The organism is Salinimicrobium terrae DSM 17865 (genome assembly GCF_000424665.1).
GTDB lineage: Bacteria > Bacteroidota > Bacteroidia > Flavobacteriales > Flavobacteriaceae > Salinimicrobium > Salinimicrobium terrae.
The window spans coordinates 226,902-342,244 of the sequence record NZ_KE384222.1; the positions used below are offsets into that span (position 1 = coordinate 226,902).

109 protein-coding genes, 1 other RNA gene and 1 pseudogene (1 of these 111 only partly in view) are annotated in these 115,343 nt (G+C 40.9%); 66 read left to right on the plus strand and 45 right to left on the minus strand.

Annotated elements, in window-relative coordinates:
* Positions 1-211, minus strand: partial view of an MATE family efflux transporter gene (locus tag H148_RS0115485; RefSeq protein WP_029035616.1) — the 5' end (the start) only. The gene continues 356 nt to the left of window position 1, outside the view; the window shows 211 of its 567 coding nt (coding positions 1-211); its start codon is at positions 209-211; its stop codon lies off the left edge, out of view.
* A 298-nt stretch (positions 212-509) separates the two neighbouring features.
* Here H148_RS0115485 and H148_RS0115495 point away from each other — a divergent pair, with 298 nt between their 5' ends.
* The gene (locus H148_RS0115495; protein WP_029035617.1) at positions 510-1,211 is read left to right on the plus strand and encodes a hypothetical protein; all 702 of its coding nucleotides are present in this window, start codon (positions 510-512) and stop codon (positions 1,209-1,211) included.
* A 925-nt stretch (positions 1,212-2,136) separates the two neighbouring features.
* Here H148_RS0115495 and H148_RS18655 read toward each other — a convergent pair.
* The 8 genes from H148_RS18655 to H148_RS0115545 all read right to left on the minus strand — a co-directional run bounded on the left by H148_RS18655 (position 2,137) and on the right by H148_RS0115545 (position 8,198).
* Complete coding sequence (locus H148_RS18655) at positions 2,137-2,286, minus strand: hypothetical protein (protein WP_156877274.1); 150 nt, start codon at positions 2,284-2,286, stop codon at positions 2,137-2,139.
* Positions 2,287-2,570: 284 nt separating this feature from the next.
* Positions 2,571-2,978 carry a hypothetical protein gene (locus tag H148_RS0115515; RefSeq protein WP_029035619.1) on the minus strand — a complete coding sequence of 136 codons (408 nt, stop codon included), beginning with the start codon at positions 2,976-2,978 and terminating at the stop codon, positions 2,571-2,573.
* A gap of 66 nt (positions 2,979-3,044) precedes the next feature.
* Complete coding sequence (locus tag H148_RS0115520; protein ID WP_029035620.1) at positions 3,045-3,590, minus strand: hypothetical protein; 546 nt, start codon at positions 3,588-3,590, stop codon at positions 3,045-3,047.
* Between the two features lie 25 nt (positions 3,591-3,615).
* Positions 3,616-3,744, minus strand: a complete 129-nt coding sequence (locus H148_RS18970) for a hypothetical protein (protein ID WP_281169129.1) — start codon at positions 3,742-3,744, stop codon at positions 3,616-3,618.
* Between the two features lie 162 nt (positions 3,745-3,906).
* Positions 3,907-4,194 (minus strand): DUF7149 domain-containing protein, encoded by a 288-nt coding sequence (locus H148_RS0115530; RefSeq protein WP_029035621.1) that lies wholly within the window; start codon positions 4,192-4,194, stop codon positions 3,907-3,909.
* A gap of 310 nt (positions 4,195-4,504) precedes the next feature.
* On the minus strand, positions 4,505-5,266 hold the full coding sequence (locus tag H148_RS0115535; RefSeq protein ID WP_029035622.1) for a DUF481 domain-containing protein: 762 nt from the start codon (positions 5,264-5,266) through the stop codon (positions 4,505-4,507).
* Positions 5,267-5,379: 113 nt separating this feature from the next.
* Positions 5,380-7,374 carry a PAS domain-containing hybrid sensor histidine kinase/response regulator gene (locus H148_RS0115540; protein ID WP_037325453.1) on the minus strand — a complete coding sequence of 665 codons (1,995 nt, stop codon included), beginning with the start codon at positions 7,372-7,374 and terminating at the stop codon, positions 5,380-5,382.
* A gap of 2 nt (positions 7,375-7,376) precedes the next feature.
* Positions 7,377-8,198: an alpha/beta fold hydrolase gene (locus tag H148_RS0115545; RefSeq protein WP_029035624.1), complete on the minus strand. Its 822-nt coding sequence runs from the start codon at positions 8,196-8,198 to the stop codon at positions 7,377-7,379.
* 214 nt (positions 8,199-8,412) lie between these two features.
* Between H148_RS0115545 and H148_RS0115550 the strand changes: the two genes are divergently transcribed.
* On the plus strand, positions 8,413-8,613 hold the full coding sequence (locus tag H148_RS0115550; RefSeq protein ID WP_029035625.1) for a hypothetical protein: 201 nt from the start codon (positions 8,413-8,415) through the stop codon (positions 8,611-8,613).
* A 35-nt stretch (positions 8,614-8,648) separates the two neighbouring features.
* Positions 8,649-9,119 (plus strand): PRC-barrel domain-containing protein, encoded by a 471-nt coding sequence (locus H148_RS0115555; protein ID WP_169578586.1) that lies wholly within the window; start codon positions 8,649-8,651, stop codon positions 9,117-9,119.
* A 253-nt stretch (positions 9,120-9,372) separates the two neighbouring features.
* Here the strand turns inward: H148_RS0115555 and H148_RS0115560 are convergent, their stop codons facing one another.
* Positions 9,373-10,023 carry a fasciclin domain-containing protein gene (locus H148_RS0115560; protein WP_051286540.1) on the minus strand — a complete coding sequence of 217 codons (651 nt, stop codon included), beginning with the start codon at positions 10,021-10,023 and terminating at the stop codon, positions 9,373-9,375.
* A 341-nt stretch (positions 10,024-10,364) separates the two neighbouring features.
* Between H148_RS0115560 and katG the strand changes: the two genes are divergently transcribed.
* A complete protein-coding gene (katG, locus tag H148_RS0115565) occupies positions 10,365-12,626 on the plus strand; it encodes a catalase/peroxidase HPI (protein WP_029035628.1) in 2,262 nt (753 codons plus the stop codon).
* 418 nt (positions 12,627-13,044) lie between these two features.
* Here the strand turns inward: katG and H148_RS0115570 are convergent, their stop codons facing one another.
* Positions 13,045-15,033, minus strand: coding sequence for a S9 family peptidase (locus tag H148_RS0115570; RefSeq protein ID WP_037325454.1), 1,989 nt, complete (start codon positions 15,031-15,033; stop codon positions 13,045-13,047).
* A 180-nt stretch (positions 15,034-15,213) separates the two neighbouring features.
* Positions 15,214-16,398, minus strand: a complete 1,185-nt coding sequence (locus H148_RS0115575; RefSeq protein ID WP_156877275.1) for a DUF4126 domain-containing protein — start codon at positions 16,396-16,398, stop codon at positions 15,214-15,216.
* Positions 16,399-16,963: 565 nt separating this feature from the next.
* Between H148_RS0115575 and H148_RS0115590 the strand changes: the two genes are divergently transcribed.
* On the plus strand, positions 16,964-18,031 hold the full coding sequence (locus tag H148_RS0115590; protein ID WP_029035631.1) for a CNNM domain-containing protein: 1,068 nt from the start codon (positions 16,964-16,966) through the stop codon (positions 18,029-18,031).
* Between the two features lie 70 nt (positions 18,032-18,101).
* Positions 18,102-19,223: a CNNM domain-containing protein gene (locus tag H148_RS0115595; RefSeq protein WP_029035632.1), complete on the plus strand. Its 1,122-nt coding sequence runs from the start codon at positions 18,102-18,104 to the stop codon at positions 19,221-19,223.
* Positions 19,224-19,276: 53 nt separating this feature from the next.
* Here H148_RS0115595 and H148_RS0115600 read toward each other — a convergent pair whose 3' ends face one another.
* The 7 genes from H148_RS0115600 to H148_RS0115630 form a co-directional block, all read right to left on the minus strand.
* A complete protein-coding gene (locus H148_RS0115600; RefSeq protein ID WP_029035633.1) occupies positions 19,277-20,341 on the minus strand; it encodes a mechanosensitive ion channel family protein in 1,065 nt (354 codons plus the stop codon).
* A 268-nt stretch (positions 20,342-20,609) separates the two neighbouring features.
* Positions 20,610-21,296, minus strand: a complete 687-nt coding sequence (locus tag H148_RS0115605; RefSeq protein WP_029035634.1) for a DUF2490 domain-containing protein — start codon at positions 21,294-21,296, stop codon at positions 20,610-20,612.
* 11 nt (positions 21,297-21,307) lie between these two features.
* On the minus strand, positions 21,308-22,021 hold the full coding sequence (locus H148_RS0115610) for a TVP38/TMEM64 family protein (protein ID WP_029035635.1): 714 nt from the start codon (positions 22,019-22,021) through the stop codon (positions 21,308-21,310).
* An 88-nt stretch (positions 22,022-22,109) separates the two neighbouring features.
* A complete protein-coding gene (locus H148_RS18095; RefSeq protein WP_037325456.1) occupies positions 22,110-22,961 on the minus strand; it encodes a hypothetical protein in 852 nt (283 codons plus the stop codon).
* A gap of 7 nt (positions 22,962-22,968) precedes the next feature.
* Positions 22,969-23,415, minus strand: a complete 447-nt coding sequence (locus tag H148_RS0115620) for a hypothetical protein (protein WP_156877276.1) — start codon at positions 23,413-23,415, stop codon at positions 22,969-22,971.
* A gap of 52 nt (positions 23,416-23,467) precedes the next feature.
* Complete coding sequence (locus H148_RS0115625; protein ID WP_029035637.1) at positions 23,468-24,727, minus strand: sensor histidine kinase; 1,260 nt, start codon at positions 24,725-24,727, stop codon at positions 23,468-23,470.
* Entirely contained in the window at positions 24,724-25,401 is a 678-nt protein-coding gene (locus tag H148_RS0115630) for a response regulator transcription factor (protein ID WP_029035638.1), read from the minus strand. Before H148_RS0115630 ends, H148_RS0115625 begins: the two co-directional genes overlap by 4 nt.
* Before the next feature lie 111 nt (positions 25,402-25,512).
* Here H148_RS0115630 and H148_RS0115635 point away from each other — a divergent pair, with 111 nt between their 5' ends.
* Positions 25,513-25,944, plus strand: a complete 432-nt coding sequence (locus H148_RS0115635; protein WP_029035639.1) for a PepSY-like domain-containing protein — start codon at positions 25,513-25,515, stop codon at positions 25,942-25,944.
* Positions 25,945-26,074: 130 nt separating this feature from the next.
* Here H148_RS0115635 and H148_RS0115640 read toward each other — a convergent pair whose 3' ends face one another.
* From H148_RS0115640 to H148_RS18720, 6 genes are all read right to left on the minus strand, one after another.
* Positions 26,075-26,695, minus strand: a complete 621-nt coding sequence (locus tag H148_RS0115640) for a phosphatase PAP2 family protein (protein WP_245583440.1) — start codon at positions 26,693-26,695, stop codon at positions 26,075-26,077.
* 390 nt (positions 26,696-27,085) lie between these two features.
* Positions 27,086-28,006: a DUF2382 domain-containing protein gene (locus H148_RS18415; RefSeq protein ID WP_051286541.1), complete on the minus strand. Its 921-nt coding sequence runs from the start codon at positions 28,004-28,006 to the stop codon at positions 27,086-27,088.
* 45 nt (positions 28,007-28,051) lie between these two features.
* The gene (locus H148_RS0115650; RefSeq protein ID WP_029035641.1) at positions 28,052-28,255 is read right to left on the minus strand and encodes a hypothetical protein; all 204 of its coding nucleotides are present in this window, start codon (positions 28,253-28,255) and stop codon (positions 28,052-28,054) included.
* A gap of 47 nt (positions 28,256-28,302) precedes the next feature.
* Positions 28,303-28,689 (minus strand): YsnF/AvaK domain-containing protein, encoded by a 387-nt coding sequence (locus tag H148_RS0115655; protein WP_029035642.1) that lies wholly within the window; start codon positions 28,687-28,689, stop codon positions 28,303-28,305.
* 369 nt (positions 28,690-29,058) lie between these two features.
* On the minus strand, positions 29,059-29,517 hold the full coding sequence (locus H148_RS0115660) for a COG2426 family protein (protein ID WP_029035643.1): 459 nt from the start codon (positions 29,515-29,517) through the stop codon (positions 29,059-29,061).
* A gap of 162 nt (positions 29,518-29,679) precedes the next feature.
* The gene (locus H148_RS18720) at positions 29,680-29,856 is read right to left on the minus strand and encodes a hypothetical protein (RefSeq protein WP_169578590.1); all 177 of its coding nucleotides are present in this window, start codon (positions 29,854-29,856) and stop codon (positions 29,680-29,682) included.
* A gap of 412 nt (positions 29,857-30,268) precedes the next feature.
* Between H148_RS18720 and H148_RS0115675 the strand changes: the two genes are divergently transcribed.
* The 3 genes from H148_RS0115675 to H148_RS18105 all read left to right on the plus strand — a co-directional run bounded on the left by H148_RS0115675 (position 30,269) and on the right by H148_RS18105 (position 33,593).
* Complete coding sequence (locus tag H148_RS0115675; protein WP_029035644.1) at positions 30,269-31,723, plus strand: PQQ-dependent sugar dehydrogenase; 1,455 nt, start codon at positions 30,269-30,271, stop codon at positions 31,721-31,723.
* Complete coding sequence (locus H148_RS0115680) at positions 31,696-32,091, plus strand: c-type cytochrome (RefSeq protein WP_083961704.1); 396 nt, start codon at positions 31,696-31,698, stop codon at positions 32,089-32,091. Before H148_RS0115675 ends, H148_RS0115680 begins: the two co-directional genes overlap by 28 nt.
* A 182-nt stretch (positions 32,092-32,273) precedes the next feature.
* A complete protein-coding gene (locus H148_RS18105) occupies positions 32,274-33,593 on the plus strand; it encodes a PQQ-dependent sugar dehydrogenase (protein WP_211222998.1) in 1,320 nt (439 codons plus the stop codon).
* Between the two features lie 67 nt (positions 33,594-33,660).
* Here H148_RS18105 and H148_RS18975 read toward each other — a convergent pair whose 3' ends face one another.
* From H148_RS18975 to H148_RS0115705, 4 genes are all read right to left on the minus strand, one after another.
* Positions 33,661-36,033 (minus strand): TonB-dependent receptor, encoded by a 2,373-nt coding sequence (locus tag H148_RS18975; protein ID WP_029035646.1) that lies wholly within the window; start codon positions 36,031-36,033, stop codon positions 33,661-33,663.
* Between the two features lie 16 nt (positions 36,034-36,049).
* The gene (locus tag H148_RS18110) at positions 36,050-36,433 is read right to left on the minus strand and encodes a transmembrane 220 family protein (RefSeq protein ID WP_083961706.1); all 384 of its coding nucleotides are present in this window, start codon (positions 36,431-36,433) and stop codon (positions 36,050-36,052) included.
* 97 nt (positions 36,434-36,530) lie between these two features.
* The gene (locus tag H148_RS0115700; RefSeq protein WP_029035647.1) at positions 36,531-37,022 is read right to left on the minus strand and encodes a DUF305 domain-containing protein; all 492 of its coding nucleotides are present in this window, start codon (positions 37,020-37,022) and stop codon (positions 36,531-36,533) included.
* 37 nt (positions 37,023-37,059) lie between these two features.
* Complete coding sequence (locus tag H148_RS0115705) at positions 37,060-37,596, minus strand: DUF3347 domain-containing protein (RefSeq protein WP_029035648.1); 537 nt, start codon at positions 37,594-37,596, stop codon at positions 37,060-37,062.
* A gap of 569 nt (positions 37,597-38,165) precedes the next feature.
* Here H148_RS0115705 and H148_RS0115710 point away from each other — a divergent pair.
* Complete coding sequence (locus H148_RS0115710) at positions 38,166-38,972, plus strand: universal stress protein (RefSeq protein ID WP_029035649.1); 807 nt, start codon at positions 38,166-38,168, stop codon at positions 38,970-38,972.
* Positions 38,973-39,220: 248 nt separating this feature from the next.
* On the opposite strand, the gene H148_RS0115715 is transcribed toward H148_RS0115710, so the two are convergent.
* Positions 39,221-39,565, minus strand: coding sequence for a cupin domain-containing protein (locus H148_RS0115715; protein ID WP_029035650.1), 345 nt, complete (start codon positions 39,563-39,565; stop codon positions 39,221-39,223).
* A 199-nt stretch (positions 39,566-39,764) separates the two neighbouring features.
* On the opposite strand from H148_RS0115715, the gene H148_RS0115720 reads away from it, so the two are divergent.
* From H148_RS0115720 to H148_RS0115765, 11 genes are all read left to right on the plus strand, one after another.
* Entirely contained in the window at positions 39,765-40,211 is a 447-nt protein-coding gene (locus H148_RS0115720) for an RrF2 family transcriptional regulator (protein ID WP_029035651.1), read from the plus strand.
* A 31-nt stretch (positions 40,212-40,242) separates the two neighbouring features.
* A complete protein-coding gene (locus H148_RS0115725) occupies positions 40,243-40,521 on the plus strand; it encodes a hypothetical protein (protein WP_029035652.1) in 279 nt (92 codons plus the stop codon).
* A gap of 100 nt (positions 40,522-40,621) precedes the next feature.
* Complete coding sequence (locus H148_RS0115730; protein WP_029035653.1) at positions 40,622-41,233, plus strand: DUF6448 family protein; 612 nt, start codon at positions 40,622-40,624, stop codon at positions 41,231-41,233.
* A gap of 55 nt (positions 41,234-41,288) precedes the next feature.
* Positions 41,289-41,744, plus strand: a complete 456-nt coding sequence (locus H148_RS0115735) for a carboxymuconolactone decarboxylase family protein (RefSeq protein ID WP_029035654.1) — start codon at positions 41,289-41,291, stop codon at positions 41,742-41,744.
* 9 nt (positions 41,745-41,753) lie between these two features.
* Complete coding sequence (locus H148_RS18115; protein WP_211222999.1) at positions 41,754-42,803, plus strand: NAD(P)/FAD-dependent oxidoreductase; 1,050 nt, start codon at positions 41,754-41,756, stop codon at positions 42,801-42,803.
* Between the two features lie 3 nt (positions 42,804-42,806).
* On the plus strand, positions 42,807-43,067 hold the full coding sequence (locus H148_RS18750) for a hypothetical protein (protein WP_211223000.1): 261 nt from the start codon (positions 42,807-42,809) through the stop codon (positions 43,065-43,067).
* A 47-nt stretch (positions 43,068-43,114) separates the two neighbouring features.
* Positions 43,115-43,450, plus strand: a complete 336-nt coding sequence (locus H148_RS0115745) for a hypothetical protein (RefSeq protein ID WP_029035655.1) — start codon at positions 43,115-43,117, stop codon at positions 43,448-43,450.
* A gap of 201 nt (positions 43,451-43,651) precedes the next feature.
* Positions 43,652-44,128, plus strand: a complete 477-nt coding sequence (gene azu / locus H148_RS0115750; protein WP_029035656.1) for an azurin — start codon at positions 43,652-43,654, stop codon at positions 44,126-44,128.
* Between the two features lie 167 nt (positions 44,129-44,295).
* Positions 44,296-44,757 (plus strand): hemerythrin domain-containing protein, encoded by a 462-nt coding sequence (locus tag H148_RS0115755; RefSeq protein WP_029035657.1) that lies wholly within the window; start codon positions 44,296-44,298, stop codon positions 44,755-44,757.
* A gap of 65 nt (positions 44,758-44,822) precedes the next feature.
* Positions 44,823-47,555, plus strand: a complete 2,733-nt coding sequence (gene acnA, locus H148_RS0115760; RefSeq protein WP_029035658.1) for an aconitate hydratase AcnA — start codon at positions 44,823-44,825, stop codon at positions 47,553-47,555.
* Positions 47,556-47,666: 111 nt separating this feature from the next.
* On the plus strand, positions 47,667-47,885 hold the full coding sequence (locus tag H148_RS0115765) for a hypothetical protein (RefSeq protein WP_029035659.1): 219 nt from the start codon (positions 47,667-47,669) through the stop codon (positions 47,883-47,885).
* 114 nt (positions 47,886-47,999) lie between these two features.
* Here H148_RS0115765 and H148_RS18120 read toward each other — a convergent pair whose 3' ends face one another.
* Positions 48,000-48,398: a universal stress protein gene (locus tag H148_RS18120; protein ID WP_245583441.1), complete on the minus strand. Its 399-nt coding sequence runs from the start codon at positions 48,396-48,398 to the stop codon at positions 48,000-48,002.
* Positions 48,399-49,131: 733 nt separating this feature from the next.
* Here H148_RS18120 and H148_RS18420 point away from each other — a divergent pair.
* Positions 49,132-49,737 carry a hypothetical protein gene (locus tag H148_RS18420; protein WP_051286546.1) on the plus strand — a complete coding sequence of 202 codons (606 nt, stop codon included), beginning with the start codon at positions 49,132-49,134 and terminating at the stop codon, positions 49,735-49,737.
* Positions 49,738-49,804: 67 nt separating this feature from the next.
* The gene (locus H148_RS0115780; RefSeq protein WP_156877277.1) at positions 49,805-51,160 is read left to right on the plus strand and encodes a hypothetical protein; all 1,356 of its coding nucleotides are present in this window, start codon (positions 49,805-49,807) and stop codon (positions 51,158-51,160) included.
* A 363-nt stretch (positions 51,161-51,523) separates the two neighbouring features.
* On the opposite strand, the gene H148_RS0115790 is transcribed toward H148_RS0115780, so the two are convergent.
* Positions 51,524-52,807, minus strand: coding sequence for a chloride channel protein (locus H148_RS0115790; protein WP_029035662.1), 1,284 nt, complete (start codon positions 52,805-52,807; stop codon positions 51,524-51,526).
* Positions 52,808-53,082: 275 nt separating this feature from the next.
* Here H148_RS0115790 and H148_RS0115795 point away from each other — a divergent pair, with 275 nt between their 5' ends.
* Positions 53,083-54,573: an MFS transporter gene (locus tag H148_RS0115795; protein WP_029035663.1), complete on the plus strand. Its 1,491-nt coding sequence runs from the start codon at positions 53,083-53,085 to the stop codon at positions 54,571-54,573.
* 24 nt (positions 54,574-54,597) lie between these two features.
* Positions 54,598-56,196 (plus strand): MFS transporter, encoded by a 1,599-nt coding sequence (locus H148_RS0115800; protein WP_156877278.1) that lies wholly within the window; start codon positions 54,598-54,600, stop codon positions 56,194-56,196.
* 119 nt (positions 56,197-56,315) lie between these two features.
* Here H148_RS0115800 and H148_RS18425 read toward each other — a convergent pair whose 3' ends face one another.
* Positions 56,316-57,011: a hypothetical protein gene (locus tag H148_RS18425; RefSeq protein WP_051286548.1), complete on the minus strand. Its 696-nt coding sequence runs from the start codon at positions 57,009-57,011 to the stop codon at positions 56,316-56,318.
* A 429-nt stretch (positions 57,012-57,440) separates the two neighbouring features.
* On the opposite strand from H148_RS18425, the gene H148_RS0115815 reads away from it, so the two are divergent.
* From H148_RS0115815 to H148_RS0115895, 17 genes are all read left to right on the plus strand, one after another.
* Complete coding sequence (locus tag H148_RS0115815; protein ID WP_029035665.1) at positions 57,441-58,496, plus strand: hypothetical protein; 1,056 nt, start codon at positions 57,441-57,443, stop codon at positions 58,494-58,496.
* Between the two features lie 21 nt (positions 58,497-58,517).
* Entirely contained in the window at positions 58,518-60,779 is a 2,262-nt protein-coding gene (locus H148_RS0115820; RefSeq protein ID WP_029035666.1) for a molybdopterin oxidoreductase family protein, read from the plus strand.
* A gap of 17 nt (positions 60,780-60,796) precedes the next feature.
* Positions 60,797-61,366 (plus strand): 4Fe-4S dicluster domain-containing protein, encoded by a 570-nt coding sequence (locus tag H148_RS0115825; RefSeq protein WP_029035667.1) that lies wholly within the window; start codon positions 60,797-60,799, stop codon positions 61,364-61,366.
* A 10-nt stretch (positions 61,367-61,376) separates the two neighbouring features.
* On the plus strand, positions 61,377-61,898 hold the full coding sequence (locus H148_RS0115830) for a QcrA and Rieske domain-containing protein (RefSeq protein WP_029035668.1): 522 nt from the start codon (positions 61,377-61,379) through the stop codon (positions 61,896-61,898).
* Positions 61,895-62,179, plus strand: a complete 285-nt coding sequence (locus H148_RS18135; protein WP_051286550.1) for a DUF6755 family protein — start codon at positions 61,895-61,897, stop codon at positions 62,177-62,179. The genes H148_RS0115830 and H148_RS18135 overlap by 4 nt, the downstream gene beginning before the upstream one ends.
* 123 nt (positions 62,180-62,302) lie before the next feature.
* Positions 62,303-63,283, plus strand: a complete 981-nt coding sequence (gene moaA / locus H148_RS0115840) for a GTP 3',8-cyclase MoaA (protein ID WP_029035669.1) — start codon at positions 62,303-62,305, stop codon at positions 63,281-63,283.
* Positions 63,280-64,458: a molybdopterin molybdotransferase MoeA gene (locus H148_RS0115845; RefSeq protein ID WP_029035670.1), complete on the plus strand. Its 1,179-nt coding sequence runs from the start codon at positions 63,280-63,282 to the stop codon at positions 64,456-64,458. The genes moaA and H148_RS0115845 overlap by 4 nt, the downstream gene beginning before the upstream one ends.
* A gap of 64 nt (positions 64,459-64,522) precedes the next feature.
* Complete coding sequence (locus H148_RS0115850; protein WP_029035671.1) at positions 64,523-65,260, plus strand: sulfite exporter TauE/SafE family protein; 738 nt, start codon at positions 64,523-64,525, stop codon at positions 65,258-65,260.
* Positions 65,260-65,847 (plus strand): molybdenum cofactor guanylyltransferase, encoded by a 588-nt coding sequence (gene mobA, locus H148_RS18140; protein ID WP_051286552.1) that lies wholly within the window; start codon positions 65,260-65,262, stop codon positions 65,845-65,847. The genes H148_RS0115850 and mobA overlap by 1 nt, the downstream gene beginning before the upstream one ends.
* Positions 65,829-66,065: a MoaD/ThiS family protein gene (locus H148_RS0115860; protein WP_029035672.1), complete on the plus strand. Its 237-nt coding sequence runs from the start codon at positions 65,829-65,831 to the stop codon at positions 66,063-66,065. Before mobA ends, H148_RS0115860 begins: the two co-directional genes overlap by 19 nt.
* Positions 66,062-67,156 (plus strand): HesA/MoeB/ThiF family protein, encoded by a 1,095-nt coding sequence (locus H148_RS0115865; protein ID WP_029035673.1) that lies wholly within the window; start codon positions 66,062-66,064, stop codon positions 67,154-67,156. Before H148_RS0115860 ends, H148_RS0115865 begins: the two co-directional genes overlap by 4 nt.
* Positions 67,153-67,593, plus strand: a complete 441-nt coding sequence (locus tag H148_RS0115870; RefSeq protein ID WP_029035674.1) for a molybdenum cofactor biosynthesis protein MoaE — start codon at positions 67,153-67,155, stop codon at positions 67,591-67,593. The genes H148_RS0115865 and H148_RS0115870 overlap by 4 nt, the downstream gene beginning before the upstream one ends.
* 10 nt (positions 67,594-67,603) lie before the next feature.
* Positions 67,604-68,518, plus strand: a complete 915-nt coding sequence (gene moaCB / locus H148_RS0115875; RefSeq protein WP_029035675.1) for a bifunctional molybdenum cofactor biosynthesis protein MoaC/MoaB — start codon at positions 67,604-67,606, stop codon at positions 68,516-68,518.
* Between the two features lie 106 nt (positions 68,519-68,624).
* Positions 68,625-70,088, plus strand: a complete 1,464-nt coding sequence (locus tag H148_RS0115880; protein WP_029035676.1) for an aldehyde dehydrogenase family protein — start codon at positions 68,625-68,627, stop codon at positions 70,086-70,088.
* 109 nt (positions 70,089-70,197) lie between these two features.
* Positions 70,198-70,404, plus strand: a complete 207-nt coding sequence (locus H148_RS0115885; RefSeq protein ID WP_029035677.1) for a hypothetical protein — start codon at positions 70,198-70,200, stop codon at positions 70,402-70,404.
* A 539-nt stretch (positions 70,405-70,943) separates the two neighbouring features.
* Positions 70,944-71,894, plus strand: a complete 951-nt coding sequence (locus tag H148_RS0115890; protein WP_051286553.1) for an NADP-dependent oxidoreductase — start codon at positions 70,944-70,946, stop codon at positions 71,892-71,894.
* A 91-nt stretch (positions 71,895-71,985) separates the two neighbouring features.
* On the plus strand, positions 71,986-73,365 hold the full coding sequence (locus H148_RS0115895) for an FAD-binding oxidoreductase (RefSeq protein WP_051286555.1): 1,380 nt from the start codon (positions 71,986-71,988) through the stop codon (positions 73,363-73,365).
* Positions 73,366-73,385: 20 nt separating this feature from the next.
* On the opposite strand, the gene H148_RS0115900 is transcribed toward H148_RS0115895, so the two are convergent.
* The gene (locus H148_RS0115900) at positions 73,386-77,033 is read right to left on the minus strand and encodes a tetratricopeptide repeat protein (protein ID WP_029035680.1); all 3,648 of its coding nucleotides are present in this window, start codon (positions 77,031-77,033) and stop codon (positions 73,386-73,388) included.
* A gap of 148 nt (positions 77,034-77,181) precedes the next feature.
* Here H148_RS0115900 and H148_RS18145 point away from each other — a divergent pair, with 148 nt between their 5' ends.
* From H148_RS18145 to H148_RS0115920, 4 genes are all read left to right on the plus strand, one after another.
* The gene (locus tag H148_RS18145) at positions 77,182-78,204 is read left to right on the plus strand and encodes a hypothetical protein (protein WP_037325466.1); all 1,023 of its coding nucleotides are present in this window, start codon (positions 77,182-77,184) and stop codon (positions 78,202-78,204) included.
* Between the two features lie 87 nt (positions 78,205-78,291).
* A complete protein-coding gene (locus H148_RS0115910) occupies positions 78,292-79,290 on the plus strand; it encodes a hypothetical protein (RefSeq protein ID WP_156877280.1) in 999 nt (332 codons plus the stop codon).
* Between the two features lie 184 nt (positions 79,291-79,474).
* Positions 79,475-79,837, plus strand: coding sequence for an ISAon1 family transposase N-terminal region protein (locus H148_RS0115915; protein WP_029035682.1), 363 nt, complete (start codon positions 79,475-79,477; stop codon positions 79,835-79,837).
* 10 nt (positions 79,838-79,847) lie between these two features.
* The gene (locus tag H148_RS0115920) at positions 79,848-80,801 is read left to right on the plus strand and encodes an ISAon1 family transposase (protein ID WP_029035683.1); all 954 of its coding nucleotides are present in this window, start codon (positions 79,848-79,850) and stop codon (positions 80,799-80,801) included.
* 186 nt (positions 80,802-80,987) lie between these two features.
* On the opposite strand, the gene ssrA is transcribed toward H148_RS0115920, so the two are convergent.
* Positions 80,988-81,387, minus strand: a transfer-messenger RNA (tmRNA) gene (gene ssrA, locus H148_RS18545).
* 231 nt (positions 81,388-81,618) lie between these two features.
* Between ssrA and H148_RS0115925 the strand changes: the two genes are divergently transcribed.
* Positions 81,619-82,836 (plus strand): NAD(P)-dependent oxidoreductase, encoded by a 1,218-nt coding sequence (locus tag H148_RS0115925; protein ID WP_211223001.1) that lies wholly within the window; start codon positions 81,619-81,621, stop codon positions 82,834-82,836.
* Between the two features lie 205 nt (positions 82,837-83,041).
* On the opposite strand, the gene H148_RS18150 is transcribed toward H148_RS0115925, so the two are convergent.
* On the minus strand, positions 83,042-84,637 hold the full coding sequence (locus H148_RS18150; RefSeq protein WP_083961708.1) for a mechanosensitive ion channel: 1,596 nt from the start codon (positions 84,635-84,637) through the stop codon (positions 83,042-83,044).
* A gap of 308 nt (positions 84,638-84,945) precedes the next feature.
* Here H148_RS18150 and H148_RS0115935 point away from each other — a divergent pair, with 308 nt between their 5' ends.
* The 3 genes and pseudogenes from H148_RS0115935 to H148_RS18155 all read left to right on the plus strand — a co-directional run bounded on the left by H148_RS0115935 (position 84,946) and on the right by H148_RS18155 (position 88,280).
* The gene (locus tag H148_RS0115935) at positions 84,946-87,501 is read left to right on the plus strand and encodes an adenosylcobalamin-dependent ribonucleoside-diphosphate reductase (RefSeq protein WP_029035685.1); all 2,556 of its coding nucleotides are present in this window, start codon (positions 84,946-84,948) and stop codon (positions 87,499-87,501) included.
* A gap of 189 nt (positions 87,502-87,690) precedes the next feature.
* Positions 87,691-87,951, plus strand: a complete 261-nt coding sequence (locus H148_RS0115940) for a ribbon-helix-helix protein, CopG family (protein ID WP_245583442.1) — start codon at positions 87,691-87,693, stop codon at positions 87,949-87,951.
* A pseudogene (locus tag H148_RS18155) lies at positions 87,948-88,280 on the plus strand (type II toxin-antitoxin system PemK/MazF family toxin). Before H148_RS0115940 ends, H148_RS18155 begins: the two are co-directional and overlap by 4 nt.
* A gap of 68 nt (positions 88,281-88,348) precedes the next feature.
* Here H148_RS18155 and kdsA read toward each other — a convergent pair.
* Together kdsA and H148_RS0115955 are read right to left on the minus strand one after the other, a co-directional pair.
* On the minus strand, positions 88,349-89,167 hold the full coding sequence (gene kdsA / locus H148_RS0115950; RefSeq protein WP_029035687.1) for a 3-deoxy-8-phosphooctulonate synthase: 819 nt from the start codon (positions 89,165-89,167) through the stop codon (positions 88,349-88,351).
* Positions 89,168-89,232: 65 nt separating this feature from the next.
* The gene (locus H148_RS0115955) at positions 89,233-89,814 is read right to left on the minus strand and encodes a nuclear transport factor 2-like protein (protein ID WP_037325469.1); all 582 of its coding nucleotides are present in this window, start codon (positions 89,812-89,814) and stop codon (positions 89,233-89,235) included.
* 304 nt (positions 89,815-90,118) lie between these two features.
* Between H148_RS0115955 and typA the strand changes: the two genes are divergently transcribed.
* Positions 90,119-91,918 (plus strand): translational GTPase TypA, encoded by a 1,800-nt coding sequence (gene typA, locus H148_RS0115960; RefSeq protein ID WP_029035689.1) that lies wholly within the window; start codon positions 90,119-90,121, stop codon positions 91,916-91,918.
* 99 nt (positions 91,919-92,017) lie between these two features.
* Complete coding sequence (locus H148_RS0115965; RefSeq protein WP_029035690.1) at positions 92,018-92,263, plus strand: hypothetical protein; 246 nt, start codon at positions 92,018-92,020, stop codon at positions 92,261-92,263.
* Positions 92,264-92,639: 376 nt separating this feature from the next.
* On the opposite strand, the gene H148_RS0115970 is transcribed toward H148_RS0115965, so the two are convergent.
* Positions 92,640-93,323, minus strand: a complete 684-nt coding sequence (locus H148_RS0115970) for a cell division ATP-binding protein FtsE (RefSeq protein ID WP_029035691.1) — start codon at positions 93,321-93,323, stop codon at positions 92,640-92,642.
* 199 nt (positions 93,324-93,522) lie between these two features.
* On the opposite strand from H148_RS0115970, the gene H148_RS0115975 reads away from it, so the two are divergent.
* From H148_RS0115975 to H148_RS0115990, 4 genes are all read left to right on the plus strand, one after another.
* Complete coding sequence (locus H148_RS0115975) at positions 93,523-96,543, plus strand: tetratricopeptide repeat protein (RefSeq protein WP_029035692.1); 3,021 nt, start codon at positions 93,523-93,525, stop codon at positions 96,541-96,543.
* A gap of 19 nt (positions 96,544-96,562) precedes the next feature.
* Positions 96,563-98,299 carry a TonB-dependent receptor gene (locus tag H148_RS0115980; RefSeq protein ID WP_029035693.1) on the plus strand — a complete coding sequence of 579 codons (1,737 nt, stop codon included), beginning with the start codon at positions 96,563-96,565 and terminating at the stop codon, positions 98,297-98,299.
* Between the two features lie 212 nt (positions 98,300-98,511).
* Positions 98,512-99,645, plus strand: coding sequence for a hypothetical protein (locus tag H148_RS0115985; RefSeq protein ID WP_029035694.1), 1,134 nt, complete (start codon positions 98,512-98,514; stop codon positions 99,643-99,645).
* Between the two features lie 76 nt (positions 99,646-99,721).
* Complete coding sequence (locus H148_RS0115990; protein ID WP_029035695.1) at positions 99,722-101,359, plus strand: amidohydrolase; 1,638 nt, start codon at positions 99,722-99,724, stop codon at positions 101,357-101,359.
* A gap of 174 nt (positions 101,360-101,533) precedes the next feature.
* Here H148_RS0115990 and H148_RS0115995 read toward each other — a convergent pair whose 3' ends face one another.
* Together H148_RS0115995 and H148_RS0116000 are read right to left on the minus strand one after the other, a co-directional pair.
* Entirely contained in the window at positions 101,534-102,298 is a 765-nt protein-coding gene (locus H148_RS0115995; protein WP_029035696.1) for a hypothetical protein, read from the minus strand.
* Positions 102,291-103,031 carry a class I SAM-dependent methyltransferase gene (locus H148_RS0116000; RefSeq protein ID WP_029035697.1) on the minus strand — a complete coding sequence of 247 codons (741 nt, stop codon included), beginning with the start codon at positions 103,029-103,031 and terminating at the stop codon, positions 102,291-102,293. Before H148_RS0116000 ends, H148_RS0115995 begins: the two co-directional genes overlap by 8 nt.
* Before the next feature lie 26 nt (positions 103,032-103,057).
* On the opposite strand from H148_RS0116000, the gene H148_RS0116005 reads away from it, so the two are divergent.
* Positions 103,058-103,552, plus strand: a complete 495-nt coding sequence (locus H148_RS0116005; RefSeq protein ID WP_029035698.1) for a YkgJ family cysteine cluster protein — start codon at positions 103,058-103,060, stop codon at positions 103,550-103,552.
* Positions 103,553-103,639: 87 nt separating this feature from the next.
* On the opposite strand, the gene H148_RS0116010 is transcribed toward H148_RS0116005, so the two are convergent.
* Positions 103,640-104,872 carry an exo-beta-N-acetylmuramidase NamZ family protein gene (locus H148_RS0116010; RefSeq protein ID WP_029035699.1) on the minus strand — a complete coding sequence of 411 codons (1,233 nt, stop codon included), beginning with the start codon at positions 104,870-104,872 and terminating at the stop codon, positions 103,640-103,642.
* An 8-nt stretch (positions 104,873-104,880) separates the two neighbouring features.
* On the opposite strand from H148_RS0116010, the gene H148_RS0116015 reads away from it, so the two are divergent.
* Together H148_RS0116015 and H148_RS0116025 are read left to right on the plus strand one after the other, a co-directional pair.
* On the plus strand, positions 104,881-106,116 hold the full coding sequence (locus H148_RS0116015; RefSeq protein WP_029035700.1) for an ABC transporter permease: 1,236 nt from the start codon (positions 104,881-104,883) through the stop codon (positions 106,114-106,116).
* Between the two features lie 93 nt (positions 106,117-106,209).
* The gene (locus H148_RS0116025; protein WP_029035701.1) at positions 106,210-107,190 is read left to right on the plus strand and encodes a PLP-dependent cysteine synthase family protein; all 981 of its coding nucleotides are present in this window, start codon (positions 106,210-106,212) and stop codon (positions 107,188-107,190) included.
* A 75-nt stretch (positions 107,191-107,265) separates the two neighbouring features.
* Here the strand turns inward: H148_RS0116025 and H148_RS18430 are convergent, their stop codons facing one another.
* The 3 genes from H148_RS18430 to H148_RS0116040 all read right to left on the minus strand — a co-directional run bounded on the left by H148_RS18430 (position 107,266) and on the right by H148_RS0116040 (position 108,456).
* Entirely contained in the window at positions 107,266-107,556 is a 291-nt protein-coding gene (locus H148_RS18430; RefSeq protein WP_156877281.1) for a hypothetical protein, read from the minus strand.
* A gap of 74 nt (positions 107,557-107,630) precedes the next feature.
* The gene (locus tag H148_RS0116035) at positions 107,631-107,810 is read right to left on the minus strand and encodes a hypothetical protein (protein ID WP_029035703.1); all 180 of its coding nucleotides are present in this window, start codon (positions 107,808-107,810) and stop codon (positions 107,631-107,633) included.
* Positions 107,811-107,892: 82 nt separating this feature from the next.
* Positions 107,893-108,456 (minus strand): hypothetical protein, encoded by a 564-nt coding sequence (locus H148_RS0116040; protein WP_029035704.1) that lies wholly within the window; start codon positions 108,454-108,456, stop codon positions 107,893-107,895.
* 85 nt (positions 108,457-108,541) lie between these two features.
* On the opposite strand from H148_RS0116040, the gene H148_RS0116045 reads away from it, so the two are divergent.
* From H148_RS0116045 to H148_RS0116070, 6 genes are all read left to right on the plus strand, one after another.
* Positions 108,542-109,240, plus strand: a complete 699-nt coding sequence (locus H148_RS0116045; protein ID WP_037325512.1) for an SGNH/GDSL hydrolase family protein — start codon at positions 108,542-108,544, stop codon at positions 109,238-109,240.
* Between the two features lie 78 nt (positions 109,241-109,318).
* Positions 109,319-110,608 carry a DUF2851 family protein gene (locus H148_RS0116050; protein ID WP_029035706.1) on the plus strand — a complete coding sequence of 430 codons (1,290 nt, stop codon included), beginning with the start codon at positions 109,319-109,321 and terminating at the stop codon, positions 110,606-110,608.
* Positions 110,609-110,620: 12 nt separating this feature from the next.
* The gene (locus tag H148_RS18920; protein ID WP_029035707.1) at positions 110,621-110,851 is read left to right on the plus strand and encodes a PspC family transcriptional regulator; all 231 of its coding nucleotides are present in this window, start codon (positions 110,621-110,623) and stop codon (positions 110,849-110,851) included.
* A gap of 133 nt (positions 110,852-110,984) precedes the next feature.
* Positions 110,985-113,072: an amino acid carrier protein gene (locus tag H148_RS0116060; protein WP_029035708.1), complete on the plus strand. Its 2,088-nt coding sequence runs from the start codon at positions 110,985-110,987 to the stop codon at positions 113,070-113,072.
* 15 nt (positions 113,073-113,087) lie between these two features.
* Entirely contained in the window at positions 113,088-113,966 is an 879-nt protein-coding gene (locus H148_RS0116065) for a ComEA family DNA-binding protein (protein WP_029035709.1), read from the plus strand.
* A gap of 56 nt (positions 113,967-114,022) precedes the next feature.
* Entirely contained in the window at positions 114,023-115,192 is a 1,170-nt protein-coding gene (locus H148_RS0116070) for an acyl-CoA dehydrogenase family protein (protein WP_029035710.1), read from the plus strand.
* The last annotated feature ends 151 nt before the right edge of the window (positions 115,193-115,343 follow it).

Here is a 115,343-nt window from a genome sequence, read left to right on the forward strand (position 1 = left end):
AGGCGGCTATAGCAGTCGAAAGGCCCCAAAAGATCTTTCCAATCAGGACATTGTCCGCCTGGTACTGTATATCAGTTCCTACCTCCGTGAGGTGAATTTTATACTTTAGTTTTTCCTTGATAGTATTGAATTCGACTTCTATAAAGTCAGATTCGGGATCTAGAGTATAGGCTCTGCTTTCAAAGCCTTTTCTCTGTCTGATTGTGTTCATGTTAGCATTTAAAAAACGCCGAAATGTAAACAAAAAGTTGTTTGCCTCATCTGACGTTTATCATCTTTTTTAAAAAAATCAGCAGGTGAAATGAAAGGAGAAGGGAGCAAAGAATGCAAGGTGTAAAAGTCTCATTTCTTTAAGGAAGAAAACTTCAATAAACTGATGATGATGAAGAAGTTGACCGGAGAAAATCCCAAAAAAATGGCCGGAATTTTATTTTTGATCCGGGGTTATTTTTTTTGATTGCGTAAATGTTTTTTATATACATTTATTTGTTTAATCACATCAATAAATTATGAAAAAAACTACTTTTTTGCTTTTACTTTTCCTGGGTTCGCAATTATCTTTTGGACAAATTGCTCAGGATTCCGTGCCCTTGAAAAAGGAAATACGGATTGCTTTTCAGGGGGGCTATGCCTATCGTCTTGCTAAACTTTCGGAAGACACTCCCCCGGCTTTAAAAGATTATGGGAACGACCTCAAATCTGGTTACAGTTTTGGTCTGGATGCAGCTTACTTCCTCAAACCTTCCTGGGGTTTGGGATTGAAGTACAGCCGGTTCGGCTCCTCCGGGACTATGAGCAATATGAATATTACGTATGACGATGGTACAGGCGCGAACGGAAGCATTTCCGATGAAATTGCAATAAATTTTATTGGTCCGTCCTACGTGTCTAAATACTCCACCAGGAATCCGAATCACACCTTCTTTGGAGGTATTAGTCTTGGGTATTTAGGTTATTCAGATAAGGCTGTTTTAGTAGATCAGAAATTGAAGATATCAGGTGCCACTTTCGGTGCCGCACTGGATCTTGGATATGACTACGCCGTTTCTAAATACATCACTCTTGGGGCACAGGCTTCTTTGACCGGAGGTAGTCTTGGTGAGGTGAAAGTCGACAATGGCTACACTACAGAAACCCTGACATTTGAGGAGGAGCAAAGAGAGAATCTAAGCCGCCTGGATATTGGGATCGGACTGCGAATGAAGATATAACAAGTTTATAACCGTCACAAGGGGTTGTTTATAAAGTCGGATTTTCGTCAACCTGAACTTGTTTCAGATTCTTTTTCTTTCTGGTAGCCAGATTGAAAGATTCTGAAATAAATTCAGAAGGACGTTTTACTGGCTTTTAAGATAGCCTTTTTGTTTGTGAAAATGTTGTTCGTGCAGAAGTGGGAGGGGTTTCGTCTTTTAATGAGATGATTTTTAAAGGTATCCGAAAATGACATTTTTGAGGAGTATTGGAAGGAGGATTAAGTGCGCAGTGATCAGTTGGCTGGATTTTAAAGCTCCCATACATCCTTAATTTTTTGCTGCTGTGACCTCCGGATTATGAACCCGACGCTCTTAAAGATGTGCAGCTCCGGGAAGCGGCAACAGTTGGTGCGCAACGGGAAAGATCTATTAATTTGTGCTTTCTACTTCAACAGCAGGATTTCCCAGAAGTCCTGCCTTAAAATTATCCTAGTCTGAAAGTACTGCACCAGTAATAATAATCAAAATAACGAGTATAAATTTGTATTTGTTCTTCATTTGTTCAGTTTTAAAATGGTTCAGATAGTTCGACAAGTTAACTAATTTTTTACTTTGGATTATTCCACCCCTCGATAAATACTTCAAGAGTATAATCCAGGAATAACAGAATAATTATTATTGCTGTTATGATACCGGTGACCTTTAACAGGTTTAATTTTTTACCCATGATTTAAATTATTTTAGCGACCAAAGAGACCATCCTTAAAATGCTCCCAATCTGAAAATATAGAGCTCATTATCAGGAATAAAACGATAAATGTAATCCCGAATATCAGGTATTGAGTTACTTTTGATTTGGAAATTTTTTTCATTGATGTTGAGTTATAGGTTATGTTGATCTTCTAATATTCTACAATAAAGCACTTCTCCAATTCCAAAGAAGTCACCAAACTTTTTTAATTTTTCCTACAACTAAAAGCCCAATCCCAAATCCTATACTTGCTCCAATCCAAAATCCGTTAATATCCATTAAAAAATTTGCTGTCAGACCAGCAAGAAGGGTAACTAGGCCTGCTATTCGAATTTTGTTCATTTTTATCTGATTTTTTATTTGTCAGCCCATATGTCAGGGATGCGGAAATTATAAAAGCTGGTGTTATAAATACGGAAGGGACAGTTTGTGGTTCAATCCATCCATAATGGCCGATTACCACTGCAGAAAATAAAATCGCATTTAAGATAAAGAGTCCTGTTTTATTATATTTCATTCTTTTTCAATTAAAATGGTTACAGGAGAGGTATTAGAAGTAATCAGATGCCCGGTCAGTTGGCAGCTTTTAATTCTGAACCTTGAATTTTAAATTTTGAATTTCTTTGTCACCCTCTCTTTACGGTCTTGATATTCTTTTTTATGTAAAAACTTAAATAATAGACCAGGAGTACGACCATCATAAGTTCATATCCTGTTGTTATTTCTGCATTATCTCCCTGGAAAAGGATTTCCATAAACAATTCCAAGTTAAGGATGATAACCCCGACCATTACCGCAGTAAAAAGACACTTGGATCTTAATTTGGCAATTCTCTCATTTTCATCTTTTTCTTTTGTGGAAACAAAGAGCAGGAGTGACGTGAGGATTATGATCTTCAGGATCCAGCCGAACTTATAAGGATCAAGATTTAGGAGTTCAGGATTTGCTGCATTTATGAACCAGGTGGCCATTGCAAGCACAAAGATCCCCAGGGCAATCATTTTCCAGTGGTGGGGGAGTAGAATTTCTTTCATTGTATTTCTTTAATGTTGTACCAGATCAAAATTTTAATTTTTGAATTTTCCTGGTGCTTAAAAATGTCACTTCTGAGAGTTGGCTGTTTCTTGATCCTGAATTTTAAATTCTCCTTCAGCTTCTTCATAAAGCCCCGGAGTATTGATACGTTTAAAGGAACTGATCAAAATATAATAGTAAACCAGCAGGATAAAGAGATAGTTAACCAACTCCAATATTTCACTCCAAAAACCTTCATATAATGCACTAAAGCCCATCCTGGCTGCCCAAATAACGGCTGTAGATGTAATTGCAGCATAAATAATAAAGGCCACAATGGTCCTGAGGCTTGAAACGAGTGACAGTGAGATCAATCGCTTAAAATAATTCCTGTTGTCTCCATTACGGTTGATCTCGAAGGTCTTGCCAATGCCCCAGGTAATCGCGACAAGAACCAGTATTAACCGAATCCATGGCGCCCATATAGGATCTGTGTCTACACCGGAAACAGGTATATTATTTATTAATGCAAAAAGCAGCAGGTGAGATAGCAGGTACTTGTAAATAATAAAATCGGGCACTTTTCCGGCGACTAATTGTTTTTCTAATTCTTTTATTTTAAACCAGATCATATATTATAATTTCATCAATATTTTTTTAATTGGATTTACAAAGGAAATTTTGACCTGCAGAAGAACCTTCTTTAAATGCCTGTACACTACCTTCCCAGTCATAAATGACAGAAATTATAAATGCTGCTACTACTCCAAGTAAAAAAAATTTCACATCTCGGGATTTGATATTGAATTGCATATTATTTTTTATTTAACTCATTCTTCGATTATTTCGATCTCCTCCTCCGTCTATTCTTTATAAATCATAAACCAACAGGTCAATTTGCTCATTCAATCTATTTTCTTTTGAATCTGTGAATCTCTCTCCACCTTGTTAGTTAAAAGAATTTCCAATTATTTCAATCTCCTCCTCCGTCGACACATAAAGCTCATACACAAGACGGTCAATTTCTGCTTCTAAAGAAGAGGTGTCAGCGGCGGAATTTTCTTCTAACAATGTAAATTCAATTTCGTTGGTCCTGTCCAGTAGCTGCGTAAGGTTCTGCTTGAACTGCTCGATCTGCGATCGGTTGGGCTTGACCTTTAAGAATGCCTTTTTGAGCGCTTTGCGTGGTTTGAGGATATAAAAGTTCCCTGTATTAATTGCCTGTTCCGACTCCATTCAGAATTGAGGATTAGTTTTTCAAACAAACAGCAGGTAGGGAAGGCGCTCGTCGGTTTTTTGTTAATTAGTTCTTAAAAGTAGGAAAAAAAACGCTTCAAATGCCACAAAACAAGCACCAAATTTAGGCACTAAACTATGAACAATTTATAATGATCAATAAACAGAGTGTTCAGTGCCCCAGTCATCAGTGGGCAGTATTGATTGGAAATAATTTTTCCTCCGTCTCGCATGCGGGTTCGTGTCAACATTTGGAAAATTCCGGACACCAAATTCCAAACTTCGTACTTCTACCTTCCTAAATCTACCTTTAAAAACTAACTCCTGCTCCAAAATTGAGGTCGGAGGTGTATTCTTTGGTATTTAGCGGAGTCTGGCTGTCAAAGTAATAATTGTAAATGGTAAAGACCTTTAGCCAGGAAGAAAGGGGAATATCCAGCCGGAATTGTTCCAGGATCCTGTAGTCGTCAAAATCCCTGTAAAGCGGCTGATAATAAACTGTATTGGCAACAGAATATTTCTTCGATTTGGCAGTGTATGATAAAGTCAAATAGGTGCTGTTGCGGTGATTGTAATGGGTAGTTCCGGCCCGTTCACTGAATTCAACTTCATACATATAGCTGTTGCCGACATAGCCGATGAAACGTTCTTTCTCCACAAATTTTACGCGGAGCCCTGCACCAATAAGATTGCGTTGTTCTACTACCAGCAATTGGTTATACTGCCCCTGTAGGAAAGTCTCAAATCTCAAAACCTCAGTGAACTTGTAATTAAACCTGCCGTGAAGGAACCAGGAATTCTGCAGGTTCCTTTCTTCAGAATCTATGAGTTTATAGTTCCCTATAAGAAAATAGATTTTCCGGAGATCCTTTGATTTCAGTTGAGTGGTAAGTCCGGCATCTACCTGGTTCACCTGGATTCCGTCATTATTGGTGTGATTGAAAGAGAAATCGGCATTTAGTGCAAATCTCACTGAATCGGTCTGCATGCGTTTGGATTCAATATTTACCAGTTGTGCAGAGACGAGGCCCGGAATTAAAAGAGCTAAGCTTAAAAGAAGAATTCTGATCATAATCAGGCAAAAATAGAAAACCTCTATTATAATTATATGGTTTCTGGTGAGAATGACAATTAACCTTCAACCAATATCCGCTGCTCATCACACAAAGGAGATAGCAAAAATGATCAGGATAGATCTTCCCGTTTTATAGCTTTTAAGCCGGAGATAATCTTCTCAAATTCATGTAGGATCTCCTGTTTCTTGTTAGGTAGATCTCTTTGATGTGCTTCAGAATCCTCAAGTAATTTCCTGTAACTCTCTACCGCATCCGCCAGTTTTTCGGCTTGTATGTAGTGCAGGTTCATCTTATTCTTGTGGATGAGGTCATCAAGTTTTTCGCTATCGCTTTGAGTTGCAGCATCGGTGAATTCCTCTTTAAATCTTTGAACGCTGTTGAGGGAATTCCTGAGTAATTTTTGGAGAATATCAGGATTTTGATTGGAAACCTGCAACAGGCGTGTAAGGCTGAATGCTCCTTTTCCGTCTTCTGTAGAAAGATTGTCCGGTGAGGGCTTTGTATCGGGATTTGTAGAAGAAACTGCTATTTCTCCGGGTTTATCTTTTGAATTCTCATTAAGAAAATGAAGAATGATATCCTGAAGTTCGGCGGGATCAAAAGGTTTGGGTACATAAACACTTATTCCTGCCCGGCTCATTTTTAAGCTGACATCTCCTCTTCCTGAAGCCGACAAAGCGATGATAACAGGTTTGTTATTGGGCTCAAGTTCCCCGATTCGGGTGGAGGTTTCATAGCCATCCATCTTTGGCATATGTAGATCCATCAGCACAATATCATAGTGCTTCTTTTTAATTGCATCAATTGCTGCAGCTCCCGAATTTACTGTGGTATGATCCAGTTTCCATTCCTGTAAATATTGAGAGATGATGAATAAATTGGTAAGGTTATCATCAACCACCAGAATCTTGGCGCCCGATTGGGCCATGACCTCATTTACCCGCGTTCTTCTGTGATCTTCGGGAGCCATGTTGGATAATTTATACTCCAGGAAAAAACTGAATTTTGAACCTTTACCTTCCTCACTTTCCACTTTTAGTTCACTGCCATGCATTTGAAGGAGCTTTTGGCTTATGGTAAGTCCCAATCCTGTGCCTCCAAATTCCAGGTTTACATCATAGCTTGCCTGGGAAAATTCCTGGAAAATAGCTTCAAGTTTGTCTGCGGGAACTCCTATCCCGGTGTCGGAAACAGAGAATTGGAGGCCTACCTTTTCTTTCTCCGATTTCTGAAGATCAATTTCTAATTTTACAAAGCCTTTTCCGGTAAACTTAATGGCATTTCCAAGAAGGTTTGTGAGCACCTGGTTAAGCTTTACAGGATCTCCGAGCAGGTGGTCCGGTAACCCTTCAGGAAATTCAGTTTTAAGCTCTATATTTTTTTCTGCTGCTCTTATTTTAAAAGAATGGATAAGCACTTCCAAGAGGTTTTTTAAACTGAAGACCCTTTCTTCAAGTTTTACCTTCTGCGCATCGAGTTTGCTCAGGTCAAGAAGGTTATTCACCAGCTCTAAAAGATTTTCTGAAGAAAGCTGAAGAATCCTCGCATATTCCTTTTGAAGATCATTAAGACTTGTCTTATGCAGGAGATTTCCAATTCCTACTATGGCGTTTAAAGGGGTGCGAATCTCATGACTGATTGTAGAAAGGAACTCGGCTTTCGCACGGGTTGCCTTTTCTGCTTTTTCTTTACTTTCTACAAGAACTTTTTCAAATTTCTTCCGGTCGGTAATATCAATTACCGAAGTCCGGTAAGAGAAGATCCCGGGTTTCGATGCACTTAGTTGGTTAACATTGAGAAGGGCCGGGAAAACGCTCCCGTCCTTTTTAACAAGGTCAAAATTAACTTCTTTGACAAAACCCTGCATCCTGATGAGGGGAAAGAAATGGGTTTCAAAATAGATTCTGCCGCCAATCCCAAATAGGGTCTGGATCTTTTTTTGTTGTACAACTTCTTCCTTCTTATAACCAAGCAGGTTTAGAAGGGTTTTATTGATTTTAAAAATAGTGCCATCGGCAAGAAAAGAGACGTACCCAAAAGGGGCATTCTCATACAGGTCTTCAGCCGATTCTTCAGGAAGATTATTGAAAGACCCGTTCTCCATAATTACGCGGCAGGGGATTTCTGCAAAAATTCTTTCATAATCTCAACGGTCTCTTCAGGAGCGCTCAGATTCGGACAATGTCCTGTAGCCTTTAATAAGCTAAAGCTACTGTTCTTGATGTTTTTATGCACATATTCCCCTACTTCTTTCGGAGCTATTACATCTTCCGAACATTGCATCACAAGAGTTGGGATCTCCACTGAAGCCAAATCCTGCCGGTTATCGGAAAGGAAGGTTACCTTTGCAAAATGTTTGGCAATCTCAGGGTTCGTCCTGCAAAAACTGTTAGTCAATTCTTGCCCCAGTTCAGGTTTTTCACCATTCCCCATTATTACTGGAGCCATATTGGCTGCCCAACCCAAATAATTACTGTTAAGGGCTTCAATGAGCGAATCAATATCTTCCCGGTTAAAACCTCCCTGGTAATCGCCGTCATTGATGTAGCGGGGGGAAGGGCCAATGAGGATTAACCTGGAAAAGCGTTGCGGCTCCTTATTTGCGGCGAGTACGGCAATCATGGAACTTACTGAATGTGCTACAAGGATAACCTCCTGCAGGCCTAATTCTTCACATATTTCCAGTAGATCTTCTGTATAACCTTCAAGGGTATCGTATTTTTCAAAGGAGTACTGGGTCTCGTCGGAATTTCCCGCACCGGTGTGGTCAAAAAGAATGATCTTATAGTCTTTTTCAAAAGCAGGATAAACATACCTCCACATATTCTGGTCACACCCGTAGCCATGTGCAAAAAGCATAGGCTGAGTCCCTTTGCCAAAAATCTTTACATTGTTTCTCTTTAACGGGGAGGTAGTTTTTGATTCCATCTTTTGGATTTGTTACAAACATAATCCTTTTTTAAAGAAGATAAGGAGATCCGGGATAACCGGTTCTAATAGTAAAAGATTAAGGTCATTATTTTGATCAATTAACGTTCTGACAACCTCTTTCTGAAGTGTTGGAAATGTCAAAATCGGGTTAATTTTTAGTCAGGTAGGTTTAAGATGTTTATCTTATAGGGAGATCCAAAACATTTGTGAAATGGCTAAAATTGATGTAGAAGAAAAAAGAGGAAACGCTCCAAAGACGAATAATTCAAAATGGTACATAATAGCTGTCATTGTTATTATAAGTATAATAGTTGCCTGGATAGCACTTTCTGACGATAACAGGGCAGATGTGGAGATTCCGCCGGAACCTGTTGTTCTAAAGGATAGAACCGGTACCCGGCAGGTAATATGACCTCAGGAAAATTTAGGGGAAAAAATCAGCAGAAAATGGAAGAAAATCGAAAAACCGGACATCTGGAAGAACTGGAGCATAAACACTGGTATGACATTTCCAGTGATGAGCCCAATGTGATGCACTGGAACATTATTGATGATGCAGGAAAGAAAATAGGGGTGGTAAAGGACCTGCTTTTTGACAGGGAAGCTAAAAGAGCGAGATATCTCATCACGAATTTGAAGGACGGCATGCTGGAAAAGCATATTCGGGTTCTGGTTCCGGTAGGAAGGGCCAGACTTAATAAAGCAGACAAAAGGATCATTCTTCCTGCTGTGAGCCTGCAGCAATTAAATCGACTCCCGGAGTACAAAGGGGTCGAATCCCTAACCAGCAGGGATGAACAGACCATTCGGGATGTTTTTTCAGAGAATGAACCTGATAAAAATGCACAGGTTCATGACAGGGAGCAATTCTATGAACATGATGATTTTAAAGAAGAACAATATCTGGGCAAAAGCTAATCTTCATCCGGAAAGATTTTGAAAAATGCCATTTTTGAAAGGTTATAAAAAAACCTGAATAACCGAGTGGGCCGCTTTAAGATGTTCTTTTACTTCCAATACTTAGCCTATGTTCCAATTTCACTCCCGGGGTGTGTTGCGGTATTGAAAACAGCTGGCAAAGCCTGTATTTTTTGATAATTCGCTCTTACTTATAATTCCCAAAAAAACGGCTATCAAAGTTGATAGCCGTTAATAAAATCGTATCTATATTTTATTGAATGGGTAAAAGCACTTCGTCAATTACGTGGATAATTCCGTTTGAAGCAGAAATATTCGCACTTGTAATCTTGGCAGTAGCACCTATAGCTGTGATCTTACCTTGAGGATCCACATTAAAACTTTCTCCCAACAAGGTTTCTATGGTACGATAGTTTTTCGGCGGCACTACGCTGTTTGCAGCCCTTCGGCCTTCCGTAACATGATATAGTAGTACGTCCAATACGAGTGGGGCAGGAAGATCTGTAATTTCATCTACCTCTTCAAGGTTTTCATAAAGTTCAAAAAACGCCTCATCTGTAGGTGCAAAAACCGTGTACTGGTCGGTTCCGTTTAGGAACAGGTCTACCAGTCCTGCCTGCAGTTCCTGGTCAACATAACTCAATGCGGCTACCAACTCATTAAAGCCACCTTCTATGGCAATTACTGCAATAGGATCATCTCCCGGTGCCGGGGCGCCTTTTTTCACTGCCGCAAAAAGATCAGCATTTTCAAGAAAGGTAGCATCAGCCGTTGCTACATTCTGCTCAGGTAGTTCCATTTCTTCCTTTTCACAGGAAAGGAGAAAAATTGAAAGAACGGTCAAAAAAAAGAGGTGAAGGAGCGATCTGCTACGCTTTACACTCAGGGTTGTGCAATTTTTCATTTTTAAAATTTTTAGGTTTATAATAGATTAAAGATAAGCATCTTAGTCATATTGTTTATATAATTAACTTTTTATTTAAACAAAATAATTATAACAGTTTTGTTTGGATCAGTTGTGTCCTGAATTTTATTGAAAAGATGATACAGATATACTATGGGTTTTCTGGGCAACTTGGGTTTTCTATTTTTTAGGTGCTTCGGAAATTAACCTGTTAAACTTATTTTCTATTGAACTATAAATTCTTTTCTCCTGAAGTATCAGTTTTTACTATAAGCAGGTAAAACTAATAAGTATTAATTATTGTATTTTTATAGTGATTCATTAACCAAAACATAATTACAATGGCAGACAACGAACATCGAAATTCTCCCGGCACTCACAAGGCCTGGGAAGTAAACGAATCCAGCAGATGCCCTTTCCTTGGCGGGGCAGTTGACAAAACTGCCGGAAGCGGAACTTCAATCCGTGACTGGTGGCCAAATATGTTGAACCTCCGCATTTTGCGACAGCACTCCAACCTCTCCGATCCTATGGATGAGGATTTTAATTATTCCGAAGAATTCAAAAGTCTGGATCTGGCGGCAGTAAAAAAAGATCTTCACGAGCTTATGACCGATTCCCAGGACTGGTGGCCGGCAGATTATGGGCACTACGGCGGACTTTTTATCAGGATGGCCTGGCACAGTGCCGGTACTTACCGCATAAGCGACGGCCGTGGAGGAGCAAGTTCCGGTTCTCAAAGATATGCACCTCTAAACAGCTGGCCCGATAATGCCAACCTTGATAAAGCACGGCTTCTGCTGTGGCCAATTAAGCAGAAATACGGAAGAAAGATCTCCTGGGCCGATCTTATGATCCTTACAGGGAACGTAGCCCTTGAGTCAATGGGATTAGAACCTTTTGGTTTTGCAGGTGGCCGTGAAGATATATGGGAGCCTGAAGAAGATATCTACTGGGGTTCTGAAGGGGAATGGGTAGGCAACAAAGAACGTTATGCTAACAATAACGAACTGGAACAACCCCTTGCAGCTTCCCACATGGGCCTTATCTATGTGAATCCCGAAGGTCCTAATGGAAATCCAGATCCCCTGGGTTCTGCAAAGGACATTCGTGAGACCTTCGGCCGTATGGCTATGAATGATTATGAGACTGTGGCGCTTATCGCCGGGGGGCATACCTTCGGAAAAACCCATGGAGCGGCAGATCCTGTGGAACATGTAGGTGCAGAACCGGCAGGGGCAGATATCACCGAAATGGGGCTGGGCTGGAAGAATAAATTTGGTACCGGAAATGCCGGTAGTACCATTACCAGCGGACTCGAAGGAGCATGGACTAACACGCCTACTAAATGGAGTAATGGTTTCTTTGATAATCTCTTCGGTTTTGAATGGGAATGTCACAAAGGTCCCGGTGGTGCCTGGCAGTGGAAGCCAAAAGATGGCGCAGGAGAGGGGACTTTTCCCGATGCTCATGATCCAAATAAGAAGCATGCTCCATTTATGTTAACCTCTGATATTGCTCTTCGGGAAGATCCCGAATACTACAAAATATCTAAACACTTTCATGAAAATCCCGATGAGTTTGCAGATGCCTTTTCAAGGGCCTGGTACAAATTAACTCACCGTGATATGGGACCTATATCCCGATATCTGGGACCTGAAGTACCTTCAGAAGAACTCCTTTGGCAAGACCCTATTCCGGCAGTAGATCACGATTTAGTTGATCGTGATGACATCTCTAAGCTGGAGAAGAAGATCTTTGATTCAGGATTAACAGTTTCACAATTGGTGACTACCGCCTGGGCTTCGGCATCAACTTTTAGAAACTCCGATAAACGAGGAGGAGCTAATGGGGCGCGTCTTCGCCTGGAGCCACAAAGACACTGGGAAGTGAACAATCCGCCGAAACTTCAAAAAGTTTTGACCAAACTTGAGGAGATACAGGAGGAATTCAATGGTGCCCAAAAAGGTAACAAGAAAATATCCATGGCAGATCTTATTGTTTTAGGTGGAAATCTTGCTGTTAAAAAAGCTGCGAAAGATGCCGGTTATGATGTTGGTGTTCCCTTCGCCCCCGGAAGAATGGATGCCCTCCAGGAGCAGACAGATGCCGAAGCTTTTGAGCCGCTTGAGCCGCGAGGAGACGGTTTTCGCAATTATGTGAAGAAAAGTGAACATATCGGAACCTCGGCAGAGGAGATGCTGGTAGACAGGGCGCAATTGCTGTCTCTCACACCTCCCGAAATGACAGTTCTCGTAGGCGGAATGCGTGCAATGGGAGCAAATTATGATGGTTCTAACCACGGAGTATTTACAAAGCGCCCGGGACAGCTTACCAATGATTTCTTTGTGAATTTAATGGATATGACTACTACCTGGAAAGCCCAAAGCGATGCTCAGAACATCTTTGAAGGGCGAGACCGTAATACTGATGAGGTAAAATGGACCGGCACCAGGGTTGATCTGATTTTTGGTTCCAACTCAGAGCTTCGTGCCCTTTCTGAAGTCTATGCGCAGAATGACTCAAAAGAGAAGTTCGTTAAAGACTTTGTAAAGGCCTGGGATAAGGTTATGAACCTTGACCGTTTTGATTTAAAGAATTAAAATAAAGCACAGGCAATAATAAAAAGGCGATCTGGAAACAGACCGCCTTTTTCAGAATACAATTAGCAATGAACAATTATCCAAAGAAGTGAAAAGTGGACAGAGGGCAGTAAAAGTTACTGTCAACTATAAACATTGCGGTGTTCTTTAACAATTTTTGAGGCTTTTGCGGGAAATGAGCAGGAAACTCCAGATATAGCTGAAACGAAAAACACCTGCGGGAAATTGTTTTCAGGAATCATCAGCAGTCTCTATAGGAATGACGGAAATGCCTTTCTAAAGTGCCCTTTTTAAAAGGGAAGAAGGAGTAAAATCCTTGTTTGCCTGTTGCTACTGTAATCATTATATATGGAAAAGAAAAAAAGAACCCTTAAAATTCAATCTTAAGGGCTCTTTTTCTTAAAGGGAATTCTGATTTTTATCTGGAACCAAAATTTATATCCGTTTCGGGCATTTCGTTGCTTCCCTCTTGCAGGAAAGTATTGAACCAGCGCATCATGCGAATGCTATAATCATACCTGGCGGTCGACTTCCTGTTTCCGTGGCCTTCTCCGGGATATAGAATTAGTCTTACCGGGTTATCTGTTCTGGTTTTTATGTGGCGATACAGCTCATATGACTGCCCGGGATCTACACGGGTATCTTCCTTCCCATGAAGTATCAAAAGCGGAGTTTCAGACTGATCTGCATAGTAGATTGGGCTTCTTTCCAGGAAGAACTGGTAATCATCCCAAATCCTTTTACGGCTGTGCACCAGGAACATTTCTTCGGGAATATCACTTGTTCCCCATTTTGATAGGTTATTGCTTATACCTACAGACATTACTCCGGCAGCAAACCGTTCGGTATGGCGGGTGGCCATCCAGGCAGTAGCATAACCTCCATAGGATCCTCCGGTCACTCCAACCCTGTCTCTGTCTACGTCCTGGTTTTCTATAAGATAATCTACTCCGTCAATAATATCATCAAATTCTTTCCCCCCGGGATCTCCCTGGCTGGACTTGGCAAACTCAACTCCGCGACCTGTACTTCCGCGGTAATTAGGATAGAAAACTGCATAACCCTCACCGGCTCCCATTTGTCCAGGCATACTGTAAGAAGTAAGCCAGCCATTGTCATAGTGGGCTTCGGGTCCACCGTGAACTACAGTGATAAGAGGTGTTTTTCCGGTTTTTGATACAGGATGAATCAGGATTCCCTCGATTTCCATTCCGTCGGCAGCTTTGTAGGTGATCACTTCCTGTTTTCCTAATTTTTCCTGATCTAACCAGGGATTGGAATTAGTAACACGAGTTGCAGAGGAGGCTTTTCGATCTAACATAAAAAGTTCCCCGGGGTGTTGTGCCGTGTTTCCAACAAAGGCTATTTCACCATTATCGGCAACAGAGAAGCCTGTGATACTGATATTGTCATTCCTGTACATCTTTTTCATTTTTCCATCCAGACCTAAAGTACCTATACTGCTGTAAACTCCTTCGCTTGCGAGATAGGTGAGGGTTTTGTTATCTTTCCATACGAGATCTTCAAATTTTCCGAGGAAATGGGCCTGTAGGATTTCGGGACTTCCACCGGATGCTTCAGCAATAAAAATCCTACCGTCAATCGGGTCATGTTGATCTTCTCCCGCAATGAACGCAATCCTGTTTCCGTCGGGACTCCATTTTATGGGACCTAATTTGGCTTTGTGATCTATTTGTGCGGTAACATTCAGGGAATTTGCATCAACTATATAGATCTTTTGTCCGGTGTAGAAATCATCTACCAAAGAGGAAGGAGCTGCAGTTACGGCAATCTTGCTTCCATCCTTGCTCCAATGTGCTCCCGTAACGTGTCCCTGCACCTGCAGAGAGCGGGGAGAAGGGCTGTTCAGGTCTACTAAATAAGCAGTGGAGCTTCGGATATCTTCTTCGTAAATCTCAGGTTCATAGGGTAGCTCTGAATCCCGGTCTTCTTCAGTCTCATGGGAAATGAAAACCATGGTACTGCCATTTGGGTTCCAGTCATAAGAGGTAATAGAATTATCAAATTCGTACAACTTTTGAGCTTCTCCGCCATTCATTCCTATTTCATACAGGGAGGCGAATTTGTCCTCTCCTTTTCTGGCGGTGAAGGTGAGGCTGTTGTGCCCCGGCCTGAATTTTACATTTGAAACGCTGTAGGCTGTAATAAAAGGCATGGTAGCATTGGTCGATTTATCATAAACGTAGAGATGAATATTAGCCGGTGCGTTTTCTTCCGTAGGCGGCATGGGTTTGAGATGTTGATAGACAACTCTTTCCCCGCTCTGAGAGATAAGGGCGTTAGTGATATATTCCATTTTTGCAACATCTTGTGGCGTTAACACGTTTTCCTGCGCAAAAGCGACATGGCAAACAAGGAACATGAGTAATGTAAAGGATCTTTTCATTTGAATTTTTGAATTAAGTTTATACCTAATAAATTTAGCACCTTAAGATAAGGGAAAATGAGCATTTCCCCAAGTCGGTTTTTTAATCTTTGTCCTTGCAAACAATTCAGGTATTAATCATTTGTAACCTTGGAGATTAGCGTTGCTGTTACATTTCTTCAGAAGAAAATTGGATGAAAATCAGATTGAACTACTTTGAACAAACCGGCGTTTCCAGATAAAGTATCTTAAAATGATGTAAACGGGGGCGGCAATGAAACCTAATGCTATTCCGAAGATAAAGAAGAGAAAAGTCAGGAATTTGATAAAGATCTTTGTGAGAAAAGATTTTCCTTTGGGAACATACCGGCGATAGGGAGAGAAGAGGTAGACATTCGCCAGCACTGCACTTATGACAAATCCAATAATAGGGATGAACCCCAGCAGAAATGAAACGCCTGTGAGTTTGTAAAATCTTTTGTCCTGGTAACTAATAAAATCTTTTGGAGTTGGAGAATCGAATAAGGTGGAGCCGCAGAGTTCGCATTTCTGAAATAATTTTGTGCTTTTCAGTTTGTTTCCGCAATCGGGACATTTGCGATGGGAAGCAAGGTGGAGCCGGTGTTTCTCCAGATTAGAGATTAGCTCCTTTTTCCGTTGGCCAAAAATCCCGATCTGATGAACTTCTGGCTGCGGAGTTTTGCAGTTGTGGCATTTTACTGCGAAGGGCAGGTTCATTTCTCCACAATTAGGACACGCCTGTTTTTGCTGTTCCAGTTTTCGTTCGGTTCTTTTCTTCAGGAGAACAAAAAAAGCTATTCCCAGCGCATAAACCACAACCATTAAGATTCCGAGCCAGATAAGCAGCAAAAATCCGAACAGGACCAGGCTGTCTTCGAGCCAACTGCTTATTTTACTGATGTAAAAGTTATCGTCCTCGTCTATGTCTTCTAAAAAGGTGATAAAATCCCTTCTTAAGCCGGCAAGCCAGTGCACCGCGAGGGTTCCGAAAAGCAGAAGGATCCAGAGGGGATCAAAAGCAGCCCATTGCACTTCCTGAAGCACTTCCACAGAGGCTTCATCAAGGATGTCGAGGTTTATGATGAAAAAAATTAGCGGCTTAAGGTAAGTTTCGGCATCTTTTAAAAAATTCCTGATTTCGGTACTTTTATCTCCTACGATCTCCACGAAACTTAACCCACCCAACGTAAACAGAACCCAATCCTTAGTAATGAAAGTATCTTCAGCAGGTGATATAATATTTCCCATACCGGGAAAATATTCAGGATACCTTAAAAAAAGGGCTGCCAGAAATGCCGGAAGAAAAGTTCTCATGGAGAACAATGGGATCATGCCTAAAATAGTAACAATATGGACAAAACTCATGTTAGTGGGTTTAGGAGAGAAAAGATAAAGAAAAATTCGTGCAGGAGAAGATGGCCGGAAGATTTTGAAAATTAATAGTTAGTTTTAATAAGGTGTCAAAAAGGGGTTTCTGCGAGTTCTTTTATAACTCCAATGAAGTTACTACATGTGAGATACCAAGACAGGTAGAAGGAAATTCTCGACAATCTTAACCGGTAAAATTACTTCATTTTCCTTTTTCCTTTAAATGTTATTACGTCCCCCCAACAAAATAAAATTTATTTTCTGCGGAACAATTTTTGTTGGATATTTGCCAGGAATATGGACTGAAATTAATGGAGTGTGGAAAATAAAAAAATCTACTTCATAGATGAGGTCTCAACTTGAAAGGTTATTCTTTTTAATTAAAAAGAAAACCACCCAAGAAAAAAAAATTTAAAATGGATACCGACCCCGACCCCGATAGTTGTAGCTGTATACTGCAACAACTTAGTTTCTTTTTTTCTTTCATTGAACACAATGTTTCCGGGCATTTTTTAGAGCCAAAAAGTTTTTTAAGTAATCAATTTATCTTAAGAACATTATAATGGCTCTTCTATTCACTTATTTGTTTATTGCCTTATTTACGTCGTTTCTCTGTTCAATTGTTGAGGCAGTTTTACTTTCCACTCCAATTTCATACGCTAAGGCTAAAAGAGAACAAGGAAGTAAAAGTGCCGAAAAGTTTTTGATATTAAAAGAGGATGTCGATAAACCACTTTCTGCCATTCTATCCTTAAATACTGTGGCTCATACTGTTGGTGCCGCGGGAGTGGGTGCCCAGGCGACAATTGTTTTTGGGGAAGCATCTTTTGGTATCGTTTCGGCTGTTCTTACCATTCTAATTTTGGTTTTAACCGAAATTATACCAAAAACCTTGGGTGCCAATTACAGTAGAGAACTTATGACCTTTACAACTACCATTGTACGGGGAATGATCGTCCTGACTTATCCATTGGTCATTATGTCAATGTTTCTAACACGATTTTTGGCCAGAAAGAATAAAGAGTTAACTACCAGCAGGGAAGAAATTTCTGCCCTGGCATCCATAGGGACAGAAGAGGGGATCTTTGCCGATAAAGAAAATAAGATCATTCAGAATCTAATCCGGTTGAAGTCAATTCGTATATCAGAAATAATGACCCCCAGAATAGTAGTGGTAGTTGCCAACGAGGAAATGACGCTCCAGGAATTTCTTATAAATAAAGAGTTTTTGCACTTTTCACGGATTCCGGTCTATCATGAAAGTCGGGACAACGTCACAGGTTATGTGTTTAGAGAGCTGGTTTTTGAAAAACTGGCTGAAGATCAATTTCACCTGAAATTAAAAGATATAAAAAGAAACATTTCCACCTTTCCCGAAACCCAAACTCTGTTTAAGGTTTGGGAAGAGTTATTGCATCGAAAAGAACAGATCTCTCTTGTTATTGATGAGTATGGCGGGATGGACGGAATTTTAACCTTGGAGGATATTATTGAAACTCTGTTGGGATTCGAAATTGTAGACGAAAAGGACCGTGTGGAAGACATGCAACAATACGCAATGGATCGCTGGAAAGCAAGGCAGAAAAAATATCAGCTTTTAAAAGATGATCCCCACAATTCTGTAGATTAAATACCATTTATTTCTACCTTAACAAATAACTTCTTATTAATCAGTAAATTTAGAAGAAATCAACTTTAATATGGAATTACTAATTCTTTATGCTGTTTTATCCATTTTCTTTTCCTTTTTATGTTCAATTCTTGAGGCGGCTTTGTTGAGCTTTACGCCTTCTTTTATTAAAATAAATAAACAGGAGGGGAATGGGTTTGCAGACACTCTTGCCGAATTTAAAAAAGATATTGATAAACCTTTAATAGCCATTCTCACTGTAAATACAATTGCGCATACAGTGGGAGCTATAATGGTTGGGGTGCAGGCAGAAAAAGCATTCGGGGATGGAACAAATGCTGTTATGATAGTATCTGTAATTATGACATTAGCTATTCTTGTGCTTTCGGAAATTATTCCAAAAACTATTGGGGCAACTTATTGGCAGAGTTTGGGTAAATTCACGGCAACATCTTTAAGGCTCCTTATCTTTCCTCTAAAGTACACCGGCATCTTATGGTTAATGATGCTTACAACCAAAGCGATAGGTAAATCTGCCCATGTAAGTACGATGAGCAGGGAAGAATTTATTGCGATAGCAGATGTTGCGGGTGAGGAAGGAGTCTTTGAGGAAAATGAGACTACAATTATCAAAAATCTTTTAATTTTTAAATCTATTCAGGCCAAGGATGTGATGACTCCTTTTTCTGTAGCCAAAATAGAAGATGAAGAAATGACAATAGAAGATTTTTTTCATGCCAACCGAAATTTAAAATTTTCGCGAATACCCGTTTATAAAGATTCTCCAAATAACATTTCCGGGTTTATTTTAAAAGATGACCTGCTGGAAGAAATGATAGATGAGAAAGGTCCGGAACCTCTCAGCTCCCTTCAAAGGGATCTTCCCGCCATAACCGGGGATGTTCCCATTCCTGTTCTCTTTGACAACTTTATCAAGAAGAGAATTCATATTGCTATGGTTGTGGATGAATTCGGAAACACTATTGGATTGGTTACCATGGAAGATATTATTGAGACTCTTCTGGGACTGGAGATCATGGATGAGAGTGACAGTGTTGAGGATATGCAGAAGCTTGCCAGGAAAAAATGGGAAGAGAGGGCAAAAAGAATGGGAATCCTTTCTTTTGGACAGGAGGATTCAGAAGAGGTTAAAAATCCCGGAACTTCAGACAATTCAGAAAATAAAGAATAAAGAGTCCTTTTTTTACTGAAATTAACTTTCAGTAATTTCCTTTAGAAAAGTTGTTATCTATTGGAATTTGGAAAAATGACCTTTTCGGGATGTTTTTTTAATTCCTTCATGATATGGGTAAATAACAATGATTTTGTTGGACCCGAGTTTTTTGGCTGCACCAGAAATCTTACCGTTACTTCGATCCAGGTATTGTTATTTGCGGTGAAGATTACTGAAGGCCTCTCCTTTATTTCAAGCTCCTGAATCATAGAATCGGCAAGAATTGTTTTTAATCTTTTAACCCGTCTCATCATAGCTTCCCCTACTTCCTTTTCGGCTATATCTGTTACCAGACCGGATATAAAATCAAAATCGCTATCATAAGAGACATAAAACTTTACTTCGTTCCAAATAAATGGAAAAAGCGGCCAGGAATAATTGATTACATATTCACTAAAGATTCGGGAATTGGCAAATTTTATTATCCTGCCACTAGGGTGATCTCCCGATAGATAATCCCCCCTGAATTCCCACAGCGTAGTGTCGAAGTATCCAACACTCATTACATCTCCATAGACAGTTCCAATCTTAATTCTGTCCCCAACCTCATACGGCTTCCGGAGCAGCAGGTAAAGCCAGCCAAAAAGACTTGTGAGAGGATTTTGCAAAGCTAAACCAAGAATTAAAGAAACAACTCCAAAAGAGACTAATGTCGCATACCAATTCGAAAAGATCAATGAAATGGCGATCAACACTATAAGAACAAAGCTTATAAAATTGATGAGGCTTTTAAAATTATAGGCACTGGCCTTGTCGTCTATTTTTCTTCTTAATATCTTTCGGAGGAGGCGGTTCAAAAAAAGAACCGTAGTGATCAACATGGTGCCTAAGACCAGTTTTTTTACCAGCGGGATATATTCCGTGGAGATGGGAAGGGTGCGGGATTCCAGTAAATAAAAAATTAGTCCTGCAATAAGAAGAACAAGTACCGTGTATCCAATAAGAAAGAATACTCCTTTTTGCTCTTGAGGAGAACTTTTCTTAGACCTGTCCGTCTCCAAAAGGGCTTTTTTTACCTTCTCATCTTCCAGAATCTTTTTTATTTCTTCCTCCTCTGTTTTCTTATCACCGGTCATCACAAAATCTTTTTTTTAAAACCGGAAGAAGCAACTAACCGATTTAGATTAATCAAACTCTACCTCAGGTTTTATGTTGGGTCAAATCAACCTTTCATCCTGGAAAGATTGTCTGTTACATAGGCAATTTACAGATTATCCTGTTTCCCGTTAATGAAATTAATTGATTCTGGATAAAGAAGGTGTAAATTAAATTCCTTTTGCAACCCAGGTTCAAAATATTGAAATATTCCAGCAACACCTTTAAAGCAAGAAAGAAATTTTGAATCTAGAGGGAAAGAGACACGCCTGTCACTACAAAAAATTCATGGGCCGGGTCCAGTGCATAATTTCCAAGTCGATATTCTAGGGATAACCCCAGTTCAAGGTCTTGTAAAGAGCTGTTTTCAACTCCAAGTGAAAATCGTTGTTCCGCTTCGGGTTTAAGATTAGCAGAAACAGCATATAAGGCTTCTGTTGCAGCTTTAAAAGAGAATCCTTTGCCAACAGGTTGCGAAAATCCCAGTTGATATCTCACCCTGTGGATGGTATGCTCCCTAAACCGCTGTTCTACGCGAAACCTGTGGGATAGGGGTAGGGTAGAATTGGCAGGTTGGATCTTCACCTGTTCAATGATCCTGAACTCGTCTATTGCAGAAGGATTAAACAGCTCCCTGAACCGATACCTCAGGCCCAGGCTAAGGACCAAAGACGGATTGGCTTTAAAATCGGTAAAATGATTTAATTCTATATGTTCACTCTGGTAACTCTCAATCTTTTTTCCCAATGATCTCTCTTGTAACAGCCCGCGATATCCTGCCCCTATGTCCATAGACCAGTCGGTAGAAACCGGTAGCGAAAGACCAAATTCATTTTCATAAAAGTAAGCATGTGGATTTTGTGAGAAAGAAACATTACATCCTAAAACAAGGAAGAGTACAAAAACTGTTAATTTATTCCGTCGTGAACTTTTCATAAGTTAGTTTATTAATTAGTTGATGATCTTTTTTTCCTGTCCCAGTACACGTAGAGTCCAAACAGGATCAAACTAATTACCGAGCCCCATAATAATCCTGTTGTAAGTGCACCTGTACTTTTTCCAATAATAGCAATAAATAATGCCAGCGGTGCAATTCCTACCAGGGTGGCACCGATAAATTTCCAGTAGCCCATTTTTAAAATACCTGCTACAAAACTTATAGCATCATTCGAAAGAAATGGATTGAGTCTGGTCACAATAACGGCCCAGAAGCCATAGTTATCAATGAAGCTACTAATCTTCTTTTCATTTTTGTGACCTATAAGTTTTTCCACGATTACGGGACCAAAGTATCTCCCAATAAAATAACCAACAGAGGAAGCTGCAAACACTGAAATCATGATGATAATACTGCCGAAAAGGGGGCCATACGCCAGGACAGAGACGACCATTAGTGCTATAGTCGGGATCACCAAAAGAAACATTTGTGCGATCATAGTCAATACAAGGATCACGGGGCCGAACCACCCGAATTGATCAACCCATTCTTTGATCCTTGCTTCATCATCGCTGGTAAGAACATTCCATGCTTCAGTTAGAAAATTCTGGACACCGGGAATAAAAAAGTAGGCCAGAACAAGAGATAAAATAATACCTGCCGATATGTAAAGAGGGAGTTTACTCTGTTTAACTGTTGGGGAGTCTAAAGAATCATTATTCATATATTTTTTTTCTTTTTGCTTTGCTAATAGTAAAATTTGAACTGATAGGAAAACCAGATCTGTATCTTTATATAAAGCTAGTTTTTAATTATTTTCGGTTTAGAGACACTTTTAGGATATTTGCAGGGCCATCTGCCGCTTCATTTGAGATATAGAGATCTCCTGCGGGACTAAACGTCAAACCTTCAGGATTTCCGAAATCCCTGCTTCTTAACATTAGAAGTTCTTTTGGAGCTCCATCTTCATCGGTAATAAGGATTTTCGGTCGGGTGCCATCAAGAATGAAATACTCTCCTGTTTGCGGATGAATACCAATTTCTCCGGGAGCAAATCTATTTTTCAGCTTTTCATCTACTCCGTCAAAAATGGAATCTGAAAGTTCTAGCAAAAACAATGGTTTTTTATCAGAATTATTTTTGTTGAGATCAAAAACATAGATCCCTTTATTTTTATTAAAATTTCTGCCTTCTTTTACTGCCATGAGCAGACGGTTGTTTGCAGGATCTGCACATAAGCCCTCCAGGTTGATCCCGTGGAGCTGATTTGTGGTAGTTACATGTTTTTGAACCTGGGGATCTTGTCCCGTAAAACCTCCTACCTTAAAAATGATCCCGTCACTTCGCAGAATATAAGCATCGTTTTCGATCACTGCTATACCTTCATAATCTCCCCCGTTGCCGAATTTTGTTTTACTTTCGATCTTGGAGGTTTGAAGATTATAAATAAAAATTATTCCATCTTCATCCTGTACACAGGCAATACGCTCTTCTCCAAGCCAGGCGATTCCCGATACTTCTGAAAGAGCATTGGGTAGATCCCATTTTTGGAGGATCTCATAAGCCGGGTCCATTTTTGGTTTTTCGGGAGATCTTTCTTTAAAAGAAAATACACTCACCAGTAACACCAGCACCGCAACTATCCCAAAATTGATCTTTTTCATCGCTTTATTATTTCCAGAAATTCAATTTCGGATCCTGTTTTCCGGTTTTATCCAGGACCACCTCTTCATTTACTAAAAATCTATCTACTTCTGCCTGATAGAAAATTTTCGTTCCCCATCTCACCAGCTCAAGATTCTTAATATCTTTTTTCCCAAGCTCCATATTGAGTGTCTCCCGTACTTCAATCGGTAGCTCATTCCAGGAAATTTCCTTCTTTTCCCTGAGGAGATTTCCTGAGGAATTGATAAGTGCTTTATGATCATTTCCATCAATTTCAAATTCTACCTCGTAGTTTTCTCCCTTGGGTTTAAAATCTACATCGCTGGCCTTGGAATATTCTGCCATAAATTCATTTAGTACCACAGAGGGCACTTCAGAATACGGATAGTCGTCGTTGTCACAAGACAATAAGCCTAGACCAATTAAAATGATAAAAAGATTTCTAGCCTTCACTTTTATTCCTTTGCTGCTAATTTGCGGAAGGAAACTGGAAAGAATTGGGAACTTAAAAATGAATGCTGAAGATGTGTTTTTCAGTAGTGAAATTATAGATGAGTTTCAAATCCATCTTCTCTGCTACGGCTTTAGAAATCGTGAGTCCGAGCCCTGTAGCATCTGCTTTTTCGGTACCTTTAAACCTGCTGAAGATTTTTTTCTTTTCAAGAGGGGAAGAACCTGGATTGCTAAAATGAATTGCATTATGGGTAAATTTCACTTCGACGGTAGTACCCGAAGGGGTGTGAAAAATGGCATTTTTGAGGAGGTTTGAGACCAGGATCCCGGCGAGGTCCTTACTTCCTGAATTTTGAATTTCAACTTCTTCAAATAAAATAATTTCCACTTTCCGGTGGGCAGCAAAGTCATTAAATTCTGAAACTATTTGTTTTATAAGAGGGTTCCAATTGATTTCCTCTTTCTCTGTAAACTGCCGGTTCTCGATCCGGGAAAGTAGTAGTAATGACTTGTTTAACCGGGTGAGTCTTTCGAGGCTGTGAAGTACAATTCCCAATTCCTCCATTTGGTTGGGAGAAAGATCTGCATTTTCTGCCATCAACTCAAGTTTGTTTATGCTAACTGCCAGGGGAGTTTGTAGCTCATGAGAGGCATTTTCAATAAATTCTTTCTGGCTTTTATAGCTCTCTACAGATTTTTTCAGCAAGTGGTCTATACGCTTATTCAACAATTGAAATTCATGGATTTTTGTATCCTCGTATTTAATTTCCTCATCTTTTTCTATGCTGAATTTCTCGAGTCGGCGTAAAAGTTTATAAAATGGTTGCCAGGCTTTTTGCTGAAAGAAGTTGTTAAGTAAAACGATGGTGAGGATCAGACCGATATACAGCCAGAGGAGGGAAAAGAAAAGTTCTTTCTGCAAGTCATCTTCTTCCACCATGGAAGTGACGACTTTGATCTTATAAAAGGACCCTCCCTGCTGAAAAACACTTTCCAGAAGTCGTACCGGTTCATATTCCAATTCATTTTCCATAAACATTAGCGTATCCCGGTAAGAATCTGTAAAACCCCTGGCAAGATCTGGAGAAGTAGGAGTAATAATATAGTTTCCATCTTCAAAAGCCCTTTGTTTAAGAGTTATTGAGTCTTGTCTGGCCTTCCTTATCACCAGCATTTTCTGGTTGTCAAGACCATCATCCATACTGTCATAAATTTCATCCAGAATTTCAAAGTAGAAGATGAGAGCCCAAATGCCCAGCAGGAAGACAAGAATAACAGCAAAATAAGTAGTTGTGTAGTTGAGGAGTTTCATGGAACCAGGAGCTTATAACCTATTCCGTAAACTGCTTTGATCTCGATCCCTGCATTTGCGTCTGATAATTTTTTTCTCAGATTTTTTATCTGGGAATAAATAAAATCAAAGTTATCAGTCTGGTCAATATAATCTCCCCACACATGTTCTGCCAAAGCCGATTTACTTACCAGCCGGTCCCGGTTTGTACAGAGGTAAAAAAGCACATCAAATTCCTTCCGGTTAAGTTCCAGTTCCCTGTGATTCACTTTTACCAGGTGACTATCTATTTCTATTGTAACATTGGAGACTTCAAAAAGTTTACTTCCGTTCAGCTTTCGCCGTCGAAGTACAGCTTTAACCCTTGCATGAAGTTCAGCCATGTGAAATGGCTTGGGGAGGTAATCGTCGGCACCCAGTTCCAGTCCCTTGACCTTGTCATCAAGAGAGTCTTTAGCCGAAACTATAATGACAGAATCACTATAGCCTTTCTCTTTTAGTAATTTCAAAATTTCCAGTCCGTTCCCATCTGGCAGAGTGATATCGAGCAGAATGCAATCGTAGTCATAAACTCCTATTTTAGAAATGGCATCCTGATAAGAAGCTACCGGCTCGACAAGGAAACCTTCCTTCTCCAGGGTAACCTGCATATTATGCCTCATGTCTTTCTCGTCTTCAATTATCAGGATCTTCATGCGTCAAATTTAGAAGTGAATTTGGGAAACATTTAGGATTCCATTCAAAACTGTTCCCATTTTTTTCCAGATTTGGTTCCTTATTTCGCTGTGAATTTAAAACAATAAGTTATGAAAAGAGTATATGTATCGGCATTTTTCGCCCTATTCTCAATTGGAGTATTTGCACAGGTAAATACCGGAAATTTACCGGCCACTGCCCAGAATTTCGTCAGTGAGCACTTCTCTGCGGTTACTGTTAACGAAGTAGAAGAATATAGTAACTGGCAGATTTGGGAGGATGAGAAGTACGAAGTTAGATTGTCCAACGGAATAGAACTGGATTTTGATGAAAATGGAAATTTAATCGAAATCGACAGTCAACGCAATGAAGCTATAACAATGTCGGCCTTACCGTCAAAAGTCACCTCTTATCTGGAGGCCAACTATCCAAATGCACAGGTAATTGGGTGGGAAAAGCAGGATAAGGAACAGGAAATTGAACTGGCTGATGGTACCGAATTGGAATTCGACATTCAGGGGAATTTCAGAAAAATAGATTAATTCTTTGAAATAAGAAGATACTTAGAGGCTGCCGACTGGCAGCCTCTTTTTTATTGGGTAAGAATTGTGAATTAATTTACTGATAGTGAATAAAGGGGAGTGTGTTTTCAGCAATAAACCTGGATCCATTTCAGAAAATATATTTAAATCCAAGTAAGTAGTGATCATCAGAACTGCTGAAAGTTAATTCTACATTTTTATTCTTCTCTCTGGGATTGGTGAAGAACCAGGTGCTTCCTATACCCACAACAGCACCTGCCAGCACGTCCCAGCCGTCATGACGGGTAGCATGAATACGACTAAAGCCGGTGTATCCTGCAAGTAAGTAAGCTGGAATACTATATTTGAAGCCATACCTCCGGTGAAAAAAAGAGGCACTCTGGAAAGTTACCGAGGTATGTCCCGAAGGGAAGGCATAGCCACCGCCTTTAAACGGCCGGTCTTTATTGATCAATACCTTGGCTGCACCGGTCACCGCCAGGTTAAGGGCTGCGCTCTTGGTGAATTGCCAGGTACCTTCATAATCTTCAAGTATAAGAGTTGTTGCCACTGCCGATGCGGGTATTAAAAAGAGTGTACCATCGCCGGCATTTTCTATAAAAGAATCTTCGGGATTAAAGAATTGACTGTGGCTTTCGGTTGGAGATAAGAAGAAGATTAAAAAAAAGAAAATCAAAAAACGATGCTGTAGCCGTATCCACCATACTTCCGGATTGTAATTTGCATGCAGAATTCTATTATTTTTTGTCAAAATGATATTTTTTTAATTAAACATGTAACTCAGGCTTATTAGGGTTGACCGGCACGGTTCATAACCAAATGGCCTTTGTGACGACTATAGATGCCGTCTTTCGTAAAATACGTACAGATGTTATTGCTTCAAAAAGCTTTAATAGGCTTTAACTATATTTACCACTTCTTTAACCTGCAATGAAAATTTAAGAAGGCTTAGTTTTTAGGCAGGAAATCGGGGGATAGGAATGAGTTTTTCCATTCCATAAATTTACAGATCCAGTATTCGGTTTTGAAGATTTTATGGTAAAAAAGAAAGGATAAAACTTCTTTAAAGTCTTATCCTTTCCTCCAGAATGAGAATCTGTGTCAGGTTCTCAATTCAAAATTAAATCAAATTGCATCAATACTAGAACCTGTTCTTATCAGTCTTCTCGGTATTTGATCTTTTTCTCGAAGCAAAGCCATCTCTGTCTTTCGTGTTATCAGACTTTTTGTCAACATCGACTTTGGTCTCTTTTACCTTGTCTTTAATAACTTCTTCTTTATTCTTCACTTCTTTCTCAAGAGTTACCTCTTCTTTTACTCTCGCTTCTTTGTTGACTACCGGTACCTCTGAAGTTTCTTTTGCTTCAATTGTTTTTTCTTCAAAATTTTTCATTTTTGAAGTGTCGGCAGGCTTATCTACAGGGTTTCGTTTAACTTCTACGTTCTCTTCCCTTAGATTTACTCTTTCTTCAACAGGACGTTCAACTACGCGGCTCGTAACTTTTGCTCCACCGGTTTGAACTTCTTTTTTTCCAACTTCCAGATTCTCTTCAACAACATCCACTTTTTTATCGGTGGTTCTATTTTCCATTTTATTATTTTTTTCATGGTCATAGAATTTGTCTTCATTGAAGTTTTCGTTGTCGTAGAAAGTTTCCTTTTTATACTGAGTGGTACCTTTGGTTCCGGTAAAGGTATTTACAATAAGGGTTTCATCTTCCTGGGTAAGGTTATCTGCTTTATCATATTTTGGCAGAGTAGTCAAATGCTCCTTTTTAATATTGGGAACAATAACTCTTTCCTTACTCGTATTTAACTGGGCCTGGCCAATTGGAATTAGAACCTTTCGATCGTCGTTCATAATTTCCCCATCTTTAAGATTGGTAATAATATACCTCACTTTCATTCGGTCCTTATCAAACAGCATATCGTGAACCTTTCCAACTTTTTTGTCAGATCTGTCAACGATCTTCCAGTTATCAATATTTGGTTGATCATCTGCGATTTTATAATCACTATGATTCAATTCTTCTAAATGGTTTATTCTTGTTCTCTTTTCCATAATGTTTTTATTTTTTAGTTAATAATTTTTTATATGCTTTCAGCTCTAGACTTCAAAAACCGGTGTAGTTAAAAGCGTGTTGTGTTCTATAGCCGTTATAGGATCTGGTTCGTCTTCAATAATATCATCATCGTCACCTGTGTTTTCCAGGATCACCCAGATAATTATTATTGCGGCCAGAATTCCGAGTAGCCATTTCCACCAGTCATTATTCTTATCCTTTTTAGGTTCTACATCTAATTGTGCCATAATTTGATTTTTGGTTAATATTAAAATTTAATCGGTTGATCTATTATCTATTCTTTTCTTAAAGGTTTGGTGGGAGTTCGTTGGATGTCCAAAACTTCTCTCTTTAATTTTTCTTTGCCTTTGAAAGATTTTTGAACCTTCTTTTTCGAGATCCATACTTCTTCTTCAAGGATGGTTTGTTTTACATATACTTCTTTATATAAGGAGTATACAGTTGAATCTCCTTCTTCTCTAACAGCCGGTCCCGGATTTTCAACGATGCGACCAATCTTTTTTCTGTCAATTTCAATCTCTTCTTCAAAACCGGAAAAATCAACAGGTACTTCTTCCTGAAGAACCTTTTTGGAAATTTTTACCCGGCCAGTTTCGACTTTTCTCTTCCCAACCTTGAGTCTTTCTTCTTTTAATTCTATTTTTTTATCTTTTTTTTCCATTTTCGAACATATTGAGATTAAAAGAGTGTCTTGTTTTTTCCTTTAATCTTCCTTACTAATATAACCAGAGCATTACTTAAACCCATAGAACTTAACGCACTTTGACATAAGAATACTAAAAAAGGTTAAACCGAAAAATGAATAGGAATTCCTTAACTATTTATCTGGGAATTAGAAATTTGTACCAGTTTGGAGATATTGTGGCTTAAGGGACCACAATAAATAACAGTAGTGCCTTTTTCTGGAATTCAGAAAATTTTCAGTATGTCGAACATTTCAGAAAATTCAGAAAAAGATTTAATTGGAGCAGGAATTAATCCTGAGGAGACAAGATGATATTTTTAGGTAATGAAATAAACAGGGGAATTCTTAAAAATTTTCTCCTGAAGCCAAAACAGTAGCTACCCATACAATGACGCAAGAGAAAAAGATACCTATCGTGTTGGCAGCAAATGCGAGTTTTACAGGAATCCGGAATAAATATGCTGCAATTGTTCCTGCGTATACTCCTGTGCCGGGAATTGGCATCATGACAAATATTAATAAGCCCCAAAAGCCATACTTCACAACATTTTTACCGGCACCTTTTTTTGCCCTTTTTGCGACCTTAATGGCACCAATTTTATATAATCTCCATTTTAAAAAATGTTTGTTGATGAAATGGAGAAAAAAATGCATGACCGGAAATACCAGCACATTGGCAATAAAACAAAAGAAAAAAGCAATAACAGGATTAACCCCATTTAATATGGCATAAGGTATTCCCACCTTCGCTTCACCAAAGGGAGAAATACTCCATAACATGGCGTTTATAATTTCCTGGATCATATTTTTTTAAGAGCAGCAAAAGTAGATAAAAACTCATTTCGATAATCAATAAGATTTTTCATTTTGACGCTTCATTTTTACGGAGGTAATGAGTGAGAGCATGTGAAATTTAAATTGTCTTTTTGAGTTAAATTTAATATCACAGATTTTACCCATATCGGGTTATAAGTTCCTTTTCTCAAGCTCGGCTCGTGAAATACCTTTTTCGAGTGCTTCTTCTCTGCTAATATTCTTCTTTGAAAATAACTGGGAAGCATATTCCAGTGCAGAGGATCTAATATCTTCATCGAGGGAATTAAGTCGCTCTTCAAATTTTTCGAAATCTTTAAAATTTTTCATTATAGCAGGTTTTTGGGTAGGATTTGATAACAGGTTATTGTGTAAAGGGAGCTAGGGGGTCTCGGCCCCTGATCTTGAGTTCGTTTCATTAAGGCATTTCGTTTACCAGAAATGTAGTTTATAAAATTTCGATTTTCAGTTAAATAAGCTGTAATAAAAAGTTATTTAGTTACTCTCCTGTCCAAAGATTCTAATTCACAGCGGCTGGTCCTGAAAAGAGGGGCTTCAGATGAATTTGGAAGATGAGAAGGTTGCAGCACCTTCAGGAATAGATTTTTATTAATCATATTCCCCTCAATTCCTCCCTGTAAAGTTAAAAGGCCGTTAAGCTATTTGCGGCCTTAGAATCAACTCATTAACTTTAATTAATTCCCTCCAGAAAATGACAACTTTTTTAGTTAATTCAAATCTGATGAAAGGGCACTTAAATATTATTCTTTTTCTGGGTATCCTTTTCCTGGTTTCCGGTTGTTATCGCATCATGTCTTCTGATGGAGGCGGACAGTTGTCATATGATCCCGACCGCCGTAATATTGATCCTGCAGACGTGCTTCTTCCTGAAGGATACGAAATTGAAGTGGTGGCCAGAGACCTTACATTCCCCACGGCTGTAACCTTTGATGAACAGGGGACACCATACGTTATTGAAGCGGGCTATTCGTATGGGGAAGTTTTTCTGGAGCCTAAACTGCTTAGAGTCGAACCTGACGGCAGCCGCACCACTATTTTTACCGGTGAGATCAATGGACCTTGGAATGGCGTCACCTACTACAATGAACATTTTTTTATTTCTGAAGGCGGGGAATTAAAGGGGGGAAAGATACTGAAAGTTAATAAAGAAGGGGAAGCCGAAGTTCTTGTAGATGGTCTTCCCAGTCTTGGAGATCATCATACCAATGGTCCTGTAATAAAAGAAGGCTATGTATACTTCGGACAGGGAACGGCAACCAATTCGGGAGTTGTGGGTCTTGATAATGCTGAATTTGGCTGGTTGTATCGCTATGAAGATTTTCACGATATTCCCTGTAAGGACATTCTGGTAAATCCCCTCACATTCGAAACAGAAAATGTTCTTACAGATGCCTCTGATGATATTGCCGTAACAGGGCCTTTTTCGCCTTACAACAAAACAGTGGAACCAAACCAGGTAATAGAAGGAGCTCTTCCCTGTACCGGAGCAATAATGCGAATACCTGTTGACGGAGGAGACCTCGAGTTGGTAGCCTGGGGTTTTCGCAACCCTTATGGAATGGCAGTAGCTCCTGATGGTGAAATTTATATAACCCAAAATTCCTACGACGTGCGTGGGAGCCGGCCAGTTTGGGGCACCGGAGACCTGTTGTGGAAGCTGGAAAAAAACCGATGGTACGGCTGGCCTGACTACAATGGGAGCCATAAAATTACAAACCTGGAAGTGCCGGGCAAAGACAGCCCCGCGCCGGTAATGGCACAGTATCCCGAAGAACCACCTCATCCTGTAGCTACTTTTGGGGTGCATTCTTCCTCCAATGGAATTAGTTTCTCAACGAACAAAAATTTCGGATTTAACGGACAGGCTTTTGTGGCTCAATTTGGGGACATGGCTCCCGGAGTGGGAAAGGTGTTGGCACCCGTGGGATTTAAGGTAGTGAGGGTTGATGTTGATTCGGGTATTGTAGAAGAATTCGCAGTGAACAAGGCTGTAAAGAACGGTCCTGCCACCTGGCTGAAGTCCGGCGGACTCGAACGCCCGGTTTCTGTAAGTTTTAATCCCTCAGGTGATGCTTTGTATATAGTGGATTTTGGAATAATGACAATGACAGACAAAGGACCAAATCCTATGAAAAAAAGCGGTGTGATATGGAAAGTAACGAAGCAGGATCAATAAGACGGACCGGGATAATTTTCTTGCTCCTTTGCATCTTATTTTTGGGGGTAAGAATGAGTAGCTGCTCGGCTCCTAAAACTGCACCACTTGCACAGGTCGTGGAAATGCCCACAGAGAGTCTCCAACAAGGGCGGGTGCTGTTCAATGAGTATTGTGCCTCCTGTCATCCCGGTGGAATGGCAGGAGTAGGGCTGGCAATTATTAACAAGCCCCTGCCAGAAGATGTTATCGAATTCCAGATAAGGAATGGTATTGGGGTAATGCCTGCCTTCAATGATAAAATGCTAAGCGATGAGGAGGTGGAAAACATCGCCGAATATCTTGTATACCTACGGAAAGGGAAGAAGGGTGAGAAAGTCGAGCATTAAGTAAGAACTATGGAAAAAGTGTAATCACATTATTCTTTTGAAGGATTTACCTGCTGTATTTCATATTTCTTCTGTGAGATTTAGAAGAATATGCTAAAAGCACAGTTGATTTTCTATTGGCTTTTAACAAATAGTTAAGCAGGTGCAAATAGATTTTGTTTATATTATATAAAATTGACGTTATGAAAAAGATTATTTTCTCATTATCTCTAACCCTATTCGTATCACTCCCCTTTAAATTATTTTCTCAGGTTGAAGCCGGACTGGAGTTAATAGCCGAAGACCTGGTTTCACCTGTTACCATGGTGGAATCACCAGATGAAAGTGGGAGACTTTTTATAGTAGACCAGGTAGGGGTTATTAGAGTACATACCCCTGAGAGAGGTCTTTTGGAAGAACCCTTTTTAGACTTGAGAGATCATATCATACCACTTAAAGATGCTCACGAAGAGAGAGGCTTACTGGGTCTTGCCTTTCATCCTGATTATGCATACAATGGCCGGTTCTATGTCTTATACAGCGCACCACTTGCGCCGGGGGCACCAGATCACTGGGATCACACTACCCATATTTCGGAATTTGAAGTCTCGGAAGACAACCCTGTTATGGCAGATATTAGGTCTGAGGACGTTATTATGGAGATCAACCAACCGCAGTACAACCATAATGGCGGTACCCTTGCCTTTGGACCCGATAATTTTTTATATATATCCGTCGGAGATGGGGGAGGCGCCAATGACATTGATTTTGGTCATGTTCCCGACTGGTATGAAAAAAATGCCGGAGGTAATGGTCAGGATGTTGAGCAGAATCTTCTTGGCAGCATTCTGCGTATCGATGTCGACAAGGGTTATCGCTATAGTATTCCGGAAGATAATCCATTTGTAGGTAAAGAAGGAATGGATGAAATATATGCCTATGGATTACGTAACCCTTACCGTTTTTCGTTTGATCCCGAAGGGGACCATACACTTATTGCAGGTGATGCCGGGCAGGTACTGTGGGAAGAAGTTGATGTAATAACCAAAGGCGGAAATTACGGATGGAATGTCAAAGAGGGTACCCATTGTTTTAATGCTTACGATAATGACAAGACCAGAGAAGAATGCCCGCAGGAAGATAAGATGGGAAATCCTTTAATTGATCCTGTTCTGGAATTTAAACAAGGTGGTGTTGATCATGGAGGAAAGGGACTTGTTGTAATTGGCGGAAATGTATATAGAGGAGATAATCTTAAGGAACTGGATGGAGATTACATTTTTGGAACCTGGGCCCAACATCATGGAACACCATCTGGCGCTGTATTCGTTGCAGACATGAAAGATCAGGGTATGTGGGATTTTCAGGAATTACAGGTGAAGAGAAACAATTCTACCGGATTGAGCCATTACTTATTAGGATTTGGACAAAATGCCGCCGGAGAAATTTTCCTTCTTACCAGTGATGAGAACGGCCCGGTTGGCAACACGGGGAAAGTTTATAAATTAGTTTCCGCACAGTAGTTTTATAATTGTTAAATGGTAGTTACCGGGAGGCACGTTCTTATGTTTAGGCCGGAAAAATCTAATTTTAAAGTTCTACTGAGAGCGTGACTCCATAAGTTTTTGGATTTCCGAGTCGAACAGCACCAAAATCGTAGCCATAGCTTATGTACGTGGTATCAAAAAGGTTTCTTCCCCAGAATGTGATTTTCCAATCCTGGTAGGACAAGCCAAGATGACTGTTGTAAATACTATACGGCTCCTGGACAAGAGTATTTGCAAGGTCAAAATACTGTTTTCCAAGATGTTTCCATTCCCCTCTTGCGAAAAAACCGAATTTTTCTGCTATTCCAAATTTGCGGGCGTACTGCAGGGCTAACATAGAAGTATATTCAGGAGTGAATATCTGTTTATTTCCTTCCAGATCCAGCTGTTCTCCTTCACCTGAAATCTCAAGGGTTTCATAGGTAGCGTCGGTATATCCAAAGTCATATGAGAACTCCAGCCCGGGAAGAAGTAGTGCCTTTAGTTCAACTTCTACTCCTTTACTGCTCAGTTTACCCGTATTCCGCGTAATAATAATAGCATCGGGCAGAACCAGAGTAGGCACCTGGACGTCTTTTACCTCCATGTAAAAAAGAGTAGCATTCAAAAATAATTTCTCTTCAAAAAAGGCATTTTTGGAACCTATTTCATAGTTGCTGCTAAATTCAGGATCAAATTGATACAGGGGAGGTTGCGAAGGATCTGAAGAAAGTGGTGTTAAACCTCCGGCTCTAAACCCTCTGCTGTATGTAGCGAAGACAATATTTTCTTCTGCAACGGAATATGATAATCCCAACTTTGGGGAAAGTGCAGTAAAATCTGCCTGTCCGGTAGTATCTGCCTGAAATTCATAAACAGGTTGCGGATCTGAAAAACCCTGATATTCACCAAGTACACTTTGTTCTTTTTCCTCGTAATCGTACCGTAGACCTGCAATGAGGTCAAGTTTTTCGGTAAGAGAATAATTCAGTTGTCCAAAAACCGCAGCACCTTTGGAATTAGCTTCCGTAGTAGAGATAAGAGAAAAATTTGTTTCCTCCATTCCCAAAAGACCTGCATCTTCTCCAAATCTTGTGGCCTGGCGTACAGGACTTTTTTGATAGAACAGGAAAGTACCGGCAGTCCATTCCAGGTCCCGATCACCCCTGGGAGGAGGGGAAAACCTGAATTCCTGTGTAAAAACTTTGACATTGTTCCAGTCGTTTCCGTAATTGTTGAAGATGGAAATAGCATCTAAAGGGGAAAAATCGGCATCAATTGGATCTTCGTAGAAACGATAATTTTGTTGGTAAGCGGTCTGAGAACTAAAGTTTAGATTATGTCTTTTATGATCAATGACCAGGGATGCGTTAAAAGTATTATCCTTCATTGCTGTAACCTGGTTCTGGTTGAGGGTATAAGGATTTTCAAAAGCTGCTTCGACCCCCATATTCAATGGAAAAGCCCCCTGATTTTCTGCTGAAAAATGTTTGAAATTGACAGTGGCCTCCCAGGCAGGACTTATGAGATACTGCAGGTAATAATTTCCTGAAAAGTTTTTTTGATCGTCATAGGTTGAGCCGGTGAATTCATTAGTATAGAAGCCATCCCGCTCTTCATATAATGCTGCCGCCCCAAAAAAGAATTTTTCTCCCAGAGGAGTCCTTAGTCCGGCTAATAAACGTTTCTGCCCAAAGTTTCCGAAAGTAGCTTCTCCAAAGATTGAAGTTTCCCTTTCTGGTTTCCTGGTAATAATATTAATTACACCGCCCATTGCATTTCTTCCGTAAAGCGTACCCTGGGGGCCTCGCAGTACTTCTATCCTTTCAATGTCGAAAAGCTGAGTAATATAGGTATCCAGGTTAAACTGGTTCACTCCGTCGATATAAGTTGTAATTGCGGGATCGTAGGAGGTGGACACAATTCCCCTGATGGAAGTCACTGTGCGGCGATCGCCGGGATCACTGGCGTAGAGGTTGGGAGAAATTGCTGTAAGGTCATTGACGTTCTGGATCTTACTTTCTTTCACAGCTTCATAGGATAAACTTGTTATGCTCAGAGGAATCTCCTGAATAATTTCCTCTCTTTTTTGAGCAGTTACAGTGACCGTCTCCAGGCGATTCATTTCTGATTCCAGAACCAATTTTATTTTTTGGTTTTCATTGTTGAACTGCAGATTTTTAAAGGAGGTAGCAAAACCGGATTTTTCAGCAGTTATGACATACCAGCCATATGGAACTTCAGGAAATAAAAATGTTCCGGAGTTATTTGTTCTCGCGGAAAAAGCAGTGTTCAATAATTCAACCTGTACATTTTCTAGAGGATTTCCATTTAGATCTACTACAATTCCTTCAAGCTCTGAATCTGAATTTATTTGACCGTAGCTGGGAATGATATAAAACAAAAGTAAAAGGGTAAGGCTATAGAATTGCTTCATTCAAATTTGATTTTTTTCAGGATTGGCTTTTTATTTTTCTACGTTGCTGTATTATATTTAGAGCAGTGACAGCGGTAAGGATTATTAATCCGAAGAATTCTCTTGTGTTTTCTATCCATGGTTTGGTTACTTTCATGCCCTGGGTTATATTTTCGGCCTCGTAATCACTAAGCCAGGTCCAAACCCCGTCCGGATTAAAAAATAGTACAACAGCATATATTAGGTACGCGAGCAGAGCTACTGTAAAAAGAAGCACACTTCCTTTCTGAAGAATTGAGAGAATACATATAACTGCTCCCGAAAGATATATAGCAAACCAAAGCAGAGGGTCCAAATCGTTCAATTGTAGAAAAGCTGAAGCAATAAAAACTATGGCGAACAACAGGTTAAAATATTTCATTCGGGACTATTTGACATGATCCACTGCATTAACCACCGGAATAAAGCCTTTTCAGCTTATTACCAGCTGTTCTTTTTCTTTTAACAAGAGAGCGTCGTTATTCTTCTTTGTTTTCGAGCCGGTAAATTATTTTTTTCATTTGCGCAATCTCCCGTATTTGTGCCTCGATAATTTCCTCTGCAAGTTTTTGTGCTTCCGGGTCGTCAATATCAGCTCTTTTACTGGTTAAAATAGCAATCGAGTGATGAGGTATCATTGCCTTCATCCACAGCACATCTCCAACCGGTTCCTGAGCCCTTACCAGGCCTAGCGCACTAACAAAAATTATAAAACTACCAGCATAAATGGCAATATTTTTTTTCTTGTTTTTATACATTCCCAGCATCACGGAGAGCATAATCACAGCCATTGCACATATCCCCAGTAGTGCCATATAAAATCTGGTCAAACTAAACCAAATGTGGTCCCATTCATATGTATTCATGTACATGGTTATATACATTGCAATGAATGAAAGAACCAGCATAGTGATGAATTTAGTATACATCCCTTTTTTCATTCCGCCGTGTTTTTTATCTTTTTGGTCCATTGTTTTTAGAATTTCAGTTGAATTAAATATTGTTCTGTTATTTGGAAATTGTTTTTTCTATTGATCCGCAATCGGGCATTCTGTCTCCAAAATATGGATTAGAAATCTCTTCTACGTCGGCATACCAATAAGCTCCTTTATTATCAAAAGCCATTGGACAAAACTTTTTATAGATCGTGCCTCCCGAAAGAGCATCTTCAAACATGGGCCCGAATTCTTCAGTAAATTGCGCAAACAATATTCGTTGTGCTTCAATATCCTCTGTTTCTGAAATTCTTTGGGAAATGGCTTTTATATCAGCCCTTTCTTCCGTAAAGATCTCTGCGATATTACCGGCTGATTGTTGTACCTGATCTGCATCAGATTCAGTTAAGGCCATTTTCATTGCCAGGTAGTGGTGCCATATAGCGCCGGTCATTCCATCAATAAAATGCTGGTCTGCAATATCGGCAGTCATTTTTTCTTCTTGCTTAACTTCTTCGGGAGTATTTACTTCTACCGATTGATTTTCCTTACAACCAATAAATGCAATAAGTAAAGAGGCTAAAATCGTAGTTTTAAGCTGTGTTTTCATATTTAATTTTTTAGAGGTTGTACTGTATTATGCCGGAATTAGAAAGTAGTGCATATTCTAAATTAACAGGGGTGGGACGCTTTAAGTCTCTGCTGTCAGTCCATTCATTTTGGTAATCATATTTCTCATTACGCTCAAAAACATTTCTTTTCCCCATGTGACGATTAAGAACTCAATTTAACAACTGCTGGGGGAGGAACCAAGGTCTTAACAGTTGTTTAACCTGAATTTCCTACAGGGTTTAAGCTTCTGTGACAACTTTTTATAATCATTTTGAGGTTTTTGATCATCCTTTAATTCAGTGAATTTTTAGCCGTAAGAGGAGCTAATTGAGCAGGACTGTAATAAATCCTTTTTAATCCGGAATAGGAATACCGCCAGCCATTTTCAACAATCAAGATTAAAAAGAACAGTTTAACAGTAAAAGACGTAGGTGGAAATATTTCGAAATTTTTTGCGGAATCTATACTTGGTTTTGATCTTCAGGTGAATAAAAAGTCCAATTCCTGATCTATATCATTTTTTCCAGTTAGGTATCATTCTACTTTCGTTCTTTAGAAAAAGATATAATGAAGGTTCTTATTCTGTCTGATTTTTCACCGGTTGCCATTAATGCAACAATCTATGCCCTGGATCTTTTACACGATCAACAGGTGGATTTTACCTTGTTAAATATTTCCGTGCCAGATAGCGATGCTGAAGAAGAGGAACAGGATAAGCAAAGAAGAACAACTCAAGCGAAGCTTCAGGAGAGAGTTCAAAAATTAAGAGAGCGATCTCGTGGCAGGGATCATAAAATTACAGGTCATTATTCTGAGGATAACCTGGTGAATGCTGCCCGGCGTTTTATGGAAAAGAAAGGAGCTGACCTGATAGTAATGGGAGCAGTGGGTGAGGAATCACGACATGACACAATTCTGGGAAACCATACCTTCGAGATCATGTCTAAAATAAAATGTAATATTTTAGCCGTACCAGATAACCAATACTTCCAGGGGCTTAAAAATTTATTGATGCCAATGGACTCTTCTGCTTCCTTTAATAAAAAGAGCCTGCAATTTCTAAACAGCCGGAACATCTTCAAAGAGACGAACCTGAGTGTATGGGAGATTACCGACCATGGAATTACACTTGAGGAGGAACGGTCCCGAACTGAAGAAATTTTTGCTGATCTGGACCAGGTTGAGGTTGATTTCTCAACAATTGATAAGACAGCCATACGACAAAAGATTATTTGGAACGATGTGCAAAGACACTTCCAGCTGATTGTTCTAATGGGGAAAAATATCAGGATCTGTAGTGACCTGATGGACAACAGGCATGGTCTTTTTACCTCTGTGCCAAATCGCTTACCAATTCTCGTCCTACATGATTAGCAGTCTTTAACCTGCTGGAAAGGAAAGAGCTCTTTATTACCAATATGGATAGTTTAAAAATGGAAACAGGCATTTCGTAAGAAGATATGACGTGATGTTCAGAAAAAACATAACTACATAATTCTACTGTGAAAAAATTTTCGCATCTGCCACCACCTGTTGCACAATAATTCCGGGTAATACTCTACCGTTCCAAAGCAGCTATCTGGCATAAATTTTACGCTATAAAATTTATGCCAGATTAAGGTTCAGGAATTATCAGCGACTTCTTTAACTCTTTCAGCTGTATCTGCTTTTGTCAAGGTAAGCCGTACAGTACTGTCTTGCTCTGCTTTTAAGTCGTGGGGTACATTTCCTTCAAGATACACAAGATCACCTTTTTTAAGTTTGTATGATTCTCCATGTACGCCGAAAGAAATTTCTCCTTCAAAAATCTCGACTACTATGGGATAAGGTGTTTTATGTTCTTTCATCACGTGGCCTTTTCGCATAGCTATTCTAATTTCCCTGCTGGTATCTGTATCCAAAAGGACCTGTACTGCGGGTTTGTTTTCGTTGTATTGCAGGTCATTTACTAAAGAGGCTTTTTTCATGTTGTGGTTTTTGTTACACCAATCAAAATAACGCTCTGGTTTTATACTTCAAGGAGGTAACTTGATTGATAAGAGTTCATGTTCTTAATGTAGCGTAATTTCTTGACAAGAACAAAAATAAATTTAATAAAGGACAAATTTGTCTTTTTTAGAATTTATTTCTTATCTTTGGATCATTAGACTGGTTAATATTATAAAAATGGTTTCAAAGTCCTGTAAATATGCTATTCGTGCAACAGTTTTTATCGCCTCCCGTGCCAATGCGGAAGAAAGGTTTGGCGTGAAGGAAATCGCTGCTGAGATCGAGGCGCCGCCAGCATTTACAGCAAAGATTTTGCGGACTTTGAGTAAATATAAGATCATTACATCTCTCAAGGGTCCTTATGGCGGTTTTTACTGTGAGAAGTATCAGCTTGATTTGGCGGTTTCAGAGATTGTCAATGCGATGGATGGTATGTCTGTATTTAAGGAATGCGTAATGGGCTTACATCAATGTTCTGATGCGCATCCCTGCCCTATGCATTACAAGTATGCCGGGACAAGAAATGAGTTAATGAAGACTTTTCAGGAAACATCTGTTGGTAGTCTTGCCGCAGATCTTTCAAAAGGTTCTGTTTTTATAAAGAATGAAGTTTTAGAAAATTGAATGATGGAGAAAAATATTAAAAATAAGAGCTATGAGTATTTACAACAACATAATCAAATTCCTTGAACAGCCAGAAGAAGAAACAAGAGATAGAGCACCTGAAGGTGTTTGCGCAATGTGCTGGGGCTACCAGGCATATGATAAAAAGATAAGGAAAGTTATTGAAGACAAACAGGTTGATGTAAACAACCATCGATTTAAGTACATGCGAATTCAAAAACTCCTGAAGGAACAAATCGAAGGGATCAGGTTAAAAAAAGGGAAAATTAACGATTGCCCCACCTGTGGAGGGGAGAGGAATAAAAAATAAACATTTTCAATAATTTCAAAAAAAGAAAAAATATAAAGTTATAAAGGATAAGATGATCCTTTTTAGATTTAAATAATGTATAAATATAAAAGAGAATAAAATGGAAAATAAAAAAACTAAAGTAGTGAGGAGCTCAAACAGCGTAGTATATCTTATCGGGTTGTTTATGGTGTTATGGATACTTCCCCAAAATGCCCTGGCACATTGTGACTCTTATGACGGACCGGTGATTCAAGATGCTTTAAAGGCGCTCGATCAAGATAATGTCACACTTGTTTACAAATGGATCAGTGAAGATCAGGAAGAAGAAATTTCAGATCTGTTTCAAAAGACTTTGAAATTTCAGAAGAAAGATAAGGAGGTGTACCAACTCCTGGAGAAACATTTCCTCGAAACTTTGGTCAGGCTGCACCGGGAAGGAGAAGGGGCGCCTTACACCGGATTAAAACCTGCAGGAACTACAAAACCTATTATTGTCATGACCGATGAGGCTCTACAGGACGAAGACCCTGAGACACTTTTCGGGAATTTAGAGAACCATATCGAAAAGGTGATACGAGAGAAGTATGACAAAGTCCTGCAACTGCGTCAGGTTCAAAATGAATCTGTACAACAAGGTCGTGCATACGTAGCCGCTTATGTTGATTATACTCACACAGTGGAGGCATTGCACGATGTAATTACACATGACACCGCAAAGCATAAGCATTAATGAAATAGGTTTCAATATTAATCAAAACAAAATTTAATAACATAAATAAATTACTATGGAAGAGAAAATCCAACATTCAAAGTTCACGTTATGTGCGATCAAAGGAATTCAGGAGCTGGATAACTGCCTTGATCATTGTACAATAGAACGTTCGTTACTGGAACTTATAAAACTCAGAGCTTCTCAGATATATGACTGCGAACAATGTAGGGAAATGCATACCCGGGAAGCCAGAACAACAGGATATACCCTGCAGCGATTATTTGCTCTAAAGAACTGGAGAGAATCTGATGAATTTAATGATAGAGAAAAAGCTGCCCTTGCATGGACAGAAGCTATCACTTCGTCCTCTCGCCAGGCTGCAGTAGATATCTTACATGATGATATCAGGAAGATTTTCGATGAACAGGAACTAGTCGCTATAACAATGGCGGTCACCACTGTTGATAGCTGGAGCAGGTTGTCATTGACAGTTCGTTCTTTCGAAGATCTTGCAGATGTTGGTGAATAAAGAAATCTTATGAAAATTGAACCAAGAAAGGTTGTAATTGTAGGTGGAGGGTTTGCCGGAATCTCTGTTGCTAATAGATTAAAACATTCTAGTGCAGAGATCACCATCATAGACAGGTCGAACCACCACTTATTTCAGCCGCTGTTGTATCAGGTCGCCACCGGAGGATTATCACCGGGAGATATTGCTGCTCCTATTCGCGCTATTTTCGGAAAGGACCGGAATATAAAAGTGCTTATGGGAGAGGTAAAAAGTATTGAGGCGAAAGAAAATGAACTAACTCTAATTAACGGAAACAAAGTGCAATTTGATCAACTGATATTGGCTCCTAGGGCGCAGGATAATTTTTTCGGGCATGAAGACTGGAAGCAATACGCGTCGGGACTCAAGACTTTAGGAGATGCTCTGCAAATTAGAGAACGTATTCTCCTCTCTCTGGAAGAAGCAGAACAGCTGGAGGATCCTGAGAAACGCCAGCCTTTCCTCACTTATGTCATTATTGGAGGTGGACCCACAGGTGTCGAAACTGCCGGAGCCATTGCGGAGATTGCCCGAACAAGTATGAGACGCAATTTCCGGAATATAAATGAGAATGAAGTGAAAGTTTATTTAGTGGAGGCTGCCTCAGAAATTCTGAATGGTTTTGCAAAACCCCTCAATGGAAAAGCACGGAAAATGTTAGAGAAACTCGGAGTGCAGGTGCTGCTGGAAACTCCGGTGATAAACATTGAAAGGGACCTGGTGCATTTAAAAGTGGGACGCATAAGTACACCAAATATAATTTGGGCGGCAGGAATAAAAGCATCTTCCCTCCTGGATTCCCTGCACGTAGAACAGGATAGAATGGGAAGAGTAGTGGTAAATAAGGATCTCAGTGTTCCTGGTTACCCAAATATTTTTGTTTTGGGGGATTCGGCACATTTTAAGGATGAACAGGGAGTGCCTTTGCCGGCGATGGCTTCTGTCGCTAAACAGCAGGGACAATTCCTGGGAACATTATTGTCAGTAGATTTCTTGCCTCTACCTAATAAATTCAAATTCAAATACGAGAATAAATGAACAATGGCAACCGTGGGAAGAGCGAAAGCCGTGGCAGAATTTAAAAGCTTTAAGTCCAGCAGTCTGTTCGCATGGTTCCTCTGGTCGGCGGTACATATACTGCTATTAGTAGGATTTCGTAACCGGATGCGTGTTTTTTCTGAATGGATGTGGCACTACCTCACTTTTAAACGTGGAGTGCAGTTAATAACCGACAGGACAAACTGCCATAATTGTGCCCCTAATACTATTAGAAAGACAGTCCTTCTCACCGGAAACTATTAATGATTGAAGTACCAGGAGCAAAATGTAAAATTTAAATAAACCGAGTTATGGAATCTTTAAAAATTCTGGGCCTGATTCACACCTATGGAGCTCTGCTATGGATTACTGTAATTGCAATAATAACTCTGAATTTATTCAGGGTTTTAAAGAAAGATGAATGGGGTAAACATCATACCCAATGGAGTGTTAAGCTTACTTTATTGGCCTTGATTACTTCAATTCTCATGGGATCCACCGGACTGGTCTTTTTGTACGAATGGGAAATATGGAACAGCATTAAGGAAGGAGACTTATGGTGGACGCATTCTATGATCCTTTCATGGATCCTGTTCAGCTTTGTTTTTTTCATGCTGGACCCTTTACTGCTGAGGAGGCTGGAATGAATTTTCCCTAATTTCCGGAAATTATAAAAGGTCGGTTTGATGATCTGGTTTATATAAAACGGCATCACAGAGCAGCTTTCCAACCTCTTAAGTGAAGACCTGATTTAACTGAATAATTTTAACCCGAGTAATAACAATTCCAAAGGAAATAACTGCCAAACTAAGTGCATCCCTTTGGAGAACAATTAACAATTAAAAAAGATGAACACACTTGTAACATTTTCAGCAGCTATTATTTTTGCCTTTAGCGGATTCACTTCCGAAGTGTCTAATGAAAAAAACCCTGCGGCGACCATTGAAATAGAACAGCCGGTAAGGACCATCGTCATTAATTCAAACGACCAGATGAGGTTCGACACCAATGAAATAAAAGTAAAAGCGGGAGAAAAAATTAAGCTTACTCTCAACCATACCGGTAAAATGGCGAAGAACGTCATGGGGCATAATTTCGTCCTTCTGACAAAAGGGACAGATGTGAACAAATTCGGTCGTGCTGCCATGGATGAAAAGGAGAACGAATACATCCCATCCACCGGGGTCATCGCTCACACTAAATTAATTGGTGGGGGAGAATCAACGACTATTGAATTTACAGCACCGGCAAAAGGAACTTACGATTTTGTTTGTAGTTTCCCCGGTCATTATTCCATTATGAAAGGTAAATTTATTGTGGAGTAAAAAGTTGTTCAATGAAAAAGTCGCAGACGGTCCTGATCGTCTGCGGCTTTTCTTTATTTAAAAAGGCAACAATTTAGCTTTCTTCTATGCCCCCGTGCCTGAAGAATGACTAACTTATAAAATTCAGAAAGATTGAACCCTTTAATAGGAGACCGAAAATAAGTACCATGGAAAAGAAGCCGATAAAACGAGATAAGAATATTCAACCCCTAAGTCGGGACCATCATCACACGCTGTTGCTGTGCTGGAAGATAAGAAAAGGTTTTTCGAAGGGGGTGGCGCCCAATCGAATGAAAACCTATTCTGACTGGTTCTTTGAAAGTCATGTCCTCCCGCATTTTAAGATAGAAGAAAAGTATCTGTTCCCTGTTTTAGGGGAAGATCATGATATGATAAAGAGGGCTCTTGCAGAACACCGCCGCCTGGAACGGTTGTTTAAGGATGAGAAGGATATCGTACGATCTTTAAGTCTGATTGAAGAAGAACTGGAACTGCACGTACGTTATGAGGAAAGGGAACTTTTTAATGAAATTCAAAAGCAGGCAAGGCCCGAGCAGCTGGAGGTGATCCTGGAAGTTCATAAAGATGAACGTTTTCAGGAAAATACTAGTGATGAATTCTGGAAATAGTGTAAATTGATTCTTTTTGTGTAAAAGCGAAATTCGCCATTTAACCCAATGAACAAGATTAAGTAATGGACTATAAAATTGCCTCTTTAAGAAAACTACAGGACAATGGTTTAAATGTAAAAAGACTTCCTTTCTCGATACGTATTTTACTTGAAAATGCCCTGCGCAACCATGATGGTTTTGCTATCACAGATGAACATCTGGATACGCTTTCCCAATGGAAAGCAGCAGGAACAGATAAGGAAATACCTTTTAAGCCTGCCAGAGTACTTATGCAGGATTTTACCGGGGTTCCTTCGGTTGTGGATATTGCTTCTCTAAGATCTGAAGTCATAAGAAAGGGAGGCGATGGTAATAAGATTAATCCTGTAATTCCTGTTGATCTCGTAATCGATCATTCGGTTCAGGTTGATTACTTCGGAACAAATTATTCTGAAGATAAAAATGTGGAACGGGAATATGAACGTAACAGTGAACGTTATAAACTGCTGAAGTGGGGTCAAAAAGGAATGGATAATTTTACCGTGGTACCTCCCGGAATGGGAATATGTCACCAGGTAAACCTTGAATATCTTGCGCAGGGAGTTATTCAAAGAGACGGATGGGTTTTTCCGGACAGTCTTGTAGGACTCGATTCTCACACTCCAATGGTCAACGGAATCGGAGTGTTAGGCTGGGGAGTTGGAGGTATCGAGGCAGAAGCCGCTATGCTTGGTCAACCGGTTTATTTTACCTGTCCGCAAGTGGTAGGATTAAAACTCACAGGCAAAATTCCCGAAGGTTGTACAGCTACAGATATGGTGCTTACAATTACGAGGTTATTACGGGATGTGGGAGTGGTTGGAAAATTCGTGGAAGTTTTCGGCGATGGCCTGGATCACCTTACAGTTACAGATCGGGCCACAATTTCCAATATGTCTCCTGAATTTGGGTGTACGGTCACCTATTTCCCGATAGACAACCGGACGCTCGAATATATGGAGAAGACCAACAGGTCGCGGGAACATATAGAGCTGGTAAAAAAATATTGCGAGGACAATCTGTTGTGGCGCACCGGTAATGAAAATATAGAATATTCAGAAATAGCTGAACTGGACCTTGGTAGTCTCAGGCCAACAGTTTCTGGTCCTAAACGCCCACAGGATAAGATCTTTGTGGAGGAGCTCGACACAAAGTTCCAGGAATTGCTGAAGGAGGAATTTCAAAGACATTATATTCCTCTTGAAGAACGCCAGGAACATCGTTGGCTTGCAGAAGGGGGTTCCCAAACCCAGTTTACCGACAATGAAGAACACCGTTCTCCCGATGTAACGGTGGAAAATGAAATGAAACTCCGGTCGGTTAAGATAAAACATAAAAACGCGGAGTACCATTTAAGTGATGGAAATATTGTTATTGCAGCTATTACCAGTTGCACCAACACCTCAAATCCTGCCGTGATGATAGGGGCAGGATTGGTAGCAAGAAAAGCTTTATCGAGAGGTTTGCGTACAAAAACCTGGGTGAAAACAAGTCTTGCTCCCGGTTCAAAAGTGGTGACCACTTATCTGAACCGCTCAGGATTATCTGAGGATCTTGATGCCCTCCGTTTCCATACCGTAGGTTACGGCTGTACTTCCTGCATAGGGAACAGCGGGCCTCTTCCGAAGCATATTTCAGATGCTGTGGAGGAGAATGAACTCGTAGTAGCATCTGTGTTATCGGGAAACAGGAATTTTGAGGCCAGGGTACATCCGCAGGTGAAAATGAATTTCCTTATGTCACCGATGCTTGTAGTTGCTTATGCGCTCGTGGGACGTGTAGATATTGATCTTATCAATGATCCGCTGGGTTACGATCCAAACGGTCTTCCGGTTTACCTTAAAGATATTTGGCCTACACAGGAGGAGATCAATCAAACGATCAAGGAAAGTATGAAGGTGGAAGACTTCAAACAGGTTTATGATGTGATCTTTGACGGTGAAGAGCAATGGAAAAACCTGTCTACCGCCGAAGGAAATGAATATATCTGGGAAGACAATTCCACTTACATTAAAGAAGTTCCTTTCTTTAAAGATCTTTCTGAAACACCCGAAGATCCCGGGGACATTAAAGATGCCCGGGTGCTTTTATTGCTGGGAGATTCTGTCACTACAGATCATATTTCGCCGGCCGGTGCATTTAGTGAAAATTCTGCAGCAGGAAAATATCTGAAAAGCAAAGGGGTGGAGCAGAAGGATTTTAATTCTTATGGCTCCCGCCGTGGAAATCACGAGGTGATGATGCGGGGGACATTCGCCAATGTGAGGATAAAGAATAAGATCACAGATAAAGAAGGTGGTTATTCCACCTATTTCCCCACTAATGAAACCTTGACCGTTTATGATGCGGCAATGAAATATGCTGAAGATAATACGTCACTCATAGTTATTTCAGGAAAAGAATATGGCAGCGGATCTTCCCGTGACTGGGCAGCAAAAGGAACTAATCTACTCGGAATAAAAATAGTACTTGCCGAAAGTTTTGAGCGCATTCACCGAAGCAATTTGATGCAAATGGGCGTCATGCCGCTGGAATTTATGAATGGGGAAAATTCAGAAAGACTGGGAATTAAGGGGGATGAAAAATTCACTTTTACAGGTATTTCCGAAGATCTTCACCCCGGCAAAATTATCAGGGTTTCAGCAGAGAGAGAAAATGGTGAGAAAATAGAATTTGAAACCAAATCCCGTCTGGATTCAGAAATAGAAATTGCTTATTATCGTAATGGAGGTATCCTGCAATATATTCTGAGACAATTTTTGAAAGAAGCGAAGTAATTTTAATTTAAGTTCCAGGTCTGTTTTATCCTCCTGTATTACAGGTTTATGAACTTAAAACGACAGCAGAATTATTAAATAAGGTAAATTCTATTTTACAATAAAAACATCATGGGGAGACCTGCTACTAAACCGAAAGACCTGAAAGATGGTTATTATATTGAAGTCAGGAACAAAAACCAGAAATCTGGTGTGAAAATTCGGAGAGATACCATAGACCAGCTTCAAATGGCTATTGATGAATATAAAGAAAATAAGGAAGTTGTTATTCTGGGGAAACAGGAAAATGGGGAAATGAAGGATATTCCTGAATTCGGTGTCGAACTTTAGCTTCCTAAAATGTAAGAAGGAGGCACAATTTTTTGACCTGTTTCTAGAAACAATTCCGGGTTTGTGAAGATTATTACATTATTGGCACTGCCAGAAGAGGTATTTACAATTCGTCTATAAGATCTTTTTTTTGTTAGCGGTAAAAAGTTCATATAGGAAATCCTTTTTTCGGTGCCCTGCGATTACGATGTCTATTCCATGTTCTTCTACTTTTTTCCTGATAGCTTTGGTGACAGATCCTTCCACTATAAAACCTTCTGCAGGAATACCATGATCCTTTTTAATTTCGGTAACGCATTGCTTAACAAAAGCAGCTTCCTTTTTTTGCTCCTCAGCTCTTTCGTCGTACACATATTGGGGGCCGCTTTCGCGGGCAAGGAAATCATCGGGATTTGATTCGGTGACATGAGAGATCCAGATTTTGCCATCACTCAGTTTTGCCAGTTTTACAGCCTGAGCGATTAATTGATCAGCATGTTCAGGATTTCCGAGAGCCACAAGTATATTCTTCATAAGATAAGGTTCAATTAACTTTAAAGGAAGCAAAAAAAGCTAATTTGCAAATCCTGTTTTCTGGTGGATGTGGTGTGGAATTGTAATCTGTGACGATCTCTATTCTATTTTGTCCCTAAGGGGTCACGTGATTGATACGTAACGCACTTATAATAAATTGGTTGCGTGTTTTTTAAGGTTTTGTACCGCCCAATGTGCGGCCGTTTTCTATGATATTAAATGTTCATGGTCATAGAATTTATCCTCGTTAAAACTTTCTTTGTCATATAAAGTTTCATTTTATACTGGGTAGTACCCGAAGTTTAGGGAACGCCAGGATATAAGTTTGAACTACTAAAATGAAACAGGAAAGAACTCAATTTTATGGAAGAAGACGCAGAGTTCACAATGGTAGCTGATCTTTAAATTTTATTTATAGGAGTACATGCTGTTCATTCTACTTATTACCTTAAAATATCTACTATTCTGCCGAAGACGCAGCTTGCAGGGCGAAACATAATTTACGGGAATATCAACTGTCTTTTGCAAGAAACTGGCACGGAAGTAGGATTTTGAACAACTTTTTATTCATTTCATAAAGCTGCTAAAAGATTTTATTTACGATTCAAGTTCATTCAAAAGTGTAAAATAAGTATAGGATAATTTTGATATTATGAAATGTTTAGCACTCTAAATTTTAAATAAGTACAGCATTCATTTAAATTGGTTGAAACCAAACCTAAAGCCTTTTACAATGAAAAAAATAGTTTTATTATTTACTTTTCTATTTACAGTTAGTTCTTCTTTCATTGCTTGCCGCGATAAGGTAGAAGAAGCTGAGCCGATTCCTGAATATGACACCGAGTTAGAACCGATTGATGATGAGGTCGTGGTAAGCCGCTTCGGTGACTATGATCTTGATGATGATGGTTTGTGGAGCTCAGATGAATTTGGTGAAGCCTACGACGAAGACTGGACCGTCTGGGATGTGGATGCAGACGGTTATCTTGATGATAACGAATTCTATACAACCTACTACGGCTGGGTAGATACGGATGACGACAATCTCATTAGTGAAGATGAGTGGAACGTGGGTTATACTTATCTTTACGAAGATTATGCTGCCATCGGAGATTTTGGAGAATATGATCTTGACGACGACGGATTTCTTGATGATGATGAATGGTTGGAAGGATGGGGTGACTCAGTCTGGTTCAAGAACTATGATTTAGACGATGATGGCCTCGTGGGAAATGATGAATGGGATGAGGGACTTTTCGGTCTTTGGGATGAAGATGAGGATGGATTTTGGGATGAGGACGAATATAATACCTACTCGGTTTACTACGACACTTGGTAATTATCGTTAGAAAAGGTAGGTTAGATTATGGTCTTCAATTTCTCAAACAAAGAATTAAAAAAACAGTATGATGAATAAACCAATCCATTATTTAACAATCATACTTTTATTTGTTTTGAATTCCTGCAAGGTGGATAAAGAAACGTATAACCGTCAGTCGGGTGACTACGCACTCTCTGAGTCGGTAGACATCCAGATCATGGGCCGGACCGGGGAGAACATCAAATTCGGCAACTTTTTCAGTGATACGACGATAGTCCGGTCGGGCGATCGGGCTGCAGGTGACGGTACAGGTTTCGGTGACTTTCGCGTAACGCTCCCCGTAAATATTGAGGTAAACGACTCCCAGGACATGACTTTAAACATTGAAGACATCTTTGGTGATAATAAATTCACCTGGCAGCGCCTCAAATCGCTGAGCGATCAGGCTCGCCGTGTCGGTGGAAATTTTGAGGTGGACATGCCCGTGGTCATTCGTGTATCCGACAGCAGGGGTATCGAGATCGACCTGGAAGATATTTTCAGTGACAACTCCTTCACCTGGACGGTCAACAAGCCCGGCGAAGCGGATAGTAACATCGACGTAGGTCTACTTGGCGGCGGGGTAGGCGGCCCTTTCCGGGTTGTGATGTCGGTGACGGTTGAGGTGTTCGACAGTGAGGATGTTGGGATCGATGTCGAAGACATTCTCTGCGATATGGATTTCACCTGGAACGGTGGCGCGCAGAGTTCGGCCGCCTTCATCGGTGGATCGATGGATATCGAGGTTCCCCTAACGTTTCGGGTAGAGCGCAGCGAGCGGGTCAGGATTAACCTCGAGGACACTGCAGGGGATATGATTCTTGATTGGACCGCGGGGAGTAGCGAAGTTGTTGGAGGCCCGATGTTTTACGACGTACCCACGCATTTCATCGTCGTCAATAGCCGCGACGTGAACATCGACTTCGAGGATCAGGCCGGCGACAACATTCTCAACTGGGTGCTCGAGGAGGAAAACTCTACGCCGCCAGAGTTGCATAGCACAGTAACTGCCACTAGCTCGGCGGTGTTTAGAGTGACAGACGACAGTGAGGGAGTAAAGATCAACAGCGAAGACTTTTTTAGTGATAACATTTATGTGTGGAAAGGCCGGTTTTCAGAGGAGGCCCGCTCCGACCTGGATGGATCCGTCTCAGTTTCGGCGTCGGCGATTTTTAAGGTAGAAGGCAGCCAGGATGTCAATATCGACGCAGAGGATGTCTACGGCGACAACATATTCGCCTGGTCGCCACCCGAAATCAATCAAGCATCGCCCCTCCCGGCTTCGGTTTACGAGATTTTTGGAGACGTGCAACGCAATGTAGTACGCAGCGACTCGGTGACCATCGAATTTGCGAACTTGAGCCAGGGTAACCAATACCTCTGGGGGCCTGCACCGGAATAAGTAAATTCAATTACGAAGGGGGAATTTAGGCCCTGATATTGATTTGCCGCGCGAGGTGGTGAAGTGCCGGTGGCGGGCGTCGCCAAACATCTCGCACTCTACATTCTAGATCAGGGCAATACCAAACAGGGTCGGTTAATATCCGTTTCAGCAGTAGGATTATTTTAAATTTTTTCCCTTAAAATCCTATTGCATTTAGTGCTTGTAAATTGTTGCTTTTTAACTGGTGCTTCATTTTCAACGAATTCACTTTCCGGGAGGTTTCTAACTCGGATTTCTCGTAAACTACAGAGAAATGATCTGCGTCATCTGCGGGAAAAGATTTTTCTCTTACGAATTCAAAATTAGTTCTAAATCCTGTTATCACTCTTGAGTTTTTACTTTTTGGGTCATTTGGGAAGAGATGAACGGTATTCTTGGTGCCAGAAAATATCCTGTGAGGCTGGCAAAAAGGATTGGGATGAAATAGGTAAATCCTGTAAGGGTTGCCAACAGGATTGTTGTACTCATTGGGGTCCTGGTAACACAGGCATTGATCCCGGCCATACAGGAAATTATTGCCAGCGCAGGATCTACAGAGGGAAAAAGTTTATGTATTATTAAACCTAAAGTTGCACCTACAAAAAAAAGGGGAATAATGAATCCACCTCTCCAGCCCGAGGTTACGGTGATGGCAATAGCAAGTATTTTAAATGCTAATATTGCTGCTAAAAATTCCAGGGAAAGTTCGGTCAATAACAGCTCATTGATCTGGTGATGTCCAAAGTATCTTGTGAGCGGAAAGAAATAAGCAATTAGCCCTAGTGCAAGTCCTCCTAAAAAAGTTTTTATAAAGATCGGGGAGACAAGCTTGCTGAACATCCCTTTTAAAAATTTGGTACAAAAAATGAATATCCAGCCAAAGGCAGTGGCAGCAACTGCGAATACAACAGCATAGGCAAAATCAAATTTATCCTGCATCTCATAAGTGGGGAGATCCCAAATGGGACCAAGTCCTAAATGAACAATAAGTGCAAAGATGATATAGCTGAAACAGCTGGCAACAAAGGCAGGGATGATCGCCTGGTAATACTCGGCTGCATGTTTATGGTGCAGAATTTCCAGAGAAAACAAGCTGCCACCCAGTGGTGCCCCGAATAGAGCTGTAAAGCCCGAAGCCATCCCGGCAATGGTCATTGACCTGAAGTCTTCTCCTTTTAGCCGTAATACCTTCCCAAACCAGGAGCCGGTAGAACCGGTGACCTGCACCAAAGGTGCCTCGGGTCCAAGGCTTCCGCCCGAGCCTACGCAGAGTAGAGAGGAAAGTACCATAGAAAAATTATTCCGGTAATCTAATTTGCCTTTGTTAAACCTGATATTGTTTACTATGAGATCTATTTCCCCCGGGTCTCCAAAGAAGTAAATGATGAAACCTGCGAATAATCCCGAGAGGGCCATTACAGGCACTACCTGCCAGCCTTCAAAAATGGCTAAACCGTGCATGAGCATTTCCAGCACGATCCAGTAAACACCCGAAATAATACCTCCAATGATCCCCAGCAGGGCCCAAAGAAGGAAATTCCTGCTGAAAACAAAGGGACTAAACCGTATGGGCTGGTCCAGGATGTTGAGGTAGTTGACTAACCTTCGTCTGTTTTTAATTTTCAAACTGCAAATTTGAGAGTGCTTGATGTAGGTTTGGAAATTCAGGAGCGGCAAGTTATAGATTTTTTAAAAAAAGCCCGCTAAGGGAGGTGTCTTATAATTTTTTCAGGATTTTATCTTTTTATTATTTTGAACAGGGATTGATATAGAATCTTTTAATTATTAGCATCTTCAGGAAGATATTTATAACTTTAAATCATGTAGAAATGATTAAAATCATTTTTTCTGCGACTTGTATCGGATAGTTTCGCAACCTCAAATCTAAGACAAAGATCTATATGGCGGCACCAGGCTTTACTGCTCACAAAATGCTTTTTTTGAATACCCTGGCTTTTACTTTCTGTTTTGCAGCCTGGATGTTTAATGGTGTTACCGTTACCTTTCTTGTTGATAACGGAGCTTATGACTGGAATTCAGTACAGGTTGGGTGGTTACTGGGAATTCCGGTCCTTACCGGAGCAATTTTTCGATTGCCCGTAGGAATCCTTACTGATAAATATGGTGGGAAATGGGTTTTTGGAGGTCTGTTAGTATTGAGCGCCATACCTATGTTCTTGTTGAGCTATGCAGATTCCTTCTGGGAATTTGCCTTGTATAGCTTTGGGTATGGTCTTACAGGAGCGGGCTTTGCTGTAGGAATAGCCAACACATCTATTTGGTACGATAAAGATTGGCAGGGAAGAGCCCTCGGAATTTTTGGTGCCGGAAATGCAGGTGCTGCCCTTACCACTTTATTTGCTCCAACAATTCTGGAGAATCTTACAAATAATGGAACCGATATAGAGAACTGGAGAATGCTTCCGGTGATCTATGCTGCAGTACTTATTTTAATGGCTATAGTTTTTGTGGTTTTTGCACAAAATAAGAGACCTGAGACGCAGCGGACCATGAAAAAGCTGCTGAAGCCTTTACGAAATATAAGAGTATGGAGGTTCGGCCTTTATTATTTTCTTGTTTTTGGATGTTTTGTAGCCTTTTCACAATGGCTGATGCCTTACTATGTCAATGTATATTATCTGCCTTTGGTTACCGCCGGAATTTTAGCTGCCGCCTTCAGTTTTCCTTCAGGAGTTATCAGAGCTCTGGGTGGGTGGATGTCAGATAAATGGGGTGCACGTAAGGTGATGTACTGGGTCTTAGGTTCCTCTGTAGTTATTAGCTTCTTGTTGATCTTTCCAAAGATGGAGATCTATTCTCCCGGAAACGGGATCATGGCAAAACAGGCGGGAGAGGTGACTCAGGTTTCCGAAGAAAGAATAGTAGTAGGGGGCACAGAATATGAATTGATCGCCAGGGATGAAACCAATTTTGAGGAAGTGAATAAAGATTTCGTGTTTCCCAGAAAAGAAATGTGGCAGGAGCCGGTGGTCGAGGAAGGACAACAGGTGCAAAAGAAAGAGCTTCTTGCCAGTGGAGAAACCAAAATATTTTTCCAGGCCAACGTATGGGTATTTACTATTCTGGTCATAATCCTGGGAAGTATTTGGGGAATTGGGAAGGCCGCAGTCTATAAGCATATTCCGGAATATTTTCCCGAGGAAGTGGGTGTAGTGGGAGGAATGGTAGGTGTGCTTGGAGGCCTGGGAGGGTTTGTTTGCCCAATCATCTTCGGGTATTTGCTGGATGGCACAGGTCTCTGGACCAGTGGCTGGATGTTTACGCTGTTTATATCGGCCATCTGTCTCTGGTGGATGCATCGCACAATACAAAAAATGATGCATAGGGAGCAGCCAAAACTTATGCGACAAATTGAATCAAAAAAAGAATAATTGTAAGCTGAAAAATATTTCATTATGAAGACCAATATTGAAAAATGGGAAGTTGAAAATTCCGACTTTTGGGAAAAGACAGGGAAAAAAGTAGCTACCAGAAATCTCTGGATCTCTATTCCCGCACTTCTACTATCCTTTGCAGTCTGGATGATGTGGAGTATTATCACCACGAAAATGAAAGAATTCAATTTTCATTTTGGAATGATCACCCCCGGGATGTCTGAAGATATGATTAGACAGCAACTTGCAGAAATTAATAACCTGTATTATACGTTGCCTGCCATAGCAGGACTTGCCGGAGCTACTCTTCGTATTCCCAATTCTTTTCTTATAGCTCTTGGTGGGGGGCGCAATGTTGTCTTTACTACAACGGCTCTTCTTTTGATCCCGGCTATTGGGGTTGGCATTGCTTTGGGAGATCAAAATACTTCTTATCTCACTTTTGCCGTACTGGCATTGCTTTCAGGCTTTGGGGGCGGAAATTTTGCGTCTTCAATGAGTAACATAAGTTACTTCTTTCCAAAAAAGGTTCAGGGAACATCGCTTGGTCTAAACGCGGGTATAGGAAACCTGGGAGTAGGAGTTATGCAGAAATTGATCCCCTGGGTAATGGGAATTTTCCTTTTTTCGGCAGTTGCCAGCAATGGAGAGGTTGTAGTTAATGAGCCTTTGGCTGGTTTGCAGAATGCCGGTTGGGTATGGGTGCCGTTACTGATAATTGCCGCTCTTGCTGCTTTCTTCGGAATGAATAACGTGATCACAGGTACTCCAAAACTTCCGGGCACATTGCAGGGAATAGGAAAAACCCTGTTCATGGTAGGTATCGGAGTGCTTTCAGCAGCTATAGGTTCTTATCTATTGGTCGGACTGGAAGTTAATATGTGGATCGTACTTCCGGTGGTTATTATTCTTACTGTGCTCTTAATGAAATTCCTGAGTCCGAAGGATATTAAACAAAGTCTTGACAAACAATTTTCCATACTGAGTGATAAGCATAACTGGATCATGACTATTATCTATACCATGACCTTTGGATCTTTTATTGGTTTTTCGGCGGCATTTCCTAAACTCTCACAGGATATATTCGTTTATACAGATCCTTCCAATCCGCAATATGTTAATCCTAATGCACCCGATTTTCTTACATGGGTTTTTATCGGGCCCATGTTAGGTGCTCTCGTAAGACCGGTAGGAGGGTGGCTTTCTGATAAAATCAACAGCGGTTCCCGAGTCACTACCTTTAGCACCCTGGCTCAGGTGGCAGCAACTATTGCCGTGGCATATTTTATTATTCAGGCCAAGGATAGCCCAAATCCGGAAGAATACTGGTGGCCGTTCTTTGCCTGCTTTATGGCGCTTTTCATTACCACAGGTATTGGTAATGGTTCCACCTTTAGAAGTGTTCCTTATATCTTCAGCAAGGAAAAAGCAGGACCTGTATTGGGCTGGACTTCGGCTATTGCTGCTTATGGAGCTTTTATTATTCCGCAGGTCTTTGGTCAGCAGATCCAGGCTGGGACACCTGAATATGCATTGTATGGCTTCGGAATTTATTATATCATCTGCCTTGGCTTGAACTGGTGGTACTATGACAGACCGAACTCCGGGATAGATTGTTAATCCTGATCTTATTTGAGAAAGTATAAACACCTCTCCATTTGAAAGTGGAGAGGTGTTTGATTCTGCAGAAAGTAGAATGATTATTAGAGTACAAATTTTATCATAAAATGAAAGATTTTCTACTCTTCACTTAATTCTGCACATCCTATTGGTAGAGTTACATGGGCCGGGAGGCCTTTTACACTCTGTACAGTTTTAGGAACCGAATTTTCCTGCACTCCGTGAATGAGATAAGTAAACTGGCTGAAATCCAATTGGTCCAAATTAAATTTTTCATTAAAAGAGCCTCTTAGTTCGTTGAGGTCTACTGTTTGTTGATAGGAGATATTTCCGTTTTCATCAGCGGTCGGATAAGTTTGAGTATCAACTTCCATGTTTGGCGGGTTGTTATGAAATGGGATCATGGTGACACCCGCGACATTGTAAGCTTCAGTTATATCAACTAATCCGTCGCCATTAGTGTCGGCGGCGGGATCAGGACAATTCATGTCCTTACCGTCCTTTGAACCGTGAAGGTGCTGAAGGTGCATCATATTGGGTTCGAGTCCGCTTGCTTCAACAGTGATTAGCAACTGGTCTCCCTGTACTTCCAGTATCACATTTCCTGAAGCATTTCTGTCCTGGTTAGCACTTTCATTCAGGGATGAAATCTGACCCCGATAAGTTTTTTCAGGAATTACTTCTGTTTCAGTCTGCATTTGCAGAACCTGGTCTTCTGTCTCTTGTTGACGGTTGTTTTGATTACAGGAAGTAAAGAAGAATCCAATAAATAGGATCATTACCAATACTTCCAGAAGTGTTTTAATATTTCTCATAAGATAATGTTGTAAATGTTTTTTTCTAAATTATCACAAAACTTGCTTAAAATGAAATGCTTTGGGATAAAAACTGTATTAAAAATTATTAAGAACAAGTTTTTCTTCACTCAATCTTATTGCATGAAAATATTCAGAAAAAGATATCGGTGAGATTTTTCAAAAAGCCCTTAGTTGCTGTTGTTGAAGCAGATTTCCTGGTGATCTGAGGCAAAACATGATCTTCGTCATATTTTTTCCATAGGCTGATGTACATCTTTGCCCGACAATTTTTTTAGGCAATAAAGGTTTTCGTTAATTAAATCTTAAGCCCTTGATAATTTAGACTTGGTTTAAATTAAACGGATTCATGCCTGATTTTTAAGTTCAATGTTCTAAAAATTATATTTTAGAGCAAGTAAAAAAACCTGAGTTTAAAGAATTAAGCTTATGTACAGATTATTTAAAACTTTAAACAAAGTAGCCTTATTAAAGGCGACAATAGCCGCGGTGCTTACTATAATTCTGGTGCTCATAGGCTCTCGAAATCTTCAGAATTTCGATCCGGCGCTTATCGCATATTTAATCGGAACCGTTTTTGCCATTTTTGGAGTAGCTTACCGTTATTCTGTGTGGATCCAGCGGCCACCAACAAGATTGTACTGGCGCAGGAGTATGCAGTTTCTTTTTAGCAAATATTTCTTTCCCTATCTGTGGCGCTCAACAAAATTATTCTTTAAGAATATTCTGGCGCAGAGGTTTATCGCCCATCGCAGCAGGACCCGATGGTTTGGTCACTTTATGTTGGCCACCGGGTGTTTACTGGCCTTCGCAATTACAATTCCTCTAACTTTCGGGTGGATACATTTTGTGCTGAAGCCCGGAGATGATACCACTTATTATGCTCTGCTGTTCGGTTTTGAAGCAGGATCCTTTCAGTTAGGTTCACCTTTAGCCTTTATAGCTTTTCACGGACTTGTGTGGTGCTCGGTCCTGGTAACTATAGGAGCAATTATTATGATGAAAAGAAGGTTTACAGATGGAGGCCTTATTGCTACACAGACTTTGGAGAATGACTGGCTCCCATTAATTCTGCTTATTGCAATTTCTGTAACGGGATTGGGTATTTCTTATGATTATACCTTTTTAGAGGGGAAGACTTACCAGTTCATGGCAGTGACCCATGCTATTACAGTAATTCTTTTTTTAGTGTGGTTACCCTTCGGAAAATTTTTCCACATATATCAGCGCTTGGCGCAATTAGGGGCTAACCTGTATAAAACAGAAGGAACACGCCGTGGGATGGCGGTTTGTCCACACACTCAAAAAGAATTCGCTACTGAAACTCACGTCAAGGATCTAAAATATGTAACGAAAGAACTTGGTTTTAACTATGAGAAAGCCAATGGCACAAACCACCTGGATTTAAGTCCTGAAGGAAAAAGATCGGCTTTAGCAGTAGCGCATTTAAAAGCAAGAAAAGAAGGCGGAAAATTGTTCGGTTAACAATATCAGAAAAGAGAAAAAATGGCAAAACTTCCTGTTTCCATAGACAAAATTATAGAGGACTTCGGACCTCACAAAGCTTATGCCCCACAAACAGGTTTTCAGGGAAATAAGGAACCTGATAAACTGGTGAAAACGCATTGTTGTTACTGCGGAATGCAATGTGGAATAAAATTAAAGGTAAAGGATAATAAGATCGCAGGATTTGAACCCTGGGAAGAATTCCCTTTTAACGAGGGGAGATTATGTCCCAAAGGAGTGATGCGCTACATGCAGAACAACCATCCCGACAGGTTAATGGATCCTATTGAGCGGGTAGAGGGAAAAGGCTTTAAACCGGTGGATTGGGAATATGCAATGTCCCGGACTGTAAATGAAATAAAAAGGATTCAGGAAAAGTACGGGAAGGATGCTTTCGCAATGCTCTCGGGAGTTTCTCTTACCAATGAAAAGAGTTACATGATAGGCAAATTTGCCCGTGTAGCCTTAAAAACAGCCAATCTTGATTATAACGGCCGCCTCTGTATGGTAAGTGCAGGGGGAGGAAATAAAAAAGCTTTCGGGCTTGACAGAACCTCCAACAGTTGGGCCGATCTTAAACATGCAGAAGTCATTATAGTTGCGGGTGCCAACATAAGCGAAACTTTCCCCACCCTTACACATTATATATGGCAGGCAAGGGATAATGGTGCGAAGTTGATCGTTGTGGATCCGCGAGTGATCCCACTGGCACGTACTGCAGACCTGCATCTTCCAATAAGACCGGGAGGAGATTCTGCACTTTTTGGAGCCATTCTAAAGATCATGGTAGACAATGACTGGCTGGATCACGATTTTATAGATAATTATACCTCCGGATTTCAGGAAACCATAGATGCTGTAAAAGATTATGATCTGGATTGGGCCGAAGAACATACCGGAATCCCGAAAGATATGATCTACCAGGCTGCGGAAATGTGGGGGAAAGCTAAAACCAGTTTTTTATTACATGCACGCGGAATTGAACACCATACTAAAGGTGTCGAAAATGTGCTCAGCTGTATAAATATTGTTTTGGCCTCCGGAAGAATAGGACGCCCTTATTGCGGCTATGGGACCATTACCGGTCAGGGTAACGGACAGGGAGGAAGAGAGCACGGTCATAAATGTGATCAGCTGCCTGGCAACAGGGACATTACCAATCCCGAACACAGGAAATATATTTCTGAAGTGTGGGGGATCAACGAACCGGATATGCCCGGTAAAGGTCTTACCGCATATGAACAAATTGAAGCTATACATCGTGGAGAAATAAAAGGGATGATCTCCATTTGTTTCAATCCGCTGGTATCTTTGCCTAACAACAATTTTGTACGGGAGGCTCTTGAAAAACTGGAATTCTATGTTAATATTGACACTTTTCTTAGTGAAACGGCCCGCCATGCAGACATAGTTCTTGCAGGCTCCCTGCATGAAGAGGAGGAAGGAACGGTAACTACTGCCGAAGGAAGAGTGGTTAAAATTAATGAAGCCATTACACCTCCCGGCAACACAAGAAGAGATGGAGAGATCCTTATGGACCTTGCGGCCAGATTGGGGGAAGGGGATAAGTTCAGTTACCCAACCAGTGAAGATATATTCAATGAATTAAGAGTGGCCTCAAAAGGGGGTACAGCTGATTACTACGGAATTACCTATCAAAAAGTAGTTGATAATATGGGAGTATTCTGGCCCTGTAAGAGCCTTGATCATCCGGGAACTCCAAGACTGTGGGAAGACAAAAAATTTGAAACTCCCGACGGGAAAGCGCATTTCAACCCGGTAAAATACAGACCGGCTTCCGAAATGCCAAATAAAGAGTATCCCGTGGTACTTACGACAGGCCGGGTGGTATCCCAGTATTTAAGTGGTACTTCAACCCGAAGAATAGGGAAGTTAATTGACCAGTATCCCGAACCCTTACTGGAGATACATCCAAAACTGGCTTACCAGTACGGTATCGAAAATCATGATCTAATCACCGTCAAAACCCGGAGAGGGGAAGCAGAATTTCCTGCACATGTAGTGGAAACAATTCGGGAAGATACGGTCTTCATTCCCTATCACTGGGGAGGAAAAGCTTCTGCTAACCAATTGACCATTGACAACCTGGACCCCACTTCCAAGATCCCGGAATATAAAGTCTGTGCATGTCAATTGATCAGGACCGGGAAAAAGGGATCTCAACATCGAACTGACACAGCCTATCAAAGCTGGACTAAAAATAATAATGAGGAATCAGAAATTGAAAACCAAAAAGTTTAATAGCTAAAAACCAAATTATGCCGGAAACAAATTATGACCAGGAAATGGCCTTTTTCGTAGACATGCAACGCTGTATAGGTTGCCAGGCCTGCGTGATGGCCTGTGCTGAATGTGAAACGAATGGGCAGGAAAGTATGATCCATGTGAACTATGTAGACAGGAAAAAAAGTCCGCAAACTACGGTTCAGGTGTGTATGCACTGTGAGGATCCAACCTGTGCGAATGTTTGTCCGGCAGATGCTATTCATCAGGATGAGTTTGGTGTAGTGCATTCCGCTAATACTTCCAGGTGCATTGGATGTTCCAATTGTGTATTGGCTTGTCCTTTTGGAGTTCCCAAGAAAATGGAAGAAGCCGAATTGATGATGAAATGTAACTTATGTTATGACAGGACCAGTGCCGGAAAGAAACCTATGTGCGCTACAGTTTGTCCAAGTCAGGCTTTATTCTACGGAACAAGAGCTGAAATTGAAAAAATGCGGCCCGATAGTGAGCCGGTAAATTCCTTCTTTTTTGGACAACAGGAAGTTAACACGAAAGTTAACGTCATGATGCCAAAAGGAACACAATCATTACTTATTCCATAAATTAAAAAATATGGCAAAAAAAGATTCAGGTAAAGAACCAAGTTGGAAGGCAGATTTTCCAATTGAAAGTAAACGGGCCACACACGTAAGTCGCAGAGAATTTGCTAAGTTTCTGGGATTGCTTTCCGGTGCTTTTGCACTTAGTAACGGTTTCATTGTAATCCGGGCAATGGCCTTTCCTGATGAAAGGCTGGAAGGGGAGCATTTTGTTGTCGATGCCGACAAAGTACCTGTAGGAGAAATGCTTCAGTTTGAAATAGGAGGGGAAGACCTTATCCCTTATATCCTTATTCGCCTGGAGGAGAACAAGTGGCGGGCATTTGAGCAAAAATGTACTCATCTCACATGTGCCGTAAGATACAGGGAGGATGTAAATAAAATTGAATGTCCGTGTCATAATGGATGGTTTAGTGCAGACACTGGTGAAGTGCTCCAGGGACCTCCTCCCAGACCTTTGCCCCAGCTGGAAGTAGTAGTTAGGGAAGGTAAGGTGTATGTAAGAGAAGGAGAACGCGAAAATCGAGCAGTATGAGTAATTTTAGAAAATCACAGAACGAAGCTCATCCCAATAAAACAAATACTATATTAACGGGAATAATCTTATTACAAATCCTGTTTATAAGTATGCAGATCTGGCTTTTATTCGGTGCCTTAAATAATGCACTGGAGGAAAACTTTGGCTTTGCATTGACGACCTTTATAGGATCTCTTCTTATGGCAATAGCTTCTATTTGGTTATTAAGGTATCTTCCGGAGCCCCTGCGAAAGGATTCGAAAAATAAACCAATGGTGAGTCCCAGCAGGAATCCGTAAAAACGGCTGTAATTACATAGGTTTAAGTTCAGGAATTGCCATCTATTCTTTGCCATATAAGCAAACCTATAGCATTGTTACCTGTTCACTTGTCCTTATCTTCGGGAAAATAAATTTCATTAAATGCTTATAGACACCCACGCCAGGATACATGATTATCTGAGGATTTCCCTTACAGACAGCTGCAATTTTCGCTGTCAGTATTGTATGCCCGACGAGAATATTCAGTGTTTGCCAAATAAGCATCTTATGCAGGTGGATGAAATTGAGCAGATAGCAAAAACTTTTGTGGATCTCGGGGTAAATAAGATCAGGCTTACTGGTGGAGAACCACTGGTTCGTAAAGAATTTCCGGAGATATTGAGCAGGTTATCTCGTTTACCTGTTGAAATAAGCCTTACCACAAATGCGGTTCTAATACATAAATACATTGACCAATTAAAGGCTGCTGGAGTCAATTCTTTGAACATAAGTCTCGATACTTTAAACCGGGATACTTTTAAAGAGATTACAAAAAGAGATCAATTCCCGCAGGTTTGGGACAATATTCTGTTGCTTTTAGATGAAGGTTTTAGGATTAAGATCAATACGGTAGCCATAGAAGGAGTGATCGAGAAGGAAATTTTAGATTTTGTGGCAATTACTAAAGATCTTCCACTCCATGTAAGGATGATAGAATTCATGCCATTTCAGGGTAATCACTGGAATAGTAAAAAAGTTGTGACTGCCTCACAGATGCTCAAGTGGGTAGAGCAGGAGTATGACATGGTAAAGCTAAAAGATGAGCCACATGCCACAGCAAAAAAGTACAAAGTTATAGGTCACGAAGGAACTTTTGCTTTTATTACCACGATGAGTGAACATTTTTGCTGCGATTGTAACAGGATGAGGTTAACAGCCGACGGTAAAATGAAGAACTGTCTCTTCGGAAGTGAGGAAATGGATCTCTTGGGAACCCTTCGCAAAGGTGAAGATATTGTGCCTTTCATTAGAAATTCAGTTCTAAGAAAGCACGCTGTTATGGGCGGACAATTCTCGAAAAGCTATAAAGGAGCCGATGCTTCTGAACTGAAGAACCGAAGCATGATCAAAATCGGCGGATGATTTCAGTAAAAGAAGCAAAGGATATCCTGTCCCGGAACTGCGAAAAAGGCAGAATTTCAGAATTTAAATTAGAGCAAAGTTTAGGCAAAATACTGGCTGAAGATATACATTCTCCCATGGATGTACCGTCTTTTGACAATTCGGCAATGGATGGATATGCGATGCAATTCCACGAAAAATACAGGCATTGGAAAGTTTCCGGTCTTGTACAGGCAGGGGACACTGAGTCAATTGAAGTGGGTCCGGGAGAGGCTGTAAGGATCTTCACAGGTGCAAAAATGCCAAAAGGAGCCGATACGGTGATTCAGCAGGAATTAATTGACAAGCAGGGAAATAATAGCATCTATTACAATTCAGGTAAAATAACTACAGGTAGTAATGTCCGCCTTAAAGGCTCCCAATGTAAGAAGGGGGAAAAGATCCTTCAAAAGGGAGCAAGGATTACTCCGGGAATAATTGGTTTGCTGGCTTCTGTAGGGGTTTCAAAAGTGGCAATTTTTACACCGCCTTTAGTAGGCTGTGTGGTTACTGGAAATGAACTGAAAGAAGTAGGGGAACAGCTAATGGACGGGGAAATCTACAACTCCAACGGACCTATGCTGGAAGCTTTACTGAAAAAGACGGGAGTCGGGGAAATAACTGCCTTGCGTGCGCAGGATGATAAAAATGAGCTACAACAGACGATCAATAAAGCTTTGGCTGAAAATGATGTGCTGCTCCTTAGCGGCGGAATTTCTGTTGGGGATTACGATTTTGTAAAGGAATGTCTTGAAAGTGCCGGCGTAAAGGAACTTTTTTATAAGATAAAACAGCGTCCCGGAAAGCCATTTTACGCCGGAAAAAAAGAGGAAAAATGGGTTTTCGCTCTTCCGGGGAATCCTGCCTCAGTTTTAAGCTGCTTTAATCAATACGTCCAACCCTGTCTAAAGACAATAATGGGAGAAGAGCAGGTGTGGCAGCCCGATCTGGAACTGACTCTGTCTGAAGAAACCCGAAAAAAACCCGGTTTTACCTTCTTTATGAAAGGAAAAAAAGAGGATGGAAAAGTGACACTTTTGACAGGACAGCAATCTTTCAATCTGCAGGCATTTAGCACCGCCGACTGTCTGGTAGAGCTGGATGAGGAGATGGCAGTGGTGCCAAAAGGAACAATGGTTAAGGTTTATAATCTTTAAAGCCTTAGACTTTTTCAGGTTATATTTGTGGCAGATGGACCTTAATGAATGAACAATCTTATCAGTGGAAAGCGAACTCTTCATATACCTGATTATTCTGTTACCCGTGGCGGCTTTTTTCTATGCCTCTGTGGGACATGGGGGAGCGAGCAGTTATTTGATGATCCTCGCCCTTGCAGGATTTGCACCTGAAGAGATAAGACCCACCGCTCTATTGCTGAATATGGCAGTTTCCTTTATCGCTTTCATGAACCATCGCAGGTCCTGTGAATTTCCTCAAAATCTTTTCCTGCAGCTGGTGATATTTTCGGTTCCGGCGGCTTTCCTGGGTGGATTGGTCGTAGTAGAATCAGCAATTTACAAAAACATTCTTGGCGTACTGCTACTCTTTCCCATACTTAATTTTTTAGGAGCTTTCCCTAAAAATGACAAGATCATTCTACGAGATAAAATCTGGGTGCCTCCGCTCATAGGAATTCTTATAGGATTTTTCTCGGGACTCATTGGAATTGGTGGAGGGATCATTCTTTCTCCTGTACTTCTAATGTTAGGTTGGACTAATGTACGCCAAACAGCCGCTCTTAGCGCGATCTTTATATTTGTAAACTCCGTTGCCGGTTATTTGGGCACTACGGGCTTTAATTTAATAGACAACCAAACATTATGGATCCTTATCCCGCCTGCTATTATTGGTGGAATTCTGGGCAGCTATTTTGGGGCCCTAAGATTTAATGTAAAATTCGTAAAGCATCTGCTCACTTTCGTACTGGCAGGAGCAGCGATTAAATTGATCTTGTCCTGATGTTTTATCCTGCAATAGAAGCTTTTGTGCTGGCAGGAGGTAAAAGCAGCCGAATGGGGACTGACAAAGGCCTTGTCCAATTGAATGGGAAACCCATGATTTCCTATGTACTTAAGGCACTGGAGGAAACAGAATTGCCCGTAAAGATCATTGCCAATAATCCTGAATATGAAAAGTTCGGTCTCCCGGTATGCAACGACCTGGTGAAGGAAAAAGGTCCCATGGGAGGTTTACTGACGGCTCTAAACAATACAGATGCTGAGGTAGTACTGCTTATAAGCTGCGATATTCCTTTTATTACTTCTGAAGCTATAAAGCTGTTGTTACGGGCAGCCGATGAGGAGCATATAACAGCTGCACTGGTAAAGGACAGGATCAATCCTTTATTCGCGGCTTACCCGGTGCATTTAAAGAAAATTGTAAAGAATTTAATTGCTTCGGAAGAGTTAAAAATGACCGATTTCATTTTAAAGAATCCGCCCACTTTACTACCTTCCGTGGCTAAGGAAATGCCGTGGTGTTTCCGAAATATTAACAACAAGCAAGAACTGAAAGAAGCAGAAGAACGATGGAGCCACTTACTATAAAAAGCTTCGGAATGCTGGCCGAAAAGTTGCCACAGCCGAAGTTTGAATTCCCGTATCAAAAAGATTCAGATGAGCTGCTCAAGGCTTTGAATCAAGAATATCCTTTTTTGGAAGATCTGAAGTTTTCCCTGGCTGTAGATAAACAGCTTGTACAGGAGAAGACGCCTTTAAAAGGTAGTGAGGAGATCGCTTTATTGCCGCCATTCTCAGGAGGATGAGCAGGTTCGAAAGACAAACCATATTACCCGATTTTGGCCATGAAGGTCAGCAGAAATTAAAAGCAGCCCGTGTGCTGGTGGTTGGAGCCGGTGGCCTGGGTTGTCCCGCGCTTTTGCACCTGGCCGCCGCCGGAGTCGGCACGATTGGTATTGCAGATGGAGATAACATCAGCGAATCAAATCTGAACCGCCAAACCCTTTTCGGGCAGCAGCATACCGGAAGACCAAAAGCCGAAACCGCAGCAGAGCTGCTAAAAGAAAAATACCCTGACATAACCTTCAACGTTATTCCGGAGTTTCTAAATAACAAAAATGCACTAGAAATTCTTTCTGGATATGATCTCGTGCTGGATGGTAGCGATAATTTTGGCACCCGTTATATGATCAACGATGCCTGTATGCTGTTAAATAAGCCGCTGGTGATGGGAGCAATTTATCAATATGAAGGACAGGTAACGGTATTTAATTACGGCGAAACACCGGTAAATTACCGTGACCTTTATCCCGATCCGCCGCAGTCTCATGAGGTTCCCAACTGTAGCGAAACCGGAGTACTTGGAGTGCTTCCGGGCTTGATTGGTACGCTTCAGGCCACCGAAGCTATTAAGATCATTTCGGGCCTTGGAAAAGTGCTGACAAATAAAGTGCTTTTCTACAACCTTAAAACTTCCGGGTTCTTTGAAGTTGCTGTTTCTCCTAATTCTGATTCAGAAAAAGGAATTCCGTCAAGTGAAGATGCTTTCAGAAGCAAAGACTATAATATTACCTGCGGACTTTCAGAAAACATTAGCTGGGAAAAGGCATTGGACTGGAAACAAAATTTGAAGAGTAGTATCCTGGTGGATATTCGGGAGCCAGATGAGGAGCCACTTTTAAAGCGGGAGGATATCGATCAGATTCCTATTTCGGTTTTAGCAGAGGATCAGGAGAGAGTCCGTTCCTTTGAGAATATAATTCTTTTCTGTAAAAGCGGACAGCGAAGTGATCGAATGGCCGGGGAGCTGAAGAAGCAATTTCCGGAGAAAAAAGTATTTTCGGTGGAAGGGGGAATTTTGCATCCTGCTTCCCCAGTAAATTCAGAAGAAAAATGACACGAAAACCTAAGAATATATTTGTAGAAGGGCCTATCTCCAGCGAGAAAATAGCGACTTCTATTCAAAATCACAGTTCAAAAACAGACATTGGCGCCCATTCAATTTTCCTGGGCCAGATACGGGCAGATGAAAAGGAAGGCAGTACAGTTCGCGCAATAGATTACACCGCCTATGAAGATATGGCACTTGAAAAAGCTTTTGAAATACGGGAGGCTATTTTTGAAAAATATCCGCTTACCTGTATGCATATTTATCACAGTCTGGGTGAAGTGAAAGTAGGGGAGATCAGCCTTTTTGTTTTTACCTCTTCAAAACACCGTAAGGCGGCCATTAATGCCTGCGAGGAACTGGTGGAGCGCATAAAAAAAGAACTTCCGGTTTGGGGGAAAGAGCTGCTGGAAAGCGAAGAAGCCACCTGGAAAGAAAACACCTGAAAATAAATATATGGTAGATATTACCCATAAATCCAACACCCTTAGAAAAGCCATTGCACAGGCCGTGGTTCGTGTAAGTGATTCCAAAACAATAGAAGCCATGGAGCAAAGGAAGGTGCCTAAGGGAGATGTCTTTGAAATGGCAAAAACCGCCGGACTTTTTGCAGCCAAAAGGACCAGTGATATGATCCCGGACTGTCATCCTCTGCCAATAGAGTACACGAACGTAAGATATCGCATTGAAGAACTGGCTGTTTTTATAGAAGTGGAAGTGCATACCATTTATAAAACGGGGGTTGAGGTGGAAGCTATGCATGCAGCTTCAGTAGTCGCTCTCACGATGTATGATATGCTTAAGCCGATTGATAAAGGCATCAGCATTGAAAATATAAGGCTTCTGGAAAAAAAAGGCGGAAAAACAGATTACAAAAAAGTCGTAGAAGAAAATGATCTTCGGGCAACAGTTATTGTGTGCTCTGATTCAATTTCTGCCGGGGAAAAAGAGGATAGAGCAGGGAAAGCCATTATCGAAAAGCTGGTAACTTATGAAGTAACTCTGGAGGACTACCTCATTATTCCCGATGAGAAAGAGCAGATTCAGAATCTAATCAAACAAAAATGTGACACCGGTGTTAATATGATCATTCTTACCGGCGGGACAGGTGTTTCACCCCGGGATGTGACCCCGGAGGCGGTAAGACCACTACTGGATAGACCGGTTCCGGGAATAGAGGAGGCAATAAGAAATTATGGGCAGGAAAGAACCCCGTATTCGATGTTATCCCGATCTGTTTCCGGTCTAAGAGGAAATACACTTGTCCTCGCTCTTCCGGGATCTACTAAAGGTGCAGCAGAATCAATGGACGCTGTATTTCCCGCGGTGATGCACATTTTTAGGGTTTTGGCGGCATTCAGGCATGAGTGAGTAATTCATGACCAGATTAATTTAATCCGGATCACATAACCGAATTCATCTTTTACCAGTTCCTTAACTGCCTTCCGAAGTTGTTTTTCCTATTTTAAAAACAAAAATGGAAAAGTACAGGAACCTGAATAAACAATTTATCAACGGAGAATGGGTAGAAGGAAATGATGATTCTGAAATAAAGAATGTCAATCCGTTTGATAATTCCGAAATTAACAGCTTTAAAGGAGCAAATAAAGAAGATGTCGATAAAGCTTACAAAGCTGCAAAGCAAGCGGCCATCAAATGGGGAAAAGCTTTGCCGCAGGAGCGTTCAGCTGTAATTCAGAAGGCTGTTAAAATTATCTCAGACAGAAAAGAAGAGATCATAGAATGGCTTATCAAAGAAGGCGGTAGCTCCCGGGTAAAGGCAGAAGTGGAAATCCAGATCACCCAGGGGATAATGAAAGAGTCTGCTTCTTTTCCAACCCGCAGTCATGGATACATCTATGATTCGATCACTCCCGGAAAAGAAAGCCGTGCCTATAGAAAACCTCTTGGAGTAATTGGAATTATTAGTCCGTGGAATTTTCCCATGAACCTTTCCATGAGATCTGTTGCTCCCGCTATAGCAACAGGGAATACAGTTGTACTTAAACCTGCTTCTTCTACTCCGGTAACAGGAGCTACCTTAACAGCGAAAATCTTCGAGGAAGCCGGACTTCCAAAAGGTGTTTTGAACGTGGTGGTAGGAAAAGGTTCCAGTATTGGAGATGATTTTGTAAAGCATCCTATTCCACATCATATTTCCTTTACCGGATCTACGCCGGTTGGACGGAATATAGGAAAGATAGCAGGTGAAAACTTAAAGGAGGTTTCTCTGGAACTGGGAGGAAATAACATCTTTGTTGTAATGGAAGATGCTGACATTGACTTAGCTGTTAAAGCTGCCACCTTCGGAAAGTTTATGAATCAGGGACAAATATGTATGTCTGTAAATAGATTTGTGGTTCACGAAAAAATCGCTGATGAATTTGTTCGAAAATTTGTAGAAGCCACGAAGCAGCTGAAATACGGAAACCCTTCCGAAGATGTGGTGCTGGTAGGCCCGCTTATTGATCACGATCAAGTGGAGAGGATCCTGAAGGATATTAAATCCAGTACTAATGATGGTGCTATGATAAAAATAGGAGGCAAGGCCGATGGGAATGTTCTTGAACCTACCATTCTTGACAATGTCACAGATGATATGTCTATTGCTAAAAATGAGATTTTCGGTCCTGTGGCACCAATTATTAGATATTCTACTGAGGAAGATGCAATAAAAATAGCTAACTCGAAAGATTTTGGTTTAACAGGAGCTGTTTTTACTAAAAATACTGAGAGAGGAGTGGCTTTTGCCCGCAAAGTGGAAACCGGAATGATCCACATAAATGACCAACCCGTAAATGATGAACCTAACGCGCCTTTTGGCGGGGAAAAAGGTTCAGGAATGGGACGGTTTAACGGGAAGTTTGTATTAGAAGAATTTACCCGGCTACAGTGGGTGACTGTACAGCATGAGCCGCGGGATTATAGTCCGTTTGCTTGAAAGCAAGATAATTTTTGGTTTAAATAAACCGGCATTCCAAAACGGGAAATTTAATGTAATTCTGGTATAGAAATTGATTATCTAAATTTATTTAAAATTAAATATTGTTATGGGGAGACCTTCTACAAAACCAAAAGACCTGAGAGATGGTTATTATATTGAAGTCAAGAATAAAAACCAAAAATCGGGTATTAAAATCCGGAGAGATACTAAAACTCAACTTTTAATGGCTATTGAGGAATACAAAGAGAATAAGGAAGTTGTTGTTCTTGGTAAACAGGAAAATGGAAAAATGACTGATATTCCAAAGCTTTAATGGAATATTAGGTTTATCACTTAATAAAAGAGAATAAGTGAAATTTAGGAGCTTGTATTGTTCCTGCAGATGATGGTTTAAAGAACTCATCATGATTGTGGTGGGGGGTGAACAAGTGCAGGCAGCAGTAAAAATTAGAAATTTAATCCATAGAGGTAATTGTTTGCCACTGAAGATTATTGTTGCCTAAAAATAAAAAATCCCGTAAACACTTGTTTATGGGTTTTTTTGTTTACACCGGTAGCAAAATAGTGGATTTGGAAGGGGGCTGCATCTTACCTGCATATCTCCCATCCTGCAAAATTCAGCTGTTCATTAGACCAGGCTTCTAAAACAAAAAACCTGCTGAGGCAAAAAGAACTGGCAGGTTTTTTTGTTTAATACGGCACATAAATATTTTGTTCCTTTTAAAATAGTCTGGAAGCAGTAGAGATTTAATTCAATTTTAACTGGGATTGCACCAAATATTGCTGTTCAATTTTCTATTTTAAGGATGTACTCTACAGGAGGACAATAGTAATTAACATTAAACAAGAACTATGAAGAAGGAAATGAAAGCAGCGAAATATGAAGAGTTTGGAGGACCCGAAAAAGTAAAGGTGGGGAAAATGAAAATTCCGGAGCTCAAGGAAGGGGAAGTTCTGGTAAGAATAAAATCGGCAGGAGTAAATCCGGTTGATGGAGTAGTGCTGAACGGTACGTACAAAGATATGATGCCGCACAAACTGCCCGTAATTCCGGGTTGGGACATGTCGGGAGTAATAGAGGAGAGAGGTCATGCGGCAAGACGATTTGAAGTAGGAGATGAAGTATATGCCTATGCACGAAGACCTGAAGTTAAATGGGGGACATTTGCAGAATATGTTGTGCTTCCGGAAAGCTGTTTGGCCAGTAAACCAGGCAGTATTTCATTTGAGGAGGCAGCAGCAATACCCCTGGCAGGACTCACAGCTTATCAGGCTCTATATGAAGCCGGGGGTCTTAAAGAAGGTCAGACAGTGCTTATCCTCGGAGCTTCTGGCGGAGTAGGAAGTTATGCCATTCAATTGGCAAAAGCCAGGAACGCAAAAGTTATAGGCGTGGCCAGTGAAAAAAACCATGAATATATGAAATCACTGGGAGCAGATCACACTATAGATTACCACGACCGGGATGTTGGAGAGGCAACAAAAGAAAAATATTCTGACGGGGTTGATCTTATCTTTGACTGTACCAGTGGTAAAACCATGAAACAAAGCTTGAAGGCTCTTAAAGCAGGCGGAAAAATGGTCTCGATTCTTACTCAAAAAGGAGATATTGAGCAGGATATTAATTTTGAATTTGTTTTTGTAGAGCCCAATCCGACTCAGTTGGACCACATTTCTAAACTTGTCAAAGATGATCAATTAAAAGTAAACATTAGTAAAAAATATCATTTGGATGAAATTGGCGAAGCATTAAAGCAAATCAAGACACTGCATACAACAGGAAAAATTGTTTTGGTGATGTAAGAGGAAGTCACGAACTATTCAAGTCTTCGGATTCATGCCGCAAAAAGCCCGGGGCACTATATCGCATTTTTACTCGTTATAAAACTTAATCATGGCCATAGAAGAAATAATAAAAAAATTTTCAGAGGTTTTCGAAGGAGAGATGATATTTCCTGAAAATGACCGATACGATAAGGCTCGCAAATTGTGGAATGGCCTATATAACAAATATCCGGCAGCTATCGCCCGCTGCGGAAAACCTTCAGATGTGGTTGCCGCGGTGAATTTTGTCAGGGAAAACGATTTGACATTCTCCGTGAGGGGAGGAGGGCATGATTATGCGGGTAATTCAGTTTGTGATGATGGCCTAGTAATAGATCTTTCTTCTATGAATAAAGTAGAAGTGGACCCAAACATCAAAAAGGCCATTGTCCAGGGAGGTGCTACAGTAGGGGAATTTGATGCTGCAGCTCAAAAGCATGGATTGGCTACCACCACAGGGACTGTGTCTACCATAGGGATTGGTGGGCTTGCCCTGGGAGGCGGTTCAGGTTATTTATCCCGCAGGTTCGGAATGACACTGGATAATGTGGTTTCAGTGGAAATCGTAACCGCAGATGGCCGGCATATTTTGGCAAGCGCAGAGGAGAATTCAGATCTTTTTTGGGCGGTTCGTGGCGGGGGCGGAAATTTCGGAATAGTGACGTCCTTCAAGTTCCGGCTGCACAAAGTAGGTCGGAAAGTACTATCCTTTCAGGCTTATTTCCCCTATGAGCAGAGCCGGGAAGTGCTTGAGTTTTATCGGGACTTTATGGCAAAAGCTTCAGATGAACTGCAATGCTATGCTTTTTTTCTTAATGTACCCGCTGTGGAGCCTTTTCCGAAGGAATATCACGGGAAAACCACCTGCGCCTTTATCGCATGTCATACAGGAGACCCGGAAAAAGGAAAGGAAGAGCTTCAACCTTTGCATAATTTTGGCGATCCATTTCTTAAATTTATTCAGCCTATGGAGTATACCGCACTTCAAAAATCCTTTGATGCGGGAGTGCCAAAAGGGTTAAGATGGTTCACGAAAGCTCATTATCTTTCTGAAATCAGTGATACAGCGATCGATATTTTGGAAGAATATACTCAGCAGTTACCGGGTGCTTTTACCATGACGTATCTGGAACCAATGGGTGGGATGGTGAAAAGGATAAAGTCTTCCGCCACCGCCTTTCCACATAGAGATAAGGCTTATTCTTTGCATATTTTACCCGGTTGGGGTGAAGCAGAAAAGGATAAAGAAAACATAGACTGGGCGGAAGAGTTTCATAGAACCCTGCAAAAAGAAACTGTGGGCGGCGTTTATGTAAACCTAATGAGTCATGATGAAGAAGAGAGGGTGACAGCTGCATACGTGCAAAATTATGACCGACTGGTTGAGATCAAAAAGAAATGGGATCCTGATAATTTGTTTAGGAGCAACCATAATATAGATCCGGGATAACAACTGACTTCTGAGTTAGATCAAATCAAAAGCTTTCCGTCAGCCGGTAGTCCCCATGCCTCGTTAATTTTTACAATAAGTTTCTCGTATCGCCTATCTTTTCTAAGGGCAGAGAGAGCTTCAGGAAAAAAATACCGGATGGTTTCAGTAGAAAAGGATGACCAGTCCTGTAGGCGTTTAAAAGTATTAAAGGCCTCATCTATATCTCCATATAGAGTCTGAAGCATGGCAAGGGGAAAAGGATCTATTCTCCCGTAGATGTCGTTCTTTAATTCCAGTCCCCAATTTTTGTCACCTAAATTGTAATAGGAGAATGCAAGTGCAGTATTGACGTCGGACCGATTAGGGGTTCCCCGAAAAGGAATGATGGACAGGGTCTTTTCAAAAGCGGCGACTGCTTCTTCGAAATTGCCTGTATGGTAGAGAACAAGACCTTCCATATAATGGGCAAGGCCGTATTCAGGATTTATCTCACGGGCTCTCCTTGCCTCGTTCAAAGCTTCCTCCAGTAGTTCGTTTGCCAGGTAAATATCTGAAAGAAAGACCCGGAAAGCCGGTGACAAAGGATTTAGTCTAACAGCCTGTTTGGCAGGTTCCATTGCTTTTTCCGGTCTGCCAAGGACAAGATTGACCCAGCCTAGCCAGATCAGTGCTTCTGCATATCCCGGAGAAAGATCCACAGCAAGCTCCAGTTCCTGAAGGGCAGCAGGACCCTGCTGATCAATGGAATAAAAAATGCCAAGAGAAGTATGGGCTTCACTAAGATATTTGTTCAATTCTACTGCCCGGGTGGCTGCTTCAAAAGGATCGGGGCTGTGCCTGGGTATTGGAAAACCGTAATATTGAAGAAGGGAGATTGCATCAGCCAGTCCGGACCAGGCAAGGGCGTAATCGGGATCCAGTTCTATGGAACCCTGGAAGCAATCCAGCCCGTGGTAAATTCCGGCTTCCGTTCGCCGGTCCAGGCAACTGCGGCCCTGGGTGTAGAGGCGATAGGCGTCGAGGTTGGTGGTGGATGTCCGGGTCACCCGTTGTTTCTCTGTACCGGACAAATGCACCTTTAGAACCTCAAGCAGATCCTTTGTAACCTCCTTTTCAATTAGAAAGATATTTTCAGCTGATAATTTTTGGCGGTAACTTTTTTTCCAGATCCTGGAACCGGTCTCAATCCTGGTAAGATATAAGTTTAAGTTTATGTTTTCACTGGTCTGCTTTACTTCACCTTCCAGTAACCACGATACCTGTAGTTCTTTTCCTATCTTTACGGGTTCTTTTCCTGTTCTATCGAAATGGCATACAGACGTACGCGATATGACCGGCAGGTCCTTTATTCGGGAAAGAGAAGCTAAAATATCTCCGTGGATCCCATCCGTAAACCGGGGCTCCGGGGAGTCAAGGTCTTTAAAGGGAAGTATTGCTAGTGCATTATAAGATCCACTTTCTGTTTCTGTTTGCCACTTTCCGGATTTCAGACCGCTTTCAGAAGTACTTTTCTTTTTTATTTTCGACAGTTCCTTATGATCTGTCAGTCCCCAGTTACTGTTTACTGTTTGTAGTATTTGTTGAAAACGAGTATTCTCGCGAACAGGATCCAGAAGTTCAGGGTAGAGGTGGTAGATAGACAGCATTTCCCAATAGTTCCAGCGTTCAATTTTTTCGAATTTTTCAAGAGCCAGGTTCGGGTCCCCCTGGGCCGCATGTATAAGTCCAAGTGCAAACTGATCTTTTTTAATTCCTTCTGAAAGCCTGTCAGCCTCATGATGATCCCCGGATTTGATGCAGCTCAAAATTCTGGTTGCGAGAGGTCCGTTGCCGGTCCATGGTACCAGCAGGTCTTTCAGGACCTTATCGGCTTCCCGGTACATGCCCAGGTGATAAAGAGCCAGCCCTTCCTGGAATTGAGCGGAGGTAAAGTCCGGTTGGATCTGCAATAAACGTTCGGCTTCATGAACAGATCTAGTATACTCTCCATTTATAAGCCATGACAGGGATAGATTGCTGATGGCCTCCTGGGACAGCGGATTTAGTTTCACGGCTTTCAATGCATTTTTGAGAGCTTCATCAGGGTGTCCTGTCAATGAAAAGATCCAACTTAACCAGGCATGAGCCTCGGCATGACCCGGTCTTAATTCTACAGCTTTGTTCAGGTTATAAACAGCAGATTTTGCATCTCTTATAGTAGTATAGTATAGTCCGAGGGAAGCATAGGCTTCAGACATTTCCGGATCCAGTTCCAGAGCCCGTTGAGCGGCTTGTTTGGCTTCTGAAAGTATATTTTGGCCATCTTTCTCATGCCCATAATCATGACGAAGGTTAAGAGCATCTGCCAGTCCCATCCAGGCCTGGGCATAATTTGGATCATGAGAGATAGCTTGCCTGAAATAATTTTCAGCCATTCTCATTGCTTTCTCGGTACGCTGGTCCAGGTTCCATCGCCCATAGGCGTGAAGCCGAAAAGCTTCGAGATCTTCAGTAGGAACCTGTCTTATGGCAGAACGCTCCTTACCTGAAAGTCGCATTTTTAATGCTTCAGTGATCTTTTGAGTGATCTCGGCCTGTATATCGAACAGTTCGCCGGCAGTTAATTTCCGTTGATAGATCTCTGCCCAAACCTGCCGGTCTTCTGGAGCATTCACCAGCCGGACACTTACTTTTACCTGTTGGGCTATTTCCTGTACATCCCCGGTGAGGATCCAACCCACCTGTAATTCCCGTGCGATCTCCGGAAGCACTTTTTTGGTGCTTCTGAAGCTCCGTACGGAGGTTTTTGAGATCACAAAAAGATCGGAAACCTGCGAGAGCCTGGTGAGTATATCCCCATGAATGGCATCTGTAAAAGCTGAAGCTTTTTCGGAACCAAGAGTTTCGAACGGCAGTACAGCAATGGAGAAAGACAACTCCTTCCCGGCAGCTTCTTTTTTACCGGCAGTTTTTGCCACAGGTTTTCTTCGGGTACGGATTTTTTCTGCCAGTGCTTTTAACTCCTTACCGGGCTCTTCCTCAAATTCTTTTTTTATCAGTCCTGTGTAGGTCTTATAGGTTTTCAGGGCAGCAGCCGGTTCTCCGGCATCATCCAGAAGGCTGATGACCCGCAACTGAATATCTTCAGAGAAAGGATTTAAGTTGGCAGCCATTTGGGCCCAGGATTTTAGACTTTGATCTTCTCCTTCGACACCGGCTTTCCCGGCAAGATCCAGACTGGAATCTGTCGCAATGCTATGGAACCTGTTTCTTTCCTGCTCCAGCCAGTGATCGAATTCAGGAGAGATATCGCTCACGTGAAAACCTTTTAAAAGATCGCTGCGGTAAAATTTAAGGGCATCTTCAGGCTTTTTTTCCTCGATTGCCTGCTCAAAAGCCAGGGCATCGCTCCAAAATGTTTCTGCATTAATGGTGAGCTCCTCGGCTCCCCTGTTCTCAATAGCTTTCTTTCCCAGGGTTTTGCGAATGTGATAAAGCATATTGCTAAGGGAGTTTCTTGCACTTTTTTGATCCTGATCGGGCCAGAACAGGGGGAGAAGACTATCCCTGCGATGAAAGCCCCTGGGCCTGCTAAGCAATAAATAAGTGAGCAAAGCCAGACGCTTGGGACCTGCCAGAAAAGAATGCTCCAGTTCCCCCTTTGAATTCCTTATTTCTGCCGGTCCTAAGATAAATAACTGTGTCATGGTCTTTAATAATCCATCCCTTAGATTCTAATCTAAGACATAAAACGGAACCAGCAAAGAAACCGCGGTAGATTTACTAAAAATTAGATAATCAGCATAGTAACATAACCTCAAAAGAAGAAAAGAATATCAACCTAAAGCTAAAGATATGAGAATTCAAAAAAGCAAATTCCGAATCCTGATCTTCCTGTGGATCCCATTACTGCTTATCGGATCCCTAATTTCCTGTAAGAACGGAGAAAAGTCTGAACTGTCCCACCAAATGAATATGGAGGAAAAAGTAGTCGTGGAGAAGGTGACATTACCGGCCTTTGGAAATCTGGTTGAAGTAAAAACAACAGGCATGAATTTTATCCTTCCCGATGAGATTCCCTCCGGCTGGACAACCTTCCGGTACAGTAATGAATCTCCGCTCACTCATTTCATGCTCATCGATAAATTACCCGTTTATAAAGGGAAGCAGATCACCTATGCCGATTTTGAAAATATTCCACCGGTATTCAGGGATGCGATGGATTTAATAAACACCGGAAAAAACGATGAAGGTTTTGCAGAATTTAGGAGACTTCCAGAATGGTTCGCTCAAATTATCTTTTCCGGTGGAGTAGGTCTTGTTTCCCCGGGTGAAACTGCTCAAACTACTGTCTATGTGCAACCGGGTACCTACGTGATCGAATGCTATGTAAAAACAGGCGGGATATTTCATCCCATGACAAAACAGCTTGATGTGAGGCAAGATCTTTTAAATGAAACTCCACCTGTCCCTACACTGAACATGGCGATTTCCAAAGAAGGAGGAATTGAAATGCATGAGACGCCAACCGCCGGTCTCCATACCATAGCCGTGCAATATAAAGACCAGGGTCCGCATGAACATTTTTTAGGACATGATGTACATCTGGCGAGGCTGGAAAAGGACACAAACCTGGACGAACTGAATTCCTGGATGACCTGGACCACTCCTGAGGGGCTGAATACTCCTGCTCCGGTAACATTTCTGGGTGGAGCCCAGGAGATGCCGGAGGGAAATACTGCATATATAACCGTCAATTTAAAATCAGGGAGTTATGCCTGGGTCGCGGAGGTGCCGAATCCTGCTTCAAAAAATATGCTCAAAACCTTTACTGTGTCCCGGGATGAAACCGTGAGAATAGGTGGAGGGAAAGATTAACACCAAGGTATGCTGTTAAAGGATGTTCCAAAGGCAGCTGAATTCCAAAATTTAAAAATCATTTTATTAATTAAAATTATAATTATTATGAAAAATTCAATTCAATTATCAGTAAGAACATTAAAAAATGTGGTGTGGCTTTTCTGCCTTGCATTGTTATTTAGCTGTGAGGCCGAACCGGTTCTTCAGGAGGAAATAAACGCAGCCGATCTGGGGGTTAAGAAAAACCACAATATAGTGGATATAGTATCGACTCATATGAACATTGAGGTGCAATCGACCATTCCTTCGGGATGGACCACCTTTAGATATGATAACAGGAGCCATAATCCTCACTTTGTTTTATTTGACAAACTACCTGAAGGTAAAACGGTGGAAGACAGTAAGGCAGAAGTAGTCCCGGTTTTTCAGGATATTATTGATGCTATAGCCCAAGAAGATGAAGATGCTTTGAACCAGGCTTTAAGCGAATTACCGGCATGGAGCGGGGAAATAATTTATTCCGGGGGCACAGGATTATTATCACCCAATCATATTTCTGAAATCACAGTTTACATGGAACCGGGGACGTATGTGCTGGAGTGCTATGTGAAAGATTCCGAAGGTGTTTTCCATGCCACCAGGGGGATGATAACCGGAATGGTGGTCACTGAGGACCACAATGGAAACAAAGAGCCAAAATTCACTATGGAGGTGAGGATCTCTTCAGAAACCGGGATAGAATTTGATAAAAAGGTACGTCCGGGAAAACATCTGATAAAAGCCTTTTTTGAGGACCAGACTGTTTATACTCATTTTCTGGGACACGACATCCACCTGGTGAGGCTGGATGAAAATACAGATCTTGATGAGCTGAACAGCTGGATGAACTGGTCAGATCCCAATGCTTTTAAAACACCTGCCCCTGAAGGAGTTGAATTCCTTGGTGGAATGCAGGACTTACCTGCTTTGGAAGGTAAGGAGGAATCTCACGTTGGATATTTTGATGCTCACCTGAAACCGGGTACTTATGCCTTCATTGCAGAAGTTCCGGACCCAATGAGCAAGGGAATGTTTGAGGTGTTTACTGTACCGTCAGCCAGATAATGTTAAGGTGCATCCTCTAAAGACAGATCATTAGCAACAGTTAATGATCTTTTTGTTGCAATGATCTTGTTTATATTAGCATACTAAAGAACGCCCTTTGTTTTTAGGACTTGATTTAAACGGATCAATCTCAAATGTTGTGGAGATATTGAAGTAAAGCCAGATATTTGCAGAAAAACTAGAGGTGGATAATTACCTGGATTTACTTAAGCTTGTATTGCCGCAATTCCTTGTAGAGCATTTTGATCTGATTAGAAGCAGAAAAGAAAAAGAAGTACTTCACCTTTACTTTGAGGAACGCAATACTCCTCCTCAGGAACATTCCTCAAAACTTTTAGTGTCTAAAGGATTCCATAAAGAAGTTACTATTCAGGATTTTCCCTTGCGAGGTAATACAGTTTATCTACATGTCAGACGTCGTAGATGGATAGATAAAGATACAGGTCAACTGGTTCAAAGAGACTGGAACTTAGTAGCACAGGGAACTCGTTTAACCACAGAGTTCGCTGCTTTTTTAAAAGAAATTAGTCGATACGAAGGCATCTGATTGTCATACCATCGGTTCCTTCTTTGCTGTTAATGGCAAAAAATTGCAGCGCCAGTACAAAGATCATCTGAGTGATTTTAAAGAGTGGAAAGAAAAGAAACATGCTAAACGCTACTTGATCTTTCCTGAAAATATCGGTCCTCATCTTTCTCTAGATGAAACAGCTCTATCCCAGGGAGAACTCTACACTATCATCACCAATAAAAAAGCTAAGGGCAAAAAAGGTGCTTTGGTTGCTATTATAGCAGGGACAAAGGCAGAACCAATCGTCAAGCAACTACTTAAAATACCTTCATCTCTGCGAAACAAGGTTCGGGAGATAACACTGGACATGGCTTTTTCCATGAAGCATATCGCTTCTAAATGCTTCCCAAAAGCTATTCAGGTAACGGATAGGTTCCACGTCCAGAAGCTAGCTATAGATGCACTTCAGGATCTAAGAATCAAACACCGATGGGAAGCTATTGACAGAGAGAATGAACAACTACAAAAGAATAAGCAAAGAGGAAGCAAATATATCCCTGAGTTGCTGCCAAATGGTGATTCTCATAAACAATTACTTGCCAGAAGCAGATATCTACTCTACAAAGCCACCTCAAAATGGACAAAAAAACAATCAAAGCGTGCAGAGATCCTCTTCAAAGAATACCCTGATATCCACAGGGCTTATTCTCTGGTGAACAACCTGAGAAGCATATTTAATCAAACAAAAGATAAAGGTGTAGCCTTCACAAGGATGGCGCACTGGTACAGAGATGTGGAAGAATCTGATTTTAGTGCCTTCAATACTGTAGCTAATAGTATTAAGCTCAACTATAGATCAATCTTAAACTACTTTACAAACAGAAGTACCAATGCCTCTGCAGAATCATTTAATGCCAAAATAAAAGCCTTCAGAAGTCAATTCAGAGGTGTCAAAAACATTGAATTTTTCCTCTTCAGATTAACCAGAATTTTTGCCTAGTCCACAACACGGGAACCCTCTTTTCTGTTCAAATTATTAGCACGGCTAAATGCTAACACTAACAAAGATAAATTAAATTTTCCTTACCTGATCTGAAGTTAATTTTCAGTTACCGTACAGAAACCGTACAAATTAGGAAATAAAAAAGCCGTAAACCCTTATAAACAAAGGAAATACGGCTTTTAATAGTGGAGTCGGAGGGGTTCGAACCCTCGTCCAAACAAGCAATTCAGAAGCTTTCTACACGTTTAGTCTTCGTTTAATTTTCGATGCAAAGCCGGCCGAAAACCACCAACTTTGCACTTATCCTCAATTAAATTTCGGAACTACATCAAGGTCCTGCAGTTCCTATATTTACTTTATCGGTGCCTCTTATGTGAATGCCGTAAATCAAGGCCTTCACGAGACATCTTGGCTCCCTACCTTGTAGGGACTAGAGCAATCCTACTATGATTCGGATTATGCTGCCAAGGCGTAGTTATTCTCGCCGTTTAAAAAGTGTGAAAAATGAGATTTACGAGCTATTTCCCAGCGCTCGACGTGCTTACAACTCAATTAGACTCGCTGTCAAAACCAAGTCGACCCCAATATGTAAAGAACTTCTGCAATATTATTGCATTTTTCGTGCCAATGTTTATGGCGGCTTCCTCTCCTCAAAAGCTGAGAGGAACCGGGCTTTCCGCTGTATCCCCGGAAAAGATCGGGGGATGCCGCTTCAATCCCTGCCGCAAAAATAGGAATTAAAAACGGCTTTTTTGGACCCCTTTATAATTCTTATCTTTGAGATTATCCAAACAAATTCAAAAGCCATTCCAAAATGATAAAATTTGCCCTTATAAAAGAGCGAAAAACTCCCCCGGATCGTCGTGTAGTATTTTCTCCTGAAAAACTTAAAGAAGCTGTACAACAATTTCCTGAGGCTGAATTCATGGTGGAAAGGTCCGACATAAGGATCTTTACAGATGAGGAGTATCGGCAGGCAGGTTTTGAAGTAGTTGAGGATATTTCCAGTTGTGATGTTATGCTGGGCGTCAAGGAAGTTCCGCTTCCTTATCTGGTTCCAAATAAAAAGTATTTCTTTTTTTCCCACACTATTAAAAAGCAGCCTTACAACCGGGATTTACTGCGGGAGATCCTCAAAAATAACATTGAACTTTATGACCATGAGGTGATCATCAATGAAACCGGTGGGAGGCTCATTGGCTTCGGAAGATATGCCGGTTTGGTTGGGGCCTATAATGGTTTCCGCGGAATAGGCCTCAAAAATGGCATTTTTGAGCTGCCCAAAGCTGAATCCCTGCCCGACCTCAATGCCATGTTGGCAGAACTTGACAGGATTTCCCTTCCGCCGCTAAAGATCGCACTTACCGGAAGCGGAAAAGTTGCCCACGGCGCGCGGGAGATTCTCGATCATTTACAGGTAAAAAAAGTGGATGTAAAGAACTTTTTAAATGACACTTTTGATACCTCTGTTTATTGCCAGATTGACGTTCTCGACTATAACGCTCGTAAGGATGGAAGTCCTGGTAGTAATGCAGAGTTTTTTAACCATCCTGAACGTTACGAATCAAATTTTGAAAGGTTTACACATGCAGCCGATTTTTTTATAGCCGGACATTTCTATGGGGAAGGTGCTCCGGTATTTTTCACCAATGAAGATGCAAAGTCACCAGATTTCAGGATTAAATATATAGCAGACATTTCCTGTGATATTGCAGGACCGGTTGCAAGTACCATTCGTCCTTCTACCATAGCCGAACCATTTTACGGTTATGATCCTAAAGAGGAGAGGGAAGTGGATTTTCGGGAGGAAAATGCTATTCTGGTTATGGCTGTTGATAACCTGCCCTGCGAAGTTCCCAAAGATGCCAGTGAAGGATTCGGAGAAATGTTCCTGAAAAACGTACTGCCTGCATTTTTCAACGGAGACAAGGACGGAATTCTCCAAAGGGCCAGAATGACCAAGAATGGCAGACTCACCAGTCATTTTGATTATCTTGAGGACTACATAAAGGGTGAAGAAATAGGAATATGAATTTCCTTTGAGTTGCATCTAGATACTTAAATAAGGGCTGTCTCAAAAGCCTGGGTAAAGTCTACTTGTCCACGTGTCGGGAGTTTCATGTTCTACTATATTCTGAATAATCAGATTAAATAGATTCTGAATGCCAAAACTTCGGAACGGAAAGGAGACCTGGTAGCTTTTAAACAGCCCCTAATATCTTGATGATCTTAATATTTTAAGTTGGATTAATTGGATCATTTGGACCGGCACCTGCAGGACCATTTTTATCGGGATCTCTTCCCTGATCCCGGCGGTTAGGATCAGACTGTCGATCTACTGGCGGTACATCGCGATTTCCACCTGTGTTGGGTTTATTCCTGTCTCCCGGGTCTATAGGTTTCGACCTGAATCCGGGAGAGTCAGGTTTGTCCTGCGAACCTGGTCGGGGTGGAGTTGAACTTCCGGCTTTGTCCGGGTCATTTCCTGTGCCGGTATTGGAAGTGTTGTCTGTACTTTTTGTATTACCCGGTTTATCAAAAGAGGTTTCAGGGGTACTCGAGGTCTCTTTTACTATTCGTGAGCCAGTGGCACTGCTGGTTCCTGAGCTTCCGGTTTTGCCTGTCACATCGGGATTATTACGGTTTGGATCTTCAGCTTTAGCTGCTTCACTTCTAAACTTCTGAATAATATCTCGAAAATGTTCTCCCGCTGCTTCGCGACCACCAAGTCCATAACTTAAAGCTACAGCTACGGCAATAGCTCCTAGAATTAATCCGAAGGCCAGTTCCACGATCTCATTGGCTATTCCCATAGTTCTTAAGGCAATGGCAATGAAAAGAGCAAGTGAAGCCCATCTTATTACCCCTGCGATAAAATGGTTTTTACTTGAGCGGGTCATGGTGTTGTAGATCAACAAAGAGATATAATTACCTATGGCAAGAATTACAAGTCCGAATAAAATTTGACCTGTAATTTCAAGGATTTGGTGCAGAATTTCTGTTAGCCTTGAAAGCCCCAGGATCTCTACAGCTGTAATGATTCCGAAGAAGACCAGGAAGAAGTAAATAAGATTTGCGATAATTCTTGAAAGGGATTGTCCGGCTCCTATCATATTGTCGATCTGAATTTTTTCTCCGGCACGGTCAAGGCCCATACTTTTAAAAAGATCTTCTAAAAAATTTGCCAGATATTTTCCGCCCCATATAAAAACAATCAGGATAAGAGCGGCGATCACTATTTCTCCAATAAGCTCGGTAAAACCATAAAGGATATCGTTTGCAGGTTCTGAGATGGCATCCAGTCTCAGGGTGTTAAAAGCCTGTATGAGAAAGGGAATAAAAATTAGGATGAACACAATTTTCCGTAAGATGTTCACCAGCTTATCGGTATCTTTAAACCCTGTTTTATCTACCCATCTGTCCAGTAATCCGCCGCCTATATTAATGAGGTTGGCGACAAATTTTGCCAGCACGTAACCTATAAATCCTATAAGAAGTGCGCCTATTAAATTAGGAATAAAAGAAAGGAATTCATTTAACATATTCTCAAGCGGGGCAAGGACGCCACTTATCCCCAGAACTTCCAAAGCAATTATAAGGACGAAGATCATTATTAAATAGTAGAAAATATTTCCGACGAATACATTCGTATCGTCAATATTATCTCCTCCAAAAATTCGTTCATCCCAGGAGGTCTTTCTAAGCAGTTTTACCACCATGACTTCAATAGCTTTGGCGATAAGCCAGCCTATAAGAAGGACGAGTAGAGCACCTAAAAGATTAGGTAAAAAATAGGCAATACGATCCCCCATGTTTTCCAGTTGAGTTCCCATAATTTATTCTTTTTTTAAGATAGTTAGTACTTGAAGGTAGTTTAAAAAGCACTTATGCTACAGGCAGTTAACAGGATTTTAGAAAAATATTGAGGTTCTTGTTAATATTTTTTTATGCCAGAATTGAGAAATAGAATTGAAAGAAATTAGGTGTAGCAAGGGCTGAAAGCTAATGCCATTTTTCAGAAAAAAAGTTTATTTATTTTTCAACAGTCTTTAGTTAATAACAAAGCCGGGGGTGGTAATTGAAAACTCAGGAATTAAAATAACTTTATCCCTCTTTCAAGTTAAAACAAAAACAAACGGCCATGGTTGAAGAATTATTTAGCACCCAGACTTATACCTACGAAGAGGTACTGCAAGAATGTTTAAAATATTTTAAAAATGACGAGCTTGCAGCTACTACCTGGATAAATAAGTATGCAGTAAAAGACAAAAACGGAAAATTCCTTGAATTAACTCCCGATGATATGCATCGTCGAATGGCAAAACAATTTGCCAGAATGGAGGCAAAATATGCCGATCGTGAGGGGGGAAAAGAGAATCTCTCTCCTTACGGGAAATCCAGAGAGTTCCTGAGTGAAGAAAGAATCTATCAGCTTTTTAAAGATTTTAAGTACAGCATTCCGCAGGGTAGTGTCATGGCGGCCCTTGGAAATGATCAAATGATAGCTTCGCTTTCAAATTGTGTGGTTGTGCCACCGGTTTATGATTCTTATGGCGGAATTTTACATACAGACCAGCAACTGGTGCAATTATTTAAAAGACGTTGTGGAGTAGGTGTGGATCTTTCCGGTCTTCGTCCCAAGAATGCCTTGGTATCCAATTCGGCAGGAACAACAACGGGTGCAGTTTCTTTTATGGAAAGATTCTCCAACACTACCCGTGAAGTTGCTCAAAATGGAAGAAGAGGAGCACTAATGCTTACTATTGATATATCTCATCCTGATGTTGAGGATTTTATTACTATTAAACAGGATCTAAAAAAGGTAACCGGAGCAAATATCTCTCTTAGGCTTACAGATGAATTTATGCAGGCGGTAACAGATGATGCCGATTTTACACTCCGCTGGCCAATCGACAGTCCTAATCCAAAATACACCAAAACCGTTCGTGCAAAAAAGCTATGGGATACTGTGATAAAATGTGCACATAATACTGCAGAACCAGGTTTGATTTTCTGGGATAAGCAGCACACCTACTCAACATCCTCGTTCTACCCGGGCTTTAAAAACAGTTCGACAAATCCATGTTCAGAGATCGCAATGCAGGGAGGTGATTCCTGTCGATTAATTGCAGTGAATCTTTATAACTTTGTAGATAATCCTTTTACTGAAAGCGCTTCTTTTAACCACGACAAATTCTATAAAGTCATTTATGAAACTCAGCGGTTGATGGATGATCTTGTAGATCTGGAATTGGAAGCAGTAGAAAAGATCCTTGCGAAGATAAGTCAGGATGAGGAGCCCGATTTTATTAAGAAAAATGAGATCGACACTTGGAAGTTACTTGCTGAAAATGGTAAAACCGGAAGACGTACCGGTCTTGGCTTTACTGCTCTGGCCGACGCTGTGGCCGCTCTTGGAGTGAAATTCGATACAGATGAAGCTCTTGAAGTGGTGGATAAGATCATGCAAACCAAGCTGAAAGGAGAATTTGACAGTAGTATTGATATGGCGATCACCAGAGAGCCATTTAAGGTATTCGATCCAAAAGTTGAAGAGCAGTCGGATTTTGTTCAAATGATGAAGGACGAATTCCCGGAGCTTTACAGCCGAATGATGGAGCACGGCAGGAGGAATATCTCCATAAGTACTGTTGCACCGACCGGAAGTTTAAGTATGCTCGCGCAGACTTCTTCGGGAATTGAACCTGTTTTCATGTTGTCATACAAGAGAAGAAGAAAAGTAAATGCATCAAGTTCGAAAGGAAAAGTTGCTTTTGTAGATGACACGGGAGATGCTTTTGAAGAATTCACTGTTTATCATCCAAAGGTGAAAACATGGATGGATGCATCAGGAAAAGAAGCTATTGAGCAGAGTCCTTACGCGGGAGCAACTGCTTCCGAAATTAACTGGCAAAAGCGTGTGGAAATGCAGGCGCTTGTCCAAAAATATACCACGCACTCCATAAGTTCTACCATTAACCTTGCAAATGATGTAAGCGAGGAGAAGGTAAGCGATATTTATATTGAATCCTGGAAACAGGGATTAAAAGGAATTACTGTTTATCGTGATGGTTCAAGAAGCGGAATTCTTGTTTCTTCAGATGATAAAGGCAAGAAAGATGTGAGTAAGGAGAGTGTTTTTGCTGAAACCTACGCTCCAAAACGTCCAAAGAAGCTGGAATCAAAGATCATCCGTTTCAATAACGAAAAGGAGAAATGGCTTGCTGTGGTTGGTATCCTGAATGACCGTCCATATGAGATCTTCACCGGAAAAATGGAAGATGTATTTAATCTTCCAACATGGGTTGAGAAGGGATACGTGATCAAAAATCGTGACGAGGATGGTAAATCCAGATATGACTTCCAGTTCTGCGATAAGCATGGATATAAGGTGACTATTGAAGGACTTTCGAGGTCCTTCAATGAAGAGTACTGGAATTATGCGAAGCTAATCTCCGGAGTACTTCGCCACGGAATGCCAATTCCTTATGTAGTTGACCTTATCAACAACCTGAACCTTCTTGACGAAAGCATCAACACCTGGAAAGCAGGAGTTGTTCGTGCCCTGAAGCAATTTGTTCCCGATGGAACTCCTGCTGCCGATAAAGAATGTGGCGAATGTGGTGATCCGGAAGGAATCATTTTCTCTGAAGGTTGCCTGGTTTGTAAAAGCTGTGGCTACTCCAAGTGTGGCTAAAATTTAATTTTGTCCCCCGGTAAATAGAAAACCCCGCTTCTGATAAGGAGCGGGGTTTTTACTATACTGCCTCTGGTTCAATCTTTACAGGATTCCGCTCCTATTACACATTGCTCCTAATTTCTTACTGGTGTTTGCCGCATGAGCAGAAAATTTTTTATTCATAATTTATATTTATGTTTTATATTTATGAAAAGAAAAGCAATGGGAACCTTCACTTCATCTCTACCTCAAGATCTTTTAGAAAAATTGAATTCTGAAGCGAAAAAACTGGGAGTGCCTAAAAACAGACTTATAGAAATGGCTTTACGAATCTACCTGGACCAGTTGAACAGGGCAGAATATGCACGCTCATATTCTAAAGCAGGTAGAGATGAAGAAGTCATGGCTATTGCAGAGGAAGGAATGGCAACCTATTTGGAAGATCTCGAAAATAGTTTAGAAAAATGAAGCAGGGTGAGATCTGGGATGTTTATCTTGATCCTGTCTCAGGAAGTGAACAGGGAGGAAGAAGGCCCTGTGTAATAATAAGCGGCGATCTTCTAAACCAGCATTTACAGGTGGTGATCGTTTGTCCCTTAACTACTAAAATTAAAAGGTACAAAGGGAATCTTATCCTCAAACCAAATATTTAAAATGGTTTGAAAAACGAATCAGAAGTTCTAACTTTTCATGTCAGATCAGTTTCTAAAAAGCGTCTTGACAGGAGAATTGGAAAAATAAGTTCTGAAAAAGTGGATTTTATTAAGAGAGCTTTGACCGATATTTTGAGGTATTAAAAACGGAAACAACAAAGACCTCACAGGTTTTCAAAACCTGTGAGGTCTAATATCAATGATGCGGTAAATTAAAAAGAATTAATCGTCTTTCTTATTGCAGTTAAATTACTAAGTAGCCTTTCCAGGTACTGGATATGTAACATATTGGCGCCGTCACTTTTTGCATTGGCGGGGTCAAAATGGGTTTCGATAAAGATCCCGTCGGCCCCGGTGGCAATTCCGGCGCGGGCGATGGTTTCGATCATGTCGGGCCTTCCCCCGGTGACTCCGCTGCTCTGGTTAGGTTGTTGTAAAGAATGCGTTACATCAAGAACAGTAGGTGCAAACTGCCGCATTGTCGGAATTCCGCGGAAGTCCACAATCATGTCCTGGTAGCCGAACATAGTTCCGCGATCGGTCACCATTACCTGCTCATTATTGCATTCTGTCACCTTTGAAACGGCATGTTTCATGCTTTCGGGACTCATAAACTGGCCTTTCTTTAGATTGACCACCTTTCCGGTTTCGGCGGCGGCCACCACAAGGTCTGTCTGGCGGACTAAAAAAGCTGGAATCTGAAGTACATCTACATATTCCGCCGCCAGTGTGGCATCCTCTCTTTCGTGGATGTCTGTAACTGTAGGAATTTTAAAAGTTTCTGAAACCTTCCGAAGAATTTTTAGTGCTTTTTCATCTCCAATTCCTGTGAAGCTGTCAATTCGACTCCGGTTAGCTTTTTTAAAAGAACCTTTAAATATATAAGGGATCTGTAACTTATCGGTAATTTTTAAAACTGTTTCGGCTATTCGTAAAGCCATATCTTCGCCTTCAATGGCACAGGGGCCGGACAACAAAAAGAAATTGTTCGAATTGACGTGTTTTATCTGTGGTATCTTACTTAATTGCATAAAATAAATTTAATGTAAAGATACCTTTTTTGAAGATTTGTTGCTGACAGAACTTACGAGCCACCTCAATTCTCGATTTTAATTAAACTGTCATCCTGCTCTTCATCAAAAGGTGGCTGAATTTCATAACCCAGGGCTCTGATGATTCTGTTGTTGTCATAGTAAAAATGAGCCTGGCTTACTTTATTTTCCCGAAACTTTAAAGCCACATGATAAGGAAAGCTTATCGTTTCGCCATTTGGATACCTTAAGGTATTTGTGCCCCAGTGCAGGATCCAATTGCCTTCCCGGGGCCCTTCGGGAACAGATATTCCTAACCATACGCCGTCTTTGTCCAACACGGGAGTAGCAATCTCTCTACCTTTGCTCCAGTATGCTATCGTTTTCTCCAGGTTCAAACTATCATAGCTACCCAGGTTATAAAACATGGCATCTACTGCAGAATTTTTCCTTAGAGTTTCCCAGTTCCCTGTTTCATAGGCTTCCACTGTTTCCTTAGCTGTTCGAATTAATTCTTCCTCCTGAGGAAAGTCAAGGCTTGTCCTATCATCCACTTGTGCTGCTACAGGTTGATAAACGGAAAGAACTCCCAAAGCAACAATCCACAGTAACAAGATCTTTTTCTCCATTCTTCTTCTTGATTTCATAGCGCATATTTTAATAATTATTTGTGTGTAACTTTCTGTAAAATAAATACTTAAGTTAATAAATTATGAGCTTAAAAGGAATTTTGTGGTCATAAAATATGACTGGTCTCAGTTTTTCGCGTATGGAGATGGAATTACTTCCTGCAGATTCTAAAGTTTGAAAGACTTCCTGCTTGTGATATATCACAACTTATTGATAGCCAAATTTTTAAGCCAATGATTTAAAATAATTTTATTCAAAGCTATCTGTTTTATATGGGAAAAATAAACGTACCTTTGCAGCCTTTAAAAATCAGGCGTTTATATGACAGCTATTAAGAATATTGCGATTATCGCACACGTTGACCACGGGAAGACTACATTGGTAGACAAGATTATGTATCATTGTCAGCTCTTCAGGGAAAACGAAAATACAGGGGATCTTATCCTTGACAACAATGACCTTGAACGGGAACGGGGAATTACCATTACCTCAAAGAACGTTTCCGTAGTTTACAAAGGAACCAAAATCAATATTATCGATACTCCCGGTCACGCCGACTTTGGAGGAGAAGTGGAAAGAGTTCTTAATATGGCCGATGGTGTGCTGTTATTGGTAGATGCTTTTGAAGGTCCTATGCCACAGACACGTTTTGTTCTTCAAAAAGCTATCGATCTTGGATTGAAGCCTTGTGTGGTAATCAATAAAGTTGACAAAGAAAATTGTACTCCGGAAGAGGTACACGAAAAAGTGTTCGACCTGATGTTTGAACTTGGTGCCGAAGAATGGCAGCTTGATTTTCCTACAGTTTACGGTTCTGCCAAGAATAACTGGATGAGTGACGACTGGAGAAATGAGACTGACAATATTGAGCCTCTCCTGGATATGGTTATCGAGCATATACCTTCTCCTAAAATTGAGGAAGGTTCTCCACAAATGTTAATCACTTCCCTTGACTTTTCTTCCTTCACGGGAAGGATTGCAATTGGCCGCCTTCAACGTGGAACCTTAAAAGAAGGAATGCAGGTTGCGCTTGTGAAAAGAGATGGCACCATAAAAAAGACAAAAATTAAAGAACTACATATTTTCGAAGGTCTTGGCCGTAGAAAAATAGAAGAGGTAAATGCAGGCGATATTTGTGCAATCGTGGGACTGGAAGGTTTTGAGATTGGGGATACAGTTGCCGATCTTGAGAATCCTGAAGGTCTTAAAACAATCGCCATTGATGAACCTACAATGAGCATGTTGTTTACTATTAATGATTCTCCTTTCTTCGGAAAAGATGGAAAGTTTGTTACTTCCAGACACATTAAGGAGCGTCTTATGAAGGAGCTTGAAAAGAATCTTGCACTTAGGGTAGAGGAGACGGACAGTGCCGATAAATTCATGGTGTTTGGACGTGGAGTTCTTCACTTATCTGTACTTATTGAAACTATGCGTCGTGAAGGATACGAACTTCAGATTGGGCAGCCACAGGTGATCATCAAGGAAATTGATGGTGTGAAATGTGAGCCTATTGAAGAGTTGACCATTGATCTTCCCGAAGATGTTTCCGGAAAAGCTGTGGAAATGGTGACCATAAGAAAAGGTGAAATGCTAAGCATGGAAGGAAAAGGGGAAAGGATGACTATCCAGTTCCAGATCCCTTCCCGCGGAATCATAGGGCTTAGAAATCAGTTGCTTACCGCTACTGCGGGAGAAGCAATTATGGCTCACCGTTATAAGGAATATCAGCCGTTAAAAGGTGGAATTCCTGAGAGACAGAACGGTTCCCTGGTTTCCATGGAAAAAGGTAAGGCAATTCCTTATTCTATTGACAAACTTCAGGATAGAGGAAAGTTCTTTGTTGATCCGGGAGAAGATATTTATGAAGGTCAGGTAATTGGAGAGAACTCTCGCCAGGATGATATGGTAGTGAACATTACCAAAACCAAAAAGCTTTCTAACGTTCGTTCTTCGGGAGCAGATGATAAAGCGAAGATCGTTCCGGCTATTAAGTTTTCATTGGAAGAAGCACTGGAATATATTCAGAAAGATGAATATGTGGAGGTAACACCTAAACATATTCGCTTAAGGAAGATCCATCTTACTGAAAATGATAGAAAAAGAAATAAGACACTTTAATTCGGAAACACTTTATAATAGGAGCTGCCAAAAATCGTATTTTTGGCAGCTCTTAATTTTTAACCCTTTTAAAGGACCTTTAAATCTCTATTTATTACTATGGAAATATTAGGAATATCATATATCGAATGGATTGGCTACCTGGCATCTTTCTTTTTGCTGTTATCTTTCTTAATGAGAAATATCACCACCCTTAGATACATCAACAGTCTTGGCTGTCTTCTTTTTGTCGCTTACGGACTACTACTGGGGTCATATCCTATTATTGTTACCAATGCTGCCATTGTTTTGATCAATATTTACTACCTCTTCATTAACCGGAATCCTTCAACTTCTGAAAGTTAAATCTTAGAAGAACCAGATTCGGTATTCCAAGAAATACCTTTCAAAAATGTCATTTTTGAGAAGTATTATTTTGAAAATATTTTAAGGAGGGGAAACGTAATCTTATTGTCAGGCTGAGCTTTTTTCACGACCGGAGGACGTGAAAATATGGTCGAAGCCGTTTCCGAACAATTAATATTTCGGGAAATCAAGCACTTCGACCGTCGCTCCTTGCAGTCGCTGGCTCAGTGTGACATTTGTGATTCTACACTGATCCCCATATGTTTCAGTAAAAAGAAGAAATTTTTCTAACGCAGGAGGGGATTGCTCCGGTCGCTCTATTAAGCTCCATCGCAAAGACGTACAAACTTTGAACTTTAGACTTTGAACACCATCGTCAGACGGTTTTTTGAACCACTTCAAAAACTTTTTGTCCGTCGCATTTAAGGGTTTTGGAAGGGTACTTCAGCAGCAGGGCGTAATCGTGAGTGGCCATTAGAATGGTCTTTCCGTTTTTGCTGATTTGTTGCAGGACTTCCATGACCTCTACAGAAGTCTGAGGATCAAGGTTACCGGTAGGTTCGTCGGCAAGGATGAGTTCAGGGTCATTAAGAAGAGCACGGGCAATGGCAATCCTTTGTTGCTCTCCACCCGAAAGCTGATAAGGATTCTTAAAACCTTTAGTCCCCATTCCTACCTTTTTGAGAACTTCGTCAATTTTGGCATCCATAGATGCTTTTTCTTTCCAGCCTGTAGCCTTTAGAACAAAAAGAAGATTTTCATTGACATTACGATCATTGAGCAGCTTAAAATCCTGAAAAACCACTCCCAGCTTTCGACGTAGAAAAGGAATATCTTTTTCCTTTAATGTACGCAGATCATAATCCACAATCTGGCCTTCGCCTTCGGTCAAAGGAAGATCTCCGTAGAGGGTTTTCATAAAACTACTTTTTCCTGTTCCGGTTTTCCCAATGAGGTAAACAAATTCCCCTTTTTCGATCTCTATATTAACTTCAGAAAGAATAAGCGTCTCCCGTTGATAGATGGCAGCGTCTTTTAAGTGCAGAACAGTATTGGACATGAAAAATCACATTTTTGAGAGGTAAAAGTAAGAAAGAGAACGTAAATATAGCCGCTTGTGTTGCTTTTCTTCTGCTGAAATTTTTCGCAGGAAATTTTAGGTTTCATTTAACGGGAATACATAATTTATCTTACAACATAGGCGTTATTACCTTATAGTTTCTTATATCTTTGAATCATCAACAAAATAAAATCTACGAATGAAACATTGCAAAATCTGCCTTTTTGTTGTTCTGGTTTTCTCTTCGGTATTTGGTTTTTCACAACAATCTGCCATTCAGACAAATGAGCTGGCCGATTATAACCGTGCCCTGGAATTATACAACAATCAGCAATATCTTGCCGCACAAACCTTATTTGATGAAGTACAGGATGAAGTGGATGATGAAAGGATCAAAGCCAATGCCGCTTATTATATTGCCAATGCCGCTATTCGACTAAATCAACCCGGAGCCGATGAGCTCATGGAGGATTTTGTGGAGCGCTATCCTACAAGCACCAAAACCAATGCTGCCTACCTTGATGTAGCCGACTATTACTTTGAAACCGGGAAATATTCTCTTGCCCGTAAATGGTACGACACTGTGGATCAAAGAAACCTGAGTAAAGCCGAGAAGGAGCGGTTCAACTTCAACTATGGTTATGCATATTTCAGAGCAAATCAATATGATGAAGCTAAAGAATATTTGAACAAGGTAAAAGATTCGAATAAATATGGCTCACAGGCAAAGTACTACCTTGGTTTTATGGCTTATGAAGGAGATGATTATGAGCAGGCTAATGAACTTTTTGAAGAGGTAGAGGATACCGAGCGATATGAAGAAGATCTTTTCTACTTCCAGGCCGATATGAATTTTAAGCAGGGAAATTTTGAGAAAGCCATTGAACTTGGACTTGAACAATTACCGCGGGCCGATCGCCGTGATCGTTCGGAACTTAACAAGATCATAGGTGAGAGTTATTTTAACCTTGGTCAATATGAAGAGGCCATTCCATATTTGAAAGAATATAAAGGAGAAAGAGGAAAATGGAACAACACCGATTATTATCAGCTCGGTTACGCATATTTCCAGCAGGGAAATTATGAGGCAGCCATTTCTGAATTCAATAAGATCATAGACGGAAAAAATGCAGTCGCACAAAATGCATATTATCACCTCGCACAATCCTATTTAAAAAATAATAAAAAGCAAGAGGCATTAAATGCATTTAAGAATGCCAGTGAAATGGATTTCAACGAGGAAATCAAGGCCGATGCTGCACTTAATTACGCAAAATTAAGCTACGAGATAGGAAATAGCTATGCGAGCACTCCTCTGGTTTTGATGAACTACCTGGAGAATTATCCTAACTCTCCTGCCAAAGAAGAAATTAATGAGTTGCTCATCAACTCCTTTATTACTTCCAAGAATTATGAGGAAGCAATGCGCCTTCTTAAAGGGAATCGCAACTTTCAAAATAATGTAGTGTACCAGCAGGTAGCATTTTACCGGGGACTTGAACTTTTTGAGGAAGGAAATTATCGTGAAGCCGAAGAATATTTTGATCTTGCTTTAACTGAAAGACGTGATCCACGACTTACTGCTCTGGCAACTTTCTGGAAAGCTGAAAGTGATTTCAATCTCCGGAATTTTGAAGAAGCACTGGTAGGTTACCGTGAATTCGCGGGTATGAGCGGCGCACAGGGAGCTTCAGAAAAAGAAAATCTGGATTATAATATTGGTTATGCCTACTTCAAACAGCGTGAATATGATCGTGCAGTAGAATACTTTAAACGTTATGCCAATGATGCTTCCAAAGATCCCGCGAGAAGAAATGATGCCTTTGTACGGTTGGGAGATAGTTTCTTTGTGAATAGCAGCTACTGGCCTGCCATGGAAGCTTATAATGCCGCTATTGCTCTTAACGGTTCAGAAAATGATTATGCTGCATTTCAGAAGGCAATCAGCTATGGATTTGTACAGCGTAATGAAACTAAAATTCAGGAGTTAACGGAATTCCTTAGGAAATATCCGCGCTCTTCCTATCGTGACGACGCAGCCTATGAGCTTGGAAATACGTATGTAGCGATGAATAATACCAGGCAGGGAATGGAGGCATATAACAGGCTCATAAGAGACGTTCCCGGCAGTACATTTGTACCACAGGCTTTGCTGAAGCAGGGATTGATCTATTACAACAATGACCAGGCGAACCAGGCACTCGAGAAAATGAAGAGAGTAGTGGCCGATTTTCCAAATTCGGCTGAAGCAATTCAGGCAGTAAGTACCGCTCGTCTCATTTATGTAGATCTCGGCAGGACCGATGAATATGCTAATTGGGTAAAAGATCTGGACTTTGTAGAAGTGACTGATGTTGATCTTGACAACACCACTTTTGAAGCGGCCGAAAAGCAGTACCAGAACAATAATACTTCAGCAGCCATAACAGCTCTGGATAAGTACCTTGTAAGATTTCCTAATGGAATTCATGCAGTTCAGGCTCATTTTTACCTTGGACAATTATATTTCCGTGAGGGAGACAGAGAAAGAAGCATTCCGCATTATAAGTATGTTATAGGAAGATCGGCTTCAGAATATCTTGAGCAATCTCTTGCCAGATTATCCGAGGTTTATCTTGAAAATGAAAATTATTCCGCAGCTATTCCGTTGCTGAAACGACTTGAAAATGAAGCATCGTTTGCTCAAAACACCATATTTGCGCAATCGAATCTTATGAAGTCTTACCTGGAAGAGGGTAATTACAGTGAAGCTGTATCCTACGCCGAGAAAGTGCTGGCAAATTCAGATGCCGAAACGAGTGCTAAGAACGATGCTCAGGTGATCATCGCCCGTGCCGCTATGAGAACGGGGAATGAAGATCGTGCAAAAAGAGCCTATGCCGAAGTGCAAAAATCGGCCACAGGAGAACTGGCAGCCGAGGCTTTGTACTATGACGCTTATTTTAAGAATAAAGCAGAGAACTTTCAGGCCTCTAATGATGTGGTACAAAGACTTGCCAGGGATTATTCAGGCTATAAATTGTACGGTGCAAAAGGTCTTGTTTTAATGGCTAAGAACTTCTATGCCTTGGGTGACGCCTATCAGGCCACATATATTTTGGACAACGTGATCAAGAATTTCACACAGTTCCCCGAGGTTGTTGCCGAAGCCAAACAGGAACTGGCCAAAATTAAAGCGCAGGAAGCCCGGACCAATGCTTCTGTAGAAACCAACAATTAAAATACATAAAAGATTTCCCATGAAAATCAACTCGTTAAGTGTAGTTATCATGTTCTTATTTTTTACCGGCTTCTCTTACGCTCAGGATCTTGGGAGCGAGACTGTAGAAGTGGTGAAACCTTATACTCCTACAGTTAGTGATGCCTCCAAAATCAGGGAGACACCAAAAATTTCAGATTCTGTGAATCTTGAAAAAAGACCGGTGCAGTACAGCATTTTTTCTGTGCCCGTCGCCTCCACTTTTGCCCCTGCCAAAGGAAGGGCTACAACCGTGGAGCGGCAAAGACCACCACAATTGTATGACAATTATATAACTCTTGGTTTTGGAACCTACACAAGTGCCCTGGCCGAATTTTACAGCAATATTGAGGTAACACGAACAGATAATTTCGGTATTTTCCTCACTCACAATTCTGCCCAGGGAGGGATCGAAGGAGTTGTATTGGACGATAGCTACTATGATACTGAACTTAACCTGAATTACTCTTCCCGAAATCGAAATCTCATTTGGAATACAGATTTAGGAGTGGAGCACCGGTTATTTAACTGGTATGGATTTGAACCTGCGGTGATTCCGGCAATTTACGAAATAGGTGAGATAGACCCTCAGCACAACTACTACAGCGTATATGCAGGTGGAGAAATTAATTGGGATAAATCCTTTTTTGACAGGGCAGAAGCTAGGTACCGTTATTTTGGAGATGATTTTCAATCTACCGAACATCGCTTTACTTTTAAACCTACCCTGGAATTGCCCATCGCCGGTGAGCTGTTTCACACCAACCTGATATTCGATTATGTAAATGGGACCTTTTCTCCTTACAATTATGGAGACGGGGAAGACTTAACTTATGGTTTTATGAATGTAGGACTAGCTTCGAGCCTGCTCGTACTTCGTGATGATCTCACTTTAAATCTTGGTGCTGCTATCTACTACAGTTATGATTCTGAAAACAGTGACGGCGGTGTCTATGTGTACCCGCAGGTGACTGCCAGTTATCGTGCTGCCGGGGATTATTTTATTGCTTATGCCGGACTTGAAGGGGAGCTGCGCCAGAATTCTTATTATGAATTCACAAAGGAAAATCCATTTCTTTCCCCAGCGGTCGGCGTTACTCCAACAGATCAGCAATATAAAGCTTATGTAGGTGCGAAAGGTAAATTATCAAGTAGTATTGGTTATAACACCCGCTTAAAATATATGACCGAAGATTTTAAACCTCTCTTTGTCTCAAATCCTTCAGATCTTTCCGAACCTGGCGTTAAGCCACCGTACACCTACGGAAATTCTTTTGGAGTTATTTATGATCGGGTAAATACGATTTCTCTATTTGGAGAATTAAATTTTGATGTTAATCGAAAACTTAACCTGCGAATTAACGGAGAATATTTTCTATATGACACCGATGAGCAGGAGGAAGCCTGGAATCTACCTGACTTTAGAGCAAATTTACTGGCAGATTACCAGATCACCGAAAAATGGTTTGCCGGGGCTAATATCTTCGTGGTCGGTGAGCGGAAAGATTACGGCACCTTTGAATATTCTCCGGGAAGTCCTTCTGTAAGAGAAATTGAGACTCTAAATTCCTATATTGACCTCAATGCTAATCTTGGGTACAGGTTTAACGACAGACTTTCAATATTTGCAAAAGGTCATAACCTCCTTGGCGAAAATTATGAAAGATGGATTGATTATCCTGTTTTGGGTCTCCAGGTGATGGCGGGAGCAACCTACAAATTTGACTTCGGAAGATAATGTTCTACAACTCTTTAAAAAGCCGGTTTTTAGCCGGCTTTTTTGTTTAGTATGATGAAGCTTTTTTGTTTTTAATGAATCCTTAACAATTAGATAACATTAAAATTAAACAGAGACTTTACGGAAGTATTTATTTTTGCAGCCCAAAAAAATGAGAAAAAAGAAGATTTATTCACATTTTTTAGCAATTTTTGAACACCTATAAACACGAAATGGCAAAAAATAAATTTAACAGGATAAAAAGGAATCGACCATATTTGAACGTGCTCGATTTTATGGTGCAGGAAAAAACCTTCCTGGCTATAGTTATTATAGGTCTTGTATTGGCTGGTGTCCTTAGCGGCTATGGACAAGCCGGCATGTGGCTCGGTTTCTTTTTCGCTGCTTATGCAACAGTAGCGAATGATAGTATACAGTCGCTGGGAACTTTCATTGAAAGTAACAAGGATCGTAAATGGTGGGTGATGTGGCTGTTTATAGGAGTTATTTTTCTGGCGGTGGTGACCTATAGCTGGATTGAATTTGACGGTGATGTAACCTACCGACGCCTCTTAAGTACAGAAGGCACTACAAAATACCCCCATCCTGAAAATTTCAGCTTTTTCCAAATCATTGCACCGCTGGTGCTTCTGATTCTCACCAGGCTTAAAATGCCGGTTTCCACCACCTTTTTGATCCTGAGTGTTTTTAGTGCCGATACTTCCGGAATTACTTCTGTAGTGTGGAAATCATGGACGGGTTATATTATGGCCTTTGTGCTATCTTTCCTGGTGTGGTATCTTTCTTATAATACTATCAAGAAATATTTTAAGGGTCGAAAATTCAGTCGGAGCTGGAGTGTTGTACAGTGGATAGTGAGTGGAACGTTATGGGGGGTTTGGGTGATGCAGGATGGTGCGAATATAGCTGTTTTCCTGCCCAGACAACTTGACCTCGTTCAATTTCTCATATTCTCATTTACTATTTTTGCAGGGTTAGGGCTTTTATTCTACTTGCGGGGAGATAAGATCCAACAAGTGGTAAGTGAAAAAGCACGAATTTCTGATGTTAGGGCTGCAACTTTGGTGGATGCTACTTATGTGATCCTGTTGATTTATAAACTATTTATTAGTACGGTTCCTATGAGTACTACATGGGTATTCCTCGGGGTTATTGGAGGTAGAGAAATAGCCGTTAGTCTTGCCCGTACCAAAAAAGGCAGGAAGCATCGTAAGAAAGCCGGCAAGATGATCTTCAAAGATTTCTCTTATGCAATGATTGGATTATTTATTTCCATTGCTCTTGCAGCCGGTGCTAACCCCGATATTCGGGAGGCTATTGGTGATGCAATTTCAAGCTGGTTCTAGTTTTATCATTCATAATTCATTTAAATGCGCTCCTGTTTGGGGCGCATTTTCTATTTTTACGACAAATTTGTAGAGAATGAACAACAAAATACTTTATTACATCCTAAGCTTCGGAATTTTCTTTTCCTGTAATGATAACAATAAGGAAAAAGCCGATCTTCTTGTAATCAATGCCAATGTTTACACTGTTGATAACGAGTTTTCTACCGCGGAAGCTTTTGTAGTTAAAGACGGAAAATTTATTGCTGTAGGTACCACAGAGGAAATGCAGGATAAATTCGATGCTTCTGAAGTTCACGATGCCCTGGGAAAGACCATTCTACCGGGACTTATTGATGCACATGCCCATTTCTACAGAATGGGTTTGCAGCAAAGAAAGGTGGACCTGTTGGGAACCAGGAGCTTCGATGAGGTAGTAAGCCGAATTGTGGAATTTCAGAAGGAAAATAATGATGATTTTATTACCGGAAGAGGCTGGGATCAAAATGATTGGGAAGTAAAAGAATTTCCGGTAAAGGATACTCTGGATAAACTTTTTCCCGATACTCCTGTGGCTGTTACTCGCGTTGACGGCCATGCACTGTTAGTTAATCAGGCTGCTCTTGATCTGGCAGGAATTACGGTAACTACTTCTGCTGAAGGAGGAGAAATAGAAATAAAGGATGGAAAATTGACAGGGATCCTAATTGACAACCCGATGGACCTGGTCTTAAATGCCGTTCCGGAGCCCACCCGGGAGGAGCAGATTCAGGCCTTACTGGATGCTCAAGAGATTGTTTTCGAGTATGGTTTAACCACTATTAATGATGCAGGATTAGATCGTACTACAATAGAATTGATTGACAGTCTGCAACAGGCAGGAGAGCTTGATGTGCGTATTTATGCCATGATAAGTAACACTGAAGAGAACCTTGACTATTACCTTGGCAGAGAACCATTAAAGACTGATAAATTAAATGTACGTTCGGTTAAGTTTTATGGAGATGGGGCATTAGGTTCCCGTGGAGCTGCTCTAAAAGAGCCTTATGCCGACAGGCATGGACATTATGGAGCTTTGTTGTCTCCAATCAATGAATTTCGTGAAACTGCGGGAAGAATAGCAGCTTCAGATTATCAAATGAATACGCACGCTATTGGAGACTCAGCAAATGTACTGGTTTTGGAAACTTACGATTCCCTGCTGGGAGAAGGTGATGATCGTCGCTGGAAAGTAGAGCATTCTCAAGTAATAGGTCAGGAGGATTTTAAATATTTTAGCAGGAATATTATCCCTTCAGTGCAACCTACTCATGCTACCAGCGATATGTATTGGGCAGGAGATCGCCTGGGTGAAGAAAGGGTAAAAGGAGCTTATGCCTTTAAACAATTACTGGATGAGGCCGGGATAATTGCGTTGGGAACCGACTTTCCTATTGAAGAAGTCAATCCTTTTATGACCTTTTACGCTGCAGTAGCAAGAAAGGATCTTGAGAATTACCCTGAAGGCGGTTACATGCCAGAACAGGCGCTGTCAAGAGAAGAAACTATAAGGGGGATGACCATCTGGGCCGCTTACAGCAATTTTGAAGAAGAGGAAAAAGGATCGATCGAACCCGGAAAGTTTGCCGATTTTGTCATTTTAGACAGGGATATAATGAAGGTTTCCGAAGAACAATTGCCAGATATGAAAGCCACTGCTACTTATTTAGGAGGAAAAAAAGTGTTTGGAAATTAGAACTACGTATTTAGAAGTACAAAATAGTTTAAAGTTCAAATCTTGGCACTAAATTCCAATGTTTACAAAACCTTATGAAGAAGCTCTTCAAAGGGTTTTTTTATATGAACATAATTTCCAGGTAAATCTCAAACTTTGAAGTATAAATCCTGAATTAATAAATTTCGAAAGGGTTTATTTCCCTCCATTGGCCTTAAGGTCCAGCTTACATTTGTCATCAAAGTCGAGAACAGCTTGTCCATCTTCCAGGAAACTGAGGGGTGAGGAACTAAATTCGATTGCAGCAGCCATTAGGCAGCCCTCCACACTGCAGTGAGCCCTGTTTTTTTTTTCGGGATCTTCGTGTTCGCTTTGAGCGGGAGTTCCATTATTTACAAGTCCGAAAAGATGACCGAATTCATGATGCAGCGTAACAGTTTGTATTTCACTTTTGGAGACCGAGCCGGCCATTTCATCGATTTCGTTTTCAAAAATAACTAATGAAGTGTTCATATAAGCTTTCCCAAGTATCCTGTGTTTTTCTTCACTATCTTCACTTTTATCATCGGCGAAAAAAATAAAAGCAGCCAGTTTTTCATCTTTCGAAAAAACAGTTCTGTTTTTTTTCTCTACATTCTTAATTTCTTCTATGGAGTAAGTGCCAACTTCTGGACTGGCTATTGCTCTGGGTCTAATTGAGATACCGCCGGGTTTATTGGTATACCTGTTAAGAAAAGTGACGAGACTTTGTAGTGCTTCTTGTGCAGGTTCGTATCCTGTCACGTAAACTACCTCGAGTTCCAAAGAGGTGAAAACTTCATCGCTCAAAAAATCCCTGGCCGAAGCACCTAGTACAAGATCATTTCTATGGGCCGAAGCCTCGTTTTCCGGGGTGTCTGGAGTACAACCGGCTAGTAGGAGCAGCATAAGGGCCCATCCTAAAAAGTGCTTTTTACTCATCGTATTTTTTTAAGCTAAGCTTTGCCAGGTAATTATAATGCTTCCCTTCAAAGACTTTTTTGCACGTAAATTTATTCTTTGTTGCTGCTAAAGATAAGGATTCGAAGTCAAGATACAACCAGTCAAAACTTTGCGACCTTTCTTTCTTGTAACTCAGACTGTACACCAGCTCACCGTAGTAACCTTTTGATGAATCCACCCAGACTCCGCCATCTTCATCGGCGTCGAAAAGGTAAATAAGATCTGATGAATCTATAAGCACCTGCCCATCTTCCGCTAGTAAATTTTTTAATTGTTTAAAAAAGCGGTCCAGGAATTTCATTTTTCCGACGATTCCGGTGCCATTCATGAGCAGCAATATTGTGTCAAACTTTCCTTCTGAAAGTTCTTCAAAAGCAATATTTCTGGCATCTGAAATTCCCCGTTTTCGGCAAATGTCAATAGCTCCCGGCGAAGTATCAATGGCAGTGACTTCCAATTTTTGTTCCTCCTGGAGGTAAAGAGAATGACTTCCGGCACCACAACCAACATCTAGAACTTTTCCACGGCACAGTTGTAAAGCTTTCTGCTCCAGCTTCGGCATTTCTTTATAACTCCTGAAAAGGTAAGGCACCGGAATCGCATCATCATCAAAGTCGGGGGAGTGGACCACTATTTCCTCCTCGTCACCTGTTTCATAAAAAGCAGTTATAGCTTTGCCGAAGATATCGGGATTGTTTTTTGATTTGTTCACGTGTTGGTTCTGTTTATCTTTGCGGCATGCAGGATGAATTGAATGGGCTTCCGCAAAGGGCCAAAGATAAACATAAGGAAAATAAAAAGTTTTTCTCACAGCTTAAAAAGAAGCCGCCAAAGCATCTGGACCTGCAAATGCGGGAGCTGCATGATGAGGAATTCCGTCGCACCGATTGTCTTAGCTGCGCAAACTGCTGCAAAACTACCGGACCGCTTTTCACGAACAAGGACATTGAACGAATTTCAAAGCACCTGCGTTTAAAACCGCAACAATTCATTGACCAATATCTTAAAATCGATGAAGATAATGATTATGTCCTGCAGGAAGTGCCCTGTGCTTTTCTGGCACCAGATAATTACTGTCTAATTTATGACGTGCGGCCCAAGGCCTGCAGTGAATTTCCTCATACAAACCGTAAGGACTTCCATAAGATCTCTAATCTCACTATAAAAAATGTAGCCATTTGCCCTGCAGCGTATAATATTGTGGAGGAGATGAAACGCAGAGCGCTGAAGTAAAAGGTTGCAAGTTGCAGGCTGCACGATAGCACCAGATTATCTAAAAAAGTGCAATTCGGGCCCCGCCATACGCTGCAGACACATTGCTTAGTAAATTAAATATTTCCTTCGGATTTCCTCAAACCCCTCCAAATCTTTCTTCCACGTCTCACGAATTTCCTCTGCACTTAAACCGGCTTCGATCTGTTCCCGTAATTTGGTAGTTCCGGCGAGATTGGTAAAAAAACTATTGAAGAAACCCCCTTTTTGAGAAGTACGATTGTAAGCTTCTATGAGCCATTCCAAATTGATGTAATCCAGGTGTGGCGTGTTTGAAAGATCTTTTCCATAGATGGTCTTTCCGAGATGCTTCGGAGATTTCGCTCCCTCACTAGATTGTGGAACATAGGAATAAGGATATTTCTCTTTTGGAAGGAAGGGAGACCCAAATACCTGAAATTGCTTTGACGTCCCGCGGCCTGCATTTACATTTGTACCTTCAAAAAAAGCCAGGCTGGGATATAAATTTATTGCCTTGGCATTGGGTAAGTTTGGAGAAGGCTTTACCGGAAGGACATAAGACATGTTATGATTATAATTTTCCATTTCAATTACCTGCAAAGGTGCCTTGATTCCTTTCTCCAGCCAATCCTCGCCATTGATCATCTTTGCATATTCTCCAATTGTCATTCCATGTACTACGGGAACGGAATGCATCCCGACAAAGCTTTTGTGTGCAGGTTCTAGAACAGGTCCGTCAATATAGTGTCCGTTTGGGTTGGGTCGATCAAAAACTATAACCTGAATGTCGTTTTCGGCAGCTGCTTCCATCACGTAATGCAGGGTAGAAATGTAGGTGTAGAAGCGTGCCCCTACATCCTGGAGATCAAAGAGGATTATATCGAGACCTTCAAGTTGGTTTTTAGTAGGTTTCTTGTTGTTTCCGTAGAGCGAGATCACAGGCAGGCCCGTGCGCGGGTCTTTTCCGTCCTCTACTGCCTCGCCGGCATCGGCCGTACCGCGAAATCCGTGTTCGGGAGCAAAGACTTTCCGCAGATCTACATCAAGGGCGAGGAGTGTGTCTACAAGGTGAACGTTCCCGGCTTCAGTGGGAATGATGCTCGTTTGATTCCCTACAAGCCCTACCTTTTTACCTTTCAAAATTGGCAAAAAATGTGCGGTTCTTTCGGCACCGAGTTTCAGGTCCTGCGAAACTTCAGTAGTAACTGTATCCTTTTGGGCCTCAGCAGGACCGGCAGAAGGCTTTCCCGAATTGTTTCCGCAGGCTGTAGCGGTAATAAATAGGAATAAAAATGTACTTTTGAAAAATCTAAAACTCATAGCTACTCTTGAATCTGGAATTCTTTATCGCCAAACGCCTAATAAGTGCGAAACAGCACAAAAGTAGCATATCGGCCCCTATAATAAAAATTGCAATCGTAGCTATTGCCATAGGGGTGATCATGATGCTGGTGGCTTTTGCCACAAGCCTTGGATTGCAGCAAAAGATAAGGGAAAAAATGTCGGCTTTTACGGGGCATGTCACGATTTCCAATTATGATAACAACAATTCCCAGGTGTCTTTGATGCCTATTTCGACCGATCAGGATTTTTATCCGGAATTCACCAGTGTGGAAGGGATAGAACACATACAGGCCACGGCTTATTTGGGCGGTGTGATTCGTACTGAAACCGATTTTGAAGGAATAATTGTCAAAGGCGTTGGGCCCGATTTTAACTGGGATTATTTCGATGAATTTTTGGTGGCCGGAGAAATGCCCAATGTTAGCGGAAGTCTTAATAACGAGGTTCTCATCTCTCATTACACTGCAAACCGGCTCGGGCTGGAGGTGGGAGACAAGGCGGTGACATACTTTCTACGGGATGAAAGCAGCAGGACTCCCTTAATAAGGGCTTTTGAGATTAAGGGAATTTACAATTCGGGCTTTCAAGAGTTTGATGAGCTGTACATGCTGGCCGATCTTAGGCATGTACAACGAATAAACCGCTGGGAAGAAGATGAAGTAGGAAATTTTGAGGTTTTTCTTGAAGATTTTGGCGAACTGGAAGAGAAAGGGCAGGAGATCTACGAAAATACCGGCTCTTTCCTGGATACGCGCACGATAAAGCAGCAGTATTATTCGCTTTTTGAATGGTTGTCGCTTTTTGATTTTAATGTTGCATTGATTATAGGAATTATGATCCTGGTGGCGGGGATCAACATGATCACGGCTTTACTGGTCCTTATCCTGGAACGCACCCAAATGATTGGAATTATGAAAGCCCTGGGCAGCAGCGACTGGAGCATAAGAAAGATCTTTCTTTATAATGCGGGATACTTGATCCTCCTTGGCCTGTTCTGGGGAAATCTAATAGGACTGGGACTGTTGTATGCCCAAAAGTATCTTAAGCTCATTCCGTTAAACCCTGAAACTTACTACGTTACCGAGGCGCCCGTCTACATTGGGTGGGAATATATTGTGGCAGTGAACTTGGGAACTCTTTTGTTGTGTATGCTCATGCTGCTCATCCCATCTTTCATCATCACAAGAATATCACCGGTGAAAGCAATGAAGTTCGATTAGGAATAGGTGCCAAAAATGCCAATTTTTGGCACCCCTTTTGAATCCTTTTTAAAGCTGCAATTTTTCTTACCTTTGCAGCCGAAAAACTGAGACATGGAATACGCTGAAAATATACTTGGTACCATTGGAAATACGCCTCTTGTTAAGATCAATAAGTTAACAGAAGGAATAGATGCGCTGGTGCTGGCAAAATACGAAACGTTTAATCCCGGAAATTCGGTAAAAGACCGCATGGCGGTGAAGATGATCGAAGATGCCGAAGCCGCGGGACTTTTAAAACCCGGAGGTACTATTATTGAAGGAACTTCAGGAAATACAGGAATGGGTCTAGCCCTTGCTGCTATTGTTAAAGGTTACCGAATGGTATGCGTAATGGCCGATAAACAGTCGAAGGAGAAAATTGACATTTTACGAGCCGTAGGCAGTGAAGTGGTGGTTTGCCCAACCAATGTGGCGCCTGATGATCCTCAGTCTTACTATTCTACTTCAAAAAGACTTTCTGAAGAAACGCCGAATTCCTGGTATGTGAATCAATATGACAACCTTTCCAATACCAAAGCACATTACGAGAGCACGGGACCCGAGATTTGGAAACAAACTGATGGAAAAGTAACCCACTTTGTAGTTGGTGTTGGCACCGGCGGTACAATTTCAGGTGTTGGAAAATATTTAAAGGAACAGAACCCAAACGTAAAAGTATGGGGAGTTGACACTTACGGTTCGGTGTTTAAGAAATATCACGAGACCGGAGAGTTTGATGAAAAAGAGATATATCCTTACGTGACTGAAGGAATTGGAGAAGATATTCTTCCGAAGAATGTCGATTTCGATATTATAGACGGCTTCACCAAGGTCACAGATAAAGATGCGGCGGTATACACTCAGAGACTTGCGAAGGAAGAAGGTTTTTTCCTTGGAAATAGTGCAGGCGCGGCTATGAAGGGATTACTTCAGTTAAAAGAGCATTTTAAAAAGGATGATGTGGTAGTGATCTTATTTCACGATCACGGCAGCCGTTATGTTGGCAAAATGTTCAACGATGAATGGATGCGGGAGAAAGGATATATTGAATAAGGTTTAGAAACTAGAGACTAGAGATTAGAACCGAGACCCGAACATTGAAAAGGCTGCTTAATTAAGCGGCTTTTTTTATTCCTGCTGTTGTACTTTTGGTGAAGGTTTTTGCTGAAACAAGTAAAAGATAAATGCTCCAATGAAGTAAAGTAGTACATCCACCACATCTGCAGTATATCTTTCAGTCACCTCCGGAAGATAAATCTCGAAATAAATTGAATATAAGGCAGCAAGCGAAAAGGCTGAAAAAAGGGAAATTCTCAGCTGTTCATTTTTACTGATCTTTCTTATTAGAAACAGGCAAATTCCCAAAACAACGGGTAAACATAGCAGATCATTTAACCAGGATGAAAAAAAATATGGCAACCTGAAGAATTTCAGCAGCAACAAATTCAGTAGAAACAAACTGAAGCATATCAAAGAAAAGGTGTAGGTCTTTTTCATACCAGGAACAGCGCGACAATGAAGGCAAGTGCACCACCAATGATCATCACCCCAAGCCAAACGTGAAAACCAACTTTTTTTAGTCCGGATACGAATTTATTCTTCTTTTTTACAGGAGGAATTTCACCGTTTATATCCAAATCTTTTTCTTCTGGCGTAGACTGTGTGGGCTGCATAACTGGCTGTTTTTTTATTAAGATATAGTTTTTAGTGTGAATTTTCTTTTTGCAGCAACCGGTTTAACCGCGTGTTAAGAATTTATTCCTCCCAACCCCAGGGAGCTGCAGGCGTTTTAATTGGTTCCGTAAGGTCGAATTTCACCGTAAAAAACCGGTCTGTTCCTATGCGTCTGAGGTTATAGGTAAAGCCAGTATCGGTAAGTGTGATCCACCATACATTGGAAGCGGCTTCAGGTATGAGATTGGCTGTTTCCTGGTCGGCAGGAAATACCTGTAAGTGTGGCAGGCCATGATTGGAGGAAATACCGCCATACATTGTTACTTCATCACTGGTTCCGTCTTTGTGACGGTGGTCGTGTCTAAGTTCAATAGTGGCGTTTTTTTTGTTTAGGACCCATGTTCGGGAGCGATCTTCGCCCACAAAAAATGGAATCTTTATAATATTTTCTTCACAGGATCTAAGGTGCATTACAAGTTTTTTACCTCGAAAATCATCATTTTCAGGTGCTTCTATCACTTCTCCTGCAAAGGCTTTTCCACAATGTTGTTCGAGTTTATTCCAGAATTGATCCAAAGGATCAATCTCCTGGCCTGAAAAATTTAAACTTATAAAAAAGGTGAGAAAAGAAAAGATGAATTTCATTCTTAAGGTTTTTTGTAAATATAAGGAGGAAGAATTACCGAGCTGCTGCAGAAAAATTTATTTTAGCTGTTTAAAAATGGTAACAATGAAAAAAATTTTTCTGTTTTGTTCAATGTTGGTGCTCCTTATGGGGTGTAAGGAAAATGGTTCTGAAAACATTACCGTCGTGGAAGAAGATGCTTTAAGGTACCTCGCCCTGGGAGATTCTTATACCATTGGGGAAAGTGTAAATCCAGAGATGAGATGGCCTGTTAAATTAGCAGCGAAATTAAGAGCCGATGGGTTTGAAATTGAGGAGCCAAGAATTATAGCTACTACAGGATGGACCACTCAGGATCTGCTTCGTGCTATGGACGCTCAACTCAATAATGAAGAATTTGATCTGGTTTCTGTGTCTATAGGAGTGAATAATCAATACCAGGGAAAGTCAATAGATGCCTACCGCGAGGATCTTTACACAATCTTTGAAAGAGCAATTTTGCATTCGGAAAGGGGGGCAGAAGGAGTTTTTGCCGTTAGTATTCCCGATTATGGAGTAACTCCTTTTGGTGCCGCAAGGGCAGAAGAAATAGGCCAGGAAATAGATGAATTTAACGAGGTTTTTCAAGAAGTAGCTAAAGAATTTAATGTGAACTTCTTCAATATTACACCAATTTCCCGAAAAGCAGCCGATCAACCTGAATTGATAGCAGAAGATAACTTACATCCAAGTGGAGAGATGTACCGCCAATGGGTAAATCTTTTCTATGAAGAGGTAAAGCAAATGCTGCCTGTTAAAAATTAACACTATTTGTAAGGCTTCTCCTACATCTAATTTCTCTGTGTTTCAAGGTGGTATGGAAATATTCCATATTTTTATTTGATGCGGGAAGATTATTTACATTACTTATGGCAGTTTCAGAAATTCGATCTTCAGAACATGAAAACTGTGGATGGACAACAGGTAGCTGTAATTTCTCCGGGTCTTCATAATGAACTTTCCGGACCCGATTTTTTTAATTCGCGTTTACTCATAGGTGATCAGGAATGGGCAGGTAATGTTGAGATTCATATTCGTTCTTCAGATTGGTACATGCATGGACATGAAACTGATGCAGCCTACGATAATGTAGTCCTTCATGTAGTTTGGGTGCATGACGTGGAAATTTTCCGAAAAGATAATTCCCCGCTGCCGGTTATGGAGATTCAGGAGCTTGTTTCTCCCGAGAGTCTCAAAAGTTATAAAAATCTTTGTACCGAAGGCTCAACCAGATGGATAAACTGTGAACAGGAGTGGCCTGATATCGAGCATTTTTTAATCAATAACTGGCTGGAGCGGCTGTATGTGGAAAGACTGGAAAAAAGATCTTATTTTATTTCGAGTCTGCTCTTGAACACTGCAGGCGATTGGGAAGCAGTACTTTTCCAGATGCTGGCCAAAAACTTTGGACTTAATATTAATGGGGAGGCTTTTTTAAGTATAGCAGGTTCCATACCATTTTCGGTGGTAAGAAAAGCCAGAACTAATGCTTTTGAAATTGAGGCACTATTCCTGGGGCAGGCCGGTTTATTAAACGGCACCTGTGAGGATCCTTACTTTTCAAAGTTAAAAGAAGCTTACTCCTTTTTACAACACAAGTACAACCTGTCTGGAACAGGAGTTTTACCCGTAAAGTATTTTCGCTTAAGACCCGATAACTTTCCCGAACTTCGTTTAGCGCAGTTGGCAGCAATTTATCATAAATCTTCCTCCCTGTTTGCAGAACTTCAAAAATTTGAGGATCCCCAACAGGTCTATGAGGTGTTTAATGTGCAAATGAATGAATTCTGGAGCACACATTACACTTTCTCTCGTAGCCATGCATATAGAAAGAAAAAACTGAGCAGGAAATTTATTGATCTAATTATTATAAATACCGTAGTTCCGTTAAAATTCACATACCATAAAAGTCAGGGGAAGGATGCCTTTGAAAGAATTGCACCTTTAATTGAAGCAGTAGCTGCAGAAGAAAATGAGATTATAAAAAAGTTCCGTTCTCTAAGACCGTCAATCCCGGCAGGAGCATTACAGTCGCAGGCCTTGTTACAATTAAAAAAAGATTATTGCGAAAAAAAAGCTTGTCTTAATTGTGCAGTTGGATTACAGATCCTACAGCAACAATCTCAAATTTAATATCTTTGGAATATGTATCGATGGATTAATCAAATAAGAAACTTCTTCGAGAGACATGGTTTTTATGTATCATCTCGTTTTGCAGATAAATTGGGAATGAGGGCGAAAAATATTCGACTTTTTTTCATTTACTTATCCTTTGCGACTTTTGGGATAGGATTTGCTCTTTATCTCACTTTGGCTTTCCTCCTAAAATTCAAGGATTTAATCTATTCGAAACGCACGTCAGTATATGACCTTTAAAAGAGAATAATATTCCTGAAGTCTTATGGGTTAACGTTTTCTTTGCAATTTAACTTCATATAATTTGAAAACGTTAATATTTTTAGCATCTTGCTTCGCCGAAAATTCCAATTTATTATTCTAAAAATCTTATATGAGAAAGTCAATACTTTCATTATTATTTTCTGTTTTCTTTTTGACATCCTTTGCGCAGGAATTAGAGGTTGAGGCCCAGGTAGAGAATCCTTCTAATTTAATTAATGACGGTTTTGTACAATTAAATGTTCGTGGGGGAACTCCTCCCTACCAGTATAAATGGTCCAGCAGGGAAACTCCGTTGGATGCACCACGGGCAGGAGCGCTTGTTGAAGGTGTAGATTATACCGTGACAGTTACAGATGCTGCAAACAACAGCGTAACCAAGACATATAATGTACCGCCAGAAGCCATTACAGAACATTTTAACGGAACCTTTGCGCCAATAGTCGCTAGCATGGGCAGTGTGTTGTTTTGGGATCCATTTTCGGCTATTGGAATTTATGATCCGGTAGTTTATGCTGATATCAAAAGAGTAGCAGCACCAAACTGGGCAGCCAGGGCTGATGGTCGCCATGTTCTTAAACAATGGCTTGTTCCGGAAGGGGAGCGCGTGGAAGAAGGAGATGCAATTGCGTTGGTAATTAAGGATGATTTGGAAGAGACTACTGCTTATGCAAATGCTGCGGGTACTCTTGAATATCTTGTGGACGAAGGCGGAGTAATTTATAACTCAGAAAATGTTGAACATGTAATTGAACAAGGAGCACATTACCTGGCAGCAATAAGATATGACCAGCCGGTGCCTCTTTTACATCCCAATGGGGACTTGCAGCAAAAAGATATTCCATTTATCGTGATCTGGCTTGTTTTGGGTGCTTTATTCTTCACCATAAGAATGGGCTTCATTAACATTAGAGGTTTTAAGCATGCTCTTGATCTTGCAAAAGGAAAATATGACGATCCCAATGCCCCGGGGCAGGTAACACATTTTCAAGCTCTGGCAACAGCCGTATCTGGAACAGTTGGGTTGGGTAACATTGCAGGAGTTGCAGTAGCTATTTCATTGGGTGGTGCGGGAGCAACCCTGTGGATGATCGTTGCAGGACTTTTAGGAATGTCCTCCAAATTTGTAGAATGTACCCTTGGAGTAAAGTATCGCTTTATAAATTCTGAAGGTCGTGTGTTTGGTGGACCAATGAACTACCTTAGGTATGGCCTTGAAAAACGCAATATGGCAGGTTTTGGAAAGTTTCTTGCGGTTTTCTTTGCGATTCTGGCAATTGGAGCCTCCTTTGGAGGTGGAAATATGTTCCAGGCAAACCAGTCCTTTGTAATTCTTGCAGGGGAATTTCCTGCCCTCGTAGGGAACGGTTTTATTTTTGGGGTTGTAGTGGCAATTCTTGTGGGAGTGGTGATCATTGGAGGAATTAGCAGTATTGCTAAAGTAACCGGCAAGATCGTTCCTATTATGGCCGCGGTCTATATCCTGGGTGCCCTGGTGGTAATTGGATTTAATATTGAAAACATTGGTCCTGCATTTGCAGCGATCTGGGATGGTGCTTTTAGTCCCAGTGCATTAAAAGGAGGAGTAATTGGAGTATTGATCGTTGGTTTCCAAAGAGCAGCTTTCTCGAATGAAGCAGGAGTTGGATCTGCGGCTATCGCTCACTCGGCGGCCAAGACTAACAATCCACCGTCAGAAGGTTTTGTAGCGCTTCTTGAGCCATTCATTGATACCGTGGTAGTTTGTACGCTTACTGCTCTTGTACTCATATTTACCGGAATGCACGAAGTAGAAGGAGTAGGAGGGGTAGAACTCACCTCTACCGCCTTTGGAAGCGTGATATCCTGGTTCCCGTATGTGCTTGCGGCTGCAGTTTTCCTATTTGCTTTTTCCACTATGATCTCCTGGTCATACTACGGTATGCGAGCCTGGACTTACCTTTTTGGCAAGAGTAAAAATATGGAGCTTTTATATAAGGCACTTTTTCTTGTGTTTGTAGTAATTGGAGCTTCAGTAAGCCTGGGAGCCGTACTTGATTTCTCAGACATGATGATCTTAGCCATGTCTTTTCCCAATATTATTGGTCTTTACATCATGTCCGGGGAAGTAAGAAAGGACCTTCGGGAATATTCGAGAAAGTTAAAAGCCGGCGAACTTTTTCATAAGCCTCCAAAAGAACGGGTGAAAAAAGCTTCTTAAACTTAAAGCACCTGAATGAGTAACTGGAGATCCCATTTTGTTTTCAATAGAAGTCAGCAAAATGGGATCTTTGTTTTGGTGGTTGTTATTATCGTTCTTCAATTAGTGTATTTTTTCTACCCTTTTTCTTCGGAAGTTGAGAAAAATCCCGAAGAATTGAAGATGGTGCGGGAAATGCAGCAATCTGTTGATTCTCTGAAGCAGGTGGCTGCTGAAAAGAACTCCGAGGCCATAGCGCCTTTTAATCCTAATTTTATTTCAGATTTTAAAGGTTACATGTTAGGAATGTCTCCAGCGGAAATAGACAGTTTGCATGAATTCAGAAGTCGGGATTTATGGGTGAACTCTGCTGAAGAATTTCAGGAAGTGACAGGAGTTTCAGATTCTTTGCTGAACATCATCGCTCCTTTATTCAAGTTTCCCGATTTCCGCGGAAAAGCTTCTAAAGAAAATAAGATGTCAAAAAGAGCATTTTCGGAACCTCTTTCCAAGGCCGATCTCAATACAGCTACAGCCGAAGAATTGCAGCAGGTTAATGGGATTGGAGAAAAGCTTTCAGCAAGAATTGTTAATTATCGCAACAGCTTGGGAGGTTTTCGCGGTGAGGTGCAGCTTAAAGATGTATACGGTCTTACTCCCGAAGTGGTGGAGAGGGTGTTGCAAAGATTTGAGGTTCAAACAATGACGGTAGAAAAGCTGGACCTTAACGAGGTTAGTCTTATGCAGCTTACAGAGTTGCCATTTTTTAACTATGAACAGGCGCGGGCATTGATAAAATATCGCGAAGAGGTAGGAGAGATTAAAAGTATGGAGGAGCTTCAGCAGATTAAGAATTTTCCCTTCGAAAAGTTAGACAGAATTGCACTATATTTGACAATCGACAAGAAAAACTAAGTTTTTTTCATCCCCCATAAGTTTCAGGTAAAAAAATATATTCAGAAAATAACTTTATGAACAGCAGATATTTTACAGAAGAACATGAATTATTCCGTAAAAGTTTTCAGGAATTTCTTCAGAAAGAAGTGGTGCCACACATTGAAAAATGGGAAAAAACAGGTACTATAGAACGCTTTATTTGGGAGAAGTTTGGGGGAATGGGTTATTTCGGTTTAAACTATTCCGAAGAATATGGTGGCCTGGATCTGGACATTTTTTATACTGTTATTTTTCTTGAGGAATTGCAAAAGGTCAACAGCGGCGGATTTGCGGCAGCGATGTGGGCTCACGCTTATCTTGCTATGACGCATGTGGCAAAGGAAGGGAACGAAGCAATTAAAGAAAAGTATCTCACTGCGAGTATAAGCGGAGAAAAAATAGGATGCCTTTGTATCACTGAGCCTGCAGGAGGGAGTGATGTGGCCGGAATGAGAACTACGGCTGTTAAAAAAGGAGATAAATATGTGATCAATGGATCCAAGACATTTATCACCAACGGGATCTATTCAGATTATTTGGTAGTTGCGGCTAAGACGAATCCCGAGCTGAAAAGCAAGGGGATGAGTATTTTCATTATGGATCGTGACACGCCGGGAATTTCGGCTACCAAGCTGGATAAGCTGGGTTGGAGAGCATCAGATACAGGTGAAATTGCTTTCGATAATGTAGAAGTGCCTGCTTCTAATTTAATGGGAGAAGAGGGTAAAGGTTTTGCATACATAATGCAGCATTTCGCCTTTGAAAGGTTGATCATGGGTATTAACGCTCATGCCCGTGCAGAGTTTGCTCTTGAATACACCCTGCAGTACATGAAAGAGAGAGAGGCTTTTGGTAAGTCTATATCTAAATTCCAGGCTCTGCGGCATACCTATGCCGAAATGGCAAGTGAGGTGGAAATGGCAAAAGAATTCAACTATTCGATTGCCGAGAGAATGCATCGCGGAGTTTACGTTGTAAAGGAAGCAAGTATGTCAAAACTTCTTTCCACAAAAATAGCAGATGAGGTTATTTATAATTGCCTGCAATTCCTGGGAGGTTACGGTTATATGGAAGATTATCCATTAGCCCGACTCTCCCGAGACAGCCGTTTGGGCCCTATTGGAGGTGGTACTTCAGAAATCCTGAGAGAGATCATTGCGAAAATGTTAATTGACGGCAAGGAGTATAAACCGGCAGCAAAATAGTTTAAGGTTTTAAGTTCAAAGTTCACGGTAAACTCAATATTTGAAGTTCAAGGTTTAGGATTTCTTGGGGTTAAATTATTTCAGCTACTGAACATTACAATATTTAATTCATTGTCATTCCGACAGAGCAATTTCCTTCGGAAGAAGGAGG

Coding starts and splice junctions, on each gene's coding strand:
- H148_RS0115495 (WP_029035617.1), top strand. CDS start 510: ATGAAAAAAACTACTTTTTTGCTTTTACTTTTCCTGGGTTCGCAATTA.
- H148_RS18655 (WP_156877274.1), bottom strand. CDS start 2,286: ATGAACAAAATTCGAATAGCAGGCCTAGTTACCCTTCTTGCTGGTCTG.
- H148_RS0115515 (WP_029035619.1), bottom strand. CDS start 2,978: ATGAAAGAAATTCTACTCCCCCACCACTGGAAAATGATTGCCCTGGGG.
- H148_RS0115520 (WP_029035620.1), bottom strand. CDS start 3,590: ATGATCTGGTTTAAAATAAAAGAATTAGAAAAACAATTAGTCGCCGGA.
- H148_RS0115530 (WP_029035621.1), bottom strand. CDS start 4,194: ATGGAGTCGGAACAGGCAATTAATACAGGGAACTTTTATATCCTCAAA.
- H148_RS0115535 (WP_029035622.1), bottom strand. CDS start 5,266: ATGATCAGAATTCTTCTTTTAAGCTTAGCTCTTTTAATTCCGGGCCTC.
- H148_RS0115540 (WP_037325453.1), bottom strand. CDS start 7,374: ATGGAGAACGGGTCTTTCAATAATCTTCCTGAAGAATCGGCTGAAGAC.
- H148_RS0115545 (WP_029035624.1), bottom strand. CDS start 8,198: ATGGAATCAAAAACTACCTCCCCGTTAAAGAGAAACAATGTAAAGATT.
- H148_RS0115550 (WP_029035625.1), top strand. CDS start 8,413: ATGGCTAAAATTGATGTAGAAGAAAAAAGAGGAAACGCTCCAAAGACG.
- H148_RS0115555 (WP_169578586.1), top strand. CDS start 8,649: ATGGAAGAAAATCGAAAAACCGGACATCTGGAAGAACTGGAGCATAAA.
- H148_RS0115560 (WP_051286540.1), bottom strand. CDS start 10,023: ATGAAAAATTGCACAACCCTGAGTGTAAAGCGTAGCAGATCGCTCCTT.
- katG (WP_029035628.1), top strand. CDS start 10,365: ATGGCAGACAACGAACATCGAAATTCTCCCGGCACTCACAAGGCCTGG.
- H148_RS0115570 (WP_037325454.1), bottom strand. CDS start 15,033: ATGAAAAGATCCTTTACATTACTCATGTTCCTTGTTTGCCATGTCGCT.
- H148_RS0115575 (WP_156877275.1), bottom strand. CDS start 16,398: ATGAGTTTTGTCCATATTGTTACTATTTTAGGCATGATCCCATTGTTC.
- H148_RS0115590 (WP_029035631.1), top strand. CDS start 16,964: ATGGCTCTTCTATTCACTTATTTGTTTATTGCCTTATTTACGTCGTTT.
- H148_RS0115595 (WP_029035632.1), top strand. CDS start 18,102: ATGGAATTACTAATTCTTTATGCTGTTTTATCCATTTTCTTTTCCTTT.
- H148_RS0115600 (WP_029035633.1), bottom strand. CDS start 20,341: ATGACCGGTGATAAGAAAACAGAGGAGGAAGAAATAAAAAAGATTCTG.
- H148_RS0115605 (WP_029035634.1), bottom strand. CDS start 21,296: ATGAAAAGTTCACGACGGAATAAATTAACAGTTTTTGTACTCTTCCTT.
- H148_RS0115610 (WP_029035635.1), bottom strand. CDS start 22,021: ATGAATAATGATTCTTTAGACTCCCCAACAGTTAAACAGAGTAAACTC.
- H148_RS18095 (WP_037325456.1), bottom strand. CDS start 22,961: ATGAAAAAGATCAATTTTGGGATAGTTGCGGTGCTGGTGTTACTGGTG.
- H148_RS0115625 (WP_029035637.1), bottom strand. CDS start 24,727: ATGAAACTCCTCAACTACACAACTACTTATTTTGCTGTTATTCTTGTC.
- H148_RS0115630 (WP_029035638.1), bottom strand. CDS start 25,401: ATGAAGATCCTGATAATTGAAGACGAGAAAGACATGAGGCATAATATG.
- H148_RS0115635 (WP_029035639.1), top strand. CDS start 25,513: ATGAAAAGAGTATATGTATCGGCATTTTTCGCCCTATTCTCAATTGGA.
- H148_RS18415 (WP_051286541.1), bottom strand. CDS start 28,006: ATGGAAAAGAGAACAAGAATAAACCATTTAGAAGAATTGAATCATAGT.
- H148_RS0115650 (WP_029035641.1), bottom strand. CDS start 28,255: ATGGCACAATTAGATGTAGAACCTAAAAAGGATAAGAATAATGACTGG.
- H148_RS0115655 (WP_029035642.1), bottom strand. CDS start 28,689: ATGGAAAAAAAAGATAAAAAAATAGAATTAAAAGAAGAAAGACTCAAG.
- H148_RS0115660 (WP_029035643.1), bottom strand. CDS start 29,517: ATGATCCAGGAAATTATAAACGCCATGTTATGGAGTATTTCTCCCTTT.
- H148_RS18720 (WP_169578590.1), bottom strand. CDS start 29,856: ATGAAAAATTTTAAAGATTTCGAAAAATTTGAAGAGCGACTTAATTCC.
- H148_RS0115675 (WP_029035644.1), top strand. CDS start 30,269: ATGAAAGGGCACTTAAATATTATTCTTTTTCTGGGTATCCTTTTCCTG.
- H148_RS0115680 (WP_083961704.1), top strand. CDS start 31,696: ATGGAAAGTAACGAAGCAGGATCAATAAGACGGACCGGGATAATTTTC.
- H148_RS18105 (WP_211222998.1), top strand. CDS start 32,274: ATGAAAAAGATTATTTTCTCATTATCTCTAACCCTATTCGTATCACTC.
- H148_RS18975 (WP_029035646.1), bottom strand. CDS start 36,033: ATGAAGCAATTCTATAGCCTTACCCTTTTACTTTTGTTTTATATCATT.
- H148_RS18110 (WP_083961706.1), bottom strand. CDS start 36,433: ATGAAATATTTTAACCTGTTGTTCGCCATAGTTTTTATTGCTTCAGCT.
- H148_RS0115700 (WP_029035647.1), bottom strand. CDS start 37,022: ATGGACCAAAAAGATAAAAAACACGGCGGAATGAAAAAAGGGATGTAT.
- H148_RS0115705 (WP_029035648.1), bottom strand. CDS start 37,596: ATGAAAACACAGCTTAAAACTACGATTTTAGCCTCTTTACTTATTGCA.
- H148_RS0115710 (WP_029035649.1), top strand. CDS start 38,166: ATGAAGGTTCTTATTCTGTCTGATTTTTCACCGGTTGCCATTAATGCA.
- H148_RS0115715 (WP_029035650.1), bottom strand. CDS start 39,565: ATGAAAAAAGCCTCTTTAGTAAATGACCTGCAATACAACGAAAACAAA.
- H148_RS0115720 (WP_029035651.1), top strand. CDS start 39,765: ATGGTTTCAAAGTCCTGTAAATATGCTATTCGTGCAACAGTTTTTATC.
- H148_RS0115725 (WP_029035652.1), top strand. CDS start 40,243: ATGAGTATTTACAACAACATAATCAAATTCCTTGAACAGCCAGAAGAA.
- H148_RS0115730 (WP_029035653.1), top strand. CDS start 40,622: ATGGAAAATAAAAAAACTAAAGTAGTGAGGAGCTCAAACAGCGTAGTA.
- H148_RS0115735 (WP_029035654.1), top strand. CDS start 41,289: ATGGAAGAGAAAATCCAACATTCAAAGTTCACGTTATGTGCGATCAAA.
- H148_RS18115 (WP_211222999.1), top strand. CDS start 41,754: ATGAAAATTGAACCAAGAAAGGTTGTAATTGTAGGTGGAGGGTTTGCC.
- H148_RS18750 (WP_211223000.1), top strand. CDS start 42,807: ATGGCAACCGTGGGAAGAGCGAAAGCCGTGGCAGAATTTAAAAGCTTT.
- H148_RS0115745 (WP_029035655.1), top strand. CDS start 43,115: ATGGAATCTTTAAAAATTCTGGGCCTGATTCACACCTATGGAGCTCTG.
- azu (WP_029035656.1), top strand. CDS start 43,652: ATGAACACACTTGTAACATTTTCAGCAGCTATTATTTTTGCCTTTAGC.
- H148_RS0115755 (WP_029035657.1), top strand. CDS start 44,296: ATGGAAAAGAAGCCGATAAAACGAGATAAGAATATTCAACCCCTAAGT.
- acnA (WP_029035658.1), top strand. CDS start 44,823: ATGGACTATAAAATTGCCTCTTTAAGAAAACTACAGGACAATGGTTTA.
- H148_RS0115765 (WP_029035659.1), top strand. CDS start 47,667: ATGGGGAGACCTGCTACTAAACCGAAAGACCTGAAAGATGGTTATTAT.
- H148_RS18120 (WP_245583441.1), bottom strand. CDS start 48,398: ATGAAGAATATACTTGTGGCTCTCGGAAATCCTGAACATGCTGATCAA.
- H148_RS18420 (WP_051286546.1), top strand. CDS start 49,132: ATGAAAAAAATAGTTTTATTATTTACTTTTCTATTTACAGTTAGTTCT.
- H148_RS0115780 (WP_156877277.1), top strand. CDS start 49,805: ATGATGAATAAACCAATCCATTATTTAACAATCATACTTTTATTTGTT.
- H148_RS0115795 (WP_029035663.1), top strand. CDS start 53,083: ATGGCGGCACCAGGCTTTACTGCTCACAAAATGCTTTTTTTGAATACC.
- H148_RS0115800 (WP_156877278.1), top strand. CDS start 54,598: ATGAAGACCAATATTGAAAAATGGGAAGTTGAAAATTCCGACTTTTGG.
- H148_RS18425 (WP_051286548.1), bottom strand. CDS start 57,011: ATGAGAAATATTAAAACACTTCTGGAAGTATTGGTAATGATCCTATTT.
- H148_RS0115815 (WP_029035665.1), top strand. CDS start 57,441: ATGTACAGATTATTTAAAACTTTAAACAAAGTAGCCTTATTAAAGGCG.
- H148_RS0115820 (WP_029035666.1), top strand. CDS start 58,518: ATGGCAAAACTTCCTGTTTCCATAGACAAAATTATAGAGGACTTCGGA.
- H148_RS0115825 (WP_029035667.1), top strand. CDS start 60,797: ATGCCGGAAACAAATTATGACCAGGAAATGGCCTTTTTCGTAGACATG.
- H148_RS0115830 (WP_029035668.1), top strand. CDS start 61,377: ATGGCAAAAAAAGATTCAGGTAAAGAACCAAGTTGGAAGGCAGATTTT.
- H148_RS18135 (WP_051286550.1), top strand. CDS start 61,895: ATGAGTAATTTTAGAAAATCACAGAACGAAGCTCATCCCAATAAAACA.
- moaA (WP_029035669.1), top strand. CDS start 62,303: ATGCTTATAGACACCCACGCCAGGATACATGATTATCTGAGGATTTCC.
- H148_RS0115845 (WP_029035670.1), top strand. CDS start 63,280: ATGATTTCAGTAAAAGAAGCAAAGGATATCCTGTCCCGGAACTGCGAA.
- mobA (WP_051286552.1), top strand. CDS start 65,260: ATGTTTTATCCTGCAATAGAAGCTTTTGTGCTGGCAGGAGGTAAAAGC.
- H148_RS0115860 (WP_029035672.1), top strand. CDS start 65,829: ATGGAGCCACTTACTATAAAAAGCTTCGGAATGCTGGCCGAAAAGTTG.
- H148_RS0115865 (WP_029035673.1), top strand. CDS start 66,062: ATGAGCAGGTTCGAAAGACAAACCATATTACCCGATTTTGGCCATGAA.
- H148_RS0115870 (WP_029035674.1), top strand. CDS start 67,153: ATGACACGAAAACCTAAGAATATATTTGTAGAAGGGCCTATCTCCAGC.
- moaCB (WP_029035675.1), top strand. CDS start 67,604: ATGGTAGATATTACCCATAAATCCAACACCCTTAGAAAAGCCATTGCA.
- H148_RS0115880 (WP_029035676.1), top strand. CDS start 68,625: ATGGAAAAGTACAGGAACCTGAATAAACAATTTATCAACGGAGAATGG.
- H148_RS0115885 (WP_029035677.1), top strand. CDS start 70,198: ATGGGGAGACCTTCTACAAAACCAAAAGACCTGAGAGATGGTTATTAT.
- H148_RS0115890 (WP_051286553.1), top strand. CDS start 70,944: ATGAAGAAGGAAATGAAAGCAGCGAAATATGAAGAGTTTGGAGGACCC.
- H148_RS0115895 (WP_051286555.1), top strand. CDS start 71,986: ATGGCCATAGAAGAAATAATAAAAAAATTTTCAGAGGTTTTCGAAGGA.
- H148_RS0115900 (WP_029035680.1), bottom strand. CDS start 77,033: ATGACACAGTTATTTATCTTAGGACCGGCAGAAATAAGGAATTCAAAG.
- H148_RS18145 (WP_037325466.1), top strand. CDS start 77,182: ATGAGAATTCAAAAAAGCAAATTCCGAATCCTGATCTTCCTGTGGATC.
- H148_RS0115910 (WP_156877280.1), top strand. CDS start 78,292: ATGAAAAATTCAATTCAATTATCAGTAAGAACATTAAAAAATGTGGTG.
- H148_RS0115925 (WP_211223001.1), top strand. CDS start 81,619: ATGATAAAATTTGCCCTTATAAAAGAGCGAAAAACTCCCCCGGATCGT.
- H148_RS18150 (WP_083961708.1), bottom strand. CDS start 84,637: ATGGGAACTCAACTGGAAAACATGGGGGATCGTATTGCCTATTTTTTA.
- H148_RS0115935 (WP_029035685.1), top strand. CDS start 84,946: ATGGTTGAAGAATTATTTAGCACCCAGACTTATACCTACGAAGAGGTA.
- H148_RS0115940 (WP_245583442.1), top strand. CDS start 87,691: ATGAAAAGAAAAGCAATGGGAACCTTCACTTCATCTCTACCTCAAGAT.
- kdsA (WP_029035687.1), bottom strand. CDS start 89,167: ATGCAATTAAGTAAGATACCACAGATAAAACACGTCAATTCGAACAAT.
- H148_RS0115955 (WP_037325469.1), bottom strand. CDS start 89,814: ATGAAATCAAGAAGAAGAATGGAGAAAAAGATCTTGTTACTGTGGATT.
- typA (WP_029035689.1), top strand. CDS start 90,119: ATGACAGCTATTAAGAATATTGCGATTATCGCACACGTTGACCACGGG.
- H148_RS0115965 (WP_029035690.1), top strand. CDS start 92,018: ATGGAAATATTAGGAATATCATATATCGAATGGATTGGCTACCTGGCA.
- H148_RS0115970 (WP_029035691.1), bottom strand. CDS start 93,323: ATGTCCAATACTGTTCTGCACTTAAAAGACGCTGCCATCTATCAACGG.
- H148_RS0115975 (WP_029035692.1), top strand. CDS start 93,523: ATGAAACATTGCAAAATCTGCCTTTTTGTTGTTCTGGTTTTCTCTTCG.
- H148_RS0115980 (WP_029035693.1), top strand. CDS start 96,563: ATGAAAATCAACTCGTTAAGTGTAGTTATCATGTTCTTATTTTTTACC.
- H148_RS0115985 (WP_029035694.1), top strand. CDS start 98,512: ATGGCAAAAAATAAATTTAACAGGATAAAAAGGAATCGACCATATTTG.
- H148_RS0115990 (WP_029035695.1), top strand. CDS start 99,722: ATGAACAACAAAATACTTTATTACATCCTAAGCTTCGGAATTTTCTTT.
- H148_RS0115995 (WP_029035696.1), bottom strand. CDS start 102,298: ATGAGTAAAAAGCACTTTTTAGGATGGGCCCTTATGCTGCTCCTACTA.
- H148_RS0116005 (WP_029035698.1), top strand. CDS start 103,058: ATGCAGGATGAATTGAATGGGCTTCCGCAAAGGGCCAAAGATAAACAT.
- H148_RS0116010 (WP_029035699.1), bottom strand. CDS start 104,872: ATGAGTTTTAGATTTTTCAAAAGTACATTTTTATTCCTATTTATTACC.
- H148_RS0116025 (WP_029035701.1), top strand. CDS start 106,210: ATGGAATACGCTGAAAATATACTTGGTACCATTGGAAATACGCCTCTT.
- H148_RS0116035 (WP_029035703.1), bottom strand. CDS start 107,810: ATGCAGCCCACACAGTCTACGCCAGAAGAAAAAGATTTGGATATAAAC.
- H148_RS0116040 (WP_029035704.1), bottom strand. CDS start 108,456: ATGAAATTCATCTTTTCTTTTCTCACCTTTTTTATAAGTTTAAATTTT.
- H148_RS0116045 (WP_037325512.1), top strand. CDS start 108,542: ATGAAAAAAATTTTTCTGTTTTGTTCAATGTTGGTGCTCCTTATGGGG.
- H148_RS0116050 (WP_029035706.1), top strand. CDS start 109,319: ATGCGGGAAGATTATTTACATTACTTATGGCAGTTTCAGAAATTCGAT.
- H148_RS18920 (WP_029035707.1), top strand. CDS start 110,621: ATGTATCGATGGATTAATCAAATAAGAAACTTCTTCGAGAGACATGGT.
- H148_RS0116060 (WP_029035708.1), top strand. CDS start 110,985: ATGAGAAAGTCAATACTTTCATTATTATTTTCTGTTTTCTTTTTGACA.
- H148_RS0116065 (WP_029035709.1), top strand. CDS start 113,088: ATGAGTAACTGGAGATCCCATTTTGTTTTCAATAGAAGTCAGCAAAAT.
- H148_RS0116070 (WP_029035710.1), top strand. CDS start 114,023: ATGAACAGCAGATATTTTACAGAAGAACATGAATTATTCCGTAAAAGT.